Annotated in this window: 112 protein-coding genes (1 of these 112 running past the window's edge); 25 read left to right on the top strand and 87 right to left on the bottom strand. The window is 48.8% G+C overall.

Annotated elements, in window-relative coordinates:
• From accD to leuC, 11 genes are all read right to left on the bottom strand, one after another.
• Positions 1-275: the 5' portion of an acetyl-CoA carboxylase, carboxyltransferase subunit beta gene (gene accD, locus NO559_RS02990; protein WP_258330306.1), read on the bottom strand. Its footprint begins 589 nt before the window's first position; the window shows 275 of its 864 coding nt (coding positions 1-275); its start codon is at positions 273-275; its stop codon lies off the left edge, out of view.
• 32 nt (positions 276-307) lie between these two features.
• Positions 308-1,111 (bottom strand): tryptophan synthase subunit alpha, encoded by an 804-nt coding sequence (gene trpA, locus NO559_RS02985; protein WP_258330305.1) that lies wholly within the window; start codon positions 1,109-1,111, stop codon positions 308-310.
• Between the two features lie 16 nt (positions 1,112-1,127).
• Complete coding sequence (gene trpB / locus NO559_RS02980) at positions 1,128-2,312, bottom strand: tryptophan synthase subunit beta (protein WP_258330534.1); 1,185 nt, start codon at positions 2,310-2,312, stop codon at positions 1,128-1,130.
• 75 nt (positions 2,313-2,387) lie between these two features.
• A complete protein-coding gene (locus tag NO559_RS02975) occupies positions 2,388-3,065 on the bottom strand; it encodes a phosphoribosylanthranilate isomerase (protein WP_258330304.1) in 678 nt (225 codons plus the stop codon).
• A gap of 78 nt (positions 3,066-3,143) precedes the next feature.
• The gene (gene truA / locus NO559_RS02970; RefSeq protein WP_258330303.1) at positions 3,144-3,974 is read right to left on the bottom strand and encodes a tRNA pseudouridine(38-40) synthase TruA; all 831 of its coding nucleotides are present in this window, start codon (positions 3,972-3,974) and stop codon (positions 3,144-3,146) included.
• A gap of 149 nt (positions 3,975-4,123) precedes the next feature.
• Positions 4,124-7,207 (bottom strand): FimV/HubP family polar landmark protein, encoded by a 3,084-nt coding sequence (locus NO559_RS02965; protein ID WP_258330302.1) that lies wholly within the window; start codon positions 7,205-7,207, stop codon positions 4,124-4,126.
• A gap of 153 nt (positions 7,208-7,360) precedes the next feature.
• Positions 7,361-8,383: an aspartate-semialdehyde dehydrogenase gene (locus NO559_RS02960; protein WP_258330301.1), complete on the bottom strand. Its 1,023-nt coding sequence runs from the start codon at positions 8,381-8,383 to the stop codon at positions 7,361-7,363.
• A 3-nt stretch (positions 8,384-8,386) separates the two neighbouring features.
• Positions 8,387-9,502, bottom strand: coding sequence for an aspartate-semialdehyde dehydrogenase (asd, locus tag NO559_RS02955; protein ID WP_258330300.1), 1,116 nt, complete (start codon positions 9,500-9,502; stop codon positions 8,387-8,389).
• Between the two features lie 58 nt (positions 9,503-9,560).
• Entirely contained in the window at positions 9,561-10,640 is a 1,080-nt protein-coding gene (gene leuB, locus NO559_RS02950; protein ID WP_258330299.1) for a 3-isopropylmalate dehydrogenase, read from the bottom strand.
• 14 nt (positions 10,641-10,654) lie between these two features.
• A complete protein-coding gene (gene leuD / locus NO559_RS02945) occupies positions 10,655-11,299 on the bottom strand; it encodes a 3-isopropylmalate dehydratase small subunit (protein ID WP_258330298.1) in 645 nt (214 codons plus the stop codon).
• A 7-nt stretch (positions 11,300-11,306) separates the two neighbouring features.
• The gene (gene leuC / locus NO559_RS02940; protein WP_258330297.1) at positions 11,307-12,752 is read right to left on the bottom strand and encodes a 3-isopropylmalate dehydratase large subunit; all 1,446 of its coding nucleotides are present in this window, start codon (positions 12,750-12,752) and stop codon (positions 11,307-11,309) included.
• Between the two features lie 143 nt (positions 12,753-12,895).
• Here leuC and NO559_RS02935 point away from each other — a divergent pair, with 143 nt between their 5' ends.
• Positions 12,896-13,771 (top strand): LysR family transcriptional regulator, encoded by an 876-nt coding sequence (locus tag NO559_RS02935; protein ID WP_258330296.1) that lies wholly within the window; start codon positions 12,896-12,898, stop codon positions 13,769-13,771.
• Here the strand turns inward: NO559_RS02935 and NO559_RS02930 are convergent.
• Positions 13,768-15,501, bottom strand: a complete 1,734-nt coding sequence (locus NO559_RS02930; RefSeq protein ID WP_258330295.1) for a serine/threonine-protein kinase — start codon at positions 15,499-15,501, stop codon at positions 13,768-13,770. The genes NO559_RS02935 and NO559_RS02930 overlap by 4 nt on opposite strands.
• Before the next feature lie 191 nt (positions 15,502-15,692).
• Here NO559_RS02930 and NO559_RS02925 point away from each other — a divergent pair, with 191 nt between their 5' ends.
• Positions 15,693-16,244 carry an FHA domain-containing protein gene (locus NO559_RS02925; protein WP_258330294.1) on the top strand — a complete coding sequence of 184 codons (552 nt, stop codon included), beginning with the start codon at positions 15,693-15,695 and terminating at the stop codon, positions 16,242-16,244.
• A 4-nt stretch (positions 16,245-16,248) separates the two neighbouring features.
• Here NO559_RS02925 and NO559_RS02920 read toward each other — a convergent pair whose 3' ends face one another.
• Together NO559_RS02920 and NO559_RS02915 are read right to left on the bottom strand one after the other, a co-directional pair.
• A complete protein-coding gene (locus NO559_RS02920; RefSeq protein WP_258330293.1) occupies positions 16,249-16,710 on the bottom strand; it encodes a flavodoxin family protein in 462 nt (153 codons plus the stop codon).
• A 6-nt stretch (positions 16,711-16,716) separates the two neighbouring features.
• Positions 16,717-17,067, bottom strand: coding sequence for a VanZ family protein (locus tag NO559_RS02915; protein ID WP_258330292.1), 351 nt, complete (start codon positions 17,065-17,067; stop codon positions 16,717-16,719).
• A gap of 87 nt (positions 17,068-17,154) precedes the next feature.
• Between NO559_RS02915 and gloA the strand changes: the two genes are divergently transcribed.
• Entirely contained in the window at positions 17,155-17,598 is a 444-nt protein-coding gene (gene gloA, locus NO559_RS02910; protein ID WP_258330291.1) for a lactoylglutathione lyase, read from the top strand.
• 44 nt (positions 17,599-17,642) lie between these two features.
• Here the strand turns inward: gloA and NO559_RS02905 are convergent, their stop codons facing one another.
• The 15 genes from NO559_RS02905 to ccmA form a co-directional block, all read right to left on the bottom strand.
• Positions 17,643-18,116 carry a hypothetical protein gene (locus NO559_RS02905; RefSeq protein WP_258330290.1) on the bottom strand — a complete coding sequence of 158 codons (474 nt, stop codon included), beginning with the start codon at positions 18,114-18,116 and terminating at the stop codon, positions 17,643-17,645.
• Positions 18,117-18,139: 23 nt separating this feature from the next.
• Positions 18,140-18,751, bottom strand: coding sequence for a hypothetical protein (locus NO559_RS02900; RefSeq protein ID WP_258330289.1), 612 nt, complete (start codon positions 18,749-18,751; stop codon positions 18,140-18,142).
• Between the two features lie 17 nt (positions 18,752-18,768).
• Complete coding sequence (gene ligA, locus NO559_RS02895; protein WP_258330288.1) at positions 18,769-20,805, bottom strand: NAD-dependent DNA ligase LigA; 2,037 nt, start codon at positions 20,803-20,805, stop codon at positions 18,769-18,771.
• 39 nt (positions 20,806-20,844) lie between these two features.
• Positions 20,845-21,768, bottom strand: a complete 924-nt coding sequence (zipA, locus tag NO559_RS02890; RefSeq protein WP_258330287.1) for a cell division protein ZipA — start codon at positions 21,766-21,768, stop codon at positions 20,845-20,847.
• A gap of 61 nt (positions 21,769-21,829) precedes the next feature.
• Positions 21,830-25,336 carry a chromosome segregation protein SMC gene (gene smc / locus NO559_RS02885; protein WP_258330286.1) on the bottom strand — a complete coding sequence of 1,169 codons (3,507 nt, stop codon included), beginning with the start codon at positions 25,334-25,336 and terminating at the stop codon, positions 21,830-21,832.
• Between the two features lie 255 nt (positions 25,337-25,591).
• Positions 25,592-25,909 carry a quaternary ammonium compound efflux SMR transporter SugE gene (gene sugE / locus NO559_RS02880; RefSeq protein WP_258330285.1) on the bottom strand — a complete coding sequence of 106 codons (318 nt, stop codon included), beginning with the start codon at positions 25,907-25,909 and terminating at the stop codon, positions 25,592-25,594.
• 105 nt (positions 25,910-26,014) lie between these two features.
• On the bottom strand, positions 26,015-27,271 hold the full coding sequence (gene ccmI / locus NO559_RS02875; protein WP_258330284.1) for a c-type cytochrome biogenesis protein CcmI: 1,257 nt from the start codon (positions 27,269-27,271) through the stop codon (positions 26,015-26,017).
• The gene (locus NO559_RS02870) at positions 27,264-27,746 is read right to left on the bottom strand and encodes a cytochrome c-type biogenesis protein (protein WP_258330283.1); all 483 of its coding nucleotides are present in this window, start codon (positions 27,744-27,746) and stop codon (positions 27,264-27,266) included. Before NO559_RS02870 ends, ccmI begins: the two co-directional genes overlap by 8 nt.
• A complete protein-coding gene (locus NO559_RS02865) occupies positions 27,743-28,330 on the bottom strand; it encodes a DsbE family thiol:disulfide interchange protein (protein ID WP_258330282.1) in 588 nt (195 codons plus the stop codon). The genes NO559_RS02870 and NO559_RS02865 overlap by 4 nt, the downstream gene beginning before the upstream one ends.
• 2 nt (positions 28,331-28,332) lie before the next feature.
• Positions 28,333-30,321, bottom strand: a complete 1,989-nt coding sequence (locus NO559_RS02860; RefSeq protein ID WP_258330281.1) for a heme lyase CcmF/NrfE family subunit — start codon at positions 30,319-30,321, stop codon at positions 28,333-28,335.
• A gap of 12 nt (positions 30,322-30,333) precedes the next feature.
• A complete protein-coding gene (gene ccmE, locus NO559_RS02855; RefSeq protein WP_258330280.1) occupies positions 30,334-30,792 on the bottom strand; it encodes a cytochrome c maturation protein CcmE in 459 nt (152 codons plus the stop codon).
• Between the two features lie 28 nt (positions 30,793-30,820).
• Entirely contained in the window at positions 30,821-31,033 is a 213-nt protein-coding gene (ccmD, locus tag NO559_RS02850; protein WP_258330279.1) for a heme exporter protein CcmD, read from the bottom strand.
• A 36-nt stretch (positions 31,034-31,069) separates the two neighbouring features.
• On the bottom strand, positions 31,070-31,804 hold the full coding sequence (locus tag NO559_RS02845; RefSeq protein WP_258330278.1) for a heme ABC transporter permease: 735 nt from the start codon (positions 31,802-31,804) through the stop codon (positions 31,070-31,072).
• A 141-nt stretch (positions 31,805-31,945) separates the two neighbouring features.
• Complete coding sequence (gene ccmB, locus NO559_RS02840; RefSeq protein WP_258330277.1) at positions 31,946-32,632, bottom strand: heme exporter protein CcmB; 687 nt, start codon at positions 32,630-32,632, stop codon at positions 31,946-31,948.
• Positions 32,625-33,245: a cytochrome c biogenesis heme-transporting ATPase CcmA gene (ccmA, locus tag NO559_RS02835; RefSeq protein ID WP_258330276.1), complete on the bottom strand. Its 621-nt coding sequence runs from the start codon at positions 33,243-33,245 to the stop codon at positions 32,625-32,627. Before ccmA ends, ccmB begins: the two co-directional genes overlap by 8 nt.
• A gap of 209 nt (positions 33,246-33,454) precedes the next feature.
• Between ccmA and NO559_RS02830 the strand changes: the two genes are divergently transcribed.
• The 3 genes from NO559_RS02830 (at position 33,455) to NO559_RS02820 (ending at position 35,679) form a co-directional block, all read left to right on the top strand.
• Positions 33,455-34,957: a flagellar hook-length control protein FliK gene (locus NO559_RS02830; protein ID WP_258330275.1), complete on the top strand. Its 1,503-nt coding sequence runs from the start codon at positions 33,455-33,457 to the stop codon at positions 34,955-34,957.
• Complete coding sequence (locus NO559_RS02825; protein WP_258330274.1) at positions 34,954-35,235, top strand: EscU/YscU/HrcU family type III secretion system export apparatus switch protein; 282 nt, start codon at positions 34,954-34,956, stop codon at positions 35,233-35,235. The genes NO559_RS02830 and NO559_RS02825 overlap by 4 nt, the downstream gene beginning before the upstream one ends.
• A gap of 84 nt (positions 35,236-35,319) precedes the next feature.
• Positions 35,320-35,679: a DUF393 domain-containing protein gene (locus NO559_RS02820; RefSeq protein WP_258330273.1), complete on the top strand. Its 360-nt coding sequence runs from the start codon at positions 35,320-35,322 to the stop codon at positions 35,677-35,679.
• Positions 35,680-35,692: 13 nt separating this feature from the next.
• Here the strand turns inward: NO559_RS02820 and NO559_RS02815 are convergent, their stop codons facing one another.
• From NO559_RS02815 to flhB, 17 genes are all read right to left on the bottom strand, one after another.
• Entirely contained in the window at positions 35,693-36,556 is an 864-nt protein-coding gene (locus NO559_RS02815) for a mechanosensitive ion channel family protein (RefSeq protein WP_258330272.1), read from the bottom strand.
• A 12-nt stretch (positions 36,557-36,568) separates the two neighbouring features.
• Positions 36,569-37,135 (bottom strand): heme-binding beta-barrel domain-containing protein, encoded by a 567-nt coding sequence (locus NO559_RS02810; protein WP_258330271.1) that lies wholly within the window; start codon positions 37,133-37,135, stop codon positions 36,569-36,571.
• Positions 37,136-37,247: 112 nt separating this feature from the next.
• Positions 37,248-37,634 carry a DUF2802 domain-containing protein gene (locus tag NO559_RS02805; RefSeq protein WP_258330270.1) on the bottom strand — a complete coding sequence of 129 codons (387 nt, stop codon included), beginning with the start codon at positions 37,632-37,634 and terminating at the stop codon, positions 37,248-37,250.
• Positions 37,635-37,646: 12 nt separating this feature from the next.
• On the bottom strand, positions 37,647-38,126 hold the full coding sequence (locus NO559_RS02800; RefSeq protein ID WP_258330269.1) for a chemotaxis protein CheW: 480 nt from the start codon (positions 38,124-38,126) through the stop codon (positions 37,647-37,649).
• Between the two features lie 106 nt (positions 38,127-38,232).
• A complete protein-coding gene (locus NO559_RS02795; protein ID WP_258330268.1) occupies positions 38,233-39,270 on the bottom strand; it encodes a chemotaxis protein CheW in 1,038 nt (345 codons plus the stop codon).
• A 23-nt stretch (positions 39,271-39,293) separates the two neighbouring features.
• Positions 39,294-40,076 (bottom strand): ParA family protein, encoded by a 783-nt coding sequence (locus NO559_RS02790; RefSeq protein ID WP_258330267.1) that lies wholly within the window; start codon positions 40,074-40,076, stop codon positions 39,294-39,296.
• A 111-nt stretch (positions 40,077-40,187) separates the two neighbouring features.
• Positions 40,188-41,135, bottom strand: a complete 948-nt coding sequence (gene motD / locus NO559_RS02785) for a flagellar motor protein MotD (protein ID WP_258330266.1) — start codon at positions 41,133-41,135, stop codon at positions 40,188-40,190.
• 9 nt (positions 41,136-41,144) lie between these two features.
• On the bottom strand, positions 41,145-41,891 hold the full coding sequence (locus NO559_RS02780) for a flagellar motor protein (protein ID WP_258330265.1): 747 nt from the start codon (positions 41,889-41,891) through the stop codon (positions 41,145-41,147).
• Positions 41,892-42,971 carry a chemotaxis response regulator protein-glutamate methylesterase gene (locus tag NO559_RS02775; protein ID WP_258330264.1) on the bottom strand — a complete coding sequence of 360 codons (1,080 nt, stop codon included), beginning with the start codon at positions 42,969-42,971 and terminating at the stop codon, positions 41,892-41,894.
• A 76-nt stretch (positions 42,972-43,047) separates the two neighbouring features.
• Entirely contained in the window at positions 43,048-45,285 is a 2,238-nt protein-coding gene (locus NO559_RS02770; protein ID WP_258330263.1) for a chemotaxis protein CheA, read from the bottom strand.
• 9 nt (positions 45,286-45,294) lie between these two features.
• Complete coding sequence (locus NO559_RS02765; protein WP_258330262.1) at positions 45,295-46,116, bottom strand: protein phosphatase CheZ; 822 nt, start codon at positions 46,114-46,116, stop codon at positions 45,295-45,297.
• A gap of 38 nt (positions 46,117-46,154) precedes the next feature.
• Positions 46,155-46,538 carry a chemotaxis response regulator CheY gene (gene cheY, locus NO559_RS02760; protein WP_258330261.1) on the bottom strand — a complete coding sequence of 128 codons (384 nt, stop codon included), beginning with the start codon at positions 46,536-46,538 and terminating at the stop codon, positions 46,155-46,157.
• 126 nt (positions 46,539-46,664) lie between these two features.
• The gene (locus NO559_RS02755) at positions 46,665-47,384 is read right to left on the bottom strand and encodes an RNA polymerase sigma factor FliA (protein WP_309149054.1); all 720 of its coding nucleotides are present in this window, start codon (positions 47,382-47,384) and stop codon (positions 46,665-46,667) included.
• Between the two features lie 55 nt (positions 47,385-47,439).
• Entirely contained in the window at positions 47,440-48,261 is an 822-nt protein-coding gene (locus tag NO559_RS02750; RefSeq protein ID WP_258330259.1) for a MinD/ParA family protein, read from the bottom strand.
• A gap of 111 nt (positions 48,262-48,372) precedes the next feature.
• Positions 48,373-49,788: a flagellar biosynthesis protein FlhF gene (gene flhF / locus NO559_RS02745; protein WP_258330258.1), complete on the bottom strand. Its 1,416-nt coding sequence runs from the start codon at positions 49,786-49,788 to the stop codon at positions 48,373-48,375.
• 63 nt (positions 49,789-49,851) lie between these two features.
• Positions 49,852-51,969 carry a flagellar biosynthesis protein FlhA gene (flhA, locus tag NO559_RS02740; RefSeq protein WP_309149053.1) on the bottom strand — a complete coding sequence of 706 codons (2,118 nt, stop codon included), beginning with the start codon at positions 51,967-51,969 and terminating at the stop codon, positions 49,852-49,854.
• 95 nt (positions 51,970-52,064) lie between these two features.
• Complete coding sequence (flhB, locus tag NO559_RS02735) at positions 52,065-53,237, bottom strand: flagellar biosynthesis protein FlhB (RefSeq protein ID WP_258330257.1); 1,173 nt, start codon at positions 53,235-53,237, stop codon at positions 52,065-52,067.
• Between the two features lie 220 nt (positions 53,238-53,457).
• On the opposite strand from flhB, the gene NO559_RS02730 reads away from it, so the two are divergent.
• On the top strand, positions 53,458-54,237 hold the full coding sequence (locus tag NO559_RS02730; protein WP_258330256.1) for an ABC transporter substrate-binding protein: 780 nt from the start codon (positions 53,458-53,460) through the stop codon (positions 54,235-54,237).
• Between the two features lie 5 nt (positions 54,238-54,242).
• Here the strand turns inward: NO559_RS02730 and fliR are convergent, their stop codons facing one another.
• The 19 genes from fliR to ttcA all read right to left on the bottom strand — a co-directional run bounded on the left by fliR (position 54,243) and on the right by ttcA (position 71,080).
• Positions 54,243-55,022 carry a flagellar biosynthetic protein FliR gene (gene fliR / locus NO559_RS02725; RefSeq protein ID WP_258330255.1) on the bottom strand — a complete coding sequence of 260 codons (780 nt, stop codon included), beginning with the start codon at positions 55,020-55,022 and terminating at the stop codon, positions 54,243-54,245.
• An 18-nt stretch (positions 55,023-55,040) separates the two neighbouring features.
• Positions 55,041-55,310 (bottom strand): flagellar biosynthesis protein FliQ, encoded by a 270-nt coding sequence (gene fliQ, locus NO559_RS02720; protein WP_258330254.1) that lies wholly within the window; start codon positions 55,308-55,310, stop codon positions 55,041-55,043.
• Between the two features lie 9 nt (positions 55,311-55,319).
• Positions 55,320-56,132 (bottom strand): flagellar type III secretion system pore protein FliP, encoded by an 813-nt coding sequence (gene fliP / locus NO559_RS02715; RefSeq protein WP_258330253.1) that lies wholly within the window; start codon positions 56,130-56,132, stop codon positions 55,320-55,322.
• Positions 56,129-56,611 (bottom strand): flagellar biosynthetic protein FliO, encoded by a 483-nt coding sequence (gene fliO / locus NO559_RS02710; protein ID WP_258330252.1) that lies wholly within the window; start codon positions 56,609-56,611, stop codon positions 56,129-56,131. Before fliO ends, fliP begins: the two co-directional genes overlap by 4 nt.
• A gap of 5 nt (positions 56,612-56,616) precedes the next feature.
• Positions 56,617-57,069 carry a flagellar motor switch protein FliN gene (gene fliN / locus NO559_RS02705; RefSeq protein ID WP_258330251.1) on the bottom strand — a complete coding sequence of 151 codons (453 nt, stop codon included), beginning with the start codon at positions 57,067-57,069 and terminating at the stop codon, positions 56,617-56,619.
• 47 nt (positions 57,070-57,116) lie between these two features.
• Positions 57,117-58,088 carry a flagellar motor switch protein FliM gene (fliM, locus tag NO559_RS02700; protein WP_258330250.1) on the bottom strand — a complete coding sequence of 324 codons (972 nt, stop codon included), beginning with the start codon at positions 58,086-58,088 and terminating at the stop codon, positions 57,117-57,119.
• Between the two features lie 58 nt (positions 58,089-58,146).
• The gene (locus tag NO559_RS02695) at positions 58,147-58,692 is read right to left on the bottom strand and encodes a flagellar basal body-associated FliL family protein (protein WP_258330249.1); all 546 of its coding nucleotides are present in this window, start codon (positions 58,690-58,692) and stop codon (positions 58,147-58,149) included.
• A 230-nt stretch (positions 58,693-58,922) separates the two neighbouring features.
• Positions 58,923-60,380: a flagellar hook-length control protein FliK gene (locus NO559_RS02690; protein ID WP_258330248.1), complete on the bottom strand. Its 1,458-nt coding sequence runs from the start codon at positions 60,378-60,380 to the stop codon at positions 58,923-58,925.
• Between the two features lie 95 nt (positions 60,381-60,475).
• Positions 60,476-60,811, bottom strand: a complete 336-nt coding sequence (locus NO559_RS02685) for an Hpt domain-containing protein (protein ID WP_258330247.1) — start codon at positions 60,809-60,811, stop codon at positions 60,476-60,478.
• 63 nt (positions 60,812-60,874) lie between these two features.
• The gene (locus tag NO559_RS02680; protein ID WP_258330246.1) at positions 60,875-62,581 is read right to left on the bottom strand and encodes a SpoIIE family protein phosphatase; all 1,707 of its coding nucleotides are present in this window, start codon (positions 62,579-62,581) and stop codon (positions 60,875-60,877) included.
• 34 nt (positions 62,582-62,615) lie between these two features.
• Positions 62,616-62,921, bottom strand: coding sequence for an STAS domain-containing protein (locus NO559_RS02675; RefSeq protein ID WP_258330245.1), 306 nt, complete (start codon positions 62,919-62,921; stop codon positions 62,616-62,618).
• A 126-nt stretch (positions 62,922-63,047) separates the two neighbouring features.
• Positions 63,048-63,497 (bottom strand): flagellar export protein FliJ, encoded by a 450-nt coding sequence (gene fliJ / locus NO559_RS02670; RefSeq protein WP_258330244.1) that lies wholly within the window; start codon positions 63,495-63,497, stop codon positions 63,048-63,050.
• A 17-nt stretch (positions 63,498-63,514) separates the two neighbouring features.
• Positions 63,515-64,897 (bottom strand): flagellar protein export ATPase FliI, encoded by a 1,383-nt coding sequence (gene fliI / locus NO559_RS02665; RefSeq protein ID WP_258330243.1) that lies wholly within the window; start codon positions 64,895-64,897, stop codon positions 63,515-63,517.
• 7 nt (positions 64,898-64,904) lie between these two features.
• Positions 64,905-65,678 carry a FliH/SctL family protein gene (locus NO559_RS02660; RefSeq protein ID WP_258330242.1) on the bottom strand — a complete coding sequence of 258 codons (774 nt, stop codon included), beginning with the start codon at positions 65,676-65,678 and terminating at the stop codon, positions 64,905-64,907.
• A gap of 62 nt (positions 65,679-65,740) precedes the next feature.
• Positions 65,741-66,769 carry a flagellar motor switch protein FliG gene (fliG, locus tag NO559_RS02655; protein ID WP_258330241.1) on the bottom strand — a complete coding sequence of 343 codons (1,029 nt, stop codon included), beginning with the start codon at positions 66,767-66,769 and terminating at the stop codon, positions 65,741-65,743.
• The gene (gene fliF, locus NO559_RS02650; RefSeq protein WP_258330240.1) at positions 66,762-68,432 is read right to left on the bottom strand and encodes a flagellar basal-body MS-ring/collar protein FliF; all 1,671 of its coding nucleotides are present in this window, start codon (positions 68,430-68,432) and stop codon (positions 66,762-66,764) included. The genes fliG and fliF overlap by 8 nt, the downstream gene beginning before the upstream one ends.
• Before the next feature lie 47 nt (positions 68,433-68,479).
• The gene (fliE, locus tag NO559_RS02645; RefSeq protein WP_258330239.1) at positions 68,480-68,860 is read right to left on the bottom strand and encodes a flagellar hook-basal body complex protein FliE; all 381 of its coding nucleotides are present in this window, start codon (positions 68,858-68,860) and stop codon (positions 68,480-68,482) included.
• A gap of 290 nt (positions 68,861-69,150) precedes the next feature.
• Entirely contained in the window at positions 69,151-69,993 is an 843-nt protein-coding gene (locus NO559_RS02640; protein WP_258330238.1) for a mechanosensitive ion channel family protein, read from the bottom strand.
• Between the two features lie 100 nt (positions 69,994-70,093).
• The gene (ttcA, locus tag NO559_RS02635) at positions 70,094-71,080 is read right to left on the bottom strand and encodes a tRNA 2-thiocytidine(32) synthetase TtcA (RefSeq protein WP_258330237.1); all 987 of its coding nucleotides are present in this window, start codon (positions 71,078-71,080) and stop codon (positions 70,094-70,096) included.
• A gap of 218 nt (positions 71,081-71,298) precedes the next feature.
• On the opposite strand from ttcA, the gene NO559_RS02630 reads away from it, so the two are divergent.
• A complete protein-coding gene (locus NO559_RS02630) occupies positions 71,299-72,279 on the top strand; it encodes a malate dehydrogenase (RefSeq protein ID WP_258330236.1) in 981 nt (326 codons plus the stop codon).
• A gap of 607 nt (positions 72,280-72,886) precedes the next feature.
• Here NO559_RS02630 and NO559_RS02625 read toward each other — a convergent pair.
• From NO559_RS02625 to NO559_RS02615, 3 genes are all read right to left on the bottom strand, one after another.
• On the bottom strand, positions 72,887-73,081 hold the full coding sequence (locus tag NO559_RS02625; protein ID WP_258330235.1) for a hypothetical protein: 195 nt from the start codon (positions 73,079-73,081) through the stop codon (positions 72,887-72,889).
• Between the two features lie 102 nt (positions 73,082-73,183).
• The gene (locus NO559_RS02620; RefSeq protein ID WP_258330234.1) at positions 73,184-73,675 is read right to left on the bottom strand and encodes a hypothetical protein; all 492 of its coding nucleotides are present in this window, start codon (positions 73,673-73,675) and stop codon (positions 73,184-73,186) included.
• Between the two features lie 110 nt (positions 73,676-73,785).
• Positions 73,786-74,232: a DUF3592 domain-containing protein gene (locus NO559_RS02615; RefSeq protein ID WP_258330233.1), complete on the bottom strand. Its 447-nt coding sequence runs from the start codon at positions 74,230-74,232 to the stop codon at positions 73,786-73,788.
• Positions 74,233-75,165: 933 nt separating this feature from the next.
• Between NO559_RS02615 and NO559_RS02610 the strand changes: the two genes are divergently transcribed.
• Together NO559_RS02610 and NO559_RS02605 are read left to right on the top strand one after the other, a co-directional pair.
• Positions 75,166-75,573 (top strand): DUF1801 domain-containing protein, encoded by a 408-nt coding sequence (locus NO559_RS02610; protein WP_258330232.1) that lies wholly within the window; start codon positions 75,166-75,168, stop codon positions 75,571-75,573.
• A gap of 217 nt (positions 75,574-75,790) precedes the next feature.
• Positions 75,791-75,997, top strand: coding sequence for a cold-shock protein (locus NO559_RS02605; RefSeq protein ID WP_258330231.1), 207 nt, complete (start codon positions 75,791-75,793; stop codon positions 75,995-75,997).
• A gap of 103 nt (positions 75,998-76,100) precedes the next feature.
• Here the strand turns inward: NO559_RS02605 and lysS are convergent, their stop codons facing one another.
• Both lysS and prfB read right to left on the bottom strand, forming a co-directional pair.
• Entirely contained in the window at positions 76,101-77,633 is a 1,533-nt protein-coding gene (gene lysS, locus NO559_RS02600) for a lysine--tRNA ligase (RefSeq protein WP_258330230.1), read from the bottom strand.
• Between the two features lie 112 nt (positions 77,634-77,745).
• A protein-coding gene (gene prfB / locus NO559_RS02595; RefSeq protein WP_258330229.1) for a peptide chain release factor 2 occupies positions 77,746-78,844 on the bottom strand; the annotation gives its coding sequence in 2 pieces (ribosomal slippage) (positions 77,746-78,768 and positions 78,770-78,844; 1,098 coding nt in all).
• Between the two features lie 189 nt (positions 78,845-79,033).
• Between prfB and NO559_RS02590 the strand changes: the two genes are divergently transcribed.
• Together NO559_RS02590 and NO559_RS02585 are read left to right on the top strand one after the other, a co-directional pair.
• Entirely contained in the window at positions 79,034-79,651 is a 618-nt protein-coding gene (locus NO559_RS02590; RefSeq protein WP_258330228.1) for an HPP family protein, read from the top strand.
• 7 nt (positions 79,652-79,658) lie between these two features.
• Complete coding sequence (locus NO559_RS02585; protein ID WP_258330227.1) at positions 79,659-80,792, top strand: FAD-dependent oxidoreductase; 1,134 nt, start codon at positions 79,659-79,661, stop codon at positions 80,790-80,792.
• Positions 80,793-80,904: 112 nt separating this feature from the next.
• Here the strand turns inward: NO559_RS02585 and NO559_RS02580 are convergent, their stop codons facing one another.
• From NO559_RS02580 to aroA, 13 genes are all read right to left on the bottom strand, one after another.
• Positions 80,905-81,168 carry a hypothetical protein gene (locus NO559_RS02580; RefSeq protein WP_258330226.1) on the bottom strand — a complete coding sequence of 88 codons (264 nt, stop codon included), beginning with the start codon at positions 81,166-81,168 and terminating at the stop codon, positions 80,905-80,907.
• A 56-nt stretch (positions 81,169-81,224) separates the two neighbouring features.
• Positions 81,225-81,944 carry an ABC transporter substrate-binding protein gene (locus tag NO559_RS02575; RefSeq protein WP_258330225.1) on the bottom strand — a complete coding sequence of 240 codons (720 nt, stop codon included), beginning with the start codon at positions 81,942-81,944 and terminating at the stop codon, positions 81,225-81,227.
• Positions 81,945-82,020: 76 nt separating this feature from the next.
• On the bottom strand, positions 82,021-82,245 hold the full coding sequence (locus NO559_RS02570; RefSeq protein ID WP_258330224.1) for a hypothetical protein: 225 nt from the start codon (positions 82,243-82,245) through the stop codon (positions 82,021-82,023).
• A gap of 26 nt (positions 82,246-82,271) precedes the next feature.
• Positions 82,272-84,470, bottom strand: a complete 2,199-nt coding sequence (locus NO559_RS02565; protein ID WP_258330223.1) for a tRNA(Met) cytidine acetyltransferase TmcA — start codon at positions 84,468-84,470, stop codon at positions 82,272-82,274.
• A gap of 20 nt (positions 84,471-84,490) precedes the next feature.
• The gene (locus NO559_RS02560; RefSeq protein WP_258330222.1) at positions 84,491-85,456 is read right to left on the bottom strand and encodes a DHH family phosphoesterase; all 966 of its coding nucleotides are present in this window, start codon (positions 85,454-85,456) and stop codon (positions 84,491-84,493) included.
• A gap of 187 nt (positions 85,457-85,643) precedes the next feature.
• A complete protein-coding gene (locus NO559_RS02555; protein ID WP_258330221.1) occupies positions 85,644-85,922 on the bottom strand; it encodes a ComEA family DNA-binding protein in 279 nt (92 codons plus the stop codon).
• Between the two features lie 175 nt (positions 85,923-86,097).
• Complete coding sequence (pyrF, locus tag NO559_RS02550) at positions 86,098-86,796, bottom strand: orotidine-5'-phosphate decarboxylase (protein WP_258330220.1); 699 nt, start codon at positions 86,794-86,796, stop codon at positions 86,098-86,100.
• A 41-nt stretch (positions 86,797-86,837) separates the two neighbouring features.
• Positions 86,838-88,037 (bottom strand): lipopolysaccharide assembly protein LapB, encoded by a 1,200-nt coding sequence (lapB, locus tag NO559_RS02545; protein WP_258330219.1) that lies wholly within the window; start codon positions 88,035-88,037, stop codon positions 86,838-86,840.
• Between the two features lies 1 nt (position 88,038).
• Positions 88,039-88,356, bottom strand: a complete 318-nt coding sequence (locus tag NO559_RS02540; RefSeq protein ID WP_258330218.1) for a LapA family protein — start codon at positions 88,354-88,356, stop codon at positions 88,039-88,041.
• Between the two features lie 151 nt (positions 88,357-88,507).
• Positions 88,508-88,801, bottom strand: coding sequence for an integration host factor subunit beta (gene ihfB, locus NO559_RS02535; RefSeq protein WP_258330217.1), 294 nt, complete (start codon positions 88,799-88,801; stop codon positions 88,508-88,510).
• Between the two features lie 336 nt (positions 88,802-89,137).
• Positions 89,138-90,808: a 30S ribosomal protein S1 gene (gene rpsA, locus NO559_RS02530; protein ID WP_258330216.1), complete on the bottom strand. Its 1,671-nt coding sequence runs from the start codon at positions 90,806-90,808 to the stop codon at positions 89,138-89,140.
• Between the two features lie 176 nt (positions 90,809-90,984).
• Positions 90,985-91,674 (bottom strand): (d)CMP kinase, encoded by a 690-nt coding sequence (cmk, locus tag NO559_RS02525; RefSeq protein ID WP_258330215.1) that lies wholly within the window; start codon positions 91,672-91,674, stop codon positions 90,985-90,987.
• 4 nt (positions 91,675-91,678) lie between these two features.
• Entirely contained in the window at positions 91,679-92,995 is a 1,317-nt protein-coding gene (gene aroA / locus NO559_RS02520; RefSeq protein WP_258330214.1) for a 3-phosphoshikimate 1-carboxyvinyltransferase, read from the bottom strand.
• Between the two features lie 391 nt (positions 92,996-93,386).
• Between aroA and NO559_RS02515 the strand changes: the two genes are divergently transcribed.
• Genes NO559_RS02515 through NO559_RS02500 form a run of 4 tightly spaced genes read left to right on the top strand, consistent with a single transcriptional unit; the run spans position 93,387 to position 97,834 of the window.
• Positions 93,387-94,085 carry a DUF3348 domain-containing protein gene (locus tag NO559_RS02515; RefSeq protein ID WP_258330213.1) on the top strand — a complete coding sequence of 233 codons (699 nt, stop codon included), beginning with the start codon at positions 93,387-93,389 and terminating at the stop codon, positions 94,083-94,085.
• The gene (locus NO559_RS02510; protein WP_258330212.1) at positions 94,078-96,498 is read left to right on the top strand and encodes a hypothetical protein; all 2,421 of its coding nucleotides are present in this window, start codon (positions 94,078-94,080) and stop codon (positions 96,496-96,498) included. Before NO559_RS02515 ends, NO559_RS02510 begins: the two co-directional genes overlap by 8 nt.
• On the top strand, positions 96,498-97,136 hold the full coding sequence (locus tag NO559_RS02505) for an OmpA family protein (RefSeq protein ID WP_258330211.1): 639 nt from the start codon (positions 96,498-96,500) through the stop codon (positions 97,134-97,136). The genes NO559_RS02510 and NO559_RS02505 overlap by 1 nt, the downstream gene beginning before the upstream one ends.
• Entirely contained in the window at positions 97,136-97,834 is a 699-nt protein-coding gene (locus NO559_RS02500) for a DUF2894 domain-containing protein (RefSeq protein ID WP_258330210.1), read from the top strand. Before NO559_RS02505 ends, NO559_RS02500 begins: the two co-directional genes overlap by 1 nt.
• 60 nt (positions 97,835-97,894) lie before the next feature.
• Here the strand turns inward: NO559_RS02500 and NO559_RS02495 are convergent, their stop codons facing one another.
• Positions 97,895-100,504 (bottom strand): ankyrin repeat domain-containing protein, encoded by a 2,610-nt coding sequence (locus tag NO559_RS02495; protein WP_258330209.1) that lies wholly within the window; start codon positions 100,502-100,504, stop codon positions 97,895-97,897.
• Between the two features lie 965 nt (positions 100,505-101,469).
• Here NO559_RS02495 and NO559_RS02490 point away from each other — a divergent pair.
• The 7 genes from NO559_RS02490 to NO559_RS02460 all read left to right on the top strand — a co-directional run bounded on the left by NO559_RS02490 (position 101,470) and on the right by NO559_RS02460 (position 107,303).
• Positions 101,470-101,799, top strand: coding sequence for a hypothetical protein (locus NO559_RS02490; protein WP_258330208.1), 330 nt, complete (start codon positions 101,470-101,472; stop codon positions 101,797-101,799).
• Positions 101,800-101,893: 94 nt separating this feature from the next.
• On the top strand, positions 101,894-102,283 hold the full coding sequence (locus tag NO559_RS02485) for a hypothetical protein (protein WP_258330207.1): 390 nt from the start codon (positions 101,894-101,896) through the stop codon (positions 102,281-102,283).
• Positions 102,284-102,386: 103 nt separating this feature from the next.
• Entirely contained in the window at positions 102,387-103,184 is a 798-nt protein-coding gene (locus NO559_RS02480; RefSeq protein WP_258330206.1) for an SDR family NAD(P)-dependent oxidoreductase, read from the top strand.
• Positions 103,185-103,324: 140 nt separating this feature from the next.
• Positions 103,325-104,032, top strand: coding sequence for a helix-turn-helix transcriptional regulator (locus NO559_RS02475; RefSeq protein ID WP_258330205.1), 708 nt, complete (start codon positions 103,325-103,327; stop codon positions 104,030-104,032).
• 151 nt (positions 104,033-104,183) lie between these two features.
• Positions 104,184-105,461 (top strand): aspartate aminotransferase family protein, encoded by a 1,278-nt coding sequence (locus tag NO559_RS02470; protein ID WP_258330204.1) that lies wholly within the window; start codon positions 104,184-104,186, stop codon positions 105,459-105,461.
• Between the two features lie 40 nt (positions 105,462-105,501).
• A complete protein-coding gene (locus tag NO559_RS02465; RefSeq protein ID WP_258330203.1) occupies positions 105,502-106,521 on the top strand; it encodes a phosphotransferase enzyme family protein in 1,020 nt (339 codons plus the stop codon).
• An 83-nt stretch (positions 106,522-106,604) separates the two neighbouring features.
• The gene (locus NO559_RS02460; RefSeq protein ID WP_258330202.1) at positions 106,605-107,303 is read left to right on the top strand and encodes a LuxR C-terminal-related transcriptional regulator; all 699 of its coding nucleotides are present in this window, start codon (positions 106,605-106,607) and stop codon (positions 107,301-107,303) included.
• 83 nt (positions 107,304-107,386) lie between these two features.
• Here NO559_RS02460 and NO559_RS02455 read toward each other — a convergent pair whose 3' ends face one another.
• From NO559_RS02455 to NO559_RS02445, 3 genes are all read right to left on the bottom strand, one after another.
• Entirely contained in the window at positions 107,387-108,592 is a 1,206-nt protein-coding gene (locus NO559_RS02455; RefSeq protein WP_258330201.1) for an MFS transporter, read from the bottom strand.
• 95 nt (positions 108,593-108,687) lie between these two features.
• Positions 108,688-110,028, bottom strand: coding sequence for an aspartate aminotransferase family protein (locus NO559_RS02450; protein WP_258330200.1), 1,341 nt, complete (start codon positions 110,026-110,028; stop codon positions 108,688-108,690).
• A 216-nt stretch (positions 110,029-110,244) separates the two neighbouring features.
• Positions 110,245-111,651 (bottom strand): aldehyde dehydrogenase family protein, encoded by a 1,407-nt coding sequence (locus NO559_RS02445; protein ID WP_258330199.1) that lies wholly within the window; start codon positions 111,649-111,651, stop codon positions 110,245-110,247.
• Between the two features lie 657 nt (positions 111,652-112,308).
• On the opposite strand from NO559_RS02445, the gene NO559_RS02440 reads away from it, so the two are divergent.
• Both NO559_RS02440 and NO559_RS02435 read left to right on the top strand, forming a co-directional pair.
• The gene (locus tag NO559_RS02440) at positions 112,309-114,516 is read left to right on the top strand and encodes a TonB-dependent receptor (RefSeq protein WP_258330198.1); all 2,208 of its coding nucleotides are present in this window, start codon (positions 112,309-112,311) and stop codon (positions 114,514-114,516) included.
• Between the two features lie 170 nt (positions 114,517-114,686).
• On the top strand, positions 114,687-115,343 hold a 657-nt coding region (locus NO559_RS02435; protein ID WP_258330197.1), incomplete at its 3' end, for a sulfatase-like hydrolase/transferase.

Here is a 115,343-nt window from a genome sequence, read left to right as displayed (position 1 = left end):
TTGTCTTTAAACTTTAAACGGTCTACTGGCTCTATATGCGCCAATACTTCGTGGGCATTGGCCTCATCTAAAAAGCTGGCCAAGCGGCGACGCGCGCCTATGCGCATATGGTGATCACACTTGGGGCATACATCTAAATTCTTTTCTAATTCGGGACGGTATAAAACCGACTCACACTTAGGGCATTTTTTCCAAAGCCCTTCCGGCACAGACGTGCGGCGCTCAACATCGTTTTTACGAACCATTGATGGAACAATTTTATCTAACCAACTCATAGTACGATCCACATTAAAAAATAAAAATTAGTTTAAACAGCATCCATCGCTACGCGCATATCAGCAATAAGTTGCGTAGCGGCATTAACATCGTCGCCTTGTTGGCTGCGCTGAAATATAGCATCAACCAAGGCGCTACCTACCACCACACCCTCAGCCAAACGGCTAATGGTAACGGCGGTGTCGGCATCTTTAATACCAAAGCCCACGCCTATAGGCAGGCTGGTATGGGTTTTAATTTGATTTAACTTTTGCTCAACCATGGCGGTGTCTAAGTGACCGGCACCGGTGACGCCTTTAAGCGAAACAAAATACACAAAGCCAGTAGCCAGGGCAGCTATTTGCTTAATACGCGCCTCATCAGTAGTGGGCGCAATCAAGAAAATATTATCTATCTCAAATTTTTTCAGTTCAGTGTTTAAGGCTAAAGCCTCTTCGGGTGGAATGTCTACGGTAAGCACACCGTCTACACCGGCCTCGTGAGCGGCGGCGGCAAAAGCCTGATAGCCCATATATTCTATAGGGTTAGCATAGCCCATTAGCATCACCGGGGTGCTGCTATTGGTTTCCCTAAAGGTTTTTACCATGGCCAAGATGCCACGCAAACCTGTGCGGTTTGCCAAGGCGCGCTCATGGGCCAATTGTATTACCGGGCCTTCAGCCATAGGGTCAGAGAAGGGCACGCCGATTTCTAAAATATCGGCACCCTGCTCTACCAGCTTGTGCATCAGTGGTACGGTCAGCTCTTGGCTAGGATCACCCGCCACAATATAGGGGATTAGGGCTTTGCGACCTTGTTGTTGTAGCGCTTCAAAACAGCCTGCAATACGACTCAACAGATTATCCTCTACTTTAAAATGAAATGCCGTCTAGCTCGGCAACGGTGTGTATATCTTTATCGCCACGGCCAGACAGGTTAACTATAATGGTTTGTTCGGGGCTTAGGGTTTTAGCCAGTTTTTCACCGTAGGCCAGCGCATGGCTAGACTCTAAAGCCGGCATTATACCCTCTATGCGGGTTAGATGATGAAACGCAGCTAAAGCCTCGTTATCATTTATTGCCACGTAGTTAACGCGCTCTATGTCTTTTAACCAAGAGTGCTCTGGCCCTACTCCGGGGTAATCCAAACCGGCAGATACCGAGTGGGTGTGTAGTATCTGGCCGTCTTCATCTTGCATTAAGTAAGTGCGATTGCCGTGCAATACGCCGGGCTTACCCGCACTTAAGGGCGCGGCATGCTCACCGGTTTCTACCCCGTGGCCGCCAGCTTCTACCCCATACATGGCGACAGACTCGTCACTTAAGAAAGGGTGAAACAAGCCTATGGCATTTGAGCCACCACCTACACAAGCCACTAAGGCATCGGGCAGTTTGCCGGTCATGGCCAGTGATTGTTCGCGCGCTTCGCGGCCTATTACCGACTGAAAATCGCGCACTAATTTGGGGTAAGGATGCGGGCCTGCAGCGGTGCCAATAATATAAAAAGTATTATCGACATTGGTCACCCAGTCGCGCATGGCTTCGTTCATGGCATCTTTTAGGGTTTTTGAGCCCGAAGTTACCGGCACTACAGTCGCGCCCAATAACTTCATGCGATAAACATTCAGTGCCTGCCTGCGCACGTCCTCTTCACCCATATACACCACGCACTCCATACCCAGGCGTGCTGCAATAGTGGCCGAGGCCACGCCGTGCTGGCCAGCGCCGGTTTCGGCGATGATACGGGTTTTACCAGAGTACTTGGCTAATAAAGCCTGGCCTATGGTGTTGTTGATTTTATGCGCGCCAGTGTGGTTTAAGTCTTCGCGCTTTAAATAAATTTGCGCACCGCCAATTTCGCGGCTCCAACGTTCGGCGTGATATAGCGGCGAGGGTCTGCCTACATAGTGAGCCAGGTCTTTATCAAACTCTGCTTGGAAATCAGCATCTTTAGATAATTTTTCATAGCTCTCGGTCAGCTCGGTTAATGCTTCCATCAGCGTTTCCGAAACAAACTTGCCACCATAAATACCAAAGTGGCCATCGCTATCGGGCATCGCTTTATAATCAATTACCGCTTTATCACTACTCACAATTGTTACTCACACTATTTCTAGGAATTCATGTTGTGTTTATTTAGCAGCACTGTTAGCTGCTGTTACCGCCTGCATAAAGGCGGCGATTTTAAGGCCGTCTTTGCGGCCGGGGCTGGCCTCTACCCCACCGCTCACATCTACGGCATAAGGTGCCACTTGGGCAATGGCCGCGGCCACATTATCAGCCTCTAAACCACCAGCCAACACTATGGGCAGCGGCCTGTTAGCGGGTATACGCGCCCAATCAAAACTCTCGCCAGTGCCGCCGGGCACCCCTTTGCGATAAGCATCCAGCAATATTGCACTGGCCGCGGCGTACTCGTTAAAGCAGGCATTTAAGTCCAGCTCTGGCCGCATTCTTATGGCCTTGAGGTAAGGCTTGCCAAATTGCTGGCAAAACGCTGCTGGCTCATCGCCGTGAAACTGTAATAGGTCCACCGGCACTTTGCTTAGCAGTTCGCTTACAAAGGCTTGCTCGGCATTTACCAGCAAAGCCACCACGGTCACAAAGGGCGGCAGGCTGCGGCAAATTTGCTGCGCCTGCGCTATATCCACAGCCCTGGGGCTGGGTGCGTAAAACACCAAACCTATAGCATCGGCACCGGCGTTAATAGCCAGCTGCGCATCGGCCGCGCTGGTTATGCCACAAATCTTTACCCGAGTACGTTGCACGCTGCTGCCTTGCTTAAGAGACGGTTCTAAAAAAACACCCATTCTAGCAACAAGCGGCCCTGTGTGTCGCTATTAGCGGCGGAAAAAGCTTGATTTTTCAAGGCCTAAGCCACAGCTTTGTTAATCAGCGGGAATAAAGTATGGCCCCACCGCCACCTTGGGCAAATTAAAGCGTTGAGGATATTCCACATCCACCAAATACAAACCCTTGGGCGAGGCTGTGGCACTGGATAAGGTACGGTCTCTGGCCTCTAAAATACTTTGCAACCAGCCCGGCGGATATTTACCCGCCCCTACATCCATTAAGGCCCCAGCTATATTGCGCACCATGTGATACAAAAAGGCGTTGGCCTGTATATCAATAATCACTAACTGCTGCTGCCGGCACACCTTAATAAAATGCACATTGCGCATGGGGGTATTAGATTGGCAGGCCACTGCCCTAAAGGAACTAAAATCCAGCTCACCCAGCAAACACTGCGCCTCGCTATGCATAAGCTCTGCATCGAGCGGCCGACTCTCGCAAGTCACACCATTGTTCAACAACGCAGGCCTGACAGTGTCATTTAAAATGATATAGCGGTAGCGTCTAGCAGTAGCACTAAAGCGGGCGTGAAAATCTTCCGCCATGGGCTTGGCCCAGTGTATGGCGATACCCGGCGGTAATTGGGTATTGCCACCCTGCACCCAGGCTTTTTCACTGCGCGCTACCGGGCTTTCAAAATGCACTAGCTGATGGCTGGCATGCACGCCGCTATCGGTACGCCCTGCACAGTGCACCTTAATAGGCGCATTGGCGACAAAGCTTAGGGCGCGCTCCAGCCCCTCCTGCACGGTAGGCACTTGCGGCTTAAGCTGACTTTGCCAGCCGTGGTAGGCACTGCCGTCATAGCTAATTGCTACCGCCACTTTATCGCCGGGTTTGATTGTTGCGTACTCGGGCAAACTCATTGTGCAATACTCATAAAACTCTTTGTGCTAAAGCCATGCCCTAGGGGCGAAAAAAAGCGCATGATAACATCCGCAGCTAAAATATGGCTTATTAAAATCCGGGCATAAAAAAGCCCCGGTATACCGGGGCTTGGTGGTACTCAGTTAGTTCAGACACGCTCTAGCAGGGCATTGGCCTCTTGCTTTTGCTCCTCACTGCCCTCTTGCACTACTTCATCTAGAATATCTTTGGCGCCATCGGTGTCACCCATGTCTATATAGGCTCTAGCCAGGTCTAACTTGGTGGCAACCTCATCGGTATCTGATAGAAAATCAAACTCATCACCATCTTCATCGGCTGCTACGGCTTCATCAAAGCTTTCTTCAGTTTCCAGCTCGGCTTCAAGGCCTTCTGTAGCGCCTAAGCCAGAAACGGCTTCATCCAGCTGCTCGACTAATTCGTCTTCACTCAATGAGGCATCTAAATCTTCCAGCTCACCGGCATCTAGGTCTAGGTCGCCAAAATCGTGCTCGCTGCTTTCGGCACCGGCTGCGGATTCCAGCTCAGAAAGATCACCCAGATCTAAGTCAGCACCCAACTCCGTATCTAGCGCTGCCAACTCGGCTGATAACTCTTCAGGCTGATCTGCAGACAGCGCTTCGGGCAACTCTTCTGACAGCTCTTCAGACAAGTCTGCGGATAAGTCTAAATCATCGCCGTCCAACTCGGCGCTAAACGACTCAGTTTCATCATCCAGGCTCAGTGAGGCTAAGTCATCATCCAAATCATCTAACTCGGCACTTAAGCTCATATCATCAAGCTCGGCCTCTAAATCATTTTCAGCTGACTCCAGCTCCAACTCAGCATCCAAACCTGCATCTAATGTTAACTCCGACTCTAAAGACTCGTCTTCAGCAGCAGACTCCAAGTCTACCGCTAATTCTAAATCGGCACCCAAGTCGTGTTCTTCTTCTGACTCTAGCGTGGCCGCTGACAAGTCAGCATCGGATTCCAACTCGGTTTCTAAATCGGCTAAATCTAAGTCCGAAGCCTGATCATCTAGTGATACCAGATCTTCATCTAAAGTTAGGTCGGCCAAATCTTCAAGGTCGCCAGCTTCGTCTAAATCTAAGGCCAGCTCTTCGGTGTCGTCATTCGCTGTATTTAACTGCTCATCCAACATGGCAGTGTCAAACTGCATGGTGCGGCTTTCGGCTAAATCCTCTAGCTCGTCACCCTCTAAATCCAAATCTAAATCCAGCTCTAGCTCTTCGTCGTCCAGCCCCAGATCCACAGACTCTAAGTCCAAGGCGGCGTGCTCTTCGGGCTCTTCCAGCTCGGCATCAATCTCCAGCTCATCGCCATCGATTAACTCGGCATCCATGGACTCATTGCTAACATCCAAGGCGGCGTTAGGTAAGCCATCTAACCAGTCAGCCACGCCATCGACGCTGGATAACATTTCCTTCACTTGAATAACCGCAGCCTCGTCACCCAAGCCTTGCAATTTTACGTAAAACTCTTGGAAAGCCGGTCTGTCTCTAGCCTCTAGGCAAACCTCTAACAACTTCACCAGCACATCAGAGCGTTGTGGCTCTTGGCTATGAGCGGTTTTCAATAAATCCATAGCCTGCTGAAAACGCCCATAGGCAATGTAGATATCAGCCTCGGCAATAGCATCGCCAGTTTCTGACTGTACTGGCGAGGCCTCTGCTACTGGCTCTTCGGGCTCTTGCTCGGCGGCAAAGTCACCTACATTGGCTTCAGATAAGTCCAGCTCAGCGTCTTGGGTCTCGTCGGCGAGCTCAGCACCTAAATCTTCATCACCTAGCGATAGCTCATCCAAGTCATCAGCTTCAGGCTCCTCAGCAAAAGCCGTCGCCATATCTTGATCTTCCGCAGCCTGCTTGCGACGACGTATCATCGCGACAACCACTGCCAAGGCGATTAAGCCACCAGCGGCACCTAGAGCGGCACCTAGATATAGCGGGTTTTCTAATAATTGATCAACAAAGCTGGGCTCAGGCTTAGATACAGGCGTTGCTGCGGCAGGTGCTGGCTGAGCTTTAGCTGGCTCAGCAGCCGTTGCAGGTACGCCTTTGCTAGCCTGTAAGGCAGCCAATTGGTCTTCCTTTAATTCTAACAAGCGCTGCAGGGTCGCCATTTTGGCTTCCATATCGCTTAAACGCCCAGCTAACTCTTCGTTGTGGCGGGCGGTTTTTGCTAAATTCTCTTCGCTAATAGCCAACTCTTCTTTCAGTGCGGCTGAGCCCGTGGCACTGCTGCCCACACCATCACTGCCGCTGGCAGCCGTACTACCGACACCAGCAATACTTAAACGGGCATCGTCTGCTGCAGGCTTATCTGAGCTGGCGGTTGTGGCCGAAGCATCTAAAGGTGCCTCGGTCATTAACGAGGGCGTCGCCTCACCGGTTTTCCAGGCACGGTTTTGGTTTGCCACTTCTTTGCTGGCGATATTTTCAGAGATGTCGGCAAGCTGGCTTTCGGTGGGCAGGCGCAGCACATAACCCGCTTTTAAGCGGTTGATATTGCCATTAATAAAGGCTTCGGGGTTAGCACGCTGTATGCCCAGCATGGTTTGCTGTACTGAGGTATCGGGGGTTGGTCGGCTTTTGGCAGCTATCTCCCATAAGGTCTCATCCCTGCGTACGCGGTAGCTTTGGCCGGGCTTAAGTGAACCTTGCTTAAGGCTCTCACGGTCAGAGCCCCCCGCCGAACTGGGTTGCGGGGGAGTCACACGCTTTGGGGCGGGCACCATAGCCTTAGTATCGGCAACTTGTGCAGCCTTGCTAACGGCAGAGCTGGTCACGGTGGGGGCAGGAGCCGCACTGTAGGTAGGCAAATCCAGTAACACAGTGTACTCCCGCAAGATGCGGCCACTGGGCCAGCGGGCTTCAATAATAAAATCGAGGTAGGGCTCGATAACGTTTTCACGGGTGTTAACTTTAATGACCCCTTGGCCATTTTCACCCACTATCACTTTAAACTTCAGGTTAGATAGGAAGAAGTCGCGGCTCACACCGGCGCGCTCGAAATCTTCCTTGGCTCCCAATCTTACCAGCACTTGTGAAGCGTCTAGCTCACCGGCATCTAATAATTTGATTTCGGCTTCTAACGGTTGGTTTAGCGCAGAGTTCAGGCTGAGTTCCCCCAGCCCTAACGCACTGGCCACATCCGTTTGCAATGCCCCCAATGCCGCTATCATTACCGCAAGCTTTTTACGCACCATCATCGCTACTTTCCCTATCTTGAGCTTTATTGTCAGCTTTTATCTTTATTGTTCCGCAACGGTTACGACTGCTCAATAATTAGGCTATTGAGCCAACCGAATATCGAAACGGTAAAAAACCTAGAATAGGTCTCTACTAGTTGGCGTAAGTATTGATTAGAAATAGCTTTTTAGCAAGATTTCAGCAATCTGAACGCTGTTTAAAGCGGCCCCTTTTCGCACATTATCGGACACAGTCCACAGATTGAGGCCATTGGGATGGGAAATATCTTCTCGCACGCGGCTGACAAACACCGCATCTTTGCCCGATGCATCCCCAACTGCCGTGGCGTAGCCGCCATCTACAGGCTCATCAACCAGCTCCACACCCGGCACTTTTGCCAATAATAGTTTGGCCTGTTCGGCACTGAGTTTTTTGCGGGTTTCTAGGTGTATGGCCTCGCTGTGACCAAAAAATACCGGCACTCGCACACAGCTGGGGTTCACGCTAACCGTATCATCTGCAAGGATTTTTTGCGTTTCCCAGACCATTTTCATCTCTTCCTTGGTATAGCCATTGTCTTGAAAGGCATCTATTTGGGGAATGACGTTAAAAGCAATTTGCTTGGGGTACACCTCAACATCCGGGGATTGACCATTTAGTAGCTTGGCGGTTTGCCCCGCCAGCTCATTAATAGCCTTTTTACCCGAGCCCGACACCGCCTGATAGGTGGCGACATTAATGCGAGTAATCCCGGCAGCATCATGGATGGGCTTAAGCGCCACCAGCATTTGTATGGTGGAGCAATTGGGGTTGGCGATAATGCCGCGCTTTTTGTGCTCCGCTATTGCCTCGGGGTTTACCTCGGGGATCACTAAGGGCACATCCTCGTCATAGCGAAACTGCGAGGTATTATCTATGACTATGGCACCAGCAGCCGCAGCCTTGGGGGCGAACTCCGCCGATACGCTAGCACCGGCCGAAAACAGGGCGATATCTACCTGGCTAAAATCGAAGTCAGCCAGATCCTCTATCAATACCGACTTACCCGCAAACATCAGGGTATCGCCCGCCGACTTAGCACTGGCCAAGGCATAAAGCTTGGCCACAGGGAACTTGCGCTCGGCCAGTATTTCCAGCATGGCTTCGCCTACCGCGCCGGTAGCACCGACTACAGCGATATTCAGTGCATTAGCCATGGCTTAAGCCTCTATCAAGATGCGCAGCATGCGGCGCAAAGGCTCGGCCGCGCCCCATAACAACTGATCACCTACGGTAAAGGCCGATAAGTACTCAGGCCCCATATTCATTTTACGCAAGCGGCCTATAGGCACCTGCAGTGTGCCGGTAACAGCTGTAGGAGTAAGCTGCTGCAAGGTCGCCTCGCGCTCATTAGGTACTACCTTCACCCAGTCATTAGCCGAAGCCAATATAGAATGAATCTCGTCCATGGGTACGTTTTGCGTCAGTTTTACGGTTAAGGCCTGGCTGTGACAGCGCATGGCACCTATGCGTACACACAGGCCATCTACCGGTATAGGTTGTGCGGATGAGCCCAGGATTTTGTTGGTTTCAGCCTGACCCTTCCACTCTTCACGGCTTTGGCCATTTTCTAGCTGCGTGTCTATCCACGGTAATAAACTACCGGCCAAAGGCTCACCAAAGTTAGCGGTGGGGAAATCAGCACTGCGCATAGTGGCGGCCACTTTACGGTCTATATCCAAGATGGCGCTGGCAGGGTTGGCCAGCTCAGCAGCCACGCCAGACTCTATAGCGCCCATTTGGCTAATTAGCTCGCGCATGTTTTGAGCACCGGCACCGCTAGCGGCTTGGTAAGTCATGGCGGAAGTCCACTGCACTAAACCTTCGCGGAATAAACCGCCCATAGCCATAAGCATTAAACTCACTGTGCAGTTGCCGCCCACAAAGTTTTTGACGCCATTGGCCAGGCCGTCTTTAATCACATTCATGTTGACGGGGTCTAGGATGATTAAAGCATCATCAGCCATGCGTAAACTAGAAGCAGCATCTATCCAGTAACCCTGCCAGCCCGCTGCCCGCAAAGGCCCAAATACCGCCTTGGTGTAATCGCCACCCTGACAAGAAATAATGACATCCATGTTTTGTAATTCAGCAATATCGTTAGCATCTTTTAAAGGTGCTATGTCGCGGCCTATATCTGGCCCCGCGCCACCGACATTAGAGGTGGTAAAAAATACCGGCTCATTGATATGGGCGAAGTCGCCCTCTGCTAACATGCGCTCCATTAATACCGAGCCCACCATGCCGCGCCAACCTACAAAACCTACTCTATTCATAATTGCTCTCTACACCTGCCGTCGCCGTAGCGAATAAATAACTCAATTGAAGCCGCTGCTATTCAGTTAAAGCAGCCACTAGGGCGTCACCCATTTCACTGGTAGACACTAGTTTCATACCCTCGGTATGGATATCGGGGGTGCGATAGCCCTGATCCAACACCTTGCCCACTGCCACCTCTATCGCATCGGCTGCCGCCGTAGCGTTTAGGGAGTAACGCAGCATCATGGCTGCCGATAATACCATGGCTAAGGGGTTAGCCTTACCTTGGCCCGCAATATCGGGAGCAGAACCGTGACAGGGTTCGTACATGCCGCGGCCATTTTTATCCAGTGAAGCCGAGGGCAACATGCCTATAGAGCCCGTTAGCATGGCCGCCGCATCGGATAAGATATCACCAAACAAATTACCCGTTACAATAACGTCAAACTGCTTGGGCGCACGCACTAATTGCATGGCGGCGTTATCCACATACATATGGCTAAGCTCTACTTCGGGGTAGTCCTTGGCCATGTCTTGCACGATCTCGCGCCACAGTACCGTCGCCTCTAACACATTCGCTTTGTCGACAGAGCACAGCTTACCGCCGCGTTTTTTCGCCGCCTCAAAAGCCACTTTGGCGATGCGGCGTATTTCTGTTTCGTTGTACTTATAGGTGTTATAGCCTTCGCGTTCGCCGTTTTCTAAGGTGCGTATGCCGCGCGGCTCACCAAAATAAATACCGCCGGTTAGCTCACGTACGATTAATATATCCAGGCCGGAAACCACCTCTGGCTTTAGCGATGAAGCATCGGCCAGTTGCGGGTATAAAATTGCCGGGCGTAAATTGCCAAACAGCTCTAGGCCTGAGCGCAAACCTAACAGCCCTTTTTCTGGACGTATGTCGCGATCAATATTGTCCCACTTGGGGCCACCTATAGCGCCAAATAAAATAGCATCACAGGCTTTGGCCTTGGCTAAGGTTTCGTCTGGTAATGGCACACCGGTCGCGTCTATAGCGGCGCCACCCAGCAAAGCCTCATCGTATTCAATACCTAAATCAAACTGCTGATTAATAATGTCGAGTACACGCTTGGCCTCAACGCTAATCTCTGGGCCTATGCCATCACCGGCGATTAATAAAACTTTTTTAGACACTGCTAACTCCACTATTATGACTTGGCGAATAACCAAGGTGATTGTTGCTGCCACTTGGTTTCGAAGGCCTTAATGGCCTCGGCATCTTGTAAAGTGACACCTATGTCGTCCAAACCATTTAATAAGCAATGCTTGCGAAAACCCTCTACTTCAAAGCCAAAAGCCTCACCGCTGGGAGTGCGCACTTGTTGCTGCTCTAGGTCTACAGTTAATTGGTAGCCCTCTTGCGCATACATTTCAGTAAATAATTGATCAACAATTTCATCGCTTAACACTATGGGCAATAAACCGTTTTTAAAGCAGTTATTGTAAAAAATATCTGCATAGCTAGGAGCGATCACGGCACGAAAACCGTAATCATCTAAAGCCCAAGGCGCATGCTCGCGGCTGGAGCCACAGCCAAAATTTTCTCTGGCCAGCAATACAGTGGCACCTTGGTAGCGTGCAAAGTTAAGCGGGAACTCTTTATTTAATGGCCTGGAGGAACAATCTTTGCCAGGCACGCCTTCATCGGTGTAACGCAACTCATCAAATAAATTAGGGCCAAAGCCGGTACGCTTAATCGATTTTAAGAACTGCTTGGGGATAATCATATCGGTATCCACATTGGCTCTGTCCATGGGCGCGGCAATACCGGTTTCTACTGTAAATTTTTTCATATTCGTCTTAAGCCTCCGCGCTCATCATTTCACGCACATCTACAAAGTGGCCTGCAATCGCTGCGGCAGCGGCCATTTCTGGGCTAACCAAATGAGTGCGGCCACCAAAACCCTGGCGCCCCTCAAAGTTGCGGTTAGAGGTAGAGGCGCAGTGTTCACCGGCCCCCAATTTGTCAGAGTTCATGGCCAAACACATGGAGCAACTGGGGTCGCGCCACTCCAAACCGGCCTCAATAAAGATTTTATCCAAGCCCTCTTCTTCGGCCTGTTTTTTTACCAAACCAGAACCGGGCACCACTAAGGCTTGAATAACATTCGCAGCCTTTTTACGGCCCTTCACCACCGCGGCGGCGGCACGCAAATCCTCTATGCGAGAATTGGTACATGAGCCTATAAAGACTTTATCCAACTGTATATCGGTAATCGCCATGCCCGCAGTAAGCCCCATATATTCCAAGGCCCGCTTAGTGGCAGACTGTTTGACCGGCTCGTTAAAATCGCTGGGGGCGGGTACGGTTTTGTTCACCGCTACCACCATCTCCGGCGAAGTCCCCCAGGTAACCTGCGGGATAATGTCGTCGGCATGCAACTCAACCACGGTATCAAAATGGGCACCGTCATCACTGTGCAAGGTCCGCCACTGTGCTACCGCCGCATCCCATTGTTCAGCTTTAGGCGCAAAAGGTCTGCCTTTAACGTATTCAATGGTTTTGTCGTCTACTGCCACCATGCCTACTCTGGCACCAGCCTCTATGGCCATGTTGCATACGGTCATACGGCCTTCTATAGACATATCGCGGAATACTTCGCCGCCAAATTCTATGGCGTGGCCGTTGCCGCCAGCGGTACCTATCTTGCCGATCACCGCCAACACTACATCTTTGGGAGTAACGCCAAAGCCTAATTTGCCGTCGACTTTAACCAGCATGTTTTTCATTTTTTTCTGCACTAGGCACTGTGTGGCCATGACATGCTCCACCTCGGAAGTACCTATACCGTGCGCCAAGGCACCTAAGGCTCCGTGGGTGGCGGTATGAGAATCACCACAAACTACCGTCATGCCCGGCAAAGTCGCGCCCTGCTCGGGGCCAACCACATGCACTATGCCCTGGCGTACATCGTTGATTTTAAACTCGGTAACGCCAAAGCTCTCGCAGTTATCATCGAGAGTTTGCACCTGTATACGCGAGATCTCGTCTACTATGCCAGCGATACCCCCCGCGCGCTCGCTTACATCGGAGGGCACGTTGTGATCGGGGGTAGCCAAGTTGGCATCCACTCGCCACAAGGGGCGGCCCGCCAAACGCAAACCTTCAAAGGCCTGCGGTGAAGTCACCTCATGCACTAGCTGACGATCGATATAAATTAGGGCCGAGCCATCATCGCGCTGTTTTACTAAGTGGGAATCCCACAATTTATCGTATAAGGTCTTTGCAGACGTGCTTGCAGACATGAGCCCACCTCAAATAATCACTAACCAAGCCATAATTGGCACTTAATACACTATGCCAAGCATTGTATGCAGGACGCACAAATAAAACAAATTCATATTTTTTATAGTTTGCATTCCAAATTGGAATCAATTAGCCTGCAGCCATGGATACACAATCCCTACAGGCTTTTGTACAAGTGGCTGACAGCGGTTCTTTTTCGATTACCGCCGAGCAGCTACACCTCACCCAACCCGCAGTTAGCAAGCGCATAGCCGGGCTGGAGTCACAGCTAGGCTGTAAGCTGTTTGACCGCATAGGCCGCAGCACCCAGCTCACCGAAGCTGGCCGCGAGCTATACCCCAAGGCCCTGCAAATTTTGCAAGATGTTAAAGAAGCCGAACGCTCTATACGCGAGCTGCGCGGCACCGTGGCGGGCACCCTCAGCATAGGCATTAGCCACCATATAGGCCTGCACCGATTGCCACCGGTATTACAGGCCTATAGCAAGCGCTACCCCAAGGTACATTTAGATATAGATTTTATGGATTCGGAAGAAGCCCATGAGCAAGTAATGCACGGCCAGATTGAATTAGGCGTAGTGACCCTAGACCCCGGCCACAGCTTGGTCAGCCACAACCAAGTCTGGGAGGACGAGCTCACTCTGGTCGTCGCCGCCGACCACCCGCTGACAGGCAAGGCCCCCATCACCCCAAAAATGCTCAGTAAATACAAGGCTATTTTACCCGGCCTAAACACCTATACCGGCCGCATCGTCGCCGAGCTATTTGCTCAGCATAAACTCAAACTCAACACCAGCATGGCCACTAATTATTTGGAAACGATAAAGATGATGGTCTCTATAGGCTTGGGCTGGAGCGTATTACCTAAAACCATGCTGGACGCACAGCTAACAGCTTTAACGGTTGAAGGCCTAAAACTAAGCCGCAAACTGGGCTATATTTACCACCCCAATCGCAGCTTAAGCAACGCCGCCCAGGCTTTTGTCGACGCTCTTAACGAGCACCGCCACCTAGACTAAAACGGCAACCAAGCTGGCCAACTGCTATACAAGGCTTGCAACTGCTGTTGCAGCCCCTCCCCTAAATAGCCTTGGCTGGCCAGCCACAGCAGCTCCGCTAATACCGCCAGCACTACCAGCACCAGCAGCAAGCTACCTACTATAATTTTATGCCGCGGCCTGGCTGCTACTACAGCCGCAGGCGGCTCAGGCTGCGCCACCACTCTGGGGCGGATAATGACGGTCTGCTGATCATTACTAAAAGCCAGCAAGGCCTGCTTAACCTGCTCAAAATTTTGATAGCGCTGACTGGTATCCAGCGCCAGCATTTTTTTTAGCACACTCTGTAAGGCAGGCGGCAATATAGCCATTTGCTGCTCGTTAGCTATGCCTCCTTGCTGTATTACTACCGGCTGCCCGGTTAATAAATGAAACAACACCGCCCCAGCTGAGTAGATATCACTTAATGGCGACTTCGCCTCATCGGCAGGCTGATACCAGTCGCGCTCTTTATCGGAATGCTCGCTATAACCAAAATCACTCAACTTAATTTGCGCAGGTTTGTACAGCAGCAAATTACTGGGCCGTAAGTTGCCATGCACTATGCCCTTGCTATGGGCATAACTTAAAGCCTCACAAATCTGCTGCGCCAACAGCAACCAATGCGCCAGCGGGAAGGCCTGGCTAAGGCGCTCTTCCAAGCTGCCACCACTGACATACTCCAGCACCGAAATAAACACGCGCTGATTTTTGGCGGTACCATAAACTCTGGCTATATGTGGGTGGTCCAGCCCGGTTAAGTTTTTATTGATATTGTAGGCGTCACCCTCATAGGCACATTTTTGTTTTTTGACCACCAGTAAACGCTTGCGCTTAGGGTCACTCACTAAGTAGGTGGCGCCGTAGTGATTTTCTTTTAAGATATCCAGTAATTTATAGCCAGCAGGCAAGGCCTCTTGCGATTGCTCCCCCTCCCAGCGATGCTCGCTTAAATGCTTGCCCTGTAGTATCAGCAATAAGCGCTGGCGCACTTCATCGGCAGTTTTGGGTCGCAATAAGGGCTCACGACTAAGGCAATCATCCACCAAACCGGCCAGCACCTTAGGTACGGCTGCACCGGCTGGCGCCTGCCCTGGCTGGCCGCCATAAAATAATTCATGCATTAACACACCCAAGGCGTAAATATCGGCCTGCGCACTAACCGCCTTACCCTCGGCCTGCTCCGGCGCCATATAGGCTGGGGTGCCCATAATGGCCTGCTCATCGGACTGCTGGGCAAAGTAACCGGCTATGCCAAAATCCACCACCCGCACATGGCCATCGTAGTCCACCAAAATATTGGCGGGCTTGATATCTCTGTGTACCACTCCATTGCGATGGGCATAGGACAAGGCCTTACAAATTTGCATCACTATGTCTATTTTTCGCGGCAGGGTCACATCCGGGCGCGACAACAGCGCGCAAAGATTAACGCTTTTAACATACTGCATCACAAAATAAGGCTGGCCATTAGCACTAACGCCCTGGTCTATCACCTGAATAATATTGGGATGATTTAAGCTGGCGACCAACTGCGACTCTTGCTGAAACTGGGCCTGTACGGTGTCGTCATCGACTAGGGCTGCATCTAAAACCTTAATCGCCACTGCGCGATGCAGCGATAGCTGCTCGCCCAAATAAACGGTGGCCATGGCTCCTTTACCTAAAGAAGCGCCAATACTGTATCCGGGTAATTGAATGGGTGGCTGCATAGAATGATAATTATTAGTGCGAGTTCAAGGAGTTAGCGCTAAAATGCTAAGTGCGGGCTGAAGTATAGACGGCCCAAAAGTTTTTTGCTGCATGGTTTTTACCCCCAAGCACCACCCTACAGCTTGGCCGCCACAGCACAGTAACAATAGATCTATAGACCCACCAACATACGATAAAAGCAAAAATAGCTATGAACAATCAAAAAGAATGGCAATTAGTAGCCAACGGCGATTGGTTAAAGGGGCAAGTATTCCCCCTGGCACAACACACAGTACTGGGCCGCGACTCCGAATGCGATATCACCATCCCCGGCACCCATTTATCGCGCCGCCATGCCGAAATCGCGATTAGTGGCAATAAACTATTAGTCAAAGATTTAGGCTCTTCTAACGGTACTTTTGTTAACGGCAAGCAAGTCAGCCAAGCCGAATTACTGCCGGGCGATCAAATACAATTTGATGTACTAACTTTTTCAGTAGAAGGCCCGGGCGAACAACAAGATATTAATGCCACCATGATTAGGCCAGCTATACAGCCCAAGGCTAAGCCCAAACCTTTAAGCTCCGAAATACCGGCCGAAAAAAAACAATGGAAAACTAAACCCACCTCGCCTGGCAACCGCAGCGAAAACGATCACTACAACCCCAGTAAAAAAATTAAAAATGCTCTGATTAGCGCGCTATGTATATGCACCGTGGCAGCCGTATTAGCTGGTATAGGATTTTTAATCACCCAGCTTTAAGCCCCTAAAAAATCCCCATGCTCAGTGCGGCCGCAAAGGTCGCACCCAACTCTTCACACTCTTGTAGCCCGCTTGCAGTGACCTGCCCCTTGACTATCACCGGCTCAGCGACTTGGCGCAGCGGATAACCTTTAGCTATGCGCTCTAACTGCCTCACCGCACCACTACCATCATTACCCGCGCTAATAAAACAGCCATAGGGAATATTGAGTTTATAGGGCTCTAGCGGATAAAAGGTGCGGTCTAAAAAATCTTTTAAGCCGCCGGATAAATAACCAAAATTTTCTGGTGAACCAAAAATAACCGCATCGGCAGCCTGCAAGTCACTCACACCCGCCTCCATAGCCGCCAGCAAACTCAACTGCACTTCGCCCTCAGCGGCAGCGCTGGCACCTTGGTATACAGCCTGGGCCAACTGCGCAGTATTACCAGACTGGCTGTGGTAAACAATAAGGATTTTTTTCATCAACGATTACCGATTGCGGCCAACTATGCCTTCACACCAGCGTAGGCAGCTAGCCCAATAGGGCCTAAAGGGATAAAACAAACACAGCGCTAAGCTATCGGCCAATAAATCCAGCCAGGAAAAAAACCTATACCCCGTAAATGACTGCAACACCTCTACCAGTAAACCAAAAGCGATTAACAAGGGCACTTTATAACGCCAGTAAGATACTAAAGGATAGGCGCTATCTATCAGCGCGGCCAATACGAAAAAGGCTAATAAGTGATTAGTCTTATCCCAACCGGTACTGATAAAATCTTCTTCCAGAGGCAATAGTGAAAGCAGCAACACCACTGCCAGCACCGCGTAAAATGCCACTCTATAACACCACAACATAGGCCATATTCCTAAAAAATATGCGCTATCATAGCAAACTAAACCCACACAAACACAGGGCCCTATAACATGCAATATTTACACAGCATGGTAAGAGTTAAAGACTTAGACGCCAGCTTGGACTTTTACTGTAACAAATTAAACATGGTAGAAATCAAGCGCACTGAATATCAACAAGGTCGCTTTACCCTAATATTTTTAGCGGCTAGTGGTGACGCTGACTTAGCGCAACAAGCTGAGCGCCCCTGCTTAGAGCTAACTTATAACTGGGATAACCAAGACGACTACGACAATGGCCGCAACTTTGGCCACCTAGCCTATGCGGTGGATGACATATATCAAACCTGCCAACACTTAATGGAACAAGGCGTCACCATTAACCGCCCACCTCGCGATGGTTATATGGCCTTTATAAAATCACCCGATGGCGTTTCTATAGAACTATTACAAAAAGGAGAGAAGCGACCAGAGCAGGAACCTTGGCTATCCATGCCCAATCAAGGTAACTGGTAACAGCGCTGCACAGCTCTGCAATCCAGGGCTGTGCCTAACAAAACTTATAAGTCGGCAAAAAACTCTATGGTGCGCGACAAAATAGATCTATCTTCGCCGGGATACACCTCTTTATAGTAGCTAACCATATGCTGCTTAGGGTCTACATCACAATAAACCACCGCCTCGCGATAATCATTAATCGTGCCCACATCTACTTTTAATACAATAAAAAAAACCGATTGCTCGGGCTTATAGCGAGTAGACATTTCATCCATGGTAAAACCGCGCATGCTACTACCTAACTGTTTTTGTGCTTCCGCCACACAGTATTGATAGGCGTCAGACATATTTAAGGGCGAGCGATAATAATCCCTAGCCAAACTGCCATGCAGCTTATCAGCACCAGCATTAGACTTGCCGTCGTCAAAATAGTAATAGGTGGTAAAACAAGAAATAAAAATAACTGCGAACATAATCAACAGCGCTCGATCTTTAACCGAGGCCGACGCATAACGGGCTTTTAGCTTATACAACATAATTACAACTCAACCTTTGCCCTTTAAAAAATATGCCACCACGGTTCTTTCAATGACTCTTCGCAGGAAGCCAACTGGCTATTATAGCGACTCGCCCTGGCCGAGACTTTTTTTGCCACCACTTTCAACCAACCTTTATTTTTAAAGGTACGGCGATTAAAGCCGCCCTGCCCCTCGTGATAGGCTAAATACAAATGATAAGTATCGTCACGCTTGATATTGCAGCGCTGCATGCTGACACTGTTATACCAACCAATAAAATCGATAGCATCATCAAAGTCATCTCTATCGGCGCCGTAATTACCACTGCCGCGTTGATACTCTTCCCAAGTGCCATCTTTAGCCTGCGAGTAGCCATAGGCGCTAGAGGATCTAAACCAAGGTATTATGCCCAGCAACCATTCTCTAGGCGGCTGCGCTTTAGCGCGAAAACGCGACTCTTGATGCATCATGGCCATCATAGTGCCTATAGACGAGCCCCAATTATCGCGGGCATCGGCAGCATCTTCGTACCAATCATCTTTTTCACGAAAAATTTCGCAGACATTATCAAGATTTTTAGGCGGTGCCGTAGTACAGCCACTGATAAACAGCAACATAACCAGCAGCGCCAGTAAGGTTGAACGAGCCCTCATAATAAACCTATTATTTTTTATTGTTGGTATTGCGCCAATCGCGCTAAAAACATTTTTTCATCCAGTATTTCAATGCCCAACTCCTGTGCCTTGGCCAGCTTAGAGCCTGCCCCCGGCCCCGCTACTACACAGTCGGTTTTTTTGGAAACACTGCCGGCCACCTTGGCGCCTAAATCCTGCAGTTTTTGCTTAGCATCCGAGCGCCCCATGGTTTCTAAAGTACCGGTCACCACATAGGTCAAACCTTTTAGTGGCAGCTCTGCCTCAGACTTTAGCACGATATCCGGCCAAGTAATGCCACATTGCTGCAAACTTGTTAACAGCTCTTGGCTGTGGGGCGCATGAAAAAAATCAAAAATATGTTGAGCAACTATAGGCCCCACATCCGCCACCGTGAGCAACGACTCCACATCAGCCTGCTGCAAAGCCGGCAAGCTGCCGTAGTGCTGTGCCAGGTTATTGGCAGTGGCTTCGCCCACTTCCCGTATACCTAGGGAAAATAAAAATTTAGCCAACGTGGTTTGCTTGGATTTTTCTAAAGCCGCAATTAAATTACTGGCTGATTTTTCTGCCATGCGCTCTAGTGCTGATAAACGCTTAACATCTAGCGAATATAAATCGGCTACCGATTGGATTAAACCTTCATCCACCAACTGCTCAACCAGCTTGTCGCCTAAGCCGTCTATATCCATAGCCTTGCGTGAAGCAAAATGTTTGATAGCCTCTTTGACTTGCGCACCGCAGATAGCGGCGCCCGTGCAACGGCTAATCGCCTCACCGGCCACTCGTTCTATGGGTGATTCACAGACCGGGCAGCTATCGGGAAACACTATGACTTGAGCATCATCGCCACGGCGCTCTAATACCACTTTAACCACTTTAGGTATAACATCCCCCGCTCTGCGTACAATAACAGTATCGTTAATACGCACATCTAAGCGTTCTATTTCATCGCGGTTATGCAAAGTGGCGTTGCTAACGGTGACACCGCCAACAAACACCGGTTCCAATCGCGCCACCGGGGTAATGGCACCCGTGCGGCCAACCTGAAAATCCACACCTAGTAAGCGAGTCACTTCTTCTTCGGCGGGAAACTTATGAGCAATGGCCCAGCGCGGTGCCCGCGACACAAAGCCCAATTGTTTTTGTAGCTCTACATCATCAACTTTAAAAACTATGCCATCTATGTCGTAGCTAAGCTCAGGACGTTTAGCCAATAAATAATCGTGGTATTGCAGGCACTCATCCACGCCATGGGCCAACTGCATCTCTGGGTTAATGCGAAAACCCCAGCGTTGGCACTGCTTTAAAATTTCACTGTGCGTACTGGCAATTTGCAACGGCTTACCCTCGCCATCGGCCACTAAGCCATAGCCATAGCAACACATTTCCAAATGACGCTGGGCGGCGATTTTAGGATCTAACTGGCGCAGCGTGCCAGCGGCCGCATTACGCGGGTTGGCAAAAGGTTTTTCAGCGGCGGCCAAGGCGCGTTCGTTATAGGACTCAAAACTGCGCTTAGGCATATAGATTTCGCCGCGCACCTCTAAGATGGCAGGATAATCGTCGCCCACAAGCTTTAAAGGTATAGAGGCAATAGTACGTACGTTATGGGTGATATCCTCACCCACACTGCCATCACCGCGAGTCGCACCGCGCTCTAGCACACCGTTGCGATACAACAGACTAATCGCTATGCCATCCAGTTTGGGCTCGCACACATAGGTTAATTTTTGCGGCTCATCCAAACGCGATAACAAACGTTTTTCAAACTCACGCATTTCATCGGCATTAAAAGCATTATCCAGCGACAGCATAGGTACTTCATGCTGCACCTGCTTAAACGCCGCTAACGGCTCTGCCCCTACCCGCTGGGTGGGAGAATCTGCGGTGATTAACTGCGGGTGCTCAGCCTCTAAAGCTTGTAGCTCGCGCAACAACCTATCGTATTCCGCATCGGGAACACTGGCGTCATCTAAAACGTAGTATTGGTAGTTGTATTGATTAATTGTTTTGCGTAGCAGCGCAATGCGCTGCTCGGGTGTAGAGCTCATCGACATAGTAAGCCGTAGTGATAGGAGAACGATATGCCCTTAGGCATGGGTTAATTGCTTGCGCTCAATTTCGCGTATGCGATTGCGACAGTGCTCTAGGGTTTGCGCAGTCATCACACTGTGGGTTTCATCGCGCAACTCACCGTTAAGGTTTTTAACCAGGCACTGAGCCGTTTCCACCATATAATCAAAAGCCTGTATGGGCTTTTTAGGGCCGGGCACTTTCACAAAAAAGCATACCCCGGGGGTGGAAAACTGATCGATATTATCTAAATCAAAAGTCCCCGGCTCCACACTATTAACTATGCTGAACTGTATAGGGCCTTTGCCACTGGCGTTTTCGTAGCGATGGAAAATATTCATCTCGCCAAAGCGGCAGTCACAAGCCAATAAAATATGCAGCAGGTCGGCCCCCTTGAAGGGCTGGCCTTTAGCCATAACGTTAATCACTATCACTTCTTGATCGGCGTAATCTTTGGCATATTGTTCGCTTTCGGGATCTTGCTGCAGCTCTTGTTGCTCTTGATCTGACAGCGGCTCTAACTCTGCTTGTACCGGCTCACTCGCAGCCACGGCTTGCTCATCTGCGTCGCTATTATCAGTAGCATCGGCCACAGCCGCTTGCTGCTCGCTGCCAGCTAATACATCGTCGTCGCTATAATGGCTGGCGCTGATAGACTCCATCAACATGGGCACATCTTCATCCAGCTGCAGATCATCATCAGCTTGCTGGGATTTAGCAACCGCCTCGCCTTGCTTGCGTGGCACTACTCTGGGGCCACCCAAGACTTCATTATTCACCGGCTCATCAATATCGCCGCTGGAATTAACAAAGTTCTTATTTAAGGACATGCGAATTTTGCCACGCCTATCATTACGCATGCGGCGAAAACCATCAAAAAGGACTACCGCAATAAGCAGTATGCCAACAATTATCATCCAGTCGCGTACACCGAGCTCCATTGTTGTATTAACCTTCTACCTTTCTCATGAATATTGCTGTTAATGTTAAATTATATGAGCGTTATAGCGCGGCCAGTTCGGCGGCCTCGTCTACATCCACCGTTACCAAACGCGAAACACCTGGCTCGTGCATGGTAACACCTAATAACTGCTCCGCCATTTCCATGGCAATTTTATTATGGGTGATGTAGATAAACTGCACCGACTTAGACATTTCTTTTACTAAACGAGCATAGCGGCCCACGTTGGCATCATCAAGTGGCGCATCCACCTCATCCAGCATACAGAAAGGCGCCGGGTTTAAGCGGAAGATAGAAAATACCAAGGCGATAGCGGTAAGCGCTTTTTCACCACCCGACAATAAGTGTATGGTGCTGTTACGTTTACCGGGTGGCCGCGCCATAATGGCGATGCCGGTATCCAGCAAGTCGTCACCGGTCATTTCTAAGTAGGCAGTACCGCCACCAAATACTTTCGGGAACAACTCCTGCAAACTGCCGTTAACCGTATCAAAAGTCTCTTTAAAACGCTGACGAGTTTCTTTATCGATTTTAGCGATGGCGTTTTCCAGCGTTTGTAAGGCTTCCATCAAGTCATCGTTTTGCGCATCTAAGTACACTTTACGCTCAGACTGCGATTTATAATCGTCTATAGCCGCCATATTGATATTACCCAAGCGGGCAATCTTACGGCCTATAGACTCCAACTCTTCACGCCAAGCTGACTCGCTAGCCTCTTCTGGCAAGTTAGCTAACACATTTTCTAAATCAAACTGGGTGGCGATTAGCTGCTCTTCTAAAGCGCGACGGCTTACTTGCAAGCCCTGCACATTAACCCGCAGTGATTCCAGCTCGGAACGTACCGTTTGCGCGCGCTGCTCTACAGCACTGCGGCCCTGCTCGGCCTGCCTTAGCGCATGTTCAAACTCATCGACTTTGGCGCGCTCGCTGCTTAATTCTTCCTCTACCATTAAGCGGCTTTCTAGCTGCGCTTCCAGCTCCATTTTTAATTCTTCTATGGGCTCATCTGCGCCCTCTATACCTTCCTGCAAAGTAGCGCGACGCTCTTCTAACTGCTCTACTTGTGCGCGGGTACGTTCTATATTTTGATTCATAGAATCCAGCTGTGCGCGCAAAGACTGGTAACGCATGGCCAATTGGTGAGCCGAATCTTTATCGTGCCTGGCGCTCTGCCGGGCTTGGTCTAACTTGCTGCGACTTTCATCGCGCACCGCTAACAGGCGCTCGCGCTCGTTGGCGTCTTGCTCCATGGCCTCTATGGCTTCTTGCAAAATAATACGCGCTTCGCCTAAGCCCTCTTGCTCAATTTGGAATTGCTCGCGGCTTTCGCTGAGCTCATTGTTAATGCGATCACGACGCACGCTAATTTGCTCTACCTGCACCTGTTTGGCACTTAGCTCCGAACGCAGTTCGGTGTGTTTTTTGTTCACATCTTGCAGCTCACGCTGTAACTGCTCGCGTAAAGTTTCGGCAGTTTTTAAAGCTTCACGGCCAGTGCTAATCTCGGCCTCTAAAGCCTCAACCTTAACTTCCAACCCGGCAATATCAGCGTTTAATGTTTCTAACTCTTGCTGGCGATTTAATACACCGGCTTGCGCATCGCTGTCTTTGGCTACCCGCAACCAGTTGGGGCCCAACCATAAACCTTCAGCTGTTACTACCGACTCATGGGCTTCTAACTTGCTGCGCAAAGCCAAAGCTGCGGGCAAATCTTCCGCCACATAAACACCAGCCAATAAGCTGGCCGCCTGCGGCCCCTCAACCTTGCTGGCCAAGGTGTCGGCTACGGCACTGCCGCTGTGCTGGCTCGCGCTAGCACCATCCAATAACGTCACACTGCCTTTTTGCAGCTGCTCGGTTAATGCCGCTACCGCATCTAAGCCATCTACACACACAGCTTGCAGATGCTCACCTAGCACGGCCTCTACTGCCGTTTCCCAACCGCTGGCTACTTTGATGTTTTCGGCTAAGCGGGCTTGGCCTGCCAAGCTGTTTTTGCTCAGCCACTCATTGATGGCGCCACCTTGCTGGCCTAAGGCGGCCTGTTGCAGCGCCTCTAATGAGGCTTGTCTACCGCGTAGGCTTTGCAGTTTATTACGCGCCACATCCAGCGCCGAGCTGCTTTCGTTATTGCTGTCGCGCTGCTGGTTAATCTGTTCGGCCTGTTCGGCTATGCGCTGCTGCTGCTCTTCTAGCTGCAGGTCCAGTTCGGCTTGCTGCTCAGCCAATAGCTCAATTTCTTCCTCTACCGGGCCAGCGCTTAAGCCTTGCTTCTCTTGCTCTAGCTTTTCTACCCGCTCTTGCATACGGCTGAGCACTTGCTCAAATTGCTGTATGCGCGATTGCTGTACTTCGGCGCGCTGGCGCGGCTGGCTGGCTTCTAGATTGAACTCATCCCACTGCTGCTGCCATTGCTGCATAGCTTCTTCGGCGGCCTGTAGGGTCTCGGCGGTTTCCTCTTCCGAGGCCTGCGCCATTTCCAGCTCGGGTTCGATTTGTTCTAGCTCTTCGGCCCAGCGCTGCATATTTTGATTATCGGATTGTAAATGCGATTGCGCCTGCTGGTAGTTTTGCTCGGTTTGCTGCAGGTCTTCACGCAACTGGCGGCTACGATCCTGTTGATGCTTAATGCTTTGCTCTAAGCGCGTCACTTCGCCACCTAGGGTATAAAAACGGGCTTGCACCTCGTTAAAGGTATCCATGGCCTCGGTGTGGGCGTCGCGGTACTTTTCTATGCTGGCATCGATGGCACGCTGCTCGGCTATCACGGCCTCTAGTTTAACTTCTAAATCGCGTATGGCCTGTTCACGCTCTTTAACATCACTATCCAAGCTTTTCCATTGCAGGGCTTGCAGTTGCGCGGTGTATACCCGCTCTTCTTTTTTCAGCTCGGCATAGCGCTCGGCAGCTTGCGCCTGGCGCTTTAAGGTTTCTAGCTGGCGCTCCATTTCATCGCGCAGGTCGGTAAGGCGCTCTAGGTTTTCCATGGTGCGGCGCATGCGATTTTCGGTTTCGCGGCGGCGCTCTTTGTATTTGGAGATACCAGCGGCTTCTTCAATAAATACCCGCAGCTCTTCAGGCTTGGACTCAATTAAGCGCGAGATCATGCCCTGCTCAATAATCGAGTAACTGCGCGGGCCCAGGCCGGTGCCTAAGAAAATATCGGTAATATCACGGCGGCGACATTTAGTGCCGTTCAAAAAGTAATCGGACTGACCATCACGCGTTACTCGGCGCTTAGTGGCTATCTCAGCAAAACGCGAGTATTCGCCCCCCAAGGTGCCGTCGGTGTTATCGAATACCAACTCTATAGAGGCCTGCCCTATGGGCTTGCGATTAACCGAGCCGTTAAAGATAACATCGGTCATGTTCTCGCCACGCAGGTTTTTGGCTGAGCTTTCACCCATTACCCAACGCACCGCATCGATAATATTCGATTTACCACAACCGTTAGGGCCAACCACACAGCCCAAGTTGCTAGGAAAGTTTACAGTTGTAGGGTCGACGAAGGATTTAAACCCCGCCAGCTTAATAGACTTAAGTCGCATATTACTTTAACTTTTTTAGGTAACTAATTGTATTTATTATATTTTTTAAATATAACCGTGCGGAAAACCCATTTCCCAGCACTACACAAAATCTGGCCACAGTTTATAGCTTTTAAGCGCCAAGCTCTATGCTGAAATCAGCTTTTTTGGGATTTTTGTGGCGGCTGAACACCGCCGTTTAAAGGGCCGGGGTAGATAGGCAAAAAGCCTAGCGTAAACACTAGGCTAAGCCACCCTATTGATGACTACCGCCGCTTAAGCGGTAGATAATTTCAGCCCCACTATGCCTGCGACTATCAACAGCACGCTACAAAGGCGCCCTAGGTTCATGGGCTCACCAAATAGAGCAATACCTAATATCACTGTACCCACGGCACCTACCCCCACCCACACGCTGTAGGCAGTACCTACGGGCAGCGTTTTCATGGCGACACCCAGCAACCAAAAGCTCAGCAGCATGGCCGATACCGTGCCTATAGTGGGCCACAGCCTAGTGAAGCCTTCGGTGTATTTCAGGCCTATGGCCCAAACAATTTCAAACAAACCCGCTAATACAAGAATCCCCCAAGCCATAATAACTCCTAGGAAAGTGGGGTCGTCCCCTATAAAGATTGGAGCGGTGAGGTCGTCCTCACATCCGGCGAAAGGCCCGATGATTATCGGGCCTTAATAACAAAACTACGGCAAGACTTTATCGATCACCAACTCCAGCAACTCAGAGCTGTTGTTGGCCACAGGCCCAAGCACACCCTCTAAATCACCCGCGGCCGCATTGGCTATGCCGCTGGAGGACACTCTGGCAACGATCTCTACCTGCTCAAAGCTGGACAATTTCATAGTGGGCATCATAGCCATGCTGTCGTTTAACTCTACCGTTACAGGCAATTGCTGGGCTGGCAGCTTAACCACTGCTAACGGCATTTTAGGGCCGTTGAGGGCACGAGCGTAGATAAATACATTGGCTCCGTCGTCAAAGCTTAGGTTGTTTGCTAAGGCTACTGAAACACGCAAGCTGTAGGTCGCGGCAGCTGCCCCCTTATTTTCAAAACTGCTATCAGCCACACCCTGCTCAGCCAACATGGCCTGGGCGCGCGCCACACCCTGCGCAATCATTTGCGCGGTTTGTGACTGCGGATCTAATAAAGTCAGTAAGCGCTGCCAATACTGGGCAGCCTTAGCGTACTCCTGCCGCTCAAAACTAACCATGCCCAGCATGCCCAGCACAGTGCCATTGTTGGGCTGTAATTCCAGGGTACGCTCGGCAATGCTCTGAGCAACAGCATCTAACTGACGGCCTTGGGCCATAAACCGTGCTTGGGCATACAGCCCCATCACCACAGGGTCTTCACCAGCCAGTTCCATGAGGTTTTGAAAACTGCTCTCAGCCTCCGCGTACTGCTGCAGGCGCATTTGGGTGCGCGCCAATAACATCCAGAGTTGGGGCTGATCATGCTTAATAGCTAATTGCTGCTGCAACTGGCTAACTAGCTGTGTGCCACGCTGCTGCAATTGCGCCGAGTTGGCCGCCTGCTCTACCCGCTGCAATTGCTCTATCAGCTCAAGATGAGCCTGCGCACCCGTGCGGCCATATAAAGACCAAGCCGCCAAGGGTATGGCTACCAACAGAGCTATAGCCCAGGGCCACAGTGGCATCTTCGATTGTCTCAGCTGCGCCTGCTCAGGCACATCATCGAGTAGCCGATGCTGTAAGTCTGCCTTTAGCTGCTGGTACTCTTCGGCACTATAGGCCGCCAGCTCAAACTCTTGCTCTAACTCAGCTAGGCGCTGCTCAAAAGCCAAAATATTAGCCTCACTGCGCAGCTGCTCTTGTTGGGATTTTTGCTGCTGGGCACGCCTATGCGCAAACAAAGGCATTAGCGCAAAAGCTAAAGCTAGGGCACAGAGCAAACTGGCCACCACCATAAACTCACTCATGGTCGCGCCCCTTAGCCCTATCGTTTAGCAACTCCGTTAACTTCTCTTGCTCCAGGCCGCTTAGCTGTTCGCTTTCATCATTAAGTTTGGCAGCCATTTGTTTGCGTATCACTATAACCACCGCGATCACCGCCAATAATAAAAACAGCGCCGGTGCCAGCCATAGAATTAAGGTTTGCTTATTAACCGGCGGCCTGTATAAAACAAATTCACCGTAGCGCTCCACCATGTAATGGGTGATCTCTTGATCGCTATAACCCTCGTGCAACAGGCGGTGTAACTCACGGCGCAAGTCCTGCGCGATGGGTGAATTGGAACCGGATAGATTTTGATTTTGACACTTGGGGCAGCGCAGCTCTTCAGTAAAGTGCTGGTAGCGCTTGCGCAATACCTCATTATCAAATTGATAGGTTTCTATTACTGCCGCTGCCATTAGCGACAACAACAATAAGCTTAACGCCAGTATTAACCTCATCCTTTACTAGGCTCCTGCTGGCTGTGGGCGGCTTGCTCTTGTTGCAGCCGCTCGATCAAGGGTAAAAACTTTTGCGTCCACACCGCCCCGCTCATGGGGCCTTGATGGCGCATACGCACAAAGCCGCGGTGATCGATAACATAGGTTTCTGGCGCACCGGTTACCCCTAAATCTAAACCCAGCTTGCCTTGGGCATCGACGATATTAAAACGATAAGGGTTACCTTTATTTTTTAACCAGCGCAGCGCCTCTTTGTTTTCATCTTTGTAATTAACGCCGTAAATAACTACATCTAATTTTTTAGCAAGGTGATTTAAATAGGGGTGTTCTATATGACAAGAGGGGCACCAGGTAGCCCACACATTAATTAATGCGATTTCACCCAGTAAATCTTTGGGCTGCACCAAGTGCTGATCATTTTCCAGCTTGGGCAGGGCAAAATGCGGCAAGGGTTTATTTAAAAGAGCCGATGGCAGCGCCTGTGGATCGTAATCGCCCTCACTAATACGCCCCATAGTGCTGTAGAAAAAAGCGCCCACCAACATAAAAATAATCAGCGGGATAAATAATTTAAACCTAGTCATAGTCAACCTATAGAGAGTGCTGCAGCCGAATCAGCCGCCCGCTTATTATTTGCCGTAGCTTTTAAACGATAACGTTTATCTAATGCTGCCAGCACAGCGCCGAAAGCCATAATTAAACCGCCCAACCACATCCAGCGCACAAAGGGTTTGTAATGCAGGCGCACCGCCCAGGCATCATTAGCCAAAGGTTCACCCATAGCCACATAAAGGTCGCGCATTAAACCGGCATCAATATCAGCCTCGGTCATCACCTGGCCCTGCTGGGCAAAGTAACGGCGCTTTTCTGGTTTTAGTTCTGCTATCAGCTCGCCGTTTTGCAGTACATTTATTAAGCCCCGCTCACCGGCATAGTTGGGGCCTTGAATTTTTTTCGAGCCTTTAAACTCAAACTGATAACCCGCCATTTCAGCAATATCACCCGGCTGCATGCGCAGGTCGCGTTCAACGCTGTATTGGCTGGTGAGGCAGACACCCAAGGCACATATAGCCATACCTACATGCCCTAACACCATGCCGTAGTAAGCCCGGGTTAAGCGTTTCAAACCGGCAACTAAATTGACGGCGTTACGAGTTTTTTCCCGTATATCCACCACCATACTCAATATTAACCACAGTGAAAAACACACCGCTAAAGCGGCGGCTACACTGTAGCTTTCACCAAGTAACAGGGGGAACAATAAACCGCAGGCCACACTGACTAAGGCAGCAGTCAATAGCTGGCCACGCAAATACAGAGCACTGGTTTTTTTCCAGCGAGCGCTGGGACCTATACCCATAAACACAAATAACAAGGCCATAATCGGCACAAACACGGCGTTAAAATACGGCGGCCCCACTGAATATTTGCCCATGCCCATGGCATCCATTAGCAAGGGGAACAAGGTGCCAAATAACACCGTTAGCATAGCGACTAATAACAACACATTATTAATCAGCAGAAAAAACTCCCGCGATAGCCATGCAAAATGACTGCGGCTGGCAACCGTAGGCGCACGCAAGGCATAAAGAGTTAAAGAACCACCTACCACTAAAAATAAGAATATTAAAATAAACATGCCCCGTTCGGGGTCAGCAGCAAAAGAGTGCACCGAGGTTAATACCCCCGAGCGCACTAAAAATGTCCCTAATAAACTTAATGAAAAGGCGATAATAGCCAGCAATACCGTCCAACTATTAAAGACGCCGCGCTTTTCGGTAGCCGCTAATGAATGGATTAAAGCGGTGCCAATAATCCAAGGCATAAAGGAGGCGTTTTCTACCGGGTCCCAAAACCACCAGCCGCCCCAGCCCAATTCGTAATAAGCCCACCAGCTGCCCAAGGCTATGCCTACGGTCAAAAAAGCCCAGGCTATATTAGTCCAGGGCCGCGACCAGCGCGCCCAAGCCGTATCTAAACGGCCGCTGCTTAAGGCTGCTATAGCAAAGGCAAAGGCGACGGAGAACCCCACATAGCCCACATATAACATGGGCGGGTGTATCACCAAGCCAAAGTCTTGCAGCAAGGGGTTAAGGTCGGCACCCTCTGCCGGCACATTAAATAATTGCCGGGCAAAAGGATTGGAGGTGAGCAGCGAAAACAGTAAAAAGCCTATGGAGATCATGCCCATTACCGACAACACTCGCGCCACCATATCTAAGGGCAGCTGACGGCTAAACAGCGCCACCGCCACACTCCACAGTGACAGTATCCACACCCACAATAATAGCGAGCCTTCGTGATTGCCCCACACCGCACTAAACTTAAAAATATCAGGTAGCAAAGTGTTGGAATGCCTGGCCACCAGCACCACCGAAAAATCACTCTGCATAAATAATGCGCACAGCACAATAAAAGACAAACTAATAAAAACAAATTGACCTGCCGCCAATGACCTAGCGGTAGCCATTAACGCACGGTTGCCTGTTAGTGCACCTATTAGTGGCAACGATGCCTGTAACAGCGCCAATACCAAGGCTAAAATTAATGCAAAGTGTCCGTATTCTGGCAGCATAAAACGCTCGAATTAGTTAAGGGGGGCTGCGGCTTTATCGCCATTTTGTTGCGCCGCATCTAAGGCTGACTGCACCTCTGGTGGCATATAGTTTTCATCGTGTTTGGCCAAGACTTCGGTGGCGATAAACACGCCCTGCTCATTAAGCTGGCCCGAGGCCACTACCCCCTGCCCCTCATCAAACAGGTCAGGCAGTATGCCTACGTAGGTTACCGGCACATTGGCGCTGTAGTCGGTAACAATAAAATCCACTCGCAGGCTATCGGGGTCACGTTTAACACTGCCCTCTAACACCATGCCACCTGCACGCATATTTTTACCTACCGGCGCTTTACCGGCGGCTATATCTGAAGGGGGATAAAATAAATTGATGTTGGAGCGCAAAGCATAGGCCGCCAAAGCCACCGCTATGGCACTACCAGCCACAATTAATAACACAACGATTAAACGCTGCTTACGCACGGGATGCATTATTCGCTAACCTCTTTACTTAATCTGTTTACTTAAGTTCTGCAGGGCTGGGCTCAGCCGAAGATGATGACGCCTGCTCGCGGCGCAACCGCATACGCTGCTGCGTTAGCAAGCTGCGCTTGCGCAATAGCGGATTAATAATCAGTAATATTAACACCAGCGCTGTCATACCATAGGCTGCCCACACATAGGGGCCGTGGCCATCCATAGTAAGCAGTGCTGCTAGATTCTCAAAATACATGTCTATCCTGTTGGCTGTTTACGCTAAGGCTAATTACTAAGCTGCGGCTAAGGCTTTCACCCACTTGGTTTTGCGCTCTCTATACAAAATTTCACTGCGGCTGAACAATAATAAAGCCACCACAAAAAAGGCATAAAAGCCGCAAAGCATCACTAATAAGGGGTAAAGCATATCGGGGTGTATAGTGGACTCTTCCGTCAACTTAATCGTGGCCGGTTGGTGCAAGCTATACCACCACTCTACTGACCAATAAATAATGGGAACGTTCACACAACCCACCAAACTTAATACCGCACTGGCCTTAGAAGCCGATTCGGCATTTTCAAAAGCCTCGTACAAGGCCAGTACCCCTAAGTATAAAAAGAATAAAATCAGCACCGAGGTGATACGCGCATCCCAAACCCACCAAGTCCCCCAAGTAGGCTTACCCCAAATAGAGCCGGTAAACAGAGCAATTAAAGTGAGCGCCGCGCCTATAGGAGCGCAGCTGCGCATGACCACATCGGCCAGCTTCATTTTCCAAATCAAGTGTATAGCGGCAGCAAAGGCCATCACCATATAACAGGCCATAGACACCGCCGCTGCCGGCACATGAATAAAAATAATACGGTAGCTATTACCCTGCTTAAAATCCGGCGGCGCAAACGCCAAGCCCCACACCGCCCCTAGTATCAAACAGCTCAGGGCCAATAAAGATAACCACGGCAACCACTTACCGCTGATTTCATAAAACCAGCGCGGTGAACCCAGCTTGTGAAAAAATGCCCACATCAGTACAAAAAACCCCATTATCGTTTGGGCTGCGATTATACAAGAACCCAGCCCACAAGTAATTGACCCATGGCCTATAGGCCGCACTTTTGGGCAAATAGCCTTGGGCGTTCAAAAAACAAACAGCGCGTCCATGCGCCCTTAATTATCCACACTGATTTTGACACTAGCCGCTATGGCCAGGGGCGATAAGCTCAGCGCCAGCGCCAACATGGCTCCCAATACCGCCAACAGACCACTGTAGGCAAAACCGCCCACCGCTGCCTCTACCACGGCTACACCAAAAATCAGCACCGGCACATACAAAGGCAGGATAATCAGCGACAGCAGCACCCCGCCCTTGCGCAGGCTAACAGTAAGCGCCGCCCCTATAGCACCGATTAAACTCAGCACTGCCGAGCCTATTAACAAACTCAGCATTAGAGCTATTACCCCCTGGCTGGGCAGTTGTAACAGTAGCGCTAACAGCGGCGACATCAGCGCCAGCGGCAAGCCAGTTAGCATCCAATGGGCGGTGGTTTTAGCCAGCACCTGCAAATACAGCGACACCGGGCTTAATATCATTTGCTCCAAGCTGCCATCGTCAAAATCACTTCTAAACAAGGTATCACTGGCCAGCAAGCAAGCTAACAAGGCCACCACCCAGACTATGCCCGGGGCCATTTCGGCCAACCTTTGCGGGCTGGGGCCTATGCCTAAGGGAAACAAGGAGCAAACAATTAAAAAGAAGATTAAGGGATTGGCAAAGTCGCTGCGGCGGCGGTAAGCCAGCAGCAAATCGCGGCGCAAAGTCGCGCTAAAACCCGCCCATACAGAGAGATTATTCACCTAGCACCACCTTATTAATAGGCGTCGCCAGCTTTAGCTCGTGATGAGTGGTGAGTAAAACACTGCCGCCGGCTAGGGCATGCTGCTCTATCCAGCCCTCTAACTCAGCCACCCCTTTTTTATCGATGGCGGTAAAGGGCTCATCCAACACCCACAAGGGGGTATGGCTAATAAACAAACGCGCCAAGGCTACGCGGCGCTGTTGGCCCGCCGATAGCGAATAACAGGGGGCGTCTTCATAACCGTACAGCCCCACCTTGGCCAAGGCCTGCTCTATAGCTTCGGCGGCGACTACCCCTTTTACTGCCGCGTGCCACTGCAGGTTTTCTCGAGGGCTTAATACCGACTTAATACCCGGTTGGTGCCCTAGGTACAGCAACTCGCTTAAATACTGATGACGCACTGTTTTAATCGGCTGGCCGCGCCAATATATCTCACCGCTGTAGCGCGAAGACAAACCACACAGCACCCGCAACAAACTGGTTTTACCACTGCCATTGGGGCCTTCTACCTGGTGTATCTCGCCCTCTGCCAACGACCACGTTAGCTGCTTAACCAGCAGCCTGTCGTCGCGCTCGCAGTTTAGCGCCTGTGTTGCAATTAATACCGACAAAAAACGGCCACCTTTATGCTTATTAGAAGCGTATAAATCAGCAAGCCAGCACTAAGGGCAACATAAATTGCGCTAGCAGCCGATATACTTACTGGACGGGAATATTCTCAATGATTGTGAGGCTAGCTTGGTTTAAGCTATGGCCTACAGCCATTGTTATCATTGGCGGATATTATATACATTTTCAAACAGTTAGCACCGGGTAAGGCATGTCACTGCTCAGTAATCACCTACTTAATAGTACCGTTAGCCTGAAATCGGCCTCGCTTAGCCAGAGCAGCCTGTTTAAACCCGGCGTTATTGAAGCCGTGGTGCTGAGCAATAGCCCGCTATTGGAAAACGGCAAAGCCAGCAGCGAGCAGTATCAAATACGGCTGCAGCCGCAAGCCAATAATAATGGCAACAATAGCCCCAACAACAGCAAAGGCGAACAGCCTAGCGCCAATAACTCAGCAAACAGCAATCTGCTAAACAACAAGCCACTGGAAATCATCAGCAAGCTCCCCTTAATTGTGGGTAGTAAAATACAGCTGCAAATCACCAGTGATAACAGCGCCAAAATTATTAGCATCAGCCCACAACTGGCTCAGCCTGCCGCCACAGCAAAAACCACCACTAACCCTGCTAGCAATACGCCCCCCGCAGCCAGCGCAGAACCAGCACAGCAGATTATTGATAAAGCCCTACGCTCGGCGCTGCCACAACAACAAGCGCTAAAAAATAGCGTCGCCCTGCTACAGCAACTCAGCCTAGCCAGCGATAGCCCACTGCCCCCGGCGCTAAAACAAAGTATTAAAAGCTTATTAGCCACCATACCAACAGCCCAGCAAGCACAAGACCCTAAACAATTAAAACGAGCGCTGCTCAATAGCGGCCCTTTTTTAGAGAGCAAGCTTAAACGCCTGGTCACTGACCACTACAACCGCAGCCTGCAACAACGCAAACTCAGCCCTGAACAACGCGCGCAATTGCCCAGTGAACAGCAATACCAAAAACGCGACGGCGCCATTATTCAAGCTGATAGCAAAGCCAGCAGCCAACAACTGATACGGCAAATAGAACAACTGCTAGGCCGACCTCTGCTAAGTGCGACTAACAGCAAGCCAAAAACCAGCAGCCCCGAACACGAAACTGCCACCAAACCACTGCTAGATGCCAGTTTATTAAAAAACCCAGAGCTAAGTGCCGCAGCTAAAACCAGCGTCAGCAATAGCAAAGAAAATCTGGATATTGTTTTGCAACAACTGGGCCGGCAATTACTAGCCAGCTTAGCCAAAACCCAGCTCAATCAATTAGACAGCTTAAGCCAACGCAGCAGCAATAGCGCCGAACCCAGCACCAATACCAACGCCTGGACCTTAGAAATACCGATTACCCAGGGCAAGCAAGTTGATAATGTAGAGATTAAAATCCAACAACAAGATAGCAGCGACAAACAACAGTCAGGCCGCAAGCAATGGCAGGTAATGCTAAATTTTGATTTACATAAATTAGGCAAAATGAGCGTGGAACTGCTGGTGATTGGCCAATCAGTGTCGGCCACGGTGTGGTCAGAGTTAGAGGCCGCCCATCTAGAAGTCAAAAAAGAAATTGATAGCTTTAGGCAGGGCTTGGAAAAAATAGGCGTTAACGTTACCAAAGTCGACTGCAAAATAGGCCTACCTAAAAAACAGCTATACCCATTACAACCCTTAGTGGATGTACGCACATGAGTGATCACGAACCCGAAAAAAAAGCTGTCGCCCTATTTTATGACGGCAGCAATGCACCCAATGTTACCGCCTCAGGTGAGGGAGATATAGCCGAGCAAATTATCGCCCTAGCCCGCGAGCACAAAGTGCCACTATTTGAAAACGCGCCACTGTTAAATTTACTGGCTGAAATAGGCGTGGGCGAAGAAATACCCGAAACATTATATTTGTGCATCGCCCAAGTGATTGCCTTTGCCTATAAGATTCAGGGGAAAACGCCTGAGGATTTTAGTCGCTAGCTCACTGTCGCTAGAGGCTAATTAAACTAGCTTTCTAGCGACAAGCGACTGTGTACTAGTGACTACATACTAGAGACTGACCCTATGCCCAAAATTACCGTGTACTACGACGGCAGCTGCCCCAGCTGCGTGCGCGACCGCTGCAACTATGAAAAGTGGGCCGGTGATAACGGCAAAGATGTGCAATGGTTAGATATTACTGACCGAGAGGACTTGCTAAATAGCAAAGGCATCAACCCGCAAAAGGCCCTAACCGAATTACATATAGAAATTGACAACCAACAAATACTATCCGAGATGGACGCCTATATTGTACTAATGGCTAAAGTGCCACGCTTAAAAGCGCTGGCCTGGCTGCTTAACCTAGCACCCATTAAAAAAATAGTGAGCAAAATTTACCACTGGCAAGTGACTAGAAGGCTTAAGCGGCAGGGGCGACTGTAAACTTTTGCTTCGACTATTTCTTCCTGGCTGCTGACTTAAATACTGAGGTTTTCTTTTTCTCTACCTCGTAATTAATACTAATCATCCACGCCTGATATTCAGGGTCGACTTTTTGTAGTTCCGCACACAGTTCTTTTATAAAGGTATTTTCTATAGGGCCACCACGGTTGGGCCAGATTCTGTATTTAATACGTAAAATTTCTTTATCAAAGCTGAGCTTTACCCGCCCTTCGCTGGAAGGTGAAGTAATCCATATACCCGGTAACTGCTCATAAAAAGCCTGCATTAACCCTAAGGTGGTTTTTTCTATGGCGGCTTTGTTTTCTTCACTGCCGCGTAAAATTACGTCGATGATGCAACGCACATAACCTCTGGGGTAATTAATAATGCTATTAATACTGCGGTTGGGGATAAACACTATAGCACCCATGGCGTTTTCTAATTCAACAAAACGCATGGTAATAGCGCGCACTATTCCGGTTTGGCCGGAGATTTCTACTACATCACCCACATTAACTAGATTAGAAAAAATAAATGTCAGGCCGGTTACCACATCCTGCACCAAGCCTTGAAAACCAAACCCTATAGCCAGGCCTATTACCGTAGCGCTGGCCATATAGGAAGATAGCGACACACCAAACTCGCGCAAAATAAAACCAAAACAAAGAAAGTACAGCGTAAACACTACCGCACTACTCATTAACGTGGCTATGGTCATTAGCTTTTGGTAATTTCTTGCGTGCTGGCTATTTAACAGCAAGCCAAAGCCATAGCGTATTGCTATCACGGCAAGATGAGTTGCTACCGCCATAGCTACAAATACTATTAGTCGTAGCGATAACGGTAACTCAGCAATGCTTGCTATAAATTCATTCATGCTCAAACTCAGTTAATTGCTGGCTGGGGCTGTAACGCGCTGTAATACGTTTTCATCTTTATGTTCAAATACGCGACCATAAATATCTAACATAATACTTTGGCTGTACTGTAAGCGGTCGCCGTGTACTTGTAGGGTGTGGCTATACGCGGTGGTTTTTGCTTTGTGCTGCATAAACGGCGACTGCACTATGGTATAGGCAGGATTACTAATATCGGCGCTTACGGTAAAGCTATTGCTGGTTTCTGTTAAGGGCTCACTGCCCGCCAAAATACAAACGCCGCGCGGTATGGCCAGCGATTGCATCATTTTATTGGCCGCGGCATCCCATATCCAATAGCCGGTTTGATCGTGAAACACTTCATCATTAGATTTACGGCGCACGGTTTGGCGATAGTGCACAGCCACTAAACATTGCTCTTCAGCATTATCGGTATCACAAGCGGGGCTGAACACTATGGTTTCATAATAGGGGTTGTGCTCAGTGCCATCGGGCTCGGGGGATATATCAACGCCTTGGTCGCCACGCCACTCGCCAATTAAAGTTGTTAAGGGGCCATAGTCTACGTGTTTATGCATATGCTACCTCTAAGTGATTGCTATGTTGTTACTGATTACCGCCCGATATTAAAGAGCAAAGACAAAAAAGCCCAGCCATTACTGGCTGGGCTTGGTGAAATATTCGTGTTTTTTACAATGCTTGTGCCGCTGAGCGCTGCTTAATCATGCTCATTAACTGCGCCTCAGACTCAGATAGTCCAAAACGTTCAGAGAGTTGCTCTGCATCTACCCCTTGCTCGGCCATGGCCTCGGCTTGGCCGTAGGGTTGAAACTCGGCAGTTGTTAATAAACGCTCTTGCTCACTCACTACCGTGTTGAGCTTTTTCTCTACGTGTATCAGGTGCTGCCCTACCCCTATAGCGCCATTGTTAACCGCTTCTAGCTCGCGATTAAACTGGGCCATTTTTTCGCTGAGGCTGGCCTCTAACTGCTCTAGCTTATTGCGATTTTTTATTGCATAGCCAGACACTGCTACCGAGTATGCGGCCAGTACAAATAAAGCGCCCCAGATTAACATGTTGATACTCGCTTATATCTCTTCTACTTCTGTCCATTCCTGGTCAGTGAGTAGCTTGTCCAGCTCGACTAAAATCAGCAGCTGATCATTTTTATTACACACGCCCTGTATAAACTTGGCGCTCTCTTCGTTACCCACATTGGGGGCAGTTTCTATTTCAGATTCGCGCAGGTAAACCACCTCGGCTACGGCATCCACCAAAATACCTACTACATGGCTTTCCGATTCGATAATCACTATGCGGGTTTGATCGGTAATCTCGCTGGAGGTTAAACCAAAGCGATGGCGAGTATCGATAACAGTAACAACATTACCCCGTAAATTGATAATACCTAACACATAGGCTGGTGCGCCCGGCACAGGTGCTATCTCGGTATAACGTAAAACCTCTTGCACCTGCATAACATTAATGCCGTAGGTTTCGCCATCTAAACGAAAAGTGACCCACTGTAAGATAGGATCATCTGCATTTTTTGCTGTGTTACTTGCCATGGATTAAAGCCCTTAGTAAGCCGAAAACGTCGGCGTCAAAAAATTATCAATCAATTGTTTAATACTATAGTGCAAAGCACTAACTGTGCCAGCCCAAGGGCAGGCCCTATTTTGCCTTGTCGCGGCTGCGGTCGCGCTCTATAAACATTAAAGCCAATTGGCTTACATCTAACAATGCGCACATATGATCTACCACAGTGCCGGCCAGCCAAGGCCGCTTGCTGCGCTCACTGCGCCAACGCACATCTTCTGGGTTGAGGCTAATAGCGCTGGCGACACTGTCTACGGCCAGGCCCCAATCTACACCATTTATAGAGATAACATAATTAAAATTGTCCGCCATAGCTTCCTGATAGCGCTCTGGCATCACGACCTTAGCGGTATTGACGCTGCGTATATTGCCTTGCTTAACCGTCAGTAAGCCCAAAAACCAATCGATTTGCCCAAACAAGGGGGTGAGCTCATCGGTGATGGGGTAAATGCTGCCCAACTCCGCCAACGGCACTGCCAGGGTTAAGCCCCCCACCGAAAATAACAGGCACTCGAAACGCTGCTGGGCCCAGCTGGGGCGGCCATTGTCCATCCATGCCGAGGTTGGATGCGACTGCGCTTTACTCACCGCCACCACTTCCTCTTCCGGCGGTGCCAGCTGTTCAGCTACTGGCTCTGCAACTACTGTTTCTGCAACTACGGGCTCTACCGCTACTGCTTGTTCAACTACAGGCTCTACCGGTGTCACTAAGGGGGCGACTACGGCAGCGGGTTTAGCTGCGGGTGGCGCCTCTACCTCTGGCGCTTGTACTTTAGGTAAAGGCAATTTAAAGGCGACTGGCTGCACCGGCTCTGCAAAAGGCCTAGTATTGCGCTCTTGCTCCATGCGCGCGGCAACCTGCGATAAACGCGAGCGCCCGACGGGGGCAGCAGGCTTGCTAGCTAGGGCTGATGGGGGGCTGAGTGGCTTGTTTGTGGCCTTAGGCTCGGTGGCTATATCCGCTTGTGCTTGCCGCTCCGAGTTTAATACCTCAGGCGCCGCATTATTGGGGTCAGCGGTGGGCGCCAGCAATAAATCCAGGTAATCCTGGATTTCATTGCTGGGCTCTTGATCGGCTGGCCCTGAAGGCTTTGGCGGCTCAAACTTACTCATTAACACTACCTGACACTCGCAGCCTATGCGGGTGTGCGTTGATCTTGTTGTGACAGCAGGCTCTTAAGCAGCGAGCGGTAAGCAGCCGCCCCTCTGGAGTCTGCGGAGTATTGAGATAGCGGCACCCCGTTGCGGCTGGCGTCTCTGATGCGAGTATCTACCGGTATCATGGCGGCCCATATGGTATTTGGGTAAGTGTTACGCAGCTCCCGCAGCGCGCCAACCGAGGCCTGGGTGCGGCGGTCAAACATGGTAGGGATAATCGTATAGTTTAGGTCTTTACGCAGTGACTGAGTCACCATGGAAATGGTGCGTATCATACGCTCTAAGCCTTTTAAGGCTAAAAACTCTGTTTGTACCGGCACCAGTAAACGCTCGGAGGCGGCCAGCGCATTGATCATTAAGGCGCCCAATACCGGCGGGCTATCTATCAGTACGTAATCAAATTGATCCCACACTTTGGCCAGGGCTCGCGAGACTTTTAAGCCCATACCCTCGGCTGCGGCGCGGCGCTCTACCGTGGCCAAAGCCATGCTGCTGGGCAGCAGTGTTAGGCCCTCGCAGGGCGTGCTTAGCAACAGGGCATTAATGGCCTGGGCATCGGGCTCTTGTTCGGCAAAAAGGTTAAAGCTGCTTTGGCTTAAAGTGTCGGGGTCGTAACCAAAATAGCTGGTCATAGAGCCGTGCGGGTCTAAATCCAGCAGTAGTACCCGCTGTTTACGTTCGGCCAATAAACCGCCTAGCGTTACTGCCGTGGTGGTTTTACCCACCCCGCCTTTTTGGTTTGCTACTGCCCAAACTCGCATTACCCAACCTCAACCCTATGCCTGGCCGTCAATTATTTGATGAAAAAGAATGATTATCCACAGTGATACTGCCACTGCAATAATCTTGCCACTCGCCCTAATACTCACTGCTTAGGGTTGCTCAGCAGGCTCGGTATCGCGGGTAAACAGCAAACCGCCACCCTCAAGCTTAATGGTTTGTACGCCCTGTAAGGGGTCGTCCGGAACGGCGGGCACCGGTTCAGGCTCTGGTTCCGGCGCTTTAAAATCACTATCGCCAGCCAGCTCGGGCAGCACGGGCCTAAGCTGGGCGGTTTTTGAAATCATTAACACCACCCGACGATTTTTTTCACGGCCTGCCGGGCTGTCGTTGTCTGCTACTGGCTGATGTTCACCATAGCCTACTGCGGCCATACGTGCCGGGTCTATGCCCTCTTCAGCAAATAACCTAACCACGGCTGCCGCTCTCGCGGCCGATAACTCCCAGTTTGATTCAAAAAACTCATTGCTTATGGGCACATTATCAGTAAAGCCCTCAACCCGTATGGGGTTGCTCGAATCTTTAAACAAACCCGCCAAGCTTGCCAGTATTTCCATAGAAGGTACGGTCAAGCGCGCATCACCGGTTTCAAATAATAAGGATGATTTCATCTCTACTGACAACCATTCCTCATTACCTTGCAGGTGTATCATTTTGGTATCTAACAGTTCACCAAACACCTCTTCGATATTTTCGGTGATTTTATGAAACTGCTCAGGCAACTCACCCTCGTCATCAGCGCCGCCCTCACCTTCGGCCTCACCGTCGCTATTTTTTAAGGCCATGGCCTCTAGGTCTATAAGATTAATATTGTTTTTTAACGCTGGCTCGCCCATCTGTATGGGATCCAAGGTGAGCTGAGCATCTTTTTTGTTAAAGGTTTTGGTTAGGGTATTAGACAAGACCCTGTACTTGGTTTCACTAACCTGTGAGATGGAATACATCACCACAAAAAACGCAAATAACAAGGTAATAAAATCGGCGTAAGAAACTAGCCAGCGCTCATGATGAACATTATCGTCTACAACTTGTCGCCGCATAAGCGTCACCTAATTACCGTGTAAAAAACCATCAAGTTTTAATTCTATTGCTCTGGGGTTTTCACCCTCGGCAATAGCAATAATGCCCTCAATGATTAATTCACGGTATTGTGCTTGGCTGCGCGCTAGGCCTCTGAGCTTACTGGCAATAGGTAGTAACAGCAGGTTAGCAAAAGCCACCCCGTAAATAGTGGCAACAAAGGCCACGGCTATGCCTGCGCCCAATTTACTGGGGTCGGCCAAATTACCCATCACATGTATCAGGCCCATTACGGCACCAATAATACCTATGGTAGGAGAGTAACCGCCCATGCTTTCATAAAATTTAGCGGCATCCACATCGCGCTGTTCTAGCACTAAGGTTTCTACTTCTAAGATGTTGCGTATATTTTCAGGCTCGCCACCATCGACTAATAATTGCAAACCCTTGCGAGCAAATAAATCCGGCTCAGTTTCGGCAATATCCTCTAAGCCTAACAGGCCATCTTTGCGCGCCCGCGCTGACCATTTTACGACTTTTTTTACGCCCTGTTTAAAACCCAAATTAGGCGGCGCAAAAACATGGCGCAAGCGCGACAGCGCAAATTTTAAACCCTGCCACGGCGTTTGCAGCATGGCCGCAGCAAAAGTGCCTCCCACAACAATAAATGCCGCAGGAAAGTTGGCCAATGCCGAAATGCTGCCGCCCTCTAAGTAGTTACCACCGAGAATGGCAACAAAACCTAGAATAACGCCAAATATGCTGAGTAAATCCATCTATAAAGTCGCTTGTATTAAACGTGGGCCTATTTGCTCTAGTGGCAAGACTTCGTCGGTAAGCTGGGCTTTGGCTACCGCCATGGGCATACCGTAAATTACCGAGGTACGCTCATCTTGCCCCCACACGGTGGCCCCTTTTTGTTTTAGCAGTTTTGCGCCTTCGCAACCATCTGCTCCCATACCTGTTAACACTACTGCTAATACTTTATCGGCAAAAACATTGGCAGCTGAAGCGAAAGTAATATCGACGCAGGGTTTATAGTGCAAGCGTTCGTCTCCGGGTAGCACTTTTACGGTTCCGCCTGCAGAAATAATCAGCTGCTTGCCACCAGGGGCTAGCAACGCGACACCGGCGGCCAGCCTGTCTCCATCTACTGCTTCTTTTACGGTGATCTGACAAAAAGAATTTAAACGCTCGGCAAAGGCCTTGGTAAAAGCCGCAGGCATATGCTGTACCAGCACCAAAGGCTTAGAAAAATTTGCCGGTAAAGACGACAGTACATTCTGCAAGGCTAACGGCCCCCCTGTGGAGGTACCTATCACTATCACATTACAATCCACGCTATGGCGTGCGAGATTTAAGGCTGCACTAGTAGCCGAGGAAACTGATGATGCGGCTGCAGTACTCGCGGGGCGAACACCAATACTAAAGGGCGTAGTGGGCGCAGTGCTTTTTTTACCTGCCGCAGCAACATCTAAAATACACTGGGCTAAGCGTTTTTTTAGTTGCGCAGAATTGCTAGCTATTTCAGAAAAGTTTTTGGGTAAGTAATCCACCGCGCCTGCGGCCAGTGAATCTAAAGTAATGCGTGCGCCCTCGTAAGTTAGCGAGGAAAACATGAGTATGGGCGTAGGGCATTCTTGCATAATCCTGCGCACCGCAGTGATGCCATCCATCACCGGCATTTCATAATCCATAGTGATGACATCAGGCTTTAGCTTTTTGCAAAGCTCTACTGCCTCTAAGCCATTTTCTGCGCAACCGACTACACTGAGCCCATCGACCCCAGTAATCATGTCACTTAAACGCCGCCTAAAAAAGCTGGAGTCATCAACTATTAAGACGGTAACCGCCATTTATAACCTCTAGAAAAATCAATGACGGGAGTTTATTAACGTTATCAATTCCGTCAGCTATTCAGCTTTGCCAGCATTAACCTGCATAGCGTTTTAACATGCTAGGAACATCGAGTATCAACGCAATCCTGCCGTCGCCGGTAATGGTTGCGCCCGCCATGCCTGGAGTGCCGTGTAGCATTTTACCCAGCGGCTTAATAACCACCTCTTCCTGACCTATCAACTGGTCAACCACAAAACCTACTCGCAGGGTGCCCACAGACACTATTACTACATGGGCGCTTTCTAGTTTTTGGGTATCTTTATCACCACCTACCAGCCAACGCTTTAAATAAAATAGGGGTATGGCCCGGTCGCGTACTATTACTACTTCGTGACCATCAACCACATTGGTGCGCGTTAAATTCATATGAAAAATTTCATTAACGCTAACCAATGGGAAGGCAAAAGTTTGATCGCCTAACATCACCATTAAGGTAGGCATAATCGCCAAAGTTAACGGCACTTTGATTTCTAAGCGGGTACCCTCACCCACTTTAGATTTAATTTCTATAGAGCCGTTAAGCTGGGTGATTTTGGTTTTTACCACGTCCATGCCTACACCACGGCCGGAGACGTCGGATATTTCTACTTTGGTAGAAAAGCCTGGCATGAAGATAATATCAAAGCACTCAGAATCGGATAAACGGGCCGCAGAGTCTTCATCGAACAAGCCCTTTTCTATGGCTTTTCTGCGCAGCATATCAGGGTCCATACCTGCGCCATCGTCGGTGATAGACAGCAGTATCTGGTCGCCCTCTTGCTCGGCAGCCAGTATTACTTTGCCCACCCGCGACTTACCTTTGGCCTCTCTATCGTCTGGCATTTCTATACCGTGGTCTACAGAGTTTCTCACCAAGTGAACCAGCGGATCGGCCAAGGCCTCAACCAGGTTTTTATCGAGATCGGTTTCCTCACCTTGTAGCTCTAGGCTGATTTCCTTTTTCAGATTACGGGCCAAGTCCCTAACCACACGCGGAAAACGACCAAACACTTTTTTAATGGGCTGCATGCGGGTTTTCATTACCGCTGTCTGTAAATCGGCCGTGACCACATCAAGATTGGACACCGCCTTAGCCATGACCTCATCACCACTGCTAGCACCCAAGCGTACTAGGCGGTTGCGCACCAACACCAGCTCGCCCACCATATTCATAATGTCATCTAAGCGCTGGGTGTCTACCCGTACGGTGGTCTCAGTTTGGGCTGCGTCTTTATTGGGGGCTGCACGTTTGGGTGCAGCTGCTGGCGCCTTGGCTTTATCATCGGGCGTTTTGGCGGCAGCTGGCGCTGCTGCAGCGGGTTGCGCGGGCTTAGCCGGCTCTGGTGCTTTGGCAGCGGCTGGCGTTTTTGGCGCCTGCGCGGTAGGCCCCTGGCCCTGACCATGTAGCTGATCTAATAAGGCCTCAAATTCATCATCGTTAATTTCATCGCTGCCGCCCTGTGCGGGTGGCGTTGAACTGGATGCGGCCTTAGCTTCTGAAAAGGCCTGTGCTTTCTCACTGCCTGGGGCTCCGCCGCCATGCAGTTGGTCTAACAGCGCCTCAAATTCTTCATCGGTGATCTCATCACCGCCACCGGCGGCCGCGCTGGGGGCGGTCTCAGCGGCTGCGGGGCTAGCAGGAGCTCCACCGTGTTGGCCCTTGCCATGCAGTTGATCTAACAGCGCCTCAAATTCATCATCGCTAATCTCATCGCTGCCCGTGGCCTCAGCACCGGCGGCCTCTGCGGCGGGGGTTGCTTCAGCACCAGGTTCGGCGATGGCATCTAAAAATTGCTCAAACTCGGCGTCGGTAATATCACCTTCGGCGGCAGCATTTGCTTGCGCGGCAGGTTCTGATGCTGGCTCAGCCGCTGGACTGGCCTCCTCGGTAGCTTCGCCTAAATCGCGGCACTCGACCAAAGCGGTTAAGTTAGCCAATAACTGCGGGTCAGCCGGTGTTAATTCGGTGCCATTTTGCACCTCGTCAAACATGGCGGTAACCACATCTAAGGCCTGCAGCACCACATCCATAAGCTCTGGAGTAACCGCACGCTGGCCATTACGCAATATATCAAACAGATTTTCAGTCACATGACAGCAGTCAACCAGTGGGTTGAGTTGCAAGAAACCTGCGCCGCCCTTTACCGTGTGAAAACCACGGAAAATAGCATTCAGCAAGTCACGATCATCAGGCCTTTGCTCTAGGTCAACCAGCTGCTCAGATAATTGCTCAATTATCTCGCCGGCTTCGACCAAAAAGTCCTGCAATATTTCGTCGTCTTCACCGAACATCCAATACTCCTAAAAGCCTAAGCTTGATAGCAAATCATCAACATCATCTTGCCCTGAAACCACATCTTCACGCTTATCAGCATGGATTTGCGGCCCTTCGGGTGCAGAGTCCAAGCCTTGTTTGTTGGTTTTGGGCTTGGCGGCAGGGTCTTTGACTATGCCGGTTAACTCTTCGATTTGACCTGCTACACGCATTAATTCAACTAAGCGATCTTCAACATCCTGTACCAGGACGATGACTTTGGTAATCACCTGGCCGGTTAAATCTTGAAAATCCTGCGCCAATAAAATTTCGTTGAGTTTTTGGCTAATCAAGGCATTGCCATCTATAGACTGCGCCAAAAAGCCGTCTATACGCTCTGCCAAGCCCTTAAACTCATCGACTTGCATTTCCCGGCGAAGCAAGCGTGCCCAATCCAGCTGTAGCTGCTTGGCTATTTCAGCCTGCGCCGAGGCTATGGGTATGCCTTCTTCAACCATGTCCATGGTCTTATCGGCCGAAGTCTGCGTAAGATTAATGACATAATCCAAACGGTCTTTGGCATTGGCCATTTGCGACTCGCCTTCAGCACTGTCGGTACCACTAGCTTTACTGGGTTCAAGCTCAAAATTGACAATAGCATCGTGCAAACCACGCGTTAGTTTGCCCACCTCTCTATAAAGGGTGTTATCGCGTAGTTCGTTGAGGTCCTGAATGACATTGTTAGCCGAGACGTAATCACGCTCTTCTAAGCTGGCCATTAAGTTAGCGGCGCGCTCTTTTAGTGATTGCCATACATCATCACTCGCGTCGGCCTTCACCTGAACAGGCTTGTTGTTATCGTCCAACATGTAAAGCTGCGCCCTATTAAATGGGGGTCTGCGGGGAGTTAGCCAACGCGCTCAAAAATCTTTTCGATTTTTTCTTTTAAAACCGCAGCGGTAAACGGCTTAACCACATAGCCATTCACACCGGCTTGTGCAGCCTCAACGATTTGGTCGCGTTTAGCTTCTGCCGTTACCATTAAGATAGGCATATCCTTCAGGCGGGCATCTGCTCTCACAGCTTTCAGTAGCTCTATACCGGTCATGCCGGGCATATTCCAGTCGGTCACTAAAAAATCAAAGTTGCCATTTTGCAGCATAGGCAATGCCGTTTGACCATCATCAGCTTCTGACGTATTGGTAAAACCTAGATCACGCAACAAGTTTTTAATGATACGTCTCATTGTTGAAAAATCGTCAACAATCAGAATCTTCATATCTTTATCCAAAGCTACCTCCAAACATATAGTCACCCGCTTTGAGTTCGGTAAAATTATAATGTAACCAGTCTAGCCCTAGTTTAGGGCGCGGCCAGCTTTCTTACTAAAACAACTCATTAAACCACTAGCTTGACGCTAGTGTGTATCGCTATGCCAAGCGCTCATACGCGCACGTAAACGCATGGCCGCCTGGCTGTGTATTTGGCTGACTCGGGATTCGCTTACCCCTAACACCATACCTATTTCTTTTAAGTTCAGCTCTTCATCGTAATACAGCGCCAACACCATGCGCTCGCGCTCAGGTAGCTGGCTTATGCATTGGGCCAAGTTCTCTCTTAATGCTTGGCTCTCTATGCCATCTAGTGGATTCTCTGCATCACTGGGCAATTGTTCTTCAGGTTTATCGTCCCCGCTAACCAGCTCATCATAACTAAATAATTTGCTGGATGCAGAGTCTCTAGTAATTTTATAGTAATTTTCTAGGGGAATGTTGAGCTCATCGGCTACTTCTTGATCACTGGCGTCTCTACCTGTGCGATTTTCGACCGCCTGTATCCCTTCCGACACCATGCGGGCATTGCGGTGCACCGAGCGGGGCGCCCAATCGCCGCGCCTAACATCGTCTATCATGGAGCCGCGTATGCGTATACCGGCATAGGTTTCAAAACTAGCACCTTTGCTAGTGTCGTAATTGCGTGAGGCCTCTAGCAAACCAACCAAGCCTGCCTGTATTAAATCGTCTACCTGCACACTCGCGGGCATACGGGCGAGTATATGATGAGCGATACGTTTCACCAGCGGGGCGTAACGCTCCACAACCTCATCCTGCGAAATACTTTCAACGTCGCTATACATCGATAATCTACTCGCTACAACCATTTATTATTTCTCTTAGCTATTTCCATAGCTTTTACTCAGCAGCACCGTGCACTAAACGCTCAACAAAAAACTCTAGGTGACCTCTAGGCGTAGAGGGCAAAGGCCATAAGTCGACCTTTTCAGCTAGCTGTTTAAAAGCGATTCCGGCCTTGCTTCTGGGTGCTATATCTACCACCGCGCGCTGCCTTTGTACTGCCTTGCGCACAGTTTCATCAAAGGGAATCTGCCCTACGTATTGCAGTGACACATCGAGAAAGCGCTCAGCCACTTGGGTAAGTTTGTTATATAAATTGCGTCCTTCCTGGGCTGTGCGAGTCATATTGGCTACCACTCTAAAGCGGTCTACACCGTACTCGCGATTCAATAATTTAATCAGGGCGTAGGCATCGGTAATCGATGAGGGCTCGTCACAAACCACTACCAGTATTTCTTGTGAGGCGCGTACAAAGCTCACTACCGACTCGGAGATACCTGCGGCGGTGTCTATGACTAACACATCAATTTGGTTGCTGATTTCACTGAAGGCGTGAATCAAACCAGCGTGCTCCATAGTCCCCAGCATGGTCATTTTTTGGGTGCCCGATGAGGCTGGGATTATGCGTATTCCGCCGGGGCCGGTGAGCATGATGTCAGTTAACGAGCACTCCCCCGCTAAAACATCTTCTAAATTGCGCTTGGGAGTTAGCCCCAATAGCACATCTATATTGGCCAAACCCAAGTCAGCATCCAATAGCGCCACACGGCGCCCCATATTCGCCAAACTGACGCTGAGGTTAACAGAGACGTTGGATTTACCCACACCGCCTTTACCCCCGGTTACTGCAATTACTTGTACTGGATGCGCACTACTCATGCTTGAGTTTGCTCCTTACTACCTATTATTAGAATGGCCTTTTGCTCTGGCATTCTACACTAACTGTTCTGAATACCTAGCGATTCGCTAAGCCTATTATGCCTATCAACGCTAACTGATTAAGGCCTGTAATTCGGCGCTCATATCTTCGTCATCGACTTGTTGATCTTTTGCCAGCTCTATGGCCTGGCGCACAATACTAACCGGCTCGGCTATGGCTATATCCTCAGGGATATTTTGACCATGGGTACTGTAGGCTATGGGTAAAGCTTTCTCTACCGATAAGCTAATACACTCTCCTAAACTGGCTGATTCATCCAGCTTAGTCAAAATACAGGCTGCTAGATTATCGGTTTTATAGTGGTGATAAGCGGCCCTTAGCACTCGTGGCTGGCTGGTAGTAGGCAACACCAATATGGTTTTAACTTTAGCAGCCAGCTCATTAATCGCCTGCGCCTGTTTGATTAAACGCTCATCTTGATGAGTGAGACCGGCAGTATCGACCAATACCAGCTGCTTGTGGCGCAGGCCGTGCAGCACCCTATCCAGGGGATTGTTTTTATCCACCACCTTAACCGGTACATTTAATATGCGCCCCAAGGTGCGTAATTGCTCATGAGCCGCTATGCGGAAGGTATCGGTAGTCACTAGCGCCAAGCTGTCAGCACCGTGAGCCATGACATAGCGGGCAGCCAGCTTGCCTATAGAGGTAGTTTTACCGGCACCGGTAGGCCCGACAAATACAAATACCCCTTGCTGGTCTATCAAGTCCTGGCCCACTACGGGCAACTGGCGACTTAAACGCTGCATTAGCTGCATCCATACATGCTTTTGGGCACCTAGCTCGCTAAGCCCTTCTAATAGCTGATTGGCCACTTTGGCCTCTAAGCCCATACGCTTTAACCGTCGCCATAGGCTAGCCTTTTCCGGCTCGCTGGAGGCAAACTGGCCCCAGGCCATAGAAGATAATTGCTGCTCTAATAACTGGCGCATCGATTGTAGCTCGGAGCGCATTTGCAGCACTTGCGGGTCCTCCGTTGCGCTAGTCTTTTGCTGGGACTGGGTATATTCTTGCACTGCCGCGGCTACCGCCTCTTGTATAGCCTGTTTATTTTGTTCCGCCTGCTGCAGCTGCCCGATCTCATTGGCTGCGGGAGTTTGCGGTTGATTGAGCTGCGGGTCGAAACCCTGCTGCTGCATAGCCGCGGCAAATTTGTTTTGCTCGCTACGCCCTAGCGTCGCCGCCAATGCAGCGGCTCTTTGCTTGGCTTGATTCTGCATTCTATCGACTTCTTGCTCCAGCTTGCTGACCTGCTTGGGCTGGGCCTTTTTCGGCTGGGCGTGGGGCTGCATATCCGCAGGAAATACGCCGTTGTCATCGGGGTCGGGTCGGTCTATAGCGGTCACCAGCTCAATACCTTCGGCCACGCGTTTATTCGATAGAATAACCGCATCGGCGCCCACTTCTTCCCTGACCTTTTTTAAGGCCTGGCTCATACTGGGAGCTACGAATCGTTTTAATTGCATCACGGTACCTATTTATTAAGCTTGCTGCTTATCAACCTATCCACTGTTAACCCTGCTGGGCAGTTAACCAATTGTGCTCTCTATGGTGACCTGCTTGTCATCGGGTATCTCTGCGTAAGACAACACCTGCATATCGGCCGCGCTATAGCGTATAAATTTCGCCATGACTGCTCGCAGCGGCGCGGAAACCAATAATACCGATGGCTTACCTGCCATTTCCTGCTGCTGCGCCGTTTCCTGCAGGGCCTGTTGCAAACGCTCTGCCAGCCCCGGCTCTAAAACTATGTCATCGCCGTTACCGGCTTGCTGGGACTGCTGTAAAGACTTAAGCAATAACTGTTCCATAGCTGGATCTAATGCAATAACCGGTAGTAAATTGTCGCGACCGTAGATGCCCTGTACGATCACGCGCCTTAGCGCCACCCTCGCCGCCGCGGTTAATGCGGCAGAATCTTGACTCTGAGCACCACTGGCTGCCAAGGCTTCGGCGATAGTACGCAGGTCGCGTATGGGCACTTGCTCGGCCAAGAGGTTTTTTAACACCGTGAGCAACATATTAAGCGGCACTACATTGGGCAGCTCCTCCGCTAATTTAGGCGAGCTTTTCGCCAGCTTATCTAGCATTTGCTGCACTTCGTCGTGGCCCAATAATTCGTAGGTATGCTTTTGCAACAACTGATTGATATGGGTGGCCACCACGGTGCTAGCATCCACCACGGTATAGCCCAAGGTTTGCGCCTGATCTTTGGTGGCGGGGTCTATCCATACGGCCTCTAAGCCAAAGGCTGGGTCGGTAGTTGGCACGCCGTCTAACTTACCAAAGACCTGACCGGGATTAATCGCCAAGTCCCTATCGGGATAAATTTCTGCCTCACCGGCGGTGACACCCAGCAAAGTAATGCGATAGGCATTGGGCAGTAGCTCCAGGTTGTCGCGTATGTGTACCGAGGGGATTAAAAAGCCCACCTCTTGTGAGAGTTTTTTGCGTATACCTTTAATACGGTTGAGCAACTCGCCGCCCTGAGATTTATCCACCAGCGGTATTAGCCGATAACCTACCTCTAAGCCTATGGCATCTACCGGCTGCACATCATCCCAACCCAGCTCCGGTAATTCCGCAGCCTGTTTGGCGGCTACTTCTTTTTGCTCTAGCTCGCCGCGCTCAATCAGTTGCGCTTGCTCAATTTTTTGCTCGCCGTTTTTGTTGATATACCAGGCCATGCCGCCAGCCATAGCCGCCAAGGTTAAAAAGGCAAAATGTGGCATGCCGGGGATTAGGCCCATAAAGCCCAATATCGCAGCCGCCACACTCAGCGCCTTGGGCGACTCGAACATTTGGTGCATGACCTGCTCGCCCATATCCTTGGAGCTGCTTACCCGCGTCACCATTATGGCCGCCGTGGTAGAAAGTAATAGTGAGGGTATTTGCGCGACCAGGCCGTCACCTATGGTCAGCAGTGAGTACACCTGCATGGCTTGGCCAAATTCTAAGTCATGCTGCACCATGCCTATGCCTAGGCCGCCCAAAATATTGATGGCCAGTATCAACATACCCGCAACCGCATCGCCGCGTACAAACTTACTGGCACCATCCATAGAGCCGTAAAAATCGGCTTCACTGCCCACCTCTTCGCGGCGGGTACGGGCCTCGTCTTGGGTAATCAGGCCAGAGTTTAAATCGGCGTCTATAGCCATTTGTTTACCGGGCATGGCATCCAAGGTAAAGCGCGCACTCACCTCTGAAATACGGCCAGCACCCTTGGTCACCACCACAAAGTTAATAATCATTAAGATTAAAAACACCACCAAGCCCACGGCGTAGTTACCGCCTATGACCACCTCACCAAAGGACTGAATCACTTTACCAGCCGCATCACCGCCCTTGTGGCCCTCTAATAACACCACGCGGGTAGAGGCTACGTTCAAGGCTAAACGCAGCAAGGTCGCAATCAACAAAATGGTGGGGAATACCGCAAAATCTAAGGGCCGCAAGGCATAGGCTGCAACCAGCAACACCACAATGGCCAAGGCGATATTAAAAGAAAACAGCACATCCAATAAAAACGGCGGTACCGGTAAAATCATCATACCCAGCAGGGTTAGCAGTAGCACCGGCACACCTAGATTACTGTGTAAGATGGCCTGCATGGGGCTAGTGCTTGCGGGGGGGTTAACTGCCATGGTTGTTTTATCGTCTCGATGTAGGTGCCAGTTTTCTGGCATATGCTGTGTTTATTGTGCAAATAAGGCTAATAGAGCAAAAAGCCTTCCAGTTTTTAAGTTTCTGGCTTATCCGGCCTAATTATTTTGCCATCCACCCCGTAATGCACATCGTCAGGCACATCGATATCGGCCATAGGCTTGGGCTTGGCCCCCTCACCCTTGCGATAAGCTTTAAGCTGGAACACATAGGCCAGCACCTGCGCTACGGCCATATACAACTGGCCGGGGATTTCCTCATCCAGCTCGGTGGTAAAGTAAATTGCCCTGGCTAATGGCGGTGCCTCCATCATCATGACCTCGTGGGCCACCGCAATCTCACGAATTTTTAAGGCGATTTGATCGGTACCCTTGGCCACTACCACCGGCGCACCACTGCCCTCTAAGTCGTAGCGCAAGGCTACCGAGAAATGCTCGGGGTTGGTAATGACCACATCGGCGTTGGGCACTTCAGCCATCATGCGGCGCTGTGCCACTTCTCGTTGCAGCTGCCGGATACGGCTTTTCACTTCCGGCTTACCCTCGGAGTCTTTCATTTCATCCTTGACTTCCTGCAGGGTCATTTTTAATTTTTTCTTGTGCGAGTACAGCTGGTAAGGCACATCGAATACGGCAATAAATATCGTGGTGGCACTAATAGCCAGCACCGAGTAGGACACCACCTCTATGGCATGCGGCACCGCCTCTTGTATGGAAGAGACCCCTAAGTTAAGTAACTCACCCTGATAAAAATTTAATACCAGCGCCGTAATACTGGCGACCAATAAAAACTTGGCCAAAGACTTGGTTAACTCCACCAGCGAATTGGCAGAAAACAAACGCCCCATACCCTTAATAAGATTTAAGCGGCTAAATTTAGGCATTAGCGCCTTGCCGCTGAGCATCCAGCCGCCCAGCAGAATATTGCCCACAAAGGCAGCCACAGCCAGTATCAACATAAAGGGAGTGAGGGCTTGAATAGCGGAATAGGCGGTGGCCGCCAAATGAGCCACCATCATTTGCTCATCAAAGGCAGCGGCTCTATCCAGGCTAAAGTTATAGCGCATCACGTTTTTTAAGGCTTCGGCCAAATCACCGCCAAAGCTAATTAAACCCAGCACCCCGCCCACTAGCACAAAGGTGGTGTTTAGCTCTTTAGAACGGGCTATCTGGCCATCATCCTTGGCTTTTTGCAGCTTTCTGGGGGTGGGCTCTTCGGTTTTTTCCTGGCCGTTTTCGTTCTCTGCCACGCTAGCACTCAATTAAAGTATAACGACGGCGGCCAGCGTCAAAAAAATCGCAACCACCTCTTATTACAGCTATAGAGCAAGACTTGTGCCTAGATCCACCAGCAGCTGTAGCTGCACAAGCACTAAGCTTAAAGTGAACAAAAAACAAACCAAAAACTACCCAATAAGAAAATTGCCTATATGCTTAATACTATGTACAGCCGCCACTAGAGCCTTACTTATGTATTTATTGACTTATCTCAAACCAAAAGCCCTGATCGCCCTCTTAATACTGGCCTGCCATTTGCCCACACAAGCTCAAGACTGCCGCTTAAGCATGGGCTGGGAGCACTGGCAACCCTACGCCTATAAAAATGAACGCGATGAAATCAGCGGCCTGGATATAGAGCTAGTGACAGCCATATTAGATAATATGAATTGCCAGCTAAGCTTAAAAAGCATGCCTTGGAAACGATTACTAAGCGACACAGAGGCAGGAAAGGTCGACTTGGTCTCTGGCGCCTCGTACACCAAAGAAAGGGAGCAATGGGCTTATTTCACTCAACCCTACCGACAAGAAACCCGAGCTTTATTTGTACGTAAAGGCAGCAGTGAAAGCTATGCCATTAACGATCTAAATGATCTTATAAAAACCAAGTTTAAATTGGGCTTAACTCGCGGTGTATACAATGGCGAGGCCTTCGAAAAAATGATGGCTAAGCCAGAGTTTAAAAAACTTACCCAGGTCGTAAGCAAAGAATCTATAAACCCTAAAAAATTATTAAAAGGTCGCATAGATGGCTATATCGCCGATGCCATGTCTGGCAGCCACACCTTGCGTGAGTTGGGCATATTAGATCAAATTGAAATTCATCCCTACACAATCTATGCCACAGATGTGCATGTACTTATTAGTAAAAAATCAAATAAAGCCGAACGCGTACAGCAGTTTAATAACAGCCTAATACAGCTACAAAAAGCAGGTACTTTACAGGCAATTATCGATAAATACTTACAGTAAAAGCGCTAACGTATAGCCACTAAATCGGCCATCATATCCAGGGCGTCGCGGGTGAAGTATTCGAAGTGCGGCAGGTAATTACCCATGGTGGCCCAGATTATGGCCAAACCCAAAATAACCATAAACGGGAAACCTATAGTCATAATATTAAACTGCGGTGCCGAGCGGGTAATCACCCCTAACGCGGCATTGACTATCATTAAAGAGGTGACCGCTGGCAGCGCCATTAATACTCCGGCGGCAAACATCCAAGTAAACCAGCCCATAATACTCCACAGCGCATTATTGCTAATAAACCCTGCCCCTACTGGCAGCACGATAAAACTTTCCGCCAACACCTCTATCATCGCCAGATGGCCACCCACAGCCACAAATAATAAGGTGGCCAACATCAAATGAAACTGACTGACGACGGTAACGCTAATGCCGTTACTGGGGTCTACCATGGACGCAAAACCCAAGCCCATTTGCATAGCAATCATTTGCCCCGCCAAAATAAATACCTGCAACAGCATCTGTAAGGCCAAAGCCATGGCCACGCCAATTAAAACTTGTTGGATGGTAATAAAAGCCGAATTTAAACTTACCGCATCAATAGCGGGCATAGCAGGCAGCACGGGGGCTAAAACCAAAGCGGTCAATATAGAGAGCATTAAACGTATGCGAGCTGGCACCAACTGGCTACCCACTACAGGTGCCAGCATAAAAAAACCGCTAATACGAAACAGCGGCCAAAGATACTGGCCTAACCACCCGCCTATTTGTGCCGCTGTGATTTCTACCATGGGTTATTAACCTATGCCCTAACCGATCAAGGTAGGGATGGCCTCCAGCAGACGAATAAAAAAATCCATGACCTTGTTAAGCAACCAAGGCCCTGCAACAACCAGAGAGGTTAAGGTAATTAATAAGCGAGGTAGGAAACTTAAGGTTTGCTCATTGATCTGGGTCGCCGCTTGAAACATGCTCACTATCAAACCCACTAATAAGCTGGGCACAACCATAACCGCAACCATTAGCATAATAATAAAAATCGCTTCTCGAAAAATATCCAGGGCAACTTCAGGCGTCATAGCAGCACCCTAATGACCAAAGCTGGCAGCGAGAGTGCCTATAATCATGGCCCAGCCATCCACCATCACAAACAGCATAATTTTAAAGGGCAAGGAAATGATTACCGGTGACAACATCATCATACCCATGGCCATGAGCACACTTGCCACCACCATGTCGATAATCAAAAAAGGTATAAATAATAAGAAGCCTATTTGAAAAGCCGTTTTTAATTCGCTGGTAACAAAGGCTGGCGCCAATACAAAAAACGGGACTTCTTCGGGGCTATTTACCGGCTCCGTTTTTGAGATACGCATAAACAAATCTAAATCCGACTCGCGGGTTTGCGACATCATAAAATAATGAAACGGTTTAGAGCCCACCTCTAAAGCCTGCACCGAGGTCATCTGCTCGTTTAAATAAGGCTGCACCGCAGTGTCGTTTACCTCGTTAAACACCGGCATCATAATAAAAATTGTGAGAAATACCGTTAGGCCTAATAGAATTTGTGATGAGGGCGAGCTCTGCAAGCCCAGCGCCTGCCGCAGTATCGCAAACACGATAATAATGCGGGTAAAGGAGGTCATCATAATTAAAAAAGACGGTAATAAGGTGAGCACCGTCATCAATGCCAGAATCTGCAGAGTCACCGTGTACTCTTGGCTGCCATCGGCATTGGTAGTCAGTTTAACCGCCGGTATACCAGCCGAGGATTGGCTAGCGGCTTGGCTTAGCGCAGTAGCCGCAGAGTTAATAGAGCTGGTCGAGCTGCTTTGGGCGTTGGCGGAAAGCGTAAAACACAACAGTACTAGCAGGCTAAAAATAGTGTAAAAACGACTCATTGCTTGCGGCTCTCAGCACTGGGGTTTTGTTGCTTATGAATAAACTGCTTTAATTTATTGGCAAAATCGTGAGGCTGCGCAGCCTCACTAACAACTATTTTTTCGTCAAACACATGCAGGGCATTAACACTGCCCGGTGCTACCCCGACTAAAATTTGCTTGTCACCCACATCAATGAGTACGGCTTTTTCACGGGTGCCCAGGGACAAAGTAGACACCACCTTCATGTGCTGGTTGGCCATAAAGCCGGTTTTGTTATAGTGCTTAGCCAACCAGGCCAACAGCAAAATCAAACCCACTACAAACAATAAGCCTAACAACACTGTTAAGGGGCTAGAAGTTGTTACGGCCTCACCATGCTTGATGGAAGTTAGCGGCGATTTGGCAGGCTCCGCAGCCAAGGACGCTAGTGGCAACAATAACAGCGCCATAAACTGCCACAGCTGTTGTTGCATTGCTGGCCATGCTTTATTGCTCATAAGCCTTACCGCAGTTTTTTAATACGTTCTGAAGGGCTAATCACATCAGTCATGCGTATGCCAAACTTCTCGTTGACTACCACTACTTCGCCATGAGCAATGAGTGTGCCATTAACCAAAACGTCCAGCGGTTCACCGGCCAACCTATCCATTTCTATCACCGAGCCCTGATTTAGCTGCAGTAAATTGCGTATGCTGATTTGGGTGTTACCTACTTCCATAGAAATACGCACGGGTATATCTAAGATCACATCCAAATCGGGGGCATCACCACTGGGCACGGAGGTATCGGTTAGCTCTTCCATAGGCGCAGGTTCTGCTTCGGGAGCGGTATCTTCTTGCGCACCGGATAACAGCGCATCTATATCATCCTGATCGGCTTCAACCCCCTGTTCTGACATTGCAGCGGCCCACTCATCGGCCATGTCATCTTGGTTGACTTCTTCATCATCGCTCATAGTAAAGCTCCACTAATCTGCACTTGGGTGCGGCTAATATTTTGTGTCTAAGATAAGGATTTACGATCAATCTTATCAACTACTTGTAAGGCCATATTGCCTTTGGATACGCCTAGCTTGGTATTAAATACTGGCACATCATTGGCAAATAACACCATGGTATCGGGGATGTCCACCGGTATGACATCACCCTCTTGTAAATCTAATATATCGCGCAAGGATATTTGTTTTTTGGCTATGGTGCCGTTCAACGTCACCGTGGCACCCATAACATCTTCACGCAGGGAGTTAACCCAGCGATCATCCACATCATCCACATCGGTTTGTAAACCGGCGTCCAGGGTTTCGCGTATGGGCTCTATCATGGAGTATGGCAGGGTAATATGCATATCACCGCCACCACCATCTAGCTCTACATGAAAGGTGCTTACCACCACCACTTCACTGGGGCTGACGATATTGGCCATAGAGGGGTTAACTTCGGCGTTTACAAACTCAAACTGAACTGGGTATACCGCCTTCCAAGCCTCTTGCAAATCGACAAAGGCATCGCGCAATACCATTTCCACCACCCGTAACTCGGTGGGGGTAAATTCGCGGCCTTCAATTTTAGCGTGTCTACCATCGCCACCAAAAAAATTATCCACCAATTTAAACACCAGTTTGGCATCAAAAATAATTAAGCCGGTGCCGCGCAGCGGCCGCAGCTTAACCATATTTAAACTGGTAGGCACATACAGGGTGTGTACGTATTCGCCAAATTTTTGTATTTGTATACCACCTACCGCTACGTCAGCAGTGCGGCGCAATAAATTAAACAAGCTAATACGGGTATAGCGAGCAAAACGCTCGTTGACCATCTCTAGGGTGGGCATGCGCCCACGCACAATGCGGTCTTGGCTGGTTAAGTCGTAGGAACGCGCCTCGTCAAAATCCAAATCGTCTTCGGTATCAACATCGCCATCGTCTACGCCGTGCAATAAGGCATCGATTTCTTCTTGTGACAGTAAGTCCTGCACGTTAGCCCTCTATCGCATTTAGCATATAATTTATTACAGCCATCTCATTGCCACCCTGTTACTGCATTACAAAGTTGGTGAATAGCACTTGCTCTACACCATCTTCTTTGCCAGATTCTTCGGTGATTACAGCTTGCACCCCTTGCATAACCTGCTGGCGCATAAGCTCTTTACCCTCATTGGTTTGCAACTCTTGGTAAACACCGCCCCCTAAAATCATCACCAAGCGGTTTTTAATTAGCGGCAAGTGTTTTTGAATAATGGCAAACACTTCGGGATCGCGAGTCATAATGGTGACATCGGTTTGTAAAAAACGCTGCCGACCACGCGACTGAAAATTGACCACAAAAGGCGGTTTAATAGGGAAATACATCGCATCGGGCTTGCCTTTTGGTGCCGCCTCAGCGGCTGCCGCTAACTCTTCCTCGGTAGGAGGTGGTGGATCAAAAAAGCCTAGGAAAAATAAGGTTGCCCCTACTGAGCCCCCTATTAGCAATAATACAACGGCAATAATCGCAATAAGTTTGCCCTTACCGCTTTTCGCCGTGGTTTCTTCTTCTGCTACTTCGTTGTCTTCTTCTGCCATGCCATTTTTCCGCCGCATTGAACGCTCTATCCTCTGGCAGCAAAAGCTATGCCAGCCTTAGAACAGTTTTTATTTTTTTAAAAACAATTGCTTAGCGTAATATTTGCGCAATCACACAAATATCCCAGCCAGAGAGGAGTGTAATGCAGCTGACTAAAAATAAGGAGGGTTGCGGGTGAATTTATTGCAAATTCATACCCGCAGTATCACGTCAAATTTGTGAGGTAACTCAATCTTTAAGCTTGCCTTTAGACGTAGGCGTTAACCAAGCCCATAGGCTCTAACGATGCTGCCGCCTCAGCCTGACTATCATCGCCCGCCTCATCAGCCTGCTGGGCCAGGATGCCACCTTGGCCTGCCTCAGCCTCGTCATCGCCCTGCTCAGCCTTATCCTGACCGGCGTGCTCAGAAACATCGACATTAACCATGTCCACCCCCTGCTCGGCCATAAGCTCGCGCAACTTAGGTAGGTTTTGATCCAGGGCATCACGCACAGCGGCATGCGGGCTGGTGAAATTGACGGTGGTTTGCTCTTGGCTGGTATTAATTTTAACCATTAAAGAACCCAGTTCTGGCGGGTCTAGTTGAATTTCGGCGCTGTGTATTTGCTGCGAGCTCATCCACATCACCCGCTGCATCACCGTATCGCCCCAGCCTTGTGCCATCACGGGGGTGGACACCGAAGTTTGAAATGACTGGCTGGCCGCTTGCGCATAACTGCCCCCGCCTTCAACTTTGGGGTAGCTCGCGCTTAGGCTGGCAAGGCCAGCTGATAATTTATCAGCGCCCACGCCAGCCGCTGCTATATCCGTCTGTACTGAAGTGGCATTGGCAGCTAACAGCGCCTCAGCACTTTGCCCGGTGCCCAGCGCGGCACCTTGACCGGCCAGCGGATTTTGCCCTAGCCCTGAGTTTAAGCTATTGATGACATTATTCTGACCACCCTGAATGGCATTGAGTTGGCCGGCGGCGCTTTTTGGCTGGTTGCTACCAGAGCTATTGATCGCTTCTCCGTCCAACCATTGTTCAGCTAGCGCTTCTGGGTCTAACAACAATTCACCATTAGCGGCAGCCCCTTGCTGTTTGAGGTTATCCATAATCATCACCATGCCCTGTGCTTGGGCGCTTTGTTGTGGCAGTGGCGCTGCCGCGGCACTGCCTGCAGCTAGCGTCCCCGTTGTTGCGGCAGCCTGGCCATTAACGCCAGCCGGGGTTTGCCAGGCAATTTGCTGCTCTAAACCAGCGGGCAACCCTGACTTGCCATTGTTAGTGGTAGCAGGGTCAGTTCCGGATAATGTGGCTGCTGCTGACTGAGTTTGGCCGCTGACACTCCAGCCCGCCATAGCTTGAGGCAATAAGCCTGGCAATAACTCACCGGCAAACTGCAAACCATTGCCGCTATCGGCTAAAGCCGGTTCGGGTGTGAGGCCATTGGCCAACAGAGCTTCTTGACTAAAATCGAAATGGGGGGTCGCTGTACGTGAACTTTTATTAACACTATTAACGGGTTCGGCAGCGCTAGCCATATGCTCGGCAAAAGCTTTATCAGCAGCGGCAGGCTGGCTGTACTCGCTGTGGCCCTGGGCTTGCGAGGCCTTGGCTGTAGACGCAGCTTTAGCACCCAAGCCTACACCAGCAGCCTTATCCACACCGGGTGCTGTGGCCGGGCTGCTTTGCCCTAGCAGTAACTGGCTAGCTGTATCCATTTTATTCCCCTATACAACGCAATATCGCTGTGAGGAATAATGCAGTTTAAATGCCAAGTTTTTGCAGGGCTTAAGTCAGGTTATGCGGTTGATTTTTAAAGGGCTTGAAGCGCCTCTCGAACTAGCGAATACTCTTTGCGAACTTGTTCCAGCAAGTCGTGGGTCTCTTCTAACTTGCTCTCTGCGCCCATGCTCTCAAGGCGACGACATAAATCCGCTAGGCTCAACGCTCCCATATTACTGGCGCTACCTTTTAAGCTGTGAGCTGCACGCCTTATCGCATCTGCGTCGGCCGCATTAACCGTCTCAGCTATACTGGTAACACGCATATCACTGTCGGTGATAAACGTCTCTACTAAATGGGTAAACTCTGCCCCCATTACTTCGCGTAGAGTTTCTAGTGATTCCATATCCAAATGTTCCAGTACCATGTCTTAACCTTATTGTTAATTTTTCTTATTCACTTTGGGCATTGCTGCCTATGCGGTGCTAAGTCAGAACGCGGACTCGCCCCAGCTATAAACAGCCCTCACTGCATTGCCCCTACCTCTATACTCTAACGTAGAACACAGTTTTGCAACTAAATGAACGCCGCGGCCACTATAAACGTCACCCCCAGCCAAGCCTAAATTCTGATAGTCAAAGCCATCCCCACTATCGACTACATCAATGATTAGCGCACCGCCTTTGCGGCCACCTTGATAGTCTAGGTCAAAGCGTATACTGCCAGCCTGCAAATTTTGCAGTAAAACCTCACGACTTTGATAATAATGACTAAAGCCTTCGCTAGAGTTTTTAGTCGCCGACTCCAACTTGAGCACACCGTGATCTAATGCATTATTAAAAAGTTCTGTGAGTACAGTATAAATTTGGCCACTAAAAGTGCGCAACATGGGCACCTGTACAATCACATTGAGCATTAGCGGCAAGGGATTAAATGAACGCAAAGTATCGGGGTTTAATTCATAGCTCATGCTCCACTTATCGGGGCCGGCAAAGCTACTATCCTGCGTCAGCACATGACTAGCTTTAAAATTTTCTGGACTAACTAAGGTAATTTCCATTACCGAGATATCATCAGTGTGTTCGCTGGCGCCTATAAATTGATTAACGGCCGCGTTCACCTCATTAAATAAACTTTCAGGCCGGCTATTGTTTTGAAAGACATCAAATAAACGCTGCTCGCCAAATTGTTCGCCCCGGTGGTTCTCCGCCTCATGTATACCATCCGACCACAAATACAATCTATCGCCCACATGCACATCATACATTTCTGCTCGGCTATTAAATTGGCTGGCAGGCAGCACCCCCAAAGGTAAATGCCTAGATTTAAGCAGGCTAAGCTCGCCACTAGCGGGCTTATAGATTACGCAATCAGGCAGGCCGCCATTCCATACCTTTATCGTGCCCTCGTGAAAATTTATTTCCGCCAACAAGCCGCAGCAGAAAACCCCTACGGGCAACACTTCGTTCAGTTTTTTATTGATTTCTACCAATATATCTTGATGGTTAAATCCTTTTTCAATCATGCTGTAGAAAGTTTGCGCCAGCGGCATAGCGCCCAGCGCAGCATCTAAACCGTGACCAGTAAAATCCCCTAAAAACACCATCAGATTACCCAGCGCATTAACCCCTGCCAGCACCACATCGCCGTTAAACACCGACACTGCCGATAGCGAATGTTTAATGTTATCGGCATCTAAACAACCCACATGGGCGACTTTGTCGAATACTCGCTTGGCTACCTCCTGCTCGCGTATCAACATGCGATTGTGTTCGGAGATTTGATCGCGATTTGTTAGCAGGGTGTGGTTCATGGCCCGCATGCGGGTGAAGGCATTGATCTTGGCGCGTAGTATTAAGCTGTTATAGGGCTTGCTGATGAAATCATCACCGCCGGCATCTAAACAGCGCGCGAGGGAGTCAGCATCTTGTAAAGAGGTAAGAAAGATAATGGGGATGAAGTCTTCACCCACTTGTTTTTTGATGCGCTCCGCAACCTCAAACCCATCCATGCCGGGCATCAGCGCATCGAGTAAAATCAGGTCGGGCTGCTCTTGCTGAAACAGCTGTAGCGCCGTTAAACCGTTATCGGCGGAAACAACCTGGTGCCCCTGCTTGCGCAGTATGGTCTCTAGCACCAGCCTATCGGTGGGGTTGTCATCTACAACCAGTATTTTTATAACGGCGGGGGTAAGCATCTATGCTACGGGGGTACACTCACTCGCTGAGCAATTACTTAATAGTAAATAATTGCTCGAAATTGGAAATCGCCAATATTTTTCTAACGTCATCACTGCAATTAACGACTGATATATCCGCCTCATCACCACCAGCATAATCTTTTAGCAGTAGTAACATGCCCAATGCAGAGCTATCGAGATAAGTGGTTTCTTGCAAATCCACAACATAGCGCGCTACTTGGCTGGGCTGCCCCTCATAGGCACGACGAAAATCTTGGTGCGAACTAAAATCAAATCTCCCTTCAACAGCTATGGTTAATTCACTTCCATCCGCTGAGATAACCGATGTTATTGCCATTAAAACGCCTCACTGAACTGTTCAATTTTATATGATTATATAGGTAGTAGTGACTATAGCGTACGGAAAAACTAATACCAGTCATAACGGTATATTTTTTATGCCTAAATCAACACTGCTTAAAGCTTAATCGGCCAATTCACTACGCTTACCGCTGGCCCTGTCGTCTAGTTCGCGCTGTATTTTTAACTCTTGCTCTTGGTCTTCTTGCTGCTGTTTACGGACCACTAATTTTTCCATGTTTTTTTCACTGGCGTAGCGCTTTTGCCATTGCTGGCGATGAAATTCAAACTGAGTTTCCGCCACCGAGCTGCGCTGATCCTGGGTGTAGACGGCCTCTTCCAAATCACTATAAAAACGCTGGTAATTGCGCATTTGCTGGCTGCTTACCGGCTGGTTTTCATAGTTGTGAAAGTGTTTATTATATTCGCCTTGGTAAACCCTGAGCTGCTCACCCTGTGCCTGGTTACGCTGCACGGCAGCTGCAGCTTGGGCCAGTTTCTCCGCTGCTTGCTGTTGCTTAATATGGGCTAGCTTTAAAACCACTTGTAAGCGCTGTGAACTTTTCTTAGCCATAGCTTAACCCTGCGCCATTAACGGTTACCGTTAGTTGCGGGCATTTGCCCAGAGCTCTCTGCCGCCGCAGGTGCTGCGATCACGGTATTGAGCTGCTGAAAGCTGCTGCTCACATCAAAAGACTCGTTTAAACCTTGCTGCAAAAACTGCTTAATGGCGGGAAGTTTTTCTATGGCTAGATCGGTTTCTGGGTCACTGCCAGCCACATAGGCACCCACGCTGATTAAGTCGCGGCTTTGCTGGTAGCGTGAGTACAAAAAGCGCAGGCGCTGAGCCTGTTTGAGCTGTTGCTCCGACACGATATTTTGCATGGCGCGGCTAATAGAGCCCTCTATGTCTATGGCGGGATAATGGCCTTCGTCCGCGATGGCGCGCGACAATACGATGTGACCATCCAATATCGCCCGTGAGGCATCGGCTACTGGATCTTGCAGGTCGTCGCCCTCGGTTAATACGGTATAAAAGGCCGTTACCGAACCGGTGCCATCGGCATTATTACCCGCCCGCTCTACCAGATTGGGAATCATAGAAAACACCGAGGGCGGATAGCCCTTAGTGGCTGGCGGCTCGCCTATGGAAAGGGCGATTTCACGCTGGGCCTGAGCATAGCGGGTTAATGAATCCATCAGCAATAGCACATGCTTACCCTGATCGCGATAATACTCTGCCAAACGGGTGGCTAACGCGGCGGCGCGCATACGCATCAGCGGTGCCTCATCGGCTGGGGCTGCTACCACTATGGCCCGGCGCATACCCTCTTCATCCAAGGTGTGCTCTATAAACTCTTTAACCTCACGGCCCCGCTCACCTACTAGGCCTACGATGACGATATCGGCCTCGGTAAATTTAGTCATCATGCCCAGCAACACACTCTTACCCACACCGGAACCAGCAAATAAGCCTATACGCTGGCCCCTGCCCACGGTCAGTACCGAATTGATAGCTTTTATGCCTACATCCAAGGTTTCGCTAATCGGCTTTCTGGCTAGGGGGTTGATGGCCTCGCCTTTCATGGCAATAAAGCCGCTATTGTTAAGCGGCCCTTTGCCGTCTAAGGGCCTACCAGCACCGTCTATGACTCGGCCCAGCAGCTCGGCACCTACTGGCACACGGTCTTGATAGTCTATAGCCAATACTTTTGCCCCCGGGGTAAAACCCGAGGATTGCTGTATAGGCATAAGAAATAATTTATGCTCGGCAAAGCCTACTACTTCGGCCTCTACCTGATGCTGCTCACTGTTAATGACCACACAGCGATGGCCTATGGGTAACTGCAAGCCCATTACTTCCAAGGTCATGCCCACCACGCGTACCAAGCGGCCGTATACCAGCGGCTTGCTCTGCACTGCGGTGCTGGGCTGGTAATGCTGTAGGCGCTGGCTAAATAAGGGGCGACTCATATAAGGCCTATGCCCCGGGGCCGGACTGATCGTCGGCAGGCTTAGTGAGCAGGGCCGCCTGATCGCTGGCCAATTCGGCATAGCGGCTATCGACTAGCTGCCTAACCGTTTGCTGAAATTGTTGCTCAGTGCTGTAATCGGCAACGCTGTATTGGTTGCTTACTCGGCAGCCCCCTGCGCTCACACTGGCATCAGCATGCAACTGCCACTGAGGCTCTACCTGCCCCATATCGGTGACAAATTTATAATCTTGGGGGTTAAGGTAAATATCCACTTTTTGTGCTTGCGCATCTATCGCGGCTATTGCGTCGTGTATCACCCGCTGTATATGGCTGGCATCTAGGCTTAGCTCACGCTGTAATATGGATTCGGCCACGCCGGTGGCTAGGTCTACCAGCACCTGCTCTAGCTCATTATCCTGAGCCTGTAGGGCATCGTTTAATTGTGCAGTAATAGACTGCAGCCGCTCTAAGTGTTGCTGGATTTGTTTTTGGCCTTTTTGCAGGCCTGCCCTATAGCCTTTATCTAAGCCCTGCTGCAGCCCTTCTTGGTAGGCCTGTTGCTGCACATCCTGTTTGATGCGCTGGCTAATTTCTTCAATTTGGCCCACGGTTAATTTGCTGTAGACCACTAGGTTTTTATCGATGCTGGGGGCTTCGCCACGAGCGATATCGCGGCGGGTTTTTTCCGCTTGCACAATTTGCCCTTCATTCACCTCAGGCAGTTCCCAGCGGGGGAAGCTCAATGATTGCACGGCGGGGATACGATCAGTATTTTTCATTCATTAACCCAATACAGCTTTAAGCTAAGCGCTGGCGCGGTAAGCACCAGAGCAGCGTGGTGTTACAGCATTTCTTCGCCACCGCCACCCAGCATAATTTCGCCGGCGTCGGCCATACGGCGGGCAATAACCAGAATTTCTTTTTGCGCCCCTTCCACTTCGCTGAGTTTGACTGGGCCCTTGGCTTCGAGATCGTCGCGTAACAGCTCGGCAGCACGTTTAGACATATTGCCAAAGATATGTTCTTTGAGCTCCTCGTCGGAGCCTTTGAGCGCCAAGATAAGCACTTCGGAGGAAACCTCGCGCAATAGCGCTTGTATGCCGCGATCGTCCACCCCTTTGAGGTTGTCGAATACAAACATAAGGTCTTGAATTTGTGTGCCCAGATCTTCGTCCACCTCTTTGATGGAGTCCATCAGCTCGCTTTCCATGCTGCTGTCTAGGTTGTTCATGATTTCGGCAGCGACTTTTACGCCCCCCATCTCTTTGGTTTGCGAGCCTGAGCTTACCGAGAACTGGCGCTCTAAGATATCGTTTAGCTCTTGCAGGGCATTGGGCTGCACCGAATCCAGTGCTGCCACCCGCATAACAATATCTAGGCGTACTTTATCTTGCAGATTGGCCAACACCTCAGCGGCCTGATCACCATCTAGGTAGGAGACTACGATGGCCTGAATTTGCGGATGCTCGTGGCGAATAATATCGGCCACGGCGCGGGCATCCATCCACTTAAGCGTATCTAGGCCGGTGGTATTACCGCCCAGTAAAATCCTATCAACCAGGGAGTTGGCTTTATCGTCACCCAGCGCCTCTACCAGCATATTGCGTATATAGCCGTCAGAACCTACCCCCAGGCCGGTTAAGGTGCGCGCCTCATGCAGGAAGTTAGTCATCACGGTTTCTACGTGCTTTTGCGGCACGTTTTCTAGGGCGGTCATGGCGGTGCCTATGCGCTGCACTTCTTTGGGCCCCAGATGCTTAAGTACCTCGGCAGCTTCTTTCTCACCTAGCGACATCAGCAAAATCGCTGCTTGATCCAGTTTGCTTATATTGACTGTTTCAGCGCCGCCCGCTGCTTCATTATCACTCACCGCTGTTCACCCATTGTTTAACTACTTGTGCCACTCTGCCGGGGTCTTCGGCAATTAAGCCTTTTACAGCATTTATTTGCTGCTCATAATTTTGCCCGGGGCCGGTTAGCAGCATACTATCGCCACCGGATAAAGTAACGGTTTCATCAGCTAAATCACCGCCTAAGTCCGCGGATAAGTCGTTTAGCGCTTCCTGCGCCTCTAGTTCACGCATTTCTTTAGAGGTGTCTGTAAGGTTACGCATAACCGGGCGTAACACCCCAAAAATAATCACCAAGACAAATAAGCCCCCTAGCACTTTTTTCGCCAGATTAACCATTTCCGGCTGCTGCCATAGGGGCTGCTCTTCGATTAATTCCATCTCCTGCTCGGGGATGGGGATAAACTCGGCATTAATAATATTAACGCTATCGCCACGCGCGGCATCAAAGCCCACCGCATCGCGAACCAGCACGGACAATCTATCCAGCTCTTCTTGGGGCATGGGCACTGAATTCATAGCACCCGTGGTGGCATCTTTTTTCACCATATTATCCACCACTACCGCTACGCTCAGGCGGCGCACTCTGCCGGTTTGATGGCGGGTGTAACTCACCGTGCGATCCAGCTCATAGTTGCGGGTAGCCTGCACTCGGCTGCTGCCTCCGCCCGCATCCGCTGCACCGCCTTGCGCGGTGGCATTTTCGGGGGCTGCACCATCCAAAGGCGGCTGATTACTTAAGGCACCGGGCACACCGCCTACCCCACCACCAGCACCGCGGCCTTCTTCTAGGGTTTGCTCACTGCGTATGGCGGGTAAGTCAGGGTTAAATTGCTCTTCGGCTTGCTCTATTTCGGTAAAGTCCACATCGGCACTGACTTCAGCTCTAAACTTATCTTCACCTAAGATACGTACCAAAATGGAATTAATACGCTCTACGTAGCGTTGTTCTAACTCCTTGGTGTATTCCATCTGCCTGTTGGCAGCCACCATTTTTTCGTCGGTTTCAAAATTGGACAGTAAGTTACCGCGCTGATCGACCACGGTGACGTCCTGCAAGGCTAATTCGGGGATACTGGAGGCCACTAAATTGGCAATGGCTCTAACCTGTGGTGGGTTTATGCCTACCCCGCTATACAAATCAACAAATACCGAAGCCGTAGGCTTGCGGGAATCGCGCACAAACGCAGAGGTTTTGGGTATGGCTAAGTGCACACGGGCCGCGCGTACCTGTCGTATGCTGGTAATGGTACGGGCTAACTCCCCCTCTAAGCTGCGCTTAAAACGGGCATTTTCCATAAACTGGCTGGTGCCTAGGGGGCGCTCTTTGTCCATCAGCTCAAAGCCAAAGCTGCCGTCAGCAGAGATACCCTCACCCGCTAACTTTAGCCGGGCATCGTGGATTTGGTTGGCAGCGACCATTAAGGCTCCGGTTTTTTCATCCACTTTATAGGCAATTTGATTGCTATCTAAGATGGTGAGTACGGCACTGGGGTCCATACGATCCAGGTTGGCATACAAAGGCTTATAATCTTCACCCTGTGACCACAACACCACGGCAAAACCTATAGCCACACTGGCAGCTAAACCTATCATCAGCCCCAGCTGACGCATAAGATTTAAACCACTAAAACCTTCAAACATCTGGCTTTGTGGTAGTGATGAGCCGCCTTCTGCCGCCATATTATTCTCTCTTTAGTTTAGCTTGTTGATATACCGCAATAGGCCGATTAAACCGGCATATTCATCACGTCTTTGTAGGCCTCTACGACTTTGTTACGTACTTGAGTCATGGCATCAAACGCGACCGAGGACTTTTGTGAGGCTATCATCACCTGCGACAGACTCACCCCCGGCACGCCCTGCTCATAAGCGACCTTCAGGCTGGAGGCGGTTTTTTGTGACTGATTAACCCCATCGACGGCGCTTTTGAACATGGTAGAAAAACTAGGCGAGCTGCTATCGGCCTGTTCTATACGGCCATTCAAGGCCTGCTGCACACCCTGGGTGCCCTGCAGCTCTACACCGGCCTGACCGGCAGGCATGGTAGCGGCTTTCATCTCACGCATTTGGCTGAGTAAATTATTAATATCAGTACGACCTACATTCATCGTGCGTCTCCTCTTACCTCTAGCTTTAGCTTTAGCCCTTGGTTAAGCAATGCCAAACCCTGTCAGATGTTTGGCGCTAGCTACGGCGGCTGGCTTGAATTGTAGTTTTGCAGGTAGTGACAGCCGATAAATTGACTTTTGGGGCGCACTACCCAGCTAATACAGGCTTGTTTGCATAAAACAGGCCAATTTTAAAAACAGAGGTGTGCTGTGCCCTAGCCCAAGCTATGGCACAGCGTATAGAGATAAACTTAAGAGGATGAAGTTAAGCCTTAAAAGCCGGCTTATATTTACTGCTGCGCGTCTTGTAATAACCGCACTTCCCGTTGCGGGAAAGGAATATCAACACCATTACTTCTCAAGGCGTTAAAAATAGCCTGATTGACTTGATACAGCTGCTGATAATACTGCTGGGTAGGCAACCAAATACGTATGCCTAAATTAATACTGCTATCACCAAAGCTGGCTATGCCTAGCTGGGCTGGCTTAAGCCCCTGTAAACAGTCCAGGTGGTTGAGGGCTTGCTCTATATACTTGATGGCTTGCTCTGGGTCTTCGTGGTAGGCAATACCTATACCTAGCTCCGCCAAGGTATATTGCTGGGAGTTATGCAGAATCTCACCAATTATATGTTTATTGGGTATGCTAATACGCACCCCGTCCTCATCCACCAATAGGGTATAAGCTAAGCGTACTTCATCAACCTGGCCGGTTACTCCTTGCACGCTAATCGTGTCGCCCACCACAAAGGGACGGGTAATAATAATGTGGAAGCCGGCGCTGTAATTGGACAACATGCCCTGCATAGCCAAGCCCACACCCAAGGATGCAGCACCCAACAAGGCCAAGAAGGGGGTGACACTGATGCCGACCTTGCCCAGTGCAATAATCGCCACCATTACAATAATTAAAACTTTAACGCCGGCGGCGATAAAATGGCTGAGGGTTACATCAAACTGTTTTTTCTCCAGTAGCCCCAGTACCCAATTGCTGACCTTGCGGGCCAGCCAAATGCCCAGCAACAAAACAATAATGGCACCGAGTATTTGAAAGCTATAGGCTACAAAAAACTCTACTACCATTTTATATATAGCTGTGGCCTGCTCTAACTCTTTGGTAAGGTTTTGTTCCATCAATACTACCTCTATCGTTTTATTGTTTATGGGTATGGACTGCGAGAGCTAGAGTATAACTAAGCTTGATGTTTTATTACCCGACTTAAATAGCTCAACTTTATATCTCAACTACATTCACCATCTGCACACCATTACCCGCCGACGACACCTTGGCCTCGGTAAAGGCGTATTCAGCCTTATCGTTAGTGCGATCCAGTGGCAGGGTATCAAAATCAAACAGGTTTTTATCCGCCAGCTGGCTGGGGCTAATATGCTGGGTGGCGCGGAAGATACTCTCTACCCTACCCGGCTGCTGCTTATCCCAGCCTTGCAACATAGCCTTAATATTTTGCCGCTGTAAATTTTCCTGCGAACCACAGAGGTTACAGGGAATAATGGGGAACTGCTTGGCATCGGCAAATTTAATCAGGTCTTTTTCACGGCTATAAGCCAAGGGCCGTATCACCACATTGCGCTGATCATCGGAGCGCAGCTTAGGCGGCATGGACTTCATGCGACTGCCGTAAAACATATTTAAAAACAGCGTCTCTACCATATCGTCCATATGGTGGCCCAGGGCAATTTTAGTAGCGCCTATGCTCTCAGCAAAGCTGTATAAGGTACCGCGACGCAAACGCGAACACAGGCCGCAGGTGGTTTTGCCCTCGGGCACCTTCTCTTTAACTACGCTGTAGGTATCTTTATCAATGATGTAATACGGCACTCCTATGCGCTCAAAATAGGCGGGCAGGATATGCTCGGGAAAGCCGGGCTGCTTTTGATCCATATTAACTGCAATCACTTCAAAATTTATAGGCGCAGCCTTTTGCAGGTTGATCAATATATCCAGCATGGCAAAGGAGTCTTTACCACCGCTGATACAGGCCATGACCACATCGCCCTGCTCTATCATGCTGTAATCAGCTATGGCCTCGCCCATTTGCCTACGCAGGCGTTTTTGCAGCTTGTTAAACTCCAGCTTCTGTTTTTTTAGCTTGGCGGCCTCCTCTGCGGAGGGCTGAGCTGCTAAGGGGGTATTGTTTGCTGAGGGGGTAAAAAGCTGTTCCACAATAAAACCACGGCCTAGTTGGGTGTGAATAAACATGTCAATGGCGCGCATTTTAATGGTTTTTGCTCAGGATTACCCCTTTATTTCACGCCATGGCTAGCCAGAAACTGGTAATTTAAAGGCCAAATCACTAGAATTAGCCCGCCTTAAAAGGCCTTAGCGTCAGAAAGACGCGGCAGCCTGGGAAATCCCCTGCCGCTGCCATACCAACGCTCATTGCAACATTTTATTTGCAACACATAGGAATCATCACAATGAAACAACCTGTTCGCGTTACCGTTACCGGTGCCGCTGGCCAAATCGGCTACGCACTACTATTCCGCATTGCCTCAGGCGCAATGTTAGGCGACGACCAGCCCGTTATCCTTCAACTACTAGACATCACCCCAGCCCTGGACGCCCTAGAAGGCGTAAAAATGGAGCTAGACGACTGCGCCTTCCCATTACTAGCCGGTGTAGTATGCACAGATGACCCGAACGTAGGTTTTAAAGACAGTGATTACGCCCTATTAGTAGGCGCGCGCCCACGTGGCCCCGGCATGGAGCGTAAAGATTTATTAGAAGCTAACGCCGCTATTTTCTCGGTACAAGGCAAGGCAATTAACGACAACGCCAGCAAAAACATTAAAGTCTTGGTAGTAGGCAACCCCGCCAACACCAACGCTTTAATCACTCAGCGCAACGCGCCAGACATAGACCCACGCAACTTCACCGCTATGATGCGCCTGGATCACAACCGCGCCAAGTCTCAGTTAGCCGCCAAAACGGGCAAAGCCGTTTCTGACATAAAAAACATGACTGTGTGGGGCAACCACTCAGCCACTCAATACCCAGATCTTTCTACTGCTAAAGTTGCCGGTACCCCCGCACTAGAGTTAGTTGAGCAAGACTGGTACGAAAACGACTACATCCCCACCGTTGCCCAACGTGGCGCAGCCATTATTAAAGCCCGTGGCGCGTCTTCTGCCGCTTCTGCCGCTAACGCCGCCATAGACCACGTACGCAGCTGGGCCTTAGGCACAGAGGGTGACGATTGGGTAAGCATGGGTGTTTACTCTGACGGTTCTTACGGCATCGCCGAAGGCTTAATCTACTCTTTCCCCTGCCGCTGTAAAAATGGCGATTGGGAGATTGTTCAAGGTGTAGAAATCAGCGAATTCAGCCAAGCTCGCATGAAAGCCACTGAGCAAGAGCTAACCGAAGAGCGCGATGCAGTGAGCCACTTATTACCTTAAGGGTTAATAGGTAGTTGGCTAGTTTGAGAAACCCAGCTTTTTAGCTGGGTTTTTTTATGGGGGTTGGTTTTGGTGGGGTAGCACGGAGGCGGCTGTTGTAGTGGTGGTGTATGGCGGTATCCAGAACCAATCATCCTGTCATACCCAAGGCACTCCTTTCAGTCGCGGGGTAGGCTCTACTGGTGCATGCTGATATACAGAACCCTCTACCCTGTCATACCGGCGCATGCCGGTATCCAGTTTTTTCTTAATTAATAATTTGTTATTCGAGCGAGGTTTCGCCTTGCCGGGCGATAAGGGGGCTTTGCGTGCCCAAAGCCCCCTTAACCCCAAAGGGCACCCCTAGTCCGTCGCCCTTCGGGTTCCCTGCGCTACTCACAATTTAACGGCCGCTGCGGAACTCGCACAAAAACGATAATTAATCGTTTTTGCACTCAGACAGTCCTCGCTACTTCGTGCCGTTAAATTCCTCCGTTGCTCGGCGACTCCCAAGGGGAATCTGGGTGCTTCGTAGTTGGTTTTGCTAGAGGTATGGATACCGTTAGAGCTTAATGTTCATCGCCTGCGTAAATCCACATAGATTCTGTTTTGCCTGCGCGCTTAAAGCCTAGGGCCTTATAATAATGGCGTTACCATCGGCGGTAAGTATTTGCTGATGAAAACGAGAGTAGATGCTCTGCATAGCCGCCATCATTTTTTTACCTATGCCTTTACCTTTTCTAACTAGATTTATACCTAATAATTCTTTGGCTTTATCCATCATCTCAGCAGCGAATAGTTTCTGGAATAAGATTAAGCTCATTAATATTATAGTTTTGTAATTTTCACATTTCTTTCTTGTCACAACGTTTAAGCGAACCGGCGGCGAAACCGCCCGGGTTGCGTGCTTAGTTATGAGGATTCTTCACTTGAGTTCAAAGTCCGATGTAACTCTTTTAACTGTGAACCGGTTGCCAGATGAATAATGCTCATATTCGAAAATTTTGTCATTTAGTTGAATGATGCGATAAGCATCATAATTATATGGATTTGATGGATCGGAAAACTTGATTGTTTCGTCTTTTAGCCAGCCCCTAAACGATGAAAAATAAACTGGCCCAGATACACCCCATTGACCGACTTCAGATAGTTTTTCAATGACTCCATCGTTCTTGACGTTCAGAAAATCTACCCTGTAGGCTCCGTCGATAAATCTTTCAACTATCCATTTTCTTGTGCCGCCATCTTTAGTGGGCTGTTCTCCGTACCATTTACCAGCCATCAGTTGCCACTGATCTTCTTGAGATATCGACAAATCGGGTTTTGCGAATGCTACTGGTTGGGGAGACGTCTGCGTAGAAGCGCAGCCGACCAATAAGGCTAACATAGCAACAAAAAGAGTGACTGCTTTGCTCATTATTTAATCCTCATAACGCACACGGCATGGGCAAGCGGCGTAGCCGCTTGCCCAGTGGAGCGCCTTTGGCGCGGAACAATTATGCCCGCGTTTGTTAGGTATTGTAATAACTAAGAACGAAAAGGAAGAATGGTGTGGCCAATTAATATCATAATAAAAGTGCATAATAACTGCCCGTATACGCCAAAATCGATACCAGTTAGTTCAAGTGTTGAGTATTCTGGTTTCTCTGCATCGTAATAAACGCTTACTTTTTTACCTTCTGGGTATTGAATTATTGTTTCTTTTGCATTGTTATAGCTGTTAATTTTAAAGTTAACTTGATCAGAAATGTAATACCTATTATTAACAAAATATTCATATTTTATGTCATAAGCACCCGCCCCATAACGGCCACTTTTTTGACGTGAGCGAAGAATTTTTCCTTCTCCCGTTTCAGTATAATTACCATTATAATAATTTAATATGGTTGTTGGTGCGCCTGTTGCAATATCAGAAAGCACAACCCATACGACTATATTTATTGTAATTAAAAGCATGTTATAGATAGTATTCAAGTGCTGCCTAACAATTTTATTAACGAGAATGGCCAGATTTGAACTTATGCCTAGATTTATACAAAAAAGCCTATATCTGCAAATCAATGCTTAAATATACACAGGTTCAAACACCAATGCCTAGCTGTTTTCTTGTAAATTATACATGCTACTGGCTTTTCAGTACTTACCCTCTACGAAGCACCCAGATTCCCCTTGGGAGTCGCCGAGCAACGGAGGAATTTAACGGCACGAAGTAGCGAGGACTGTCTGAGTGCAAAAACGATTGAGTATCGTTTTTGTGCGAGTTCCGCAGCGGCCGTTAAATTGTGAGTAGCACAGGGAACCCGAAGGGCGACGGACTAGGGGTGCCCTTTGGGGTTAAGGGGGCTTTGGGCACGCAAAGCCCCCTTATCGCCCGGCAAGGCGAAACCTCGCTCGAATACCAAACCACTAATAAAGAAAGACACTGGATACCGGCCTTCGCCGGCAGAGCCTGCCCCGCGACCAACAGGAGTGTCTTGGACATGACAAGACAAATACATTCTTCAAGTCCCAGTATTTACTGGCATGACTAAGCGGCCTCAATCAACAAGCCCCCCCCTACGCCACAATCCGATTCAAAACATACCGCAACACCCCTCCAGCCCGATAACACTCAACCTCAACCGCCGTATCTAACCGCAGCTGTAACTGAATATCTCGCTACTTATCATCCGCATAGTGAACAACCGCACTAACCACCTAGCTAGGCTGTATCGCCTGATCTAAGCCCAAAATATAAAACGCTCATCCCCCGTGATGCGCAAAAGGATAGCTGCTTTAAAGATAGCCACTTTAAAGATAGCCCCTTAAAGATATCTGAAATAATCCCCCATAGGGTTTATAATATGTCCGTCATTTTTCAGTGAAAAATTCATTAGCCACATTTAGCAACTAAGCCAGCTCCTACCTATGATAAATTTTGATAGTCACGTTACCGACCTAGACCCTATAGCACTGATCAATAACATAGATCACACCCGACGCCAGCACGATAGTAAAATGCTGCTAGAGCTAATGAGTGATATTACGGGCGAGCCCGCTAAAGTTTGGAGCAACAATGTTATAGGTTTTGGCCAATACCACTACACCTATAAAACAGGCCGCCAAGGTTATTGGCCTATTCTCTCCTTTTGCCCCAGCTTACAAAACATCAGCATAGACGTAATGCACGGCCTTAGTGACTACCAGGACTTGCTTAAGCGTATAGGCCAAGTAAAAACCACGGGTAACAGTTTGGTGTTGTATAAACTCTCAGATATCGATAAAAGAGCCTTAACTGCCTTTTTACAACAGGTGTTTGACGATATAGAAAAGTAATAGCACGCTGCAAATAATTTTAATTAGAGTAAATAAAGCTGGACAGCACCCTAGCTTGTCTATAGAGTGAACGGCAGCTAAAAAGAAGCCTTGCATTTACAATCTACATTTCGCTGCATTATCCGTAATTCCTCGTCCTGAAGTTTATAAGTCCAACCTCCATTTCAGCACCCTTGCCTCTTGGGGCACAACTTTATATATATTTCAGGAAATTATTATGTCTACTACAACTGGTACGGTTAAGTGGTTTAACGAATCTAAAGGCTTTGGTTTTATCGAGCAAGAATCTGGCCCAGACGTGTTTGCCCACTTCAGCGCTATAGCCAGCTCAGGGTTTAAAACTCTAGCCGAAGGCCAAAAAGTTGAATTTACTGTGACTGATGGTCAAAAAGGCCCACAGGCTGAAAACATCGTTGCACTATAATCAATTAACATTGATTATAAAAAAGGGTTGGCCTCTATAGGCCAACCCTTTTTTCGTTTTACAGCAGTTAAAAAAAATCCCCGCAGTGCGAGGATTTAAGTCACTAAGCTTGTGGCCGCATATGCGGGAACAACAGCACATCCCTAATAGTCGGCGAATCAGTAAATAACATCACCAAGCGATCTATGCCTATGCCCTCACCTGCCGTGGGCGGCAAACCGTATTCCAATGCAGTCACATAATCGGCGTCAAAATGCATGGCCTCGTCATCACCGGCATCTTTTTCGGCAACTTGTGCCTGGAAGCGCTCAGCTTGATCTTCTGCGTCGTTAAGCTCTGAGAAACCATTGGCAATTTCGCGGCCGCCCACAAAAAACTCAAAACGATCAGTCACAAAAGGATTGTCGTTATTGCGACGTGCCAGCGGTGATACTTCGGTGGGATACTCGGTAATAAAAGTTGGCTGGATTAAATGCTTCTCAACCACTTCATCGAAGATTTCCATTTGCACTTTGCCTAAACCATAAATATCTTTCAGCTTAATACCTAGGCCTTCGGCCACTTTACGAGCACTAGCCAAGTCAGAAATATCTTCTGCTTTTATCTCTGGGCAGTATTGCAGGATGGAATCGAATACCGAGATACGAGCAAAGGGCTGAGCCAAATCATACTCTATGGTTTTTACTACCTCACCTTCGGCATCGCGCACGGTATTCACTAAGGTGGTAGTGCCTAGCACTGACTGCGCCATTTTACGCAACATATCTTCGGTGAGGTTCATCAAGTCTTTGTAATCGGCGTAGGCCTGATAAAACTCTACCATGGTAAATTCGGGGTTGTGGCGGGTTGATAAACCTTCGTTGCGGAAGTTACGATTGATTTCGTATACACGCTCAAAACCACCTACCACTAAACGCTTGAGGTATAGCTCAGGCGCAACACGCAGGTACATATCCATATCTAAAGTATTGTGATGGGTGATGAAAGGACGCGCAGTCGCACCACCGGGTATGGTGTGCATCATGGGGGTTTCTACCTCCATAAAGTCTTCACCATCAAAATAGTTACGCATAAAGCTAATCATTTTAGAGCGCGTTTTAAACACATCACGCGACTCTGGGCTCATGATTAAATCCACATAGCGCTGGCGATAACGCATTTCTTGATCTTTTAGACCGTGGAATTTATCTGGCAAGGGGCGCAATGATTTAGTTAGCAGCTCAACTTTTTCCATATACACATATAGATCGCCCTTACCCGATTTATGTACCGGGCCAGTACAGCCTATGATATCGCCTATATCCCAGGTTTTAATTTCGGGTAGTTGGGCGGCGGGCAGTTGTTTTTTATCGACATAAGCCTGGATGCTGCCACTCATATCTTGCAGCACTAAAAACGGGCCACGCTTGGCCATAATGCGGCCTGCCACAGAGGCGCGTCTATCCAACTCCTCTAGGGTGTCTTTATCTTTTTCACCTAATTCGTTTTGCAAATCCTGGGCGTAGTCGGCACGACGAAAGGTATTAGGGAAAGCATTACGCTGCTCGCGAATATCGGCTAACTTAGCGCGACGCTCAGCAATCAGTTTGTTTTCTTCACCTTGCTGGGTTGCGTTGTTTTCTGTTGGCTCTGACATACTTTCCTCTGATTAATGTTTTACTTAATTTAACAACTCGCTTACGAGCTAATTCTTTACTAGCGACTAATCACTAGCTACTAGCCACTAGAGACTACCCTCTAGCAACTGCTTACAACCCCTTCTTTAAGGAGGCCTCTATAAACATATCCAAGTCACCGTCTAACACGGCATTACAGTTACTGCTCTGCACATTGGTGCGTAGGTCTTTAATACGCTGATCATCTAATACATAGGAGCGTATCTGGCTGCCCCAACCTATATCCGACTTACTATCTTCCAGCGCCTGGGCCGCTTCGTTGCGTTTGAGCATTTCCATTTCATAGAGCTTGGCTTTTAGCTGCTTCATGGCGTTGTCGCGGTTTTGATGTTGCGAACGCTGGTTTTGGCACTGCACCACTATGCCGCTGGGCTCGTGGGTAATACGTATGGCCGAATCGGTTTTGTTAACGTGCTGGCCACCGGCACCGCTGGCGCGGTAGGTATCCACCCGCAAATCGGCTGGGTTAATTTCTATATCTATGTTGTCATCCACCTCGGGTGACACAAACACCGAGCAAAACGAGGTATGCCTACGGTTGCCAGAATCAAAGGGGGATTTGCGTACTAAGCGGTGCACTCCAGTTTCGGTGCGCAGCCAACCAAAGGCGTATTCGCCGGTAAACTGTATGGTGGCGCTTTTAATACCGGCTACATCACCGTCTGAGGCTTCTAGCAATTCGGTTTTAAAGCCCTTGGCCTCGCCCCAGCGCAAGTACATGCGGCAGACCATCTCGGCCCAGTCCTGTGCCTCAGTGCCGCCTGAACCCGACTGTATATCCAAAAAGGCATTATTGGCGTCCATCTCGCCTGAGAACATGCGGCGAAACTCTAGGGTTTCTAGCTGGGCCTGTAACTGGCCTAACTCCGCCTCAACCTCAGCAACGGTGTCGGCATCATCTTCTTCGGCAGCCATCTCCAGCAGGTCGCTAATATCGGCTAGGCCCGTGGTCATATTGTCTATAGTGGCGACTACCGCTTCTAGCGCCGAGCGCTCTCTACCTAGCTCTTGGGCTCTGTCGGGGTCGTCCCATACCGCAGGCTCGCCCAGCTCTAACTCAACCTCAGTTAATTGCTCTTTCTTGGCATCATAGTCAAAGATACCCCCTAAGAACTTCCGTTCTGGCTGATAAGTCCTTGATGGTTTGCTTGATGGGGTTCACTTCTAACATGTGTTTTTAATTGCCATTGCCAATAAGTAAGCTGCTAGGCTGTAAAGCAGCGAAATAAGACGGGTTACAAGCGCCTCGAAAGCGCGGCATTTTAGCCTAACTGGCAGCCTAGGTAAATCGACAGAACTTGCAGCCCTAGCCCTAAAATTGCTATATAGTTATAAAAACTGCCGCCGCCAAGAGGCAAACGTGTTTTATATCATCGATCATGGCCAGCGCATACAAACCCCAGTAGAAACTCTAGCCCGGGACAAAACCGTACAGGCGATAGCTGAAACCGCCGCCACCGGCGCTGTGGGCAAACAACAGGACTTGCCGCCAGCCAACCAGTCCCAGGCAGATAAACTGGCCCGCCACTATCAAGAGAATAAGCAGGCTGGCAAGCAAAAGCGCCAGCCTGCTGTTTTTGCTACGCAAATCATGACCAAACCTGCCATCGCTATTAATGAGCAAGAAAGCGTACACAGCGCCAGCCAACTATTAAAGCGGCAACGTTTTCACCACTTACCTGTGACCAATAAAAACGGCGAGCTTATAGGCATCATCACCGACCGGGATATTATGCGCTTTAGTCTCAATAATCATTTAGCCGATTTGCGCAATATCGCTGTCAATCGGCTGATGAGTAAAAAAGTCATTACTGCCGCCGAAGAAACCGAAATACGCAGCATCGCCGACGTGATGTGCCGACAAAATATCAGCGCCATGCCGATTACCGATCACAACCGCAAACTCATAGGCATAATCAGTAGCACCGACATATTGCGCACGTTAGTCCATCAAGCCCCCTTAGAACTATGGGCCTAGCGCACGCATGAGTGCGCCCAAGATGCACCTGGTTTTAGTAGGGGCTGGCCACAGCCACTTAATGGTATTACAGCGCTTTTGCCGCAAGCCTATTAAGGGCTTGCAGATTACTGTTATCAGCCGCAGCTGCTACATCCCCTATTCTGGCATGATACCCGGCCTCATTGCCGGCCATTACAGCTGGCAACAGTGCCATATTAGCTTAGCCAATCTATGCCACAGGGCTGGGGCGCGATTGCTTATAGGCGACATCAATCACATCGATGCCGAGCAGCGCCATATCACTGGCCCGCAGATAAGCCCTATACGCTATGACTGGCTATCCCTGAACACAGGCTCAAAAATTAAGCTGGACGAGATTGACGGTGCTCGCGTTCATGGCCTAGCGGCCAAGCCCATAGAGCATTTTTTAGCTGCCTGGCAGCAAAAAATGGCAGAAATAAAAAGCTGCGATAACAGCTATAAAATTGCCGTTGTTGGCGGTGGTGCTGCCAGCTTAGAGTTAATACTGGCCATACATCAACGTCTACAACCCCTCACTAAGCGCGCCACTGTTAACTTGAGTTTAATTACTGCCGCCAAAACCTTATTGCCAGAACACAATACTAGCAATAGCAAGCTGGCCAGCAAAAAACTGCGCCAGCTCAGCATTAAGTTACTAACAAACAGCCGTGCAGTTTCCGCCCACCAGTACGGCCTGGACTTGGCAGATGGCCGCTCACTAACCGCCAATTGCGTGATCTGGGCGACACAAGCTGGCGCCCCCGAGTGGCTAAACAACACCACTATCAGCTGTGATGAACAGGGCTTTATACACGTAAACCGTTTTTTGCAAAGCAGCTCACACCCCAATATATTTGCCGCTGGCGACATGATACATTTTAGTGAAAAAACATTACCCAAAAGCGGCGTCTACGCGGTAAGAACCGGGCAGGCTTTAGCTAAAAATCTACACCGTGTCATTCGCAATAAAACCTTATTAGCCTACAAACCACAGCGCTATTTTTTAAATTTAATTTCACTGGGCAAAAAACAGGCCCTGGCGCACTGGGGGCCGATAAGCGCTAGCGGAACGTGGGTGTGGTATTGGAAAAGCTGGCTAGACCGCCGCTTTGTTAATAGACTTAATAAAAAAGATTAAGCGAAGCTGTGATCAGCCTCACTCTTATTTAGGATAGGCTGCTAATGAGGCTAAATTTTTTAGCATTAATTCTGCAAGCGGCCACGTTGATGTCAGCGCTCTACACCTTCATCTAGGGGAAAGACACAAAGGCCCCCTCAATCTTTTCACAGCTATAAGCCCCCAACATAACATCGGCTTTGTTTGTACTCACCATTTCTACTGAGCGTCTATAAGGTACTATTTTAAAACTTACTGCCACACCTGCAGGCTCGGGAACCTCTTTCATTAACTCTAGGCAATAACCAGCGCCCTCTTTGCTGCTATAACTATCCCACTGATCCAAAGCTATAAAGATTTTTGTAGGCGCGGCATAAGCAGCAATAGAGCACAACATATAAAAAAACAAGAGAGAAAAGTTTTCATCATTGTAGCATTCATCGTGAGCAACAATTATTGAAAGGGATAGCTTTCTAAGGAGTTTAAATTCTTAGTCATAATGGCTCGAAGCTGGCCACTATCGTGCAGCTTAACGATGCCAGCGTCAAAAATAGCCAGCATTTTTTTAGCATTGTTAGAGCTGGCAAACACCGCATAAGCTGAATTGACAATGACTGCTTTCTTAATAACAAAATTATTGCCACTCGCTGATGCCTTGATATCGACCTCTGTCGCCAACACCGCATCTACTCGGCCATTGTTTAACATTTTTAGCAATGGTTTTAAACTTGAGTACTCTTTATATCTCATTTTTACAGGCACATAGGCATCAAAGCCCCAGCCACGTACAGCCCCCACTTTTTTATCTGCCAATGAATTAATATCCACCCAAGTGCTGGCAAAAGCTGGCGTTAGCGCGGCATCAATAATATCAATATTTAAGGGATGCTTAGCATAAGTACCGGTGAATTTTTCGCCGGGGTAGATGCCCAATACAACATCAGCCTTATTAGTAGCAACCATTTCCATAGAACGAGCATAAGGTACCTGTTTAACGCTTACCTCTACCCCCTCAGCACTGTATATAGCCTTCATCAGCTCTAGATAATACCCGCTGCCATCGGCATTGCTGTAACCGTCCCATTTATCCGTAACTATAGTGATAGTTGCAGCACTACTTAAGGGCGAAAATGACAATACCCACAACATTAAACCTAAATATAAATACCGCATAATAACTACCCTCTTCTTATTAATAGGTTGTGTATTGATAATAGAAGTTTATCGATAACTGTCTAGTCCATACATCTTACAATTCATCTTCGGCCTTAATAAAATCATCTACCACTACCGACATTTTCGCAGCCTGCTTGATCGCCGCTTGCATAAATGCCCCTTCTTGGCCGGGCTCTACACTGCCATTACTAATATAGGCTGCATAAATTCTTGAAGCTGCCGCCAATATAGCCGACTCGGTAGACATTAACTGCACGCTTACACGCTTGTCATTTTCCTGCCCTTCTAGCTCTAACATATTGCCTCCGCTAATTTATAGTTGTATTAATGCACCGACGTAGGTCTAAGAAATATTTGCTGCTGGCTGAGTAGTTTAACGGTATCCCTAAGTTTTTGAACCAGCTCTTTGCGGCCAGTGTAGCCCAACTGCTGGCATACCCAGGCGGCTGGGCGATTTTGCAATAACACATACACCACTAAATCCCGTTGCTCATCACTCAGCCATTGCCTCACCTCTAACTGGCCCATAAAACTACAAGCCAGCTTCCACAGCGGCACGGCACAAACTTCGTAGACTCTATAGCCCTCGGCAAAAGCGGTAATATCGGCCCAGTCCTGATCATCAACTATCATTAAGTCCGACATTTCGCCACCAAACATAAAACCTGCCGCCAGCTCGGGTTCCAAGCCTACGAATAAGGTGAGTAATTGATGAGGGAATTGTTCTAAAAAGCGGTAGCGCAGCAAGTCCACTACCAGCTCTCCCGACAAATTAAAAGAGCGCAACACTATAGCCGAGTGAGTACCGCTGCAGGCATCACGAGAAACACCTAAACGTACCGGCGTAAAACCCGCACGCTGCCAAAAATGCAGCACATCGGCGGTAACGCCAAAACTAGAGCCCACTATATCTACATTAGAGCGCTGGGCCTGATCACATATCGCTGCCAACATAGCTTGGCCAAAACCCTGCTGCTGCAACTCTGGCTGCACGGCTATACGCATAATGCGCTGGTAGCGAAGCTTAGGAGCCACCTCAACACCGGAATGCGCTGCCAAGGTTTGCGGTAATAAATGCCCACGCAAACGGCGCTCGCCCTTCCACACCGCAGCTGACAACTCTTTATTAAAGCCGCCCTCATCCGTCACTAACGCAGTAGCGACTAATTGCTGTTTATGCATAGCCACCCAAATACGAATATTGGGGCCGTCTAATAAATTACGTAAATCTGCCGGTGTAGTTTGATAATGAGCCAACACCAATAAGGCAAAAATTTGCCTTAGTAACTCTTCGTTATTTAATAAGTCGCGGCGTTTTAACTCCTTAAAGCTACAGTCGCTAGGCTTGATAGACTTTGTTAACGTGAGACTATAATCCGCGTTTAACAGCAAGGCCTCAAATAGCCATTGCTCTACTGGGTCGTTAGCCTGCCAGCGTATAGGTTGCTCTAGGGTTAAGCTTTTCCACTGCGGTGTTTCACTAGCCAAAATTTGTTGAAAGCGCAGTCCAAAGCCGCGCCCCGCCCCTTCATAGCCGTGCACAGTAGAGGCAAATACGATACGGCTATATTGCTTTAATAATGCCGTTAGCAAACTCAGCGGTATGGCCGCCGCCTCGTCCACCAATAACACATCGGCCTTAGGTTTTTGCCTTAGCAATTGGTCGGGGGGGATAAATTGCAACTGCTGTTGAGCCATACATAAGCGGCCTTTTTCTAGCTGAGCCGCCTCGCCCAATATTGCTTTAGCATGTCTAAAAACCACATCCACGGCTGCCAGCTTAGGCGCCGTAATCAATAGTGTTTGCACGCCTTGCTTCATTAGTTCAGCAGCAGCAATGCCCAGGGCCGTGCTTTTGCCCCTGCCCCGGTCGGATGTGAGCACTAAAGGCCTGCGCCTGTGACCTTTGACCACTTTCACTATAGCCGCCACCGCGGCCCGCTGATCATCACTGCGGCAATAATCCGCGGATGCCGCCACGCCTACTGCGGCCACAGGTTTAGCACTGGGTGCTGTTAGGCCGTTTTTTTCAGAGTGGATTAACACGCTATCCAATTGCTTAATGGTTGCAGCAAAGCGGCGTATAAATAAATGCTCTAGCTGATCGGGTTTGGTGGGATGTACTAATAAGCGATGGTAGTCGGGGTCTAAAAAATTATGCCACTCATCTAACTCAGGGGTGAGCAAAATAACTAAGCCGCCCCCCATTACCGCGCCGCCCAAAACTCCTATGGCATCGGGGTCTAAACCGCTATAAGCATCGTAAACCAAACAGGCCACATCACTGCCCAACACTTGCTGTGATTTTTTGCGGCTAATCGTGGTAATAGTTTCGTCTTCAGCGACTAATGCTTGCTCGCTAATATGCAGTTGCTGCTCAAAATACTGGGCCAGCTTTAATTGCTGTAACTGCTGCTGCCCCCAAGCCTGTTCACCGGCAATAATCAGTAGACGGCGTTGCTGGCTGTGCTGGGCATCGGCAAGCAGCTGCTTAAACGCCTTGTTAAATTTACTGACTGCCACGGCGGGCCTCACTCTATAAATTATTTAGCGCTATAAAATTGATTAAAGCGATCGATAAAATCACCCAATTGCGCTACCGGCAAATCATTAATCCCTGCCGCTGCTGCACGGCCACCGCCGCTGGCAAAACTGCGACAAAGCTCATCGGCACCGGTTTTGTTGCTAAGCGGCGCTCTTACACTCACTAAATAATTACCATTGGGTTTAGCGGTCACAACCGCATGGCCACGCTGAGGGAATTGGTTGGCCAAATCATTGCCATAGACGCCACTCACACGGCGCGCCCAAGGCTGATCGGGAAATAAAAATACCGCTACATTGTCATTGCTAAATTCTGGCTCTATATGCGCGGCTGCATCCATATCCTCTTGGTAGCCCTGCTCTAAATGCTGAAAGGTATTTTTATCATCATCCATAAAGTCTAGCGGGTTGCTGTAGCGGCTCATGCAGCGATAAAGCTGATCGGGAGCAAAGTGTAAATCTTCTACACTGGAGCCATAGCCATTGTAATTGATATAAATACCTAAGTGCTCTAAAGCTATCAGCTGCTGCTCACTAAGCTTAAGGGTTTTGGCTAGGGATTTAGCGCTGTTTTTTAAGTTATCGCCAAAAGCGCCTACCAAGGCCCACTCAGCAAACTGACCTTTTAATTGGCCGTTAATTAACAAGCTGGTACACACATCGGCTGACAAATTAATATGAGTGGTGAGTTTGGGATGTTTGGGTATATCACCAGCAAAGTGGTGGTCTACATAAAACACACTGGCCCCTGCGGCCAACGCAGCCTCTACCCCATGGCGGTTTTTATCAAAGGATATGTCAAATACATTAAGCTCATCGCCCGCACTAACCTGCACCCTATCCAGCAATTTAATATCACGCTTGACGCCAGTAATTAATTGGCTGTCGGCGGGCTGCGCATTACGTAGTTGCAATAACGCACAGATGCCATCGGCATCACCATTAAAAACATCATAAATTGCCACAGGCAGCTTTCCTTAATCTAAAAACTAAATAACGAATGGGATCATACTTATAAAGAGGCGGATATTAACACAAATAAGCGCGCCATAGCGGTTTTAAGCTTGGCCGCGAGCCTTGGCAACACCACAGCCATACATAAAAAAAACCGGCACTGGGCCGGTTTTTTTATACTTTTGCTAGAGCTGCGCGTTACAGCTTAATCCGCTCGCGGTTATCCTGCACCAGCTTAACGCCTATACCCTTAATTTCGGTCAGCTCCTCCGCCGATTTAAAGCTGCCATTGAGCTCGCGGTATTCGACGATTGCCTTGGCTTTTGCACCGCCTACACCCTTCAAACCCTTGGCGAGCTGGGCGGCATCCGCGGTATTAATATTTACCTCTTGCTGCTGAGGGGCAGAATCTGCCCAAAGCGTGGCCGACGGCAAGGCCAATAAGGCACAAAAAATAATAGTAAGTAATGGTTTCATGAGTAAATCCTTTTAGTTTTCACGGTTATTATTGATTTAATAGCCTGCTAATAGATTGATCAAAAGCATCTATGAAATAGACCCGTTCATCCTATTAACAAGCCATTAGCGAAAACTAATACAGCACTGCTCTTTAGGCAACTGCAACCAAGGCAGATTGGTAATATTTACATTATTAATCGCGTAACTGCTGGTTTATCGCCTGTAAGGCCGCCAGCGGGTCGTCACTTTGCGTAATAGGCCTACCTATAACCAGGTAGTGGCTACCGGCCTCCATAGCAGCCTTGGGGGTAGCGATGCGGCGCTGGTCGCCCTGCTCGCTATCGGCTGGGCGTATACCGGGGGTGACCAGCTGAAATTGCTCACCCAAGGCAGCGCGCAACAGGCTGGACTCCTGCGCCGAGCACACCACACCATCTAAACCTGATTGCTGGGTGAGTTTGGCTAGGCGCTGAACCTGCTCGGCAGGCGTACATTGAATGCCTACGCCAACTAAATCAGCCTGCTCCATGCTGGTAAGCACAGTCACCGCAATCAAGCTGGGGCGCTGCTGATAATTAGCTATGGCCTCACGGGCCGCCTCCATCATGCGCTGACCACCACTGGCGTGTACGTTGACCATCCATACCCCCATATCAGCAGCGGCCTTAACAGCCCCGGCTACGGTATTGGGGATATCGTGAAATTTTAAATCCAGAAACACTTCAAAACCCTTATCGTGCAACAGCGACAATACTGCCGGGCCGCAATAGGTAAACAGCTCTTTGCCAACTTTTAAGCGGCAGTCGGCAGGGTTTAATTGCTCAGCTAAGGCTTCAACCTGCTGCAGGTTATCGTAATCCAGGGCAACAATAACGGGGGATGTGGTAGTCATAATCTCTCTATAGTTAAGTGTTCGCTATTTGCCAGAAGCTGTTAATCGCCTTCGGCGCCGCGTATGGGCGCAACCTCGCCCCACTGCTTGCAGCTAGGGCACAACCAGTGCAACTGCTTACCCGAAAATCCACAATGCTGGCAGCGATACTGGGGCTTGCTGTGTATTAACTTGCTGATTAAGGCCTGCAAAATAGCTAGGTTCTCTTTGGCCTTACCCTGGCTATTAGCCATATGCAGCGCAACTAATTTATCCAAGCCGCGCAGCGATGGCCGGCGTTTTAACTCGCCGCCCATAAACTTGGCGGCGGCCTCATCGCCCTCGCTGTTTTGTATCTCTGCAGCCAGTGCCAGCACTATGCTCACCGAGGGGTACAAATCCAAGCACATGCTAAGGTAACGCTGGAAGGACTGGGGATCGTTTAACTTCTCGCTGCATAATTTTAACAAGTTTATAGATTCAGAGACATAGCTTAAATTTTGATGGCGGATTTTGTGCAGGCTTTTAACCGCATGTTCGTAATGGCCAGTTTCATATTCGGCCCTAGCCAGCAGCAATGAAGCGCGCACACAGTTTTTATCGTAATTGAGGGATTTTTTTAGCTCTTTTCTAGCGCTGTGGTAATCGCGCCTATCCAGCGCTTGTTCGGCCAGCTCACAGCAGTAGTGGGACAAAGCTCGAATAATAACCGGATCGCTATTGGCCGCCTTTAACAAGGATTTTTTGGGTAGTAATTGCTGCGCCTTTTCTATGGCCTGCGCCCACTCTTTTTCATCCTGCAATATTTCTAACAATAATAAGGTGGCGGTTTTATGTAGCTCGGGGGCATCGACAATTAAATCTTCCAGTAAGCGCTCAGCCCTATCTAACAAGCCTGCACTCACAAAGTCTTTAGCCAATTCTAGATGGGCTTGGTGCAGCTGCTCGCGGGGCAAGGTGGGCCTCGACAATAGGTTTTGATGTATGCGTATGGCTCTCTCCACCTCCCCCTTGCGGCGCATTAAATTACCCACCGCAATATGGGTTTCCAAGGTCTCACTATTAACATCCAGCGCTTCGATAAAGGCATCCAAGGCACCGTCAGGCTGATCATTAAGCAGGTAATTGAGGCCTTTATAGTACTGCTGCTGCAGGGCCGACTGCACATGCTGTTGTGACAGCAGTGACGATGAACGCTGCCCCAAATACCAGCCTATGCCTATAGCAGTGACCAGTAGCAACAACAGCCAAGTATCTAACATGTTAGGCCTTAGCCGCCGGGGCTTTTACCGCGCTGCCAGCACGCAGCTTGGCCAGCTCTTTATTAGCCTGCTGTAACTGGCGCTTTAAGCTATAACGCTCGCGCTTGATGCGCCACAAACCCAGCAATCCCACCAACATCCCGGCCAAGCCACCCAAGGCAAAGGCCAGCAGTACCCACAGCGCCAACCACTGGGCATCCAGCTGTAGAATTAATAAATCTAATGGCACGGGGGTATCATTTTGCAGGGTAAATAACACCCCAATCAAAAACACCGCCAATAACAATAACAGCAACACTAAGCGCAGCAATAAGCGCACGGCTACCTCCTTCCCTTACAATTGATTAACAACATACCCAGCATAGCCTTTATCCACAAAAAAGCGGCGTGACCAATGATCACGCCGCCCACATAGATTACTGGCAAACCATGCTAAGGTGCAATACAGCCCCGCCAGTAATATTTAGCCTTTAACGCTTGTGTAAGCTTTCATTAACCCGCTCACGCATTTCTTTGCCGGGCTTAAAATGCGGCACGTACTTGCCAGCCAGCTGCACGGTTTCACCCGTTTTGGGGTTACGGCCCAAACGCGGCTCGCGATAATGTAATGAAAAACTACCAAAGCCACGTATCTCTATGCGCTCACCCATGGCCAATGTCTGTGACATTTGCTCAAGAATGGTTTTGATGGCTAGCTCCACATCTTTAACCGACAACTGTTGTTGACGAGAAGCGATACGCTCAATCAACTCCGACTTGGTCATATTGGTTTCCTGTTATCTCTCTTATTCACTGCTCGCTAGTTGCAAGGGCTTAACGACTACCGGGAGCCGACATTATGTCTGCACCCTATTGAATCCTAACATTAGCCCTAAGCAATTGTTTCTAAACAGATTTTAGATAAGTGAAGATTAGCACAGAAAAACCATAGCGCTAGCCTGTTTCTGTGATTTGAGGCCTAAATCAACAAAAAAAGCCTTAAAAATCAACTTTTAACGGAAATATAGTGGATATTTAGCCAGCACTGAAGCTGCAGACATAAAAAAAGCGCCTAGGTTTGGGCCTAGGCGCTTTTTAATGACTCAAAGAGCTATCAAATATTAGTCTTTGTTCATTTGTGCTTTGATCAAGTCACCGATAGTCGTAGGTGCAGCTTCTGGAGCGGCATCTTTATGTGACTTAACCGCTTCTTTCTCTTCAGCAATGTCTTTCGCTTTGATAGACAGGGCAATTGCGCGATTCTTGCGATCAGCAGAAATGATCTTCACTTCTACTTCTTCGCCTTCTTTCAACGAATTGCGTGCATCTTCAACTTTTTCACGGCTGATTTCAGAGGCTTTTAAAGTACCTTCTATGCCTTCGGCTAAGGTGATAACCGCAGACTTAGCTTCGACTTCTTTAACAGTACCTTTAACAATTGAGCCTTTGTCGTTCTCGGCTAGGTACTCAGAGAAAGGATCTTCCTCTAATTGCTTAATACCTAAAGAGATACGCTCGCGCTCAGGATCTACAGAAAGGATAACAGTTTCAATTTCGTCACCTTTCTTGTACTTGCGTACGGCTTCTTCGCCAGTCTCATCCCAAGAGATGTCAGACAAGTGAACTAGGCCGTCGATAGCGCCGTCCAAGCCAATGAAGATACCGAAGTCAGTGATAGACTTAATAGCACCAGAGATTTTGTCGCCTTTGTTGAATTCACGACCGAATACATCCCATGGGTTTTCTTGACACTGCTTGATACCCAATGAGATACGACGACGTTCTTCGTCTATATCCAATACCATTACTTCAACTTCATCACCTAAGTTAACAACTTTAGATGGGTGTATGTTTTTGTTAGTCCAATCCATTTCTGAAACGTGAACCAAACCTTCAACACCTTCTTCGATTTCGGCGAAACAACCGTAATCAGTTAAGTTAGTGATTTTAGCCTTAACTTTGGCACCCTCTGGGTAACGACCAGTGATCGCCAACCATGGATCTTCACCCAATTGCTTAAGACCTAGCGATACGCGGTTACGCTCGCGGTCAAACTTAAGGATTTTAACGTCGATTTCGTCACCAACGTTTACGATTTCACTTGGGTGCTTAATGCGCTTCCAAGCCATATCGGTAATGTGTAATAGGCCGTCTACACCACCTAAGTCTACGAAAGCACCGTAGTCAGTTAGGTTTTTAACGATACCTTTAACCGCTTGGCCTTCTTGTAAAGTAGCAAGCAATGCATCACGGTCAGCAGAGTTAGCTTCTTCAAGAACAGCGCGGCGAGAAACAACAACGTTGTTGCGCTTCTGATCTAATTTAATTACGCGGAAATCTAATTCTTTACCTTCAAGGTGAGTTGTTTCGCGAACAGGGCGAACGTCAACCAATGAACCAGGTAAGAAAGCACGGATAGAGTTAACGTCAACGGTGAAACCGCCTTTAACTTTACCGTTGATAACGCCTTTAACCACTTCTTCAGCAGTGAAAGCAGCTTCAAGTACTTTCCAAGCTTCAGCGCGTTTGGCTTTTTCACGAGACAGTTTAGTGGCACCAAAGCCATCTTCTACTGCTTCTAGGGCAACTTGAACTTCGTCACCAATTTCTAGAGACAGCTCACCGCTCTCGCTTAGGAATTCACTACGGGGGATAACACCTTCAGACTTTAAGCCAGCGTGTACTGTGACCCAGTCACTGTCGATGTCTATAACTACGCCGGTTACGATTGAACCAGGCTTCATGTTAAGAGTCGTTAACGACTCTTCAAATAATTCAGCAAAATTTTCCATTAGGAATACTCTTTATTTAGCAAACGCAGTGATTATCAGCCACTTAGGGGCTTGAGTAATTTGCGCTCTCCACATGATCAGCACACATGGGCCATTTTGATAAAACCTACGTAGCGGCTACAAGCTGATATTTCGCCATAAACGTAGAAGTTAAAAAACCTTTGATACTCAGCCACTTAAAGAGATTTATTGATCTCAATCATCACCTGATTATAAACATCATTAATACCCATTACAGAGCTATCAATTACGACAGCATCAACTGCAGGCTTTAGCGGAGCGACGGCGCGATTCATATCGCGATCGTCTCTGGCTTGGATGTCTTCCAAAAGCGCGGCGAGATTAACACTTTGGCCAGCGGCTTTCAACTGTTTATAGCGCCTATTGGCGCGCTCTTCGGCGCTGGCGGTGAGGTAAATTTTAGTGGGGGCATGGGGGAAAACCACCGTACCCATATCGCGGCCATCGGCCACCAAACCGGGCGCTTTGGCAAAGCTGCGCTGCAAAGCCAATAAGGCGTCGCGCACGCCGTTATAAACCGCCACTTTAGAGGCCAAGGCGCCAGTGGTTTCGGCGCGCACCTGCTGGCTAATATCTTTACCCTCCAGCAATACTGCCGCAGGCTCGCCGGGCGCGCCGGGTTTAAACTCAACCTGTAAATTAGCCGCCAGCTGCGCCAACGCCGTTTCATCATCAAAGCTAACGCCCTGCTGCTGCGCGGCCAAGCCGACTATGCGGTATAGCGCGCCGCTATCTAATAAATGCCAGCCCAGCTCTTTGGCCAACAGCTGGCATAAGCTGCCCTTGCCCGAGCCACTGGGGCCATCAACCGTTACAATCTGTTTAAATTCGCCTTGCTCTGCCATGGGCCTAATCAACCTGCTCAAGTTTAAAACCGGCCTTTTGCGCCAAGGCAACAAAATTAGGGAAAGAAGTGGCCACGTTATCGCAGCCATTAATCGTAATAGTCTCGCTAGCCCGCAAGCCCGCTACCGCAAAAGACATGGCAATACGGTGATCGTGATGACTTTCTATCTCGCCACCGCCAAACACCACTTCCTCGGCACCTCTGCCCTGTATCACTATGCCATCGTCTGTGGGCTGGGCATCAACACCCAAAATATGCAAGCCATCGGCCATGGCTTGAATACGGTCACTCTCTTTAACCCGCAGCTCTTCAGCACCGGTTAAGGTAGTCGTGCCCTGGGCGCAGGCGGCCGCCACAAACAACACAGGGAACTCATCTATAGCCAGCGGCACTTGCTCGACGGGTATATCAATGCCCACCAGCTCAGCCGAGCGCACCCGTATATCGGCCACCGGCTCACCGCCCACTACGCGCTCATTTAATAAGGTGATATCCGCCCCCATTAAACGCAGTATATTAATGACGCCATCGCGGGTGGGGTTAATGCCAACATGCTGCAAAATAATTTGCGAGCCAGGGGTAATAGTCGCCGCCACCATAAAAAAGGCCGCCGATGAAATATCCGCAGGTACATCTATATGCATAGCGCTAAGCTTGCCACCACCTTGCAGGCGGGCCGTAGCACCCTCTACCGCTACCGGATAACCAAAACCATTAAGCATGCGCTCAGTGTGGTCGCGGGTAGGGGCTGGCTCGGTAGTAGAGGTTTCGCCCTCGGCATATAAACCGGCTAACAACACACAGGACTTCACCTGGGCACTGGCCATAGGCAAGTCATAATGTATGGCCTTGAGCTTACCCTTGCCGTTAATAACCAGCGGCGGCCTGCCGCCCTCTTGGGTCTCTACCTCTACCCCCATTAAACGCAAAGGCGCAGCGACACGCTCCATAGGGCGCTTGGATAGCGACACATCACCGGTCATGGTCACGGTAAAATCCTGCCCTGCCGCGATGCCCGCCAGCAGGCGCATAGAGGTGCCGGAGTTACCTACATATAACTCCCCTTCTGGCGCCTTCAAGCCGTGCAGGCCCACGCCCTGTATAGTCACCTTGCCATCCACCGGGCCATCTATCTGCACACCCATAGCTCGAAAGGCATTTAAAGTGGCCAAGGCATCTTCGCCCTCTAAAAAGCCACTCACCTCGGTAACACCTTCGGCCAAAGAGCTCAACATAATAGAGCGATGAGAAATAGACTTATCCCCCGCCACACGAATATCACCGGAGAGTTGCCCACCTGGGCTAGCTATAAATTTCACGGGCAGAAATACCTTCCATTAAGCGGCTGTTAAAACACAGCAATTTATAAAACATGAATACTAAGTAGCGGCTATGACATGGCTATTTATCAGCCAGCTAATATAGCGTGTAGAAACAAGGCGCAAATTGTACTGAATTTAACAGGCGAACGCACTCAGCAAAGCGCGCAGCCAGTGCTGCGCTCACTTTTCAGCCAACCCAAGCCTATAAATACGCCCTTGATAATCATCGCCAAAAAGCGATAATGCTGCAGCCAAAAAAACCGCCAAAGTACAAAAAACAACCAGCGCTAGCATAAGGCAGCCATAGCGATTTTATTAACCGCACACTTAAACTCAGCACTTAAACCCACCCATCGCTATAGAGCGGGCACGGCAATCATTCTTTTATATGACTAAACCCGCATTACATACCAACCGCAAAGGATCTAGGCTAAGCAACTATCTCAGCAGCTTAGGGGTCAGCCAGCACAAACCCTCACAGCAAAATTTTGCCGAGCGCGTAGGCGAGCTAATAGGCCTGCCCGGCTCGCTGGTTTTATCCTCTGCCCCCTTAAAAGTTAAACCGCAACCAGCAGCTAGCAGCGACCAAGGTATACAGGATTTATTTTTAGAGCAGCACAACCAGCTGGTTCAATTTATTGCCGCTTGTTTTGATGGCAGCGAAACCCGACGCCGATTTCAACTGCCCAGCATTCATCAAGACACCGAAAAACCGCTGACCGATTTAAAACGCTTTTATATTAATGTGCAAACCGAGTTAGCCGGGCAAGTGTATAAGCTGCATATTTTAATTAAAGATGCCGCCGCAGATATTTCGCCCCATTTAAAACAGCTGTGCACGTTAGACAGCGCCATGAGCGATATTTTGAGCAATCACATAAAAAGAAGTTTTAGCAGCATCCCTAATCATTTAGATCAGCGTTTTCAGTATTGGCAGCAACATAGCGACGATAATTTTGAAAGCGCCATCAGTAATTTTTGCCAAGAGTTGCAACAATTATTACTCGCCGAATTAGACGCCCGATTACAAACCACTTACGGCTTAATAGAAGCTGTTAACGAACAGGTAAGCACAAGCAATGACTAGATTTTTATTTACCGCCGCATTTTTGCTAGGGGCTACAGCCATCATTTGGATGAGCAGCAGCTTTGTAGGCAGCAACGCACTGGCGTTGTCGGTAACCCTGCTGATTGCCTTTGCCTATTGCATAGGTGCCTTTGAGCTATTTCAGTATCGGCAACAGTCAGCCAGCTTACACAAGGCCTTAAATCAAATATCTGGGCCGGTGGAAAATTTAAACCTATGGCTAGAAAAATTAGATGGCCATTTAATCAACCCTGTGCGCGCCCGCATAGAAGGCCAAAACAGCGGCCTACCGGCACCACTTATTACCCCTTACCTAATAGGCCTATTAGTGATGCTAGGCCTGCTGGGCACTTTTTTGGGTATGGTGGATACCTTAAAAGGCGCTGTCACCGCCCTGGAAGGCACTACCGAATTACAAGCCATACGCGCAGGCTTAGCCGCCCCGATTCAGGGCCTAGGCTTAGCCTTTGGCACCTCAGTGGCTGGCGTTGCCGCCTCAGCCATGCTGGGCTTAATGTCTACCCTTAGCCGCAAAGAGCGCATAGCCTATACCGAGCAATTAGACAGCCAAATTACTAAAGCCTTTAAAAACTTTTCGCTAGCACACAACAAACAGCAAACCTACAACGCACTACAAGTGCAAGCCACCGCCCTGCCCGATGTGGCCGACAAGCTCAATGTGTTAGCCGATAAACTAGTCACCATGAGCGCAAACATAGAACAGAGCCTAACCGCCCAGCAGCAAGCTTTTCACGAGTCTGTTAGCGCCAATTACAGCGAGCTGGCTAACTCTATTGATGCCTCGCTGAAACAGACCCTAGCGGAAAGCGGCAAACTGGCAGGCGAAAATATTAAACCCATTATTCAAAATATGATGGCGGAAATTAAAGCCGAAACCAGCAACACCCATCAAACTTTAAACAACACCGTGCAACAACAACTTTCAGAGCTGCGCAGCAACTGGCAACAGCAACAGCTAGAACACGACCAAGCCAAGCTACAACAGTGGACAGAAAACTTTGAGCAACTCAACCTAGCAGCTAACCAGCAATTTACCAGCGCCAGCCAACAACTAGTCGAAGAATTAAAACAAGTCACCACCAGCCAAAAAGAAACCGTACAAAGTATCGCCAGCGAGTTTGCCAACAGCAGCGCCAGCCTTAATGAGCAATGGCAGCAAGCCAACCAGCAAACCCGCGAACAGCAGCAGGCGATTACCCATAGCTTAAACAGCAGCAGCGAAAAACTCAGCGAGCAATTAAGCGCCCATGCCGCCAATACTATCGCGCAAATTACGCAGCTAATCGCCAGCTCAGAGCAGCTAGTGGCAAGCCGCAGCCAATCTGAGCAGCAATGGCTAAGCGATTACCGCCAACAGGCTGAGCAACAGTATCAACAACTCAACCAGCAACTAGGTGCCAACGCCCAGCAAAACCTGGAGCAAATGAACCAATTACTGGCCAGCGCAGAGCAAATCATCCACTCCCGCGCAGCAGCAGAGCAACATTGGCTAAGCCAGCACCAACAGCGCGCCGATGAACTTAGCGAACAACTGGCTGAACAATTAAGCAGCAACACCCAGCAAAACCTAGCGCAAATCAGCTCACTAGTCGCCAGCACCGAAGAACTAGTAAAAACCCGCAGCGATAGCGAGAGCCAGTGGCTAAGTAGCTTTGAGCAACGCCTCAACAACATTAGCGAAACCTTGAGCAACTCATTAAGCAGCCTGCGAGAAGATGAAGCCCAGCGCGGCCAGGCAGCCATAGCACGCTTAGCCGAGTTAGAAAGCAAAGTCACCGAGCACCTAAATGTGTTAGGCCAAGGCTTAGAGCAGCCTATGACTGAGCTTATAGCGCTGGCCTCAAAAACACCCAAGGCCGCCGCCGAGGTAATAGAACAATTACGCGATCAAGTCGCCAAAAATATAGAGCGCGAAAACAACTTATTAGAAGAGCGCAACGGCATTATGCTAGAGCTGGATAAACTCTCTGCCTCGCTAGTCGCCTCCAGCAGCGAACAACAAGCTGCCATCACCCAGTTAGTGCAAGCCTCTGAACAAATGCTGGAAAAAGTGGGCGAGCAATTCCAACAACAAGTGCAGCAACAAGTTAGCAGCCTGGCCGACACCTCAGTAGAATTTAGCGGCAACGCCGTGGAAATGGCCAGTATGGCTGAAGCCTTTAATCAAGCCGTACAACGTTTTGATGAATCCAACAGCGGCCTGATTGAAAACCTCAACAGCATAGAAAACAGCCTCAACCAAAGCTCACAGCGCAGCGACGAACAGCTGGCCTATTATGTGGCACAAGCCCGCGACATTATCGACCACAGCATAGTCTCGCAAAAAGCCATGTTTGATGAAATACGTGGCCTAGGCAAAAACACCAGCAATGCAGAAGCTGAGGTTGCTTAATGTCAGCACTTAATGACCATAACAATGCCTCCCCACCGGTGTGGGCAATTTTTGGCGACTTAATGTCTGGCCTGGTAGGCGTGTTCGTTTTAATTTTAATTTGGGTATTAGGTTTTCAGCTGGAGCTGTCAAAATCCCTGGAAGAAGAAATCAGCAAACGCGAGCAAGCCGAACAAAGACGCATGGCGTTAGAATCCGCCCTAGCTGGCCCACTCTCTTCCGGCCGGGTAACGCTTAACAATGGCCGCATAGGTATTAGTGGCAGCGTGTTATTTTCCTCTAACTCTGCAGAGCTACAAGACTCAGGCCGCGAATTACTCACCAGCTTGGTAAACCCCTTAAATGTTTACCTAAACGAGCGCAACGAAATTTTAATGATTAGCGGTTTTACCGATGACCTACCTATACAACAAGGCAACCTACACTTTGCCGATAACTGGGAGCTCTCCGCCCAGCGCGCCTTAACCGTTACCCGCGCTTTAATAGAAGAAGGCATGCCCGCCAATATGGTGTTTGCCGCGGCCTTTGGTGCCCAGCAACCGGTGGCCAGTAACCAAGATAAGGCCGGGCGCTCTAAAAACCGCCGCGTAGAAATGGCACCCGTGCCCAAAAACAGCAACGCATTGGCGGCCAAGTAATGTCGGGCAACAACAGCACTGCAAAAAACTATCAGCCCCATAACGCCGACAGCCTCACCATGCTAAGCGCCGAAGACTTGCAGCAAAAGCCTGAGCTTATCGACATGCTGCTGCAACAACTAAAAACAGAGCAATACGATCAACACCACCCCACGCGCTTTTTTTATATACAGGCCCTGCTTCGCAAAGCTGAAGGCAAAAACCAAGCCCTGCAACTGGCGTTAAAAACAAAAGCCATCGCCGCCATAGGCGAATTAAAATCACTGGCTGCCCCCAGCAAAGCAAACAGCCCGGCAGCCAGCAGCTCAGCACTGGCTGAACTCAGCCGCGCACTGCACGAAAAAAACCTGCAAACCGCCGCCCCCCACAACAACAGCTTAGAAGCCAACCTGCGCCAGCAGGAAGATAAACTCATGGCCAGCCCCGCCAGCAATAGCCCGCGCACCGCCATGGAAATTTACCAGCAAACCGCAGCCGAACTGAACACCGAAAACTTTATTAAACAGGTCATTAACGAAACACCCCAAGGCGAACCGGGGCCACTCAATGCCCATATGCTGGTAATTAAAACCCTATCCGCCATGCAGCAAATATCCCCCAGTTACTTACGCCGCATAGTCACGCAAATAGATACTATGTTTTATTTAAGTGAAGCTGGGATTACAACGGCTAAAAAACCTATAAAGTCTCGATCATAAAAATAGTGTTAGTTTTTAGCAAACCAATGCCAAACCCGCTTTAGCTAGACTAAGGCTGCATTACAAAACAGGCTCTAAGTATCTTAGGTTAATCACTTCTATCATATGTATAGGCTCTTCCATCTGCACTATGCCACCGTGATAGTTGCGTTTTGACTGGGCAGGTACGGTAACATTCCACTCAAAGTCTTTCGTTTCCATATCACCCGTTGCACGGCCATACAACTCAAATTTTAACGGCACATTCGATTTGTTTTCTATAGAGAATAATGCGATATGTATACCTCCCAGCAAGGGCTTGTTCTGCCAAAAAATTTGCCACTCTGGCCTTCTGGCACTCATACAGACACTGGCTTTTTCGGGCATCACATCATCAAAATGGGTATGGCCGCAATCTAAACGGGTAGTCCACTTCCAGCCATCCTGGGCATTATCGGTATTACTGCCGGTGCTGTTTGTGCCATTTTCACCCACAGCATTGGCACCACTTTGGCTGTGACTATTAGAAGTTTGTTTTTCATTGGGGTTGGCATGAGTACCGTTACCTGCAGCGCCACTACCTGCGCCCGCTGTGGCGGCTACACTGTTATACGAAGCCTTATTTTGCATAACCGTATTGGCACCAAAATCCTGAATGATTGCCGTCGTTTGTGTATTAACAAGGGTGCAGTTATTACGGTTGGCATCAAAGCGGCCGCCCTGCTGCTCACAACGCTGGCGGTTAGCTTCCAAACTATTACTATGGCTGGGCTTAGCTGCCGGAGTTACATGAGCGCTTGCAGTAGTGACCGCAGCTTGTGCTTGGCTCTGTGCTACCTGCCTTTGCACCGCCTGTAACATGCTCTGATCAATGAGAACCTGCTGCACTTGCCGGTTAATGCTGGCAAAGTTGGCGGCCATTTGTTGCTGAGCTGGGGTGCTGGAAGTGCTTAGGCTGTTAGTAAAGCCAGCCCAAGCGGCCTGATAATCTTCCTCTTGTTGATTTTCATGGGCCCGCTTGGCTTGTGCTTTCATACGCTCCAAACTGGCCTCGGGGTCGCCGTAGTAGGCTTTTACGTTTTCTGCGTTCCACTTACCCGTTGCAGCTTGGCGTATTTTTTTCCTTAGCACATTTTTTTGGTCAGCATTGGCTAAAGAGCGTAGTAACTGATTATTTGATTGATACACACCGTCACAATCAATGCTGTCACTCACCCGCTCGGCCAGCTCAGGAGCTGCCTGTTTACAACTTTTTGATTCACCGTATTCACGGTAACGGCCTTCGGCCATAAAGCCGCAGTCATAATCGTTGCGCAAACGCTTGGCCAAACTGTAACTGTAGCGGCAAAACGCCAAGCTATCACCCAGCTCTTGCAGGGTCTGCTGCAACGGCGGGTTTTGTTGTAATAAGGAGGCAACCACCAACTCGGCCTCTTGCTGTTGCTGCTGCCTGTGCTGCCTGGCTAAGCGCTCAACCTTTTCGCGCTGTTGCTTTTGCAACCTAAGCTGCCTTTGCAGATCACGGCGTTTGTTAATATCTTTTTCACGCAAGATGCTGCCTTCTTCGCTGGGGAGCAAATTGGCATATTGTTGTTGGTATTGCTTAAATTGCTGAGGGTTGCCGGTGCTAATGGTTATTGGAGTCACACTTAAATCGGGATAGCGCCGCCTTATTTTATTAACTTTTTGTTGCAATGCGTCACGCTTAGACTGACTGATACTATCAAAGGCCCCGCCAGCCATTGCCACATCAAACGCTCCATTTTTTACAGCCCATAAGCTATTTGCCTGCTGAGCAGCAGGCCAGCCAATCCACTCTGCTGTAAACATTTCACCACCTGCAGACATCAGCTGCACCACACAGGGCTCACAACCAATGATTGTGGCAATCTTCACTGCGGTATCACCATGCCCAGAGGTGTAATTAGGGTCCGCGCCATTATCCAGCAGCGCTTTAATCGCCTCATAACGTTTAGTGGCTTGAGCACTAGCGAGCGCTGTAAATAGTGGCGTGACACCCTTTCCGGCAGACCAGTCCTGATTTCTATCAAAAATACTTTTATGCAGGGGCTCTTCAACACTCAAGCCTTGCTGCACTAAATAATGAATGGTTTCTGCACTGCTGCTGGGGTGTATAGCTGCCTGGTGCATTAAAGAAGCATTGGGAATATCGGCCAACTTTACGCCAGCACTCACCAATATTTTAAGCGAGGCTACAGGGTCATTGGCCTGCATAGCGCATAGTGCCGTATGCGGTGTACCCTTTTGTGGATTAAAGCCTTTATCTATCAGCAATTGCAGCACATCGGTATGCGAATTACGGGCTGCAGCACAGGCGGCATCATAGTACACGTCCTGGCAGCGAATACTGCTAGAGCAATAGTCCAAGCTGGGGTCATACGGGCGGTACTGCACAAATGCGTGCATAGGGCTACCGTAGTTTTCCAAGTGCTTTTGATAAATATCGGCGTTGTACTGCAGCATGGCTTGGACTATTTCTGTTTGCCCTTTGGCCGCTGCCATTACCAATGGCGTCCAGCGATAACGCGCCGCATTGGGGTCATCCCCTGACGCAAGCCCTTGCAACGCAAGGCGGGTGTCATTATTGATAATGCCTGTTTGTAGTTTGCTAGGTAAGGCACAGGCGGTAAGGAACAGGGAAATAATCAGGGCGGAATAAATAGGCTTCATACTGCAGGTTCAAATTAATTATTATTTCGTCAACTATTAAGCAATAAATAATATCGTTTTGAAAATAAAAATCCAGTGCCTGATCGCCCCACTTCACTAGATGCACTTTAAAGTGACACGCACTTAAAAAGCATCCGATATAACTGGCACAGCATTCTAGCCGCCAACGTCATAGCAGCATAATCCCAAGCAGCCTATAGACTCCAACAGCAATTAGCCTAACCGTAAACTTAGGTTGCTTACTTTTAAAACGGGGGGAATGGCTAGCTCTAACGGCCAGCACTTAATTCAGCAACAACTAGCTCATATTAATTGAAAACTCATACAAGCTATTGATTTATATGGCTATTGGCAGACATACCAAACCTACAACGCCAAAACATATGGACTGCCTGCTCATAGCTATCGAGTTGAGAAATCATCAAAAATGTAAATAAGTCATTGGATTTTTTGTTTTAATTTTATTTTCAAGAGGTAGAATGACATCTTAACTGCAAAAAATAATTATGGGGCCACAGCCCAAGAAGAAAGTGTTATGCAATAAAAGAGAGATCTATCATTGGCGTTATGGATTAGAAAAGTTATCGGAGATAAATCCGAAAACTATTTAAAGCTAGCAAAGGATGACTGGAGCTTAGCCTCCCAATTCCAAGTTTTTTAAAGATGGATAAAATCCGATGCTCGAAATCTAGAGTCTGGTCAAGAGTGGATAGATGATATAGGTTTCTGTCCGCGAGAAGGTGCTAGTGGTAGTGGCCCTATCTTATCTCTAGAAATCACGCAAATTTGTCTCCATAAAAAAATCACCATATTTCTATCCGAGTATGGCGCTGACAATGCATAACAATTCGTTAAACCACCGTTACGGCCGCAAAAACACGCGGCCTCCACTGGACAGTTTCTCCGCAACTTCGTTGCTGCAAAGCTGCCGGTTAATTAAGCATTAGTTATCACAAGGAGAAAATGTGAGCGACGAAGAAACTAAAGAAGGCGAAATTTTAACAAAGGAGCAAAGTGCAAGCGAGCTAGATGCCATTGGCACTTTACTTCAGGGGGTAGTAACTCCATTTGCCCAGGCACAAGAAACATCCGAGAAAGAAGCAACAAAACGCGCGAGCATCCTTGCTGGCGTTGCCAATAAAGCTATTTATGCTTTGTTTGGTGTTTCGGCACTAATTCTTGCTTTGTCAGCTTACGCTTTAAGCCAAGGCAGTGAGGCCCTAGCTGAAAAGATGGTTATTGCATTATTGGCATTCTTTGGTGGTCTTGGTGCTGGTAAAGCAACGAGCAAGTAAACAACTAACAAGCATATGTTGTTCGCCTCTGCGGGGCTGGGGTCTTCGTTACACTGCACTTCACTACGGCCCCAAATACGGGAGTTAAGGCCACATGCGAGGCATCATTACAAACATCACTGTATTGACTTGTGTTACTATCGCAATTTGGATAGTTGGATTTTTGAGTTCAATTTGTTTAAGTAATTTGGAATGGATCTATGGCGCAAGAATAGCTGCAACGCTACCAATATTAGTACTATTCAATCGCAGGTCGATTCGACTCGGCTCCCAAGAAGACAGCCAACCAACTTATAAGCCAGAAGAAGTTAGCATCCACTGGAAAAGTGATGATGACTGGAAAAAAGTCTCATATAAAATGTATCACTACATAGATCAGTTAGGTGACGCAAAGGCAAAGCGTGCAGCAATAATATTAACTATTATTGGCATAATGTATTTTTTTATAGCACTATTATTAGCAAATTTATGTATAAAGCCTTAACAAACGACTGTAATTACCCTCCCCCCCACTCATCTCTATGGTTGATACCCACCCTCGTTAACGCGGCCTATACTGATCTTTATTTTTCACCAGGTAGGCAAGTATGAATACTCAGCGATTAGCAGGCAAGGTTGCGATTATTACCGGCGGTGGCACTGGTATAGGTGCGGCCATCACCCAGCGTTTTACCCAGGCGGGTGCCAAAGTTTTGATTACCGGCCGCCGCTTGCAACCACTGCAGGAAATCGCGCAGCAAACAGGCTGCGAGATTATGACCTGTGATGTGTCGCTGATGGATGACTGCCAGGCCGCCGTGGATAAAGCGCTGGCCCTGTTTGGTGGCTTGGATATATTGGTCTCTAATGCTGGCGTGCTTTACGGTGGCGACAGCACCGAGCAAGACTTAGCGCAATGGCAGCAAACGTTTGATATTAATGTTACCGGCGTGATGCAAATGGCGCGCGCCGCTATACCCGCCATGCAGCAGCGCCCCGCCAGCGCCATCGTTAATATAGCCTCGGTGGCGGCACTAAGCAGCGGCCAGGGCATGTGCAGCTACGTTAGCAGCAAAACTGCTGTGATAGGCCTTACCCGCTCACTGGCGGTAGATTGCGGCGCTTATAATATACGCGCAAATACCCTGTGCCCCGGCTGGGTAAAAACCCCCATGAGCAATGAGGAAATGGCCGAGCTGGCCCGCCTAAAAAACATCTCGGTAGAGGCTGCCACCCACGAGACTCTGCGCCACCTGCCACTGCAACGCATGGCCGAGCCGGCAGAGATAGCCGCCTGTGCCGAGTTTTTAGCCTCTGATGATGCCTCGTTTATTACCGGCACTACGCTTATTGCCGATGGCGGTGGCAGCGCTGTTGATGTGGGTACGCTGTCGTTTAACGCCTAAGCGCTTAATATTATGCCAACACCTAGCAGGCTTAATACTAGCCTGCGCGGCAGTTGCCTTGACGGGAGCAGGGATAACGATAATCATGGCTATCATTAACCTCGCACGACAGCCACAAGAATAATTATATTTGCGTATCTATGACTAGCAGCTCGAATTTTCCCAATCAGTTTCAACAGCAAAGCCTGGATTTAATCAATAGCTTGATTGCGATAGATGCCGCTGTGTTTTATTTAGTCGACCCCGACTTACAACACAAGGGCGTGGTGCGATATAAACTTTCCCCCGCGACCGAAATCGATTATCAAAAAAAATTCGGTCACCTAGACCCGCTATCCCCCGATAAATTTCACAACAGCAGCGATAAAGTAATAACGCTAAGCGCCCAGCTCAGCGAGCAGCAGCTTTACCGCAGCGAGTATTACCAGCAGTTTATGGCCCCCAACCAGCAGCGTTATGTTGCCGATATATTGCTAAGGCAGCAGCAAAGAATTATTGCTGTTATTAGTGTTATACGCTCCCCCGCTGCCAGCGACTTCAACCCACAAGAGCTGGCCCTGCTTAACAAACTGCAGCCGTTTTTTGAATACGCGCTCAACGCCGTATACCTGCCCAAGCGCGTTGCCGAGCGCCAATCCCTACAAGAAAAATACCAGCTTACTGAGCGCGAAGTGGATGTGTTAGAGCTTATTATTGCGGGCCTTAGTAATAAGCTGATCGCCCGCGAGCTAATGGTAGAGCTGGCCACTATCAAAACCCATTTAATACATATTTATAAAAAAACCGCGGTCGCCACCCGCAGTGAGTTGCTAGCGCTAATTATTTCCGACCTCAAGCAGCAACATTAAACCCCGCTATCCACCATTAGATGGATAGCTAAGCCGCTCTATTCCCCGCTATTATTCCCCCCACGATTCAACATCCTAGCTACACTCAATAGAGAGCTGATTAACAGCGTAGGCCTCTGAGTAGCCGTATTAAAAAAACAAGGGTAATGCCATGAATACTGCTGAACTATTAGCGCGCCGCTATCGCTTAATCGGTAAAAAAGCCCCGCTTTTTTACGACCAGCCACTGCATATAGTCAAGGGCGAAGGCGTGTGGCTGTATGATGCCGATGGCAAACGCTACTTGGATGTGTACAACAATGTGCCCAATGTAGGCCATTGCCACCCACATGTGGTTGAGGCCATTAGCAAGCAGGCTGCCCAGCTCAATGTGCACACCCGCTACCTGCATGAAAACATAGTCAATTATGGCGAGAAGCTTACCGGCCTGCTGGATGACTCGCTTTCCATGCTGTTTTTAACCTGCACCGGTAGCGAAGCCAACGAAGTGGCCCTGCGCATGGCCCGCCACCACACCGGTAAGCAAGGCATTATCTGCAGCAATGCCACCTACCACGGCAACACCACTGCCGTAGATGCCCTAGCCACCCTGTTTAATGACGGCAAGCCCAATGGCCCCTATGTTAAAGCGGTAGATTTCCCAGACAGCTATAGGCCGCTTAACGGGCTTAGCGGCGAGGCCCTTACCGACGCCTACCTACAACAAATCGAAACAGCTATCGCGGATTTTAATACAGAGGGCACCGGCTTTGCCGGTATGTTGATCTGCCCTATTTTTGCCAACGAGGGCCTGCCCGACTTACCCCCTAATTATTTACAAAAAGCAGCGGCATTGGTGCGCGCCGCCGGCGGTGTTGTGATTTTTGATGAGGTGCAATCCTCTTTTGGCCGCACCGGTAAAATGTGGGGCCATGAACACAGCGGTGTTACCCCAGACATACTGACCCTAGGTAAACCCATGGGCAATGGCCACCCCTTAGCTGGCGCTGTCTGCAAAGCTGACATGGGCAATGCCTACCGCGACGACGTGATGTATTTTAATACCTTTGGCGGCAACCCCGTTTCCTGTGCCGCAGGCCTCGCCGTGTTAGAAGTGATAGAGCAAGAAGGCCTGGTAGAAAACGCCCAGCAAGTCGGCAGCATTGTCAAAGCAGGGCTACACAAGCTGGCCGAAAAATACCAAATCATTGGCGATGTGCGCGGTAGCGGCCTGTTTTTTGGGGTAGAGCTGGTCGAAGACAGATTAAGCAAAACCCCCGCCACCGCAGCCGCCGCACGCCTGAGCAACCTAATGAAGGAGCAAGGGGTACTCATCAGCAAAATCGGCCGCTACGACAATATATTAAAAATGCGCCCGCCTATCTGCTTCGCTCAAGAGCATGCCGATTTATTACTAAGCAATTTAGATTTGGCATTTTCAAAACTATAGCTCTAGGGCCGTGTCACCACAGAAATTAGCAGGTAATAGTATGAATACGTTTTATCAACAAAGCCTAGAGCAGCAAGAAGAGCAACTACTGCGCCTAGCCTATAGCGCACTGCCCGCCTGGGGCTTAGAAGGCACATTAAGCCTAATTAAACATCGCGAGAATGCCGTGTATAGGCTAGAGACCCGCGATAATCAGCAATATGCGCTGCGCATACACAGAGCTAATTACCACTCTAATGCCTCATTACATTCAGAGTTAAGCTGGGTGGATGCTCTACAGGGCTGCGGCATAGACGTACCCAATGCCATACCCACCCAAAATGGTGAGTTTTTTACCATAGCCTCTATAGCTAGCGTGCCAGAACCTAGGCAAATAGATTTATTAAGCTGGGTGGATGGCAAACAAATAGGTTCAGTAGAAGATGGCCTTACAGACAGCCCAGAGCAAATACGCAAAAACTACTACACCATTGGTGAGGTAGCCGCGCAAATACACAATCAAGCCTCGCAATGGAGCACGCCCAAAAACTTCCAAAGGCACAGCTGGGATTTAGACGGCTTAGTGGGCGAGCAGCCCTTTTGGGGGCCGTTTTGGGACTTACAAGCACTGAGCACAGAGCAACGCAACCTGATACTCAAAGCACGTGAAGCGGTACGTGCAGAGCTTAAGCAACTAAGTACCAGCCCCGAAGACTACAGCATGATACATGCAGATCTGGTGCCAGAGAATGTGCTGGTTACAGCTAACAGCGTACAAATCATAGATTTTGATGATGCCGGGTTTGGCTGGCACTTATTTGAAATTGCCACCGCCCTATACTTTATTCAATTTGACCCTAACTACGAAACCGCCAAACAAGCGCTAATAGACGGCTACAGGCAGCACCGGCCCATGCCCGATGAGAAATTAGCCCACTTGCCGCAATTAATGATGGCACGCGGCTTTACCTACCTAGGCTGGGCACACACGCGGCAAAATACCGAAACCGCACAACAGTTTACGCCACACTTGATAGATCTGTGTTGTAAAACTATAAACCAGTACTTACCTTTAACATGAGGCTTAAATAATTGGGCATAATGTACTTAACAAGTTAAACACTTCATGGGAAAATAAATCAAAGAATAACCATAGGTAAGCGAATGAACTTCCCCGATGAATTCCAAAAGCAATGTATAGAGTTAGCCCAAAAGCTTATAGGGATAAAGGCGGCGCGCTTTTTAATTACCGACCCACATATGCATAAAAAAGGCTTTGTGGGTTTAAATATAAAAAATGAGATGGAGCAAAAGTATTATAATAAATTAGAATTTATAGACCCTATGCACCCCTCAAAATTTGAGCATACCGATACCAGCGTTATTAGCAGCAACACCGTCATGCCGCATAACAAATGGATTAACTCCATTTTTTATCAAGACTTTATTAAACCCTATGGCTATGTGCATGTAGCCGATATATTCCTTAGAAATCACGGCAAAATTATTGCCATACTAACCTTACTCAGGGATGAGAGCATGGCTGAGTTTGATAGCAAAGACCTAGAAACCATGCGGAATATACAACCTTTTTTAGAGTATTCACTTAACAGTATCTACCTGCCCGCCCGTATCTCAGAGCGAGACTATATTGCCGAAAATTATGGCTTAACCAATCGCGAACTGGATGTTTTAGAGTATGCTCTCAGCGGTGCCGACAATAAAACCATTGCCAAGCAACTGGATATCAGCCTGCCCACTGTACGCACACATTTGCAACACATATACCCAAAGGTAGATGTGCACTCTACCAATGAATTAATCTCAAAAATATTGCGTGAGCTAAACCAGCAAACTCATTAACTAGCCACATAGCAAAAAAAACGGCCGCCCCATTTTTATGAGGCGGCCGTTTTGCTATATAGCATCAATTATTTAGCAGTGCATTAACTACCCATAGCTACCGATGAGCCATTAGTCGCAGCTGCGTACTGCTTATCCTGTACTCGCAGGCCAGGAAACAGTAACACAGCCGAAAGTAAGAACAGGGCTATTGCAATAGAATTGACCAAGCTGTAGTTGGCATCGCCCAACATGGCTGAGGCTATAGCCGGGCCAAAGGCAAAACCTATTAACTGCAAAGAAACCCCTGCAGCGACCATTTTCCCTCTAGCATCAAAATCTGCTAACACCGCAAAAATATAGGGCATAGAAAAATTCCACAGGAAGTTAAAGGCGCATACACCCAAGGTGAACAGTATAAAATCCGGTTTGCCTAACAATAGACCTATAGCCAGTGCACTGCCTACTATCCCAGCTAACAGTGGCAAGTGGCGACCAAAACGTCTCTCAAATACCACCACTAGGAAAGCTCCTGCTATACCCAAAATTTGAGATACAGTTAAAACATTGGCCACGGTTTGCTCTTTAATGCCGGCATCCGTACCCACTAAGAACATATAAACCCAAACAATCCCTATAGCCAAATTGTAAGCTAGCACACCTAATAAAGATAAAAGCTTTATCGGCATTGAGTAGCTAGATGCCTCAGTCACAGCCTCTTCATGCATTTGATGACTACATGGCAAATAGCCCACAAACAGTAAACAGCTAGCACAGAAAGCTGAGAAGAAAATTAGCACACCATCAACCGAAAAGTGATGAAACACACTAGGCATCACAAACAAACCCAGCGCGCCATAAGTAAGCACACAAACAACTATTAGCGCTAAGTTTCTATCGCTACGCAGTGTTAATCCCATCATGATAAATGTAATGCTAATTAACCCACCACAACCCAAACCGGCAACAACCCTGGCCATTATTAACACATTGATATCTGTCACCCCTACCGATAACACATTACCCAGCGTAGCTAAAGCAATAAAAATTAGGGTAAGAACACGCCAATTAACAAGATTAATAATAAAGTTTGTAACAACTGCCGTAGCGGCTAAACCAAACATTTCAGCCGAGGTGATTACCCCAGCATCGCTTTCCGAAAATTTCAAATAGCCAACTAGGCCTTGAACATAAACCGGCTGTAATATGAACATACAGGCACCGGCAACAGCTAAAAATAACACCGCAATAATAGATTTCGGTGTATTTATATCAATAATCGTTTCTTTAGAACCCAGATAAGCTGTCATAAAGCCCTCGTTCTACTTAATAATTATTATTAATATTCCACCGCCAAGCGCTAGCTTGGCGGTGGAATATGTTCACTATAAAGCAACTAGGCCTATTAGTCTTTTACCGTACTAAATGCTTTATCTAAAGCCTCTGCAATTTTATCGCAGTGCTCTTGCTGGAACGTTAACGGTGGCGACAAGATAATCTTAGTGCCCACAGGGCGTACCAATACACCTTGCTCACGCGCAATATCAGCTACTCGGTTAGCATAGCCACTAGTAGGATCTATAGGCTGGCGAGTGACTTTATCGTCTACTAAGTCTATAGCCAGCATTAAGCCCTTACCGCGCACTTCACCCACTTTGGCAAACTTATCGGCAAAGCCTTGCAGCTTATTCAACAAGTAGGCACCTTGTACTTTAGCATTTTCTGGCAGGTTTTCATTTTCAACAATATCCAATGACGCAATACCTGCTGCACAAGCTACGGGGTGGCCCGAGTAAGTATAGCCAGTCATAATCACACCGTTAAAATCGGCATTGTTATCCCAGGCTTTTTCCATGCGCTCGTTGATCATTACCGCACCCAAGGGGATGTAGCCCGAAGAGATACCTTTAGCCAAACACATCATATCGGGCGCTACGCCCCAGCCACGGCTGCCAAACATAGAGCCAGAGCGGCCAAAGCCGGTTACTACTTCGTCAGCAATTAACAAGATACCATAGCGGTCACAGACTTCGCGTACTAATGGCCAATATTTTTCGGGCGGCACAATTACACCACCGGCGCCCATTACTGGCTCGGCTATAAAGGCGGCAACGGTATCAGGCATTTGGTATTCAATTTCTTGCGCTAGCTGGTCGGCACACAATTGGGCCAGCTGGTCTGGGTCTTCGCAGTTCCAAGGGTTGCGGTACAACCAAGGCGCATCCACATTAACAGTATTGTTAAGCAAGGGCTCATAATTGCGACGGAAAGCGTTAATGCCGCCAACTGACAAACCACCAAAGTGCAAGCCGTGGTAGGCATTTCTTAAGGAGATAAACTTTTTACGCTCAGGCTGGCCATTAATAATATGGTATTGGCGAGCGAGCTTAAGTGCAGTTTCTACCGAGTCGGAGCCACCAGAAGTGAAGAAAGCACGCTTCATGTTTTCTGGCTCAGTCATTTTAACCAGCTTAGCGGCCATTTCTGTAGCACGCGGATGAGAAACGCCATCAAATAGCTGAAAGTACTCCAGCTCATCCAGCTGCTTCATAATCGCCTGTTTCATTTCGGGTCGATTATGACCTACGTTTACACACCATAGGCCAGCTACGCCATCCAGTAACTCGTTGCCTTTATCATCTTTAATATAAACACCATCGCCACTCACAACGTGGATAGACTCACGCTGTTTTATTTCATTGGGATGCGACATGGGATGCCAAAAATCTTTAGAGTAATTACTCATAATATTTACACTCGTTCTAATTAGAAGTGACGTATTTACATACTGGTAAAGCTAAAGAATATATAACTTACAGCAGCTGCCTATCGTTTATAGTGATGATATAGCCAGTTTTTAGCCGCTAGATTTCAGCTTTTGCTGGTAAAAGAATGCTGCCTACAGCGCGCCTGAACCCCTTAAATAGCGGCAATTCAGGCGCGTAATCACTGTATAGATAGCTTATTTAGGAATATGCATAGACTGCATAGTGGTATATTCCTCTAAGCCTTCTATACCAAACTCCACACCTATACCTGAGCTCTTCACACCACCAAAAGGTATGTGCGGAAACACTGGGCCGTGGTTATTTATCCATACGGTGCCGCTCTCGATTTGGCAGGCGATTTCTCTGGCTTTATCTATATCACTAGACCAAACCGAACCACCCAAGCCCATATCAGAGCTATTTGCTCTTTTAATGGCGTCATCCACATCGCTATATTTGATAATCGGTAAGGCTGGGCCAAACTGCTCCTCATCGACTATGCGCATGCCATCGGTAACGTCCGCCACTAGCGTCAAAGGATAGAAATAGCCCTTACCTTCAAGAGGTTCGCCACCACACAAAATACGCCCGCCCTGTGCTTTAGCGTCATCCACCAGCTCCCTCACTAAGTTAAACTGGTTTTTATTTTGAATAGGGCCAAATATATTATTTTCATCTAAGCCATTACCCATGGGCATATTGGTGGCTATAGCCGTTAACGCCTCGCAAACCTCTTGGTATTGTGACTCATGCACATACAAGCGCTTTAGCGCGCCACAGGTTTGGCCATTATTAATAAAGCCGCCCCAAAACAAACCTTCGGCAATTTCAGAAATATTCGCATCTGGTAAAACAATACCCGCATCATTGCCACCCAACTCTAAGGTAATACGCTTTAAGCCCTCGGCAGCATTAGCCATGACCTTTTTGCCCACTGGGGTAGAGCCAGTAAATACCACTTTATCAATGCCGGGGTGGCTGGGTAGTTGATGGCCCACATCACCCGTCACTATATTCAACACGCCGCTAGGCAGCGCCTCGTTTAAGATCTCTATCATTCGCAAAGTGCTTAAAGGCGTATTTGAGGCGGGCTTGATCACAACGGTACAGCCTACACGTATTGCTGGGGCAATATGCCAAATCGCTATCATTAACGGCCAGTTCCAAGGTGTAACTGAAGCGACCACACCTACCGGTTTGCGATATAACAAAGCTAAACGCTCATCGCTGTCTTCTAAGGTTTTTACGGGCAGCGACATACCGGCAGTAGCACGCAGCCAACCAATACAGCCTTGCAGCTCAAATTCTGAGCCCACACCTTTTAACGGCTTACCCTGCTCCTGAGTTAATAAATTTGCTAATTCTTCGGCATTCGCCTCAACAAAATCCGCCATGGCATTAAGGGCGTCAACACGGGTTTTATCGGGTGTTTTTGACCAACTTACAAAAGCATCATTAGCTACTGCCACCGCCTTGTCCAATTGCTCCTGACTACAAACAGGGTACTCACCCACTACCTCTTCCGTTGCGGGGTTGATAACGGCACGCCACTCAGCACAATCTGCCTTAAAGCCACCTATAATTGCATCGTATTTTCTCATGAGACCTGTATCCTTATGTGTGTTCGTTATATAGCTTGCTAAGTAACAATTATGATTAAACTCGACAGCGTCTAGTAAGGCGTTTATGTGGCAGCCAAAATAAATTAGCCGCCAACCAATAATCCACTATCAACACATTTTTATATTTTAATAAACAAGCACTTACATTATCTTCTCAGGTATAAAAAAGGCAGCTTGGGCTGCCAATGAGACATAAAAGATATATAAGTAGCTAGCACAGAGTAAACATTACTTAGCCAACCAAAATATTAATATCATCCAAATAGATGACTTATAAAATAATCCGATTTACAGAAAGAAATATCGCAAAAACACCTAAAAGATTGCCCACTTATTGCTTGAATCCATATACAAAAATAATCTTCAAACTTTCCATCAAATCAACAATATAGATGATACCCAGATCACTGTTAACGACCTAATATCACTTAACCCTGTGCTATTAATGATCATTTAAATGTTCACAAATTAATTAGTCAGTGGGTAGAAAAGATAGATATAACAACTAATTAGATGGCGCCACGAGAAATAAAACCTCATGGGAAAATCTAAAATAATAATACCTAAGCCTAAACTAGCTATTGTTGATAATTAAATTTTAGTTTTAATTATTAGCGGTAAACCGGGAGAAACCGTATGAGTCAATTAATACACCGTTCCAGCCTCAGCAGGGCAATAAGTGCCAGCCTCGTCGCCTTAAGCTGCGCATCTACTGGGGCCAGCGCCTCAGTATTGGAAGAGGTTTTTGTTACCTCACAAAAACGTATAGAAAACATTCAGGACATAGGCCTTTCGGTTTCTGCTTTTAGCGGTGATCAAATGGATGCCTTAGGTATGGTTAACACCACCGACATTATTCAACAAGTTCCCGGCTTACAGCTACAATCTTTTACCCCAGCATTTACCGCCTTTAACTTACGCGGCATTTCTCAAAACAACTTTCAGGATAACTTAGAAGCCCCTGTCGCTGTTTATATTAACGACGCCTATGTAGGTAGTATGAACGCCATCAACGGGCAACTTTTTGATATGGAAAGGGTCGAGGTTTTACGTGGCCCACAAGGTACACTATTTGGGCGCAATGCAACTGGCGGCTTGATTCATTATGCAACTAACATTGCCTCCTCCGATAATTTAAACGGTTATGTCAAAGGCTCACTGGGTAGCTTTGATAGAAAATCTATAGAAGGCGCCGTAGGCGGTGGTTTAGCCGATGGTATTCGCGGTCGTTTAGCAGCACGCTGGGAAGAAGCCGATGGCTATATAGAAAACAAAGTAGGACAACGCGACCAACAAGGTGCTGACGGCTATGTAGTGCGCGGCGCCCTACAATTTGATATAGGCGACACTATTGTTGCTGATTTAATTGCCAGCTATTCAGAAGATAGCGATGTACCTACCGGTGTCTATGTTATCCAAGATGCAGACGTCACCGACTTAGGTTTAGCAACACCCACTAGCGCCCCCAGCCCAGACCCCCATGAAGATTTTTCTGATGGTGGCTATTTTGAGCGTGAATCTACCAGCATCACAGGTAAATTATCCTGGGAAATTTCTGACACCCTGCAGCTAGTATCTATCACCAACTCGCTGGAAATGGATAAGTTTTATTTGGAAGACGCTGACGGTACTCCCAGTGCAGTCACCGGTGCCATATTCGACTTTTCTACTGAAGCAGAATACAGCCAGTGGTCACAAGAGATACGTCTTTCTGGTGACCACGACGACTTCCGCTGGAGTACTGGCTTGTTCTATTTAGATATAGAAGGCGACTATCAGTCTATAGCCGATGGTAATGTGATTACCCCTACTTATAATACCGCGGTAACCAGCACCACATTAGACTCAACCAACTGGTCTATTTTTGGTCAAATGGAATATGACTTTGATTACAACTGGACCGCCATAGTGGGTTACCGCTGGTCACAGGATGATAAAGACATAGACATGTTAACCACTGATGATTCACGCAACCCTGACGGATCCGACGATGGCTTAGGCCCAGTAGCACAAGTGCAAGATATCTCGGGTGTTAACACTATAGATTACGGTGATTATGCAGCTAGATTGCAGTTAAACTACACCAGTGAAGCTGACGATCTTTACTTTGTTTCGTATAACCGCGGCATCAAAGGTGGTAACTGGTCACCTAACCGCTCTGTAACTGTAGAAGACTTCAAACACGATGAAGAAGTTTTACATGCATACGAAATAGGTAGCAAACTCACATTAAAAGACGGCGTGGCCCGTATCAACACCACCCTGTTCTATTACGATTATCAAGACTATCAACAATTCTCACTGCTAAATGCAACCCCACAAGTGGTTAACCGCGATGCAACTAACCGCGGTGGTGAAGTAGAATTGTTTATTACCCCAAATGAAAGCTGGGACATAGTACTGGGCTTATCGGTGATAGATTCAGAAGTTGATGGTGCCCCTACCGCACTGGGCATAGATCATGAAGATGTTGAATTACCCAATGCACCCGAATTTAGCGCCAACGCTTTAGTACGATACAACTGGGAAGCCATGGGTGGTGAATTTACCGCACAAGTTGACGGCGCCTATACCGGCGAGCAATATCTGGAAGGTACCAACAACCCCTCATCAAAAGAGGACGGCTACTTTGTGGGTAATGCCAACGTAACCTACACCACTGAAGATGGTGCCTGGAAATACAGCGCTTGGGTTAAAAACTTCACTGATGAAGAATATCGCCTGTATCACTTAGACTTGGCTATACTGGATGTCTTTATAGGCGATGGCTTTGGCTTTACCCAAGAAGTGTATGCACCACCACGCACTTTTGGCATCACCGCCACCTATAACTTTGGTGACTAAGCTAGCCGTATTCACCCAAAACTTTGGGTGTTTCGATACGCTTAGCGTTAAGCGTATCGAATAACTATTACAACTAAAAAAGGAAACCCTATGGTTTCCTTTTTTATGTAAACTCCGCCACTATTACTAATAAACATATCGATTAGCATGCTATAACAAGTGAGTATTCAATGAATAAAACCCTCGCCCCTTACAAACTGTTCAAGCAAATGCTGTGGCTATTGCTACTCTGCTCGCCATGGACTAACGCTATGGACCAGGCACCCGAGACCACTGCCCCTAACATTCTGCTAATCGTAGTCGATGATATGGGCTTTACCGACCTAGGCAGTTTTGGCAGCGAAATAGCTACACCTAATTTAGATGCTCTGGCCTATCAAGGTATACGTTTTAGCAATTTTCAAGCTGCGCCCACCTGTTCACCCACACGCGCCATGTTATTAACTGGGGTGGATAATCATAAAGCTGGCTTAGGCAATATGCATGAAGAGCTAGCCCCTAACCAGATGGGGCAACCCGGTTATGAAGGCCACCTTAATAAACGGGTGGTGACCGTGGCAAGCCTGTTACAAGACGCAGGCTACCGCACCTATATGGCGGGTAAATGGCACCTAGGTTTGGATGAGCACAACAGCCCAGCTCAGTTTGGCTTTGACCGTAGCTTTGCCATGCTAAGCGGCGGCGCCAGCCACTTTCAGGATATGAAGCCAGCCTACGCCCCCACTCCAGAGGCCAAAGCACCCTACAGAGAAAACGGTAAAAAACTCAATAAACTACCCGAAAACTTTCACTATTCCAGCCAGTTTTATGCCGACACTATTATTGAA

The sequence above is a fragment of the Dasania sp. GY-MA-18 genome (assembly GCF_024734385.1).
GTDB classification, from domain to species: domain Bacteria; phylum Pseudomonadota; class Gammaproteobacteria; order Pseudomonadales; family Dasaniaceae; genus Dasania; species Dasania phycosphaerae.
This window is presented reverse-complemented; position numbering and strand designations above follow the sequence as displayed.

Excerpts from the sequence above, each read along its gene's own strand:
- trpB (WP_258330534.1), bottom strand. The coding sequence starts at position 2,312 with ATGCCCGATAGCGATGGCCACTTTGGTATTTATGGTGGCAAGTTTGTT.
- NO559_RS02975 (WP_258330304.1), bottom strand. The coding sequence starts at position 3,065 with ATGGGTGTTTTTTTAGAACCGTCTCTTAAGCAAGGCAGCAGCGTGCAA.
- truA (WP_258330303.1), bottom strand. The coding sequence starts at position 3,974 with ATGAGTTTGCCCGAGTACGCAACAATCAAACCCGGCGATAAAGTGGCG.
- NO559_RS02965 (WP_258330302.1), bottom strand. The coding sequence starts at position 7,207 with ATGATGGTGCGTAAAAAGCTTGCGGTAATGATAGCGGCATTGGGGGCA.
- NO559_RS02960 (WP_258330301.1), bottom strand. The coding sequence starts at position 8,383 with ATGGCTAATGCACTGAATATCGCTGTAGTCGGTGCTACCGGCGCGGTA.
- asd (WP_258330300.1), bottom strand. The coding sequence starts at position 9,502 with ATGAATAGAGTAGGTTTTGTAGGTTGGCGCGGCATGGTGGGCTCGGTA.
- leuD (WP_258330298.1), bottom strand. The coding sequence starts at position 11,299 with ATGAAAAAATTTACAGTAGAAACCGGTATTGCCGCGCCCATGGACAGA.
- leuC (WP_258330297.1), bottom strand. The coding sequence starts at position 12,752 with ATGTCTGCAAGCACGTCTGCAAAGACCTTATACGATAAATTGTGGGAT.
- NO559_RS02935 (WP_258330296.1), top strand. The coding sequence starts at position 12,896 with ATGGATACACAATCCCTACAGGCTTTTGTACAAGTGGCTGACAGCGGT.
- NO559_RS02930 (WP_258330295.1), bottom strand. The coding sequence starts at position 15,501 with ATGCAGCCACCCATTCAATTACCCGGATACAGTATTGGCGCTTCTTTA.
- NO559_RS02925 (WP_258330294.1), top strand. The coding sequence starts at position 15,693 with ATGAACAATCAAAAAGAATGGCAATTAGTAGCCAACGGCGATTGGTTA.
- NO559_RS02920 (WP_258330293.1), bottom strand. The coding sequence starts at position 16,710 with ATGAAAAAAATCCTTATTGTTTACCACAGCCAGTCTGGTAATACTGCG.
- gloA (WP_258330291.1), top strand. The coding sequence starts at position 17,155 with ATGCAATATTTACACAGCATGGTAAGAGTTAAAGACTTAGACGCCAGC.
- NO559_RS02905 (WP_258330290.1), bottom strand. The coding sequence starts at position 18,116 with ATGTTGTATAAGCTAAAAGCCCGTTATGCGTCGGCCTCGGTTAAAGAT.
- NO559_RS02900 (WP_258330289.1), bottom strand. The coding sequence starts at position 18,751 with ATGAGGGCTCGTTCAACCTTACTGGCGCTGCTGGTTATGTTGCTGTTT.
- ligA (WP_258330288.1), bottom strand. The coding sequence starts at position 20,805 with ATGAGCTCTACACCCGAGCAGCGCATTGCGCTGCTACGCAAAACAATT.
- zipA (WP_258330287.1), bottom strand. The coding sequence starts at position 21,768 with ATGGAGCTCGGTGTACGCGACTGGATGATAATTGTTGGCATACTGCTT.
- smc (WP_258330286.1), bottom strand. The coding sequence starts at position 25,336 with ATGCGACTTAAGTCTATTAAGCTGGCGGGGTTTAAATCCTTCGTCGAC.
- sugE (WP_258330285.1), bottom strand. The coding sequence starts at position 25,909 with ATGGCTTGGGGGATTCTTGTATTAGCGGGTTTGTTTGAAATTGTTTGG.
- ccmI (WP_258330284.1), bottom strand. The coding sequence starts at position 27,271 with ATGAGTGAGTTTATGGTGGTGGCCAGTTTGCTCTGTGCCCTAGCTTTA.
- NO559_RS02870 (WP_258330283.1), bottom strand. The coding sequence starts at position 27,746 with ATGAGGTTAATACTGGCGTTAAGCTTATTGTTGTTGTCGCTAATGGCA.
- NO559_RS02865 (WP_258330282.1), bottom strand. The coding sequence starts at position 28,330 with ATGACTAGGTTTAAATTATTTATCCCGCTGATTATTTTTATGTTGGTG.
- NO559_RS02860 (WP_258330281.1), bottom strand. The coding sequence starts at position 30,321 with ATGCTGCCAGAATACGGACACTTTGCATTAATTTTAGCCTTGGTATTG.
- ccmE (WP_258330280.1), bottom strand. The coding sequence starts at position 30,792 with ATGCATCCCGTGCGTAAGCAGCGTTTAATCGTTGTGTTATTAATTGTG.
- ccmD (WP_258330279.1), bottom strand. The coding sequence starts at position 31,033 with ATGTATTTTGAGAATCTAGCAGCACTGCTTACTATGGATGGCCACGGC.
- NO559_RS02845 (WP_258330278.1), bottom strand. The coding sequence starts at position 31,804 with ATGTGGGCATTTTTTCACAAGCTGGGTTCACCGCGCTGGTTTTATGAA.
- NO559_RS02830 (WP_258330275.1), top strand. The coding sequence starts at position 33,455 with ATGTCACTGCTCAGTAATCACCTACTTAATAGTACCGTTAGCCTGAAA.
- NO559_RS02825 (WP_258330274.1), top strand. The coding sequence starts at position 34,954 with ATGAGTGATCACGAACCCGAAAAAAAAGCTGTCGCCCTATTTTATGAC.
- NO559_RS02820 (WP_258330273.1), top strand. The coding sequence starts at position 35,320 with ATGCCCAAAATTACCGTGTACTACGACGGCAGCTGCCCCAGCTGCGTG.
- NO559_RS02815 (WP_258330272.1), bottom strand. The coding sequence starts at position 36,556 with ATGAATGAATTTATAGCAAGCATTGCTGAGTTACCGTTATCGCTACGA.
- NO559_RS02810 (WP_258330271.1), bottom strand. The coding sequence starts at position 37,135 with ATGCATAAACACGTAGACTATGGCCCCTTAACAACTTTAATTGGCGAG.
- NO559_RS02805 (WP_258330270.1), bottom strand. The coding sequence starts at position 37,634 with ATGTTAATCTGGGGCGCTTTATTTGTACTGGCCGCATACTCGGTAGCA.
- NO559_RS02800 (WP_258330269.1), bottom strand. The coding sequence starts at position 38,126 with ATGGCAAGTAACACAGCAAAAAATGCAGATGATCCTATCTTACAGTGG.
- NO559_RS02795 (WP_258330268.1), bottom strand. The coding sequence starts at position 39,270 with ATGAGTAAGTTTGAGCCGCCAAAGCCTTCAGGGCCAGCCGATCAAGAG.
- NO559_RS02790 (WP_258330267.1), bottom strand. The coding sequence starts at position 40,076 with ATGCGAGTTTGGGCAGTAGCAAACCAAAAAGGCGGGGTGGGTAAAACC.
- motD (WP_258330266.1), bottom strand. The coding sequence starts at position 41,135 with ATGCGGCGACAAGTTGTAGACGATAATGTTCATCATGAGCGCTGGCTA.
- NO559_RS02780 (WP_258330265.1), bottom strand. The coding sequence starts at position 41,891 with ATGGATTTACTCAGCATATTTGGCGTTATTCTAGGTTTTGTTGCCATT.
- NO559_RS02775 (WP_258330264.1), bottom strand. The coding sequence starts at position 42,971 with ATGGCGGTTACCGTCTTAATAGTTGATGACTCCAGCTTTTTTAGGCGG.
- NO559_RS02770 (WP_258330263.1), bottom strand. The coding sequence starts at position 45,285 with ATGTTCGGTGAAGACGACGAAATATTGCAGGACTTTTTGGTCGAAGCC.
- NO559_RS02765 (WP_258330262.1), bottom strand. The coding sequence starts at position 46,116 with ATGTTGGACGATAACAACAAGCCTGTTCAGGTGAAGGCCGACGCGAGT.
- NO559_RS02755 (WP_309149054.1), bottom strand. The coding sequence starts at position 47,384 with ATGTATAGCGACGTTGAAAGTATTTCGCAGGATGAGGTTGTGGAGCGT.
- NO559_RS02750 (WP_258330259.1), bottom strand. The coding sequence starts at position 48,261 with ATGAGTAGTGCGCATCCAGTACAAGTAATTGCAGTAACCGGGGGTAAA.
- flhF (WP_258330258.1), bottom strand. The coding sequence starts at position 49,788 with ATGCAATTAAAACGATTCGTAGCTCCCAGTATGAGCCAGGCCTTAAAA.
- flhA (WP_309149053.1), bottom strand. The coding sequence starts at position 51,969 with ATGGCAGTTAACCCCCCCGCAAGCACTAGCCCCATGCAGGCCATCTTA.
- NO559_RS02730 (WP_258330256.1), top strand. The coding sequence starts at position 53,458 with ATGTATTTATTGACTTATCTCAAACCAAAAGCCCTGATCGCCCTCTTA.
- fliR (WP_258330255.1), bottom strand. The coding sequence starts at position 55,022 with ATGGTAGAAATCACAGCGGCACAAATAGGCGGGTGGTTAGGCCAGTAT.
- fliQ (WP_258330254.1), bottom strand. The coding sequence starts at position 55,310 with ATGACGCCTGAAGTTGCCCTGGATATTTTTCGAGAAGCGATTTTTATT.
- fliP (WP_258330253.1), bottom strand. The coding sequence starts at position 56,132 with ATGAGTCGTTTTTACACTATTTTTAGCCTGCTAGTACTGTTGTGTTTT.
- fliO (WP_258330252.1), bottom strand. The coding sequence starts at position 56,611 with ATGAGCAATAAAGCATGGCCAGCAATGCAACAACAGCTGTGGCAGTTT.
- fliN (WP_258330251.1), bottom strand. The coding sequence starts at position 57,069 with ATGAGCGATGATGAAGAAGTCAACCAAGATGACATGGCCGATGAGTGG.
- NO559_RS02695 (WP_258330249.1), bottom strand. The coding sequence starts at position 58,692 with ATGCGGCGGAAAAATGGCATGGCAGAAGAAGACAACGAAGTAGCAGAA.
- NO559_RS02690 (WP_258330248.1), bottom strand. The coding sequence starts at position 60,380 with ATGGATACAGCTAGCCAGTTACTGCTAGGGCAAAGCAGCCCGGCCACA.
- NO559_RS02685 (WP_258330247.1), bottom strand. The coding sequence starts at position 60,811 with ATGGTACTGGAACATTTGGATATGGAATCACTAGAAACTCTACGCGAA.
- NO559_RS02680 (WP_258330246.1), bottom strand. The coding sequence starts at position 62,581 with ATGCTTACCCCCGCCGTTATAAAAATACTGGTTGTAGATGACAACCCC.
- NO559_RS02675 (WP_258330245.1), bottom strand. The coding sequence starts at position 62,921 with ATGGCAATAACATCGGTTATCTCAGCGGATGGAAGTGAATTAACCATA.
- fliJ (WP_258330244.1), bottom strand. The coding sequence starts at position 63,497 with ATGGCTAAGAAAAGTTCACAGCGCTTACAAGTGGTTTTAAAGCTAGCC.
- fliI (WP_258330243.1), bottom strand. The coding sequence starts at position 64,897 with ATGAGTCGCCCCTTATTTAGCCAGCGCCTACAGCATTACCAGCCCAGC.
- NO559_RS02660 (WP_258330242.1), bottom strand. The coding sequence starts at position 65,678 with ATGAAAAATACTGATCGTATCCCCGCCGTGCAATCATTGAGCTTCCCC.
- fliF (WP_258330240.1), bottom strand. The coding sequence starts at position 68,432 with ATGGCGGCAGAAGGCGGCTCATCACTACCACAAAGCCAGATGTTTGAA.
- fliE (WP_258330239.1), bottom strand. The coding sequence starts at position 68,860 with ATGAATGTAGGTCGTACTGATATTAATAATTTACTCAGCCAAATGCGT.
- NO559_RS02640 (WP_258330238.1), bottom strand. The coding sequence starts at position 69,993 with ATGGAACAAAACCTTACCAAAGAGTTAGAGCAGGCCACAGCTATATAT.
- ttcA (WP_258330237.1), bottom strand. The coding sequence starts at position 71,080 with ATGTTTATTCACACCCAACTAGGCCGTGGTTTTATTGTGGAACAGCTT.
- NO559_RS02630 (WP_258330236.1), top strand. The coding sequence starts at position 71,299 with ATGAAACAACCTGTTCGCGTTACCGTTACCGGTGCCGCTGGCCAAATC.
- NO559_RS02625 (WP_258330235.1), bottom strand. The coding sequence starts at position 73,081 with ATGAGCTTAATCTTATTCCAGAAACTATTCGCTGCTGAGATGATGGAT.
- NO559_RS02620 (WP_258330234.1), bottom strand. The coding sequence starts at position 73,675 with ATGAGCAAAGCAGTCACTCTTTTTGTTGCTATGTTAGCCTTATTGGTC.
- NO559_RS02610 (WP_258330232.1), top strand. The coding sequence starts at position 75,166 with ATGATAAATTTTGATAGTCACGTTACCGACCTAGACCCTATAGCACTG.
- NO559_RS02605 (WP_258330231.1), top strand. The coding sequence starts at position 75,791 with ATGTCTACTACAACTGGTACGGTTAAGTGGTTTAACGAATCTAAAGGC.
- lysS (WP_258330230.1), bottom strand. The coding sequence starts at position 77,633 with ATGTCAGAGCCAACAGAAAACAACGCAACCCAGCAAGGTGAAGAAAAC.
- NO559_RS02585 (WP_258330227.1), top strand. The coding sequence starts at position 79,659 with ATGAGTGCGCCCAAGATGCACCTGGTTTTAGTAGGGGCTGGCCACAGC.
- NO559_RS02580 (WP_258330226.1), bottom strand. The coding sequence starts at position 81,168 with ATGTTGTGCTCTATTGCTGCTTATGCCGCGCCTACAAAAATCTTTATA.
- NO559_RS02575 (WP_258330225.1), bottom strand. The coding sequence starts at position 81,944 with ATGCGGTATTTATATTTAGGTTTAATGTTGTGGGTATTGTCATTTTCG.
- NO559_RS02570 (WP_258330224.1), bottom strand. The coding sequence starts at position 82,245 with ATGTTAGAGCTAGAAGGGCAGGAAAATGACAAGCGTGTAAGCGTGCAG.
- NO559_RS02555 (WP_258330221.1), bottom strand. The coding sequence starts at position 85,922 with ATGAAACCATTACTTACTATTATTTTTTGTGCCTTATTGGCCTTGCCG.
- pyrF (WP_258330220.1), bottom strand. The coding sequence starts at position 86,796 with ATGACTACCACATCCCCCGTTATTGTTGCCCTGGATTACGATAACCTG.
- lapB (WP_258330219.1), bottom strand. The coding sequence starts at position 88,037 with ATGTTAGATACTTGGCTGTTGTTGCTACTGGTCACTGCTATAGGCATA.
- ihfB (WP_258330217.1), bottom strand. The coding sequence starts at position 88,801 with ATGACCAAGTCGGAGTTGATTGAGCGTATCGCTTCTCGTCAACAACAG.
- rpsA (WP_258330216.1), bottom strand. The coding sequence starts at position 90,808 with ATGGAAAATTTTGCTGAATTATTTGAAGAGTCGTTAACGACTCTTAAC.
- cmk (WP_258330215.1), bottom strand. The coding sequence starts at position 91,674 with ATGGCAGAGCAAGGCGAATTTAAACAGATTGTAACGGTTGATGGCCCC.
- NO559_RS02515 (WP_258330213.1), top strand. The coding sequence starts at position 93,387 with ATGACTAAACCCGCATTACATACCAACCGCAAAGGATCTAGGCTAAGC.
- NO559_RS02510 (WP_258330212.1), top strand. The coding sequence starts at position 94,078 with ATGACTAGATTTTTATTTACCGCCGCATTTTTGCTAGGGGCTACAGCC.
- NO559_RS02505 (WP_258330211.1), top strand. The coding sequence starts at position 96,498 with ATGTCAGCACTTAATGACCATAACAATGCCTCCCCACCGGTGTGGGCA.
- NO559_RS02500 (WP_258330210.1), top strand. The coding sequence starts at position 97,136 with ATGTCGGGCAACAACAGCACTGCAAAAAACTATCAGCCCCATAACGCC.
- NO559_RS02495 (WP_258330209.1), bottom strand. The coding sequence starts at position 100,504 with ATGAAGCCTATTTATTCCGCCCTGATTATTTCCCTGTTCCTTACCGCC.
- NO559_RS02485 (WP_258330207.1), top strand. The coding sequence starts at position 101,894 with ATGCGAGGCATCATTACAAACATCACTGTATTGACTTGTGTTACTATC.
- NO559_RS02480 (WP_258330206.1), top strand. The coding sequence starts at position 102,387 with ATGAATACTCAGCGATTAGCAGGCAAGGTTGCGATTATTACCGGCGGT.
- NO559_RS02475 (WP_258330205.1), top strand. The coding sequence starts at position 103,325 with ATGACTAGCAGCTCGAATTTTCCCAATCAGTTTCAACAGCAAAGCCTG.
- NO559_RS02470 (WP_258330204.1), top strand. The coding sequence starts at position 104,184 with ATGAATACTGCTGAACTATTAGCGCGCCGCTATCGCTTAATCGGTAAA.
- NO559_RS02465 (WP_258330203.1), top strand. The coding sequence starts at position 105,502 with ATGAATACGTTTTATCAACAAAGCCTAGAGCAGCAAGAAGAGCAACTA.
- NO559_RS02460 (WP_258330202.1), top strand. The coding sequence starts at position 106,605 with ATGAACTTCCCCGATGAATTCCAAAAGCAATGTATAGAGTTAGCCCAA.
- NO559_RS02455 (WP_258330201.1), bottom strand. The coding sequence starts at position 108,592 with ATGACAGCTTATCTGGGTTCTAAAGAAACGATTATTGATATAAATACA.
- NO559_RS02450 (WP_258330200.1), bottom strand. The coding sequence starts at position 110,028 with ATGAGTAATTACTCTAAAGATTTTTGGCATCCCATGTCGCATCCCAAT.
- NO559_RS02445 (WP_258330199.1), bottom strand. The coding sequence starts at position 111,651 with ATGAGAAAATACGATGCAATTATAGGTGGCTTTAAGGCAGATTGTGCT.
- NO559_RS02440 (WP_258330198.1), top strand. The coding sequence starts at position 112,309 with ATGAGTCAATTAATACACCGTTCCAGCCTCAGCAGGGCAATAAGTGCC.